At 37.9% G+C, this 115,343-nt stretch carries 117 protein-coding genes and 1 other annotated feature (1 of these 118 running past the window's edge); of the genes, 85 read left to right on the top strand and 32 right to left on the bottom strand.

From position 1 onward, the window contains the following. The 5 genes from gyrA to AC1Z3K_RS09540 form a co-directional block, all read right to left on the bottom strand. Nucleotides 1-1,580, bottom strand: partial view of a DNA gyrase subunit A gene (gene gyrA, locus AC1Z3K_RS09560; RefSeq protein WP_426083157.1) — the 5' portion only. 907 nt of this gene lie to the left of the window's left edge; the window shows 1,580 of its 2,487 coding nt (coding positions 1-1,580); its start codon is at nucleotides 1,578-1,580; its stop codon lies off the left edge, out of view. A gap of 21 nt (nucleotides 1,581-1,601) precedes the next feature. Further along, a complete protein-coding gene (gene gyrB, locus AC1Z3K_RS09555) occupies nucleotides 1,602-3,551 on the bottom strand; it encodes a DNA topoisomerase (ATP-hydrolyzing) subunit B (RefSeq protein ID WP_426083156.1) in 1,950 nt (649 codons plus the stop codon). Then, nucleotides 3,544-4,674 carry a DNA replication/repair protein RecF gene (gene recF / locus AC1Z3K_RS09550; RefSeq protein ID WP_461732583.1) on the bottom strand — a complete coding sequence of 377 codons (1,131 nt, stop codon included), beginning with the start codon at nucleotides 4,672-4,674 and terminating at the stop codon, nucleotides 3,544-3,546. The genes gyrB and recF overlap by 8 nt, the downstream gene beginning before the upstream one ends. Beyond that, nucleotides 4,661-4,906 carry a S4 domain-containing protein YaaA gene (gene yaaA / locus AC1Z3K_RS09545; protein ID WP_426083153.1) on the bottom strand — a complete coding sequence of 82 codons (246 nt, stop codon included), beginning with the start codon at nucleotides 4,904-4,906 and terminating at the stop codon, nucleotides 4,661-4,663. The genes recF and yaaA overlap by 14 nt, the downstream gene beginning before the upstream one ends. A 279-nt stretch (nucleotides 4,907-5,185) precedes the next feature. Continuing rightward, on the bottom strand, nucleotides 5,186-6,025 hold the full coding sequence (locus AC1Z3K_RS09540) for a helix-turn-helix domain-containing protein (protein WP_461732582.1): 840 nt from the start codon (nucleotides 6,023-6,025) through the stop codon (nucleotides 5,186-5,188). A 62-nt stretch (nucleotides 6,026-6,087) separates the two neighbouring features. On the opposite strand from AC1Z3K_RS09540, the gene AC1Z3K_RS09535 reads away from it, so the two are divergent. Beyond that, nucleotides 6,088-7,287 (top strand): MFS transporter, encoded by a 1,200-nt coding sequence (locus tag AC1Z3K_RS09535; protein WP_461732626.1) that lies wholly within the window; start codon nucleotides 6,088-6,090, stop codon nucleotides 7,285-7,287. Nucleotides 7,288-7,338: 51 nt separating this feature from the next. On the opposite strand, the gene dnaN is transcribed toward AC1Z3K_RS09535, so the two are convergent. Next, nucleotides 7,339-8,469, bottom strand: a complete 1,131-nt coding sequence (gene dnaN, locus AC1Z3K_RS09530; protein ID WP_461732581.1) for a DNA polymerase III subunit beta — start codon at nucleotides 8,467-8,469, stop codon at nucleotides 7,339-7,341. Between the two features lie 197 nt (nucleotides 8,470-8,666). Further along, nucleotides 8,667-10,004: a chromosomal replication initiator protein DnaA gene (gene dnaA, locus AC1Z3K_RS09525; protein ID WP_426083148.1), complete on the bottom strand. Its 1,338-nt coding sequence runs from the start codon at nucleotides 10,002-10,004 to the stop codon at nucleotides 8,667-8,669. 506 nt (nucleotides 10,005-10,510) lie between these two features. Between dnaA and rpmH the strand changes: the two genes are divergently transcribed. The 5 genes from rpmH (at nucleotide 10,511) to AC1Z3K_RS09500 (ending at nucleotide 13,618) form a co-directional block, all read left to right on the top strand. After that, nucleotides 10,511-10,645, top strand: coding sequence for a 50S ribosomal protein L34 (rpmH, locus tag AC1Z3K_RS09520; RefSeq protein ID WP_002356012.1), 135 nt, complete (start codon nucleotides 10,511-10,513; stop codon nucleotides 10,643-10,645). Between the two features lie 516 nt (nucleotides 10,646-11,161). Continuing rightward, entirely contained in the window at nucleotides 11,162-11,509 is a 348-nt protein-coding gene (gene rnpA, locus AC1Z3K_RS09515) for a ribonuclease P protein component (RefSeq protein ID WP_461732580.1), read from the top strand. A 4-nt stretch (nucleotides 11,510-11,513) separates the two neighbouring features. Further along, nucleotides 11,514-12,344 carry a YidC/Oxa1 family membrane protein insertase gene (locus tag AC1Z3K_RS09510; protein WP_426083143.1) on the top strand — a complete coding sequence of 277 codons (831 nt, stop codon included), beginning with the start codon at nucleotides 11,514-11,516 and terminating at the stop codon, nucleotides 12,342-12,344. Nucleotides 12,345-12,361: 17 nt separating this feature from the next. Then, nucleotides 12,362-13,126 carry an RNA-binding cell elongation regulator Jag/EloR gene (gene jag, locus AC1Z3K_RS09505; RefSeq protein ID WP_426083141.1) on the top strand — a complete coding sequence of 255 codons (765 nt, stop codon included), beginning with the start codon at nucleotides 12,362-12,364 and terminating at the stop codon, nucleotides 13,124-13,126. Between the two features lie 270 nt (nucleotides 13,127-13,396). Next, nucleotides 13,397-13,618 carry a hypothetical protein gene (locus AC1Z3K_RS09500; RefSeq protein WP_461732579.1) on the top strand — a complete coding sequence of 74 codons (222 nt, stop codon included), beginning with the start codon at nucleotides 13,397-13,399 and terminating at the stop codon, nucleotides 13,616-13,618. A 107-nt stretch (nucleotides 13,619-13,725) separates the two neighbouring features. Here the strand turns inward: AC1Z3K_RS09500 and AC1Z3K_RS09495 are convergent, their stop codons facing one another. Continuing rightward, a complete protein-coding gene (locus tag AC1Z3K_RS09495; protein WP_461732578.1) occupies nucleotides 13,726-14,703 on the bottom strand; it encodes a dipeptidase in 978 nt (325 codons plus the stop codon). A gap of 550 nt (nucleotides 14,704-15,253) precedes the next feature. Continuing rightward, on the bottom strand, nucleotides 15,254-15,589 hold the full coding sequence (locus AC1Z3K_RS09490) for a heavy metal-binding domain-containing protein (RefSeq protein ID WP_461732577.1): 336 nt from the start codon (nucleotides 15,587-15,589) through the stop codon (nucleotides 15,254-15,256). Between the two features lie 682 nt (nucleotides 15,590-16,271). Between AC1Z3K_RS09490 and mnmE the strand changes: the two genes are divergently transcribed. Together mnmE and mnmG are read left to right on the top strand one after the other, a co-directional pair. Next, the gene (gene mnmE / locus AC1Z3K_RS09485; protein ID WP_426083256.1) at nucleotides 16,272-17,669 is read left to right on the top strand and encodes a tRNA uridine-5-carboxymethylaminomethyl(34) synthesis GTPase MnmE; all 1,398 of its coding nucleotides are present in this window, start codon (nucleotides 16,272-16,274) and stop codon (nucleotides 17,667-17,669) included. A 19-nt stretch (nucleotides 17,670-17,688) separates the two neighbouring features. After that, nucleotides 17,689-19,587, top strand: coding sequence for a tRNA uridine-5-carboxymethylaminomethyl(34) synthesis enzyme MnmG (mnmG, locus tag AC1Z3K_RS09480; protein WP_426083133.1), 1,899 nt, complete (start codon nucleotides 17,689-17,691; stop codon nucleotides 19,585-19,587). Nucleotides 19,588-19,687: 100 nt separating this feature from the next. Here mnmG and AC1Z3K_RS09475 read toward each other — a convergent pair whose 3' ends face one another. The 13 genes from AC1Z3K_RS09475 to AC1Z3K_RS09415 form a co-directional block, all read right to left on the bottom strand. Continuing rightward, a complete protein-coding gene (locus AC1Z3K_RS09475) occupies nucleotides 19,688-20,890 on the bottom strand; it encodes an L-lactate MFS transporter (RefSeq protein ID WP_461732576.1) in 1,203 nt (400 codons plus the stop codon). Nucleotides 20,891-21,194: 304 nt separating this feature from the next. After that, nucleotides 21,195-22,034, bottom strand: a complete 840-nt coding sequence (locus AC1Z3K_RS09470) for a 3-hydroxyacyl-CoA dehydrogenase NAD-binding domain-containing protein (protein WP_426083129.1) — start codon at nucleotides 22,032-22,034, stop codon at nucleotides 21,195-21,197. Nucleotides 22,035-22,330: 296 nt separating this feature from the next. Then, complete coding sequence (locus tag AC1Z3K_RS09465; protein ID WP_461732575.1) at nucleotides 22,331-23,116, bottom strand: enoyl-CoA hydratase/isomerase family protein; 786 nt, start codon at nucleotides 23,114-23,116, stop codon at nucleotides 22,331-22,333. Nucleotides 23,117-23,119: 3 nt separating this feature from the next. After that, nucleotides 23,120-24,304: an acetyl-CoA C-acetyltransferase gene (locus tag AC1Z3K_RS09460; protein ID WP_461732574.1), complete on the bottom strand. Its 1,185-nt coding sequence runs from the start codon at nucleotides 24,302-24,304 to the stop codon at nucleotides 23,120-23,122. A 48-nt stretch (nucleotides 24,305-24,352) separates the two neighbouring features. Beyond that, the gene (locus AC1Z3K_RS09455; RefSeq protein ID WP_461732573.1) at nucleotides 24,353-25,633 is read right to left on the bottom strand and encodes an acetyl-CoA hydrolase/transferase family protein; all 1,281 of its coding nucleotides are present in this window, start codon (nucleotides 25,631-25,633) and stop codon (nucleotides 24,353-24,355) included. 135 nt (nucleotides 25,634-25,768) lie between these two features. Then, the gene (locus AC1Z3K_RS09450; RefSeq protein ID WP_426083121.1) at nucleotides 25,769-26,974 is read right to left on the bottom strand and encodes an FprA family A-type flavoprotein; all 1,206 of its coding nucleotides are present in this window, start codon (nucleotides 26,972-26,974) and stop codon (nucleotides 25,769-25,771) included. A 47-nt stretch (nucleotides 26,975-27,021) separates the two neighbouring features. Beyond that, entirely contained in the window at nucleotides 27,022-28,926 is a 1,905-nt protein-coding gene (locus AC1Z3K_RS09445) for an acyl-CoA dehydrogenase family protein (protein WP_426083119.1), read from the bottom strand. A 267-nt stretch (nucleotides 28,927-29,193) separates the two neighbouring features. After that, nucleotides 29,194-30,129: a nitronate monooxygenase gene (locus AC1Z3K_RS09440; RefSeq protein ID WP_461732572.1), complete on the bottom strand. Its 936-nt coding sequence runs from the start codon at nucleotides 30,127-30,129 to the stop codon at nucleotides 29,194-29,196. Nucleotides 30,130-30,145: 16 nt separating this feature from the next. Continuing rightward, complete coding sequence (locus AC1Z3K_RS09435; protein WP_461732571.1) at nucleotides 30,146-31,288, bottom strand: acyl-CoA dehydrogenase family protein; 1,143 nt, start codon at nucleotides 31,286-31,288, stop codon at nucleotides 30,146-30,148. Nucleotides 31,289-31,326: 38 nt separating this feature from the next. Beyond that, nucleotides 31,327-32,229 carry a LysR family transcriptional regulator gene (locus tag AC1Z3K_RS09430; RefSeq protein WP_426083113.1) on the bottom strand — a complete coding sequence of 301 codons (903 nt, stop codon included), beginning with the start codon at nucleotides 32,227-32,229 and terminating at the stop codon, nucleotides 31,327-31,329. Nucleotides 32,230-32,757: 528 nt separating this feature from the next. Continuing rightward, nucleotides 32,758-33,204, bottom strand: a complete 447-nt coding sequence (locus tag AC1Z3K_RS09425; protein ID WP_461732570.1) for a hypothetical protein — start codon at nucleotides 33,202-33,204, stop codon at nucleotides 32,758-32,760. Between the two features lie 171 nt (nucleotides 33,205-33,375). Further along, nucleotides 33,376-34,275, bottom strand: coding sequence for a YtnP family quorum-quenching lactonase (locus tag AC1Z3K_RS09420; protein ID WP_461732569.1), 900 nt, complete (start codon nucleotides 34,273-34,275; stop codon nucleotides 33,376-33,378). A gap of 233 nt (nucleotides 34,276-34,508) precedes the next feature. Then, nucleotides 34,509-35,144: a lactate utilization protein gene (locus AC1Z3K_RS09415; protein ID WP_426083108.1), complete on the bottom strand. Its 636-nt coding sequence runs from the start codon at nucleotides 35,142-35,144 to the stop codon at nucleotides 34,509-34,511. A gap of 522 nt (nucleotides 35,145-35,666) precedes the next feature. Between AC1Z3K_RS09415 and AC1Z3K_RS09410 the strand changes: the two genes are divergently transcribed. The 3 genes from AC1Z3K_RS09410 to AC1Z3K_RS09400 all read left to right on the top strand — a co-directional run bounded on the left by AC1Z3K_RS09410 (nucleotide 35,667) and on the right by AC1Z3K_RS09400 (nucleotide 39,617). Beyond that, entirely contained in the window at nucleotides 35,667-37,484 is a 1,818-nt protein-coding gene (locus AC1Z3K_RS09410; RefSeq protein ID WP_461732568.1) for a tail fiber domain-containing protein, read from the top strand. A 192-nt stretch (nucleotides 37,485-37,676) separates the two neighbouring features. After that, the gene (locus tag AC1Z3K_RS09405; protein WP_426083104.1) at nucleotides 37,677-38,150 is read left to right on the top strand and encodes a DUF2798 domain-containing protein; all 474 of its coding nucleotides are present in this window, start codon (nucleotides 37,677-37,679) and stop codon (nucleotides 38,148-38,150) included. Nucleotides 38,151-38,342: 192 nt separating this feature from the next. Then, the gene (locus AC1Z3K_RS09400) at nucleotides 38,343-39,617 is read left to right on the top strand and encodes an MFS transporter (RefSeq protein ID WP_461732567.1); all 1,275 of its coding nucleotides are present in this window, start codon (nucleotides 38,343-38,345) and stop codon (nucleotides 39,615-39,617) included. Nucleotides 39,618-39,649: 32 nt separating this feature from the next. Here the strand turns inward: AC1Z3K_RS09400 and AC1Z3K_RS09395 are convergent, their stop codons facing one another. Next, on the bottom strand, nucleotides 39,650-40,015 hold the full coding sequence (locus tag AC1Z3K_RS09395) for a winged helix-turn-helix transcriptional regulator (protein ID WP_426083100.1): 366 nt from the start codon (nucleotides 40,013-40,015) through the stop codon (nucleotides 39,650-39,652). Between the two features lie 126 nt (nucleotides 40,016-40,141). On the opposite strand from AC1Z3K_RS09395, the gene AC1Z3K_RS09390 reads away from it, so the two are divergent. Further along, entirely contained in the window at nucleotides 40,142-41,017 is an 876-nt protein-coding gene (locus tag AC1Z3K_RS09390; RefSeq protein WP_426083098.1) for an aldo/keto reductase, read from the top strand. A 988-nt stretch (nucleotides 41,018-42,005) separates the two neighbouring features. Here AC1Z3K_RS09390 and AC1Z3K_RS09385 read toward each other — a convergent pair. After that, complete coding sequence (locus tag AC1Z3K_RS09385) at nucleotides 42,006-42,824, bottom strand: LysR substrate-binding domain-containing protein (RefSeq protein ID WP_461732566.1); 819 nt, start codon at nucleotides 42,822-42,824, stop codon at nucleotides 42,006-42,008. A 636-nt stretch (nucleotides 42,825-43,460) separates the two neighbouring features. Here AC1Z3K_RS09385 and AC1Z3K_RS09380 point away from each other — a divergent pair. From AC1Z3K_RS09380 to AC1Z3K_RS09295, 18 genes are all read left to right on the top strand, one after another. Continuing rightward, on the top strand, nucleotides 43,461-44,840 hold the full coding sequence (locus AC1Z3K_RS09380; RefSeq protein WP_461732565.1) for a hypothetical protein: 1,380 nt from the start codon (nucleotides 43,461-43,463) through the stop codon (nucleotides 44,838-44,840). A gap of 260 nt (nucleotides 44,841-45,100) precedes the next feature. Next, nucleotides 45,101-45,529 (top strand): hypothetical protein, encoded by a 429-nt coding sequence (locus AC1Z3K_RS09375; RefSeq protein WP_426083092.1) that lies wholly within the window; start codon nucleotides 45,101-45,103, stop codon nucleotides 45,527-45,529. 339 nt (nucleotides 45,530-45,868) lie between these two features. Then, entirely contained in the window at nucleotides 45,869-46,345 is a 477-nt protein-coding gene (locus AC1Z3K_RS09370; RefSeq protein WP_426083091.1) for a dCTP deaminase/dUTPase family protein, read from the top strand. 127 nt (nucleotides 46,346-46,472) lie between these two features. Further along, on the top strand, nucleotides 46,473-47,843 hold the full coding sequence (radA, locus tag AC1Z3K_RS09365; RefSeq protein ID WP_426083089.1) for a DNA repair protein RadA: 1,371 nt from the start codon (nucleotides 46,473-46,475) through the stop codon (nucleotides 47,841-47,843). A gap of 132 nt (nucleotides 47,844-47,975) precedes the next feature. Further along, nucleotides 47,976-49,115: a PIN/TRAM domain-containing protein gene (locus AC1Z3K_RS09360; protein WP_426083087.1), complete on the top strand. Its 1,140-nt coding sequence runs from the start codon at nucleotides 47,976-47,978 to the stop codon at nucleotides 49,113-49,115. A gap of 3 nt (nucleotides 49,116-49,118) precedes the next feature. Beyond that, nucleotides 49,119-49,817, top strand: coding sequence for a 2-C-methyl-D-erythritol 4-phosphate cytidylyltransferase (gene ispD / locus AC1Z3K_RS09355; RefSeq protein WP_461732564.1), 699 nt, complete (start codon nucleotides 49,119-49,121; stop codon nucleotides 49,815-49,817). Nucleotides 49,818-49,823: 6 nt separating this feature from the next. Beyond that, the gene (gene ispF, locus AC1Z3K_RS09350; RefSeq protein ID WP_461732563.1) at nucleotides 49,824-50,297 is read left to right on the top strand and encodes a 2-C-methyl-D-erythritol 2,4-cyclodiphosphate synthase; all 474 of its coding nucleotides are present in this window, start codon (nucleotides 49,824-49,826) and stop codon (nucleotides 50,295-50,297) included. A gap of 15 nt (nucleotides 50,298-50,312) precedes the next feature. Further along, nucleotides 50,313-51,770 (top strand): glutamate--tRNA ligase, encoded by a 1,458-nt coding sequence (gltX, locus tag AC1Z3K_RS09345; RefSeq protein ID WP_426083081.1) that lies wholly within the window; start codon nucleotides 50,313-50,315, stop codon nucleotides 51,768-51,770. A gap of 10 nt (nucleotides 51,771-51,780) precedes the next feature. Continuing rightward, nucleotides 51,781-51,991: a binding site (T-box leader), on the top strand. Between the two features lie 129 nt (nucleotides 51,992-52,120). Continuing rightward, entirely contained in the window at nucleotides 52,121-52,669 is a 549-nt protein-coding gene (epsC, locus tag AC1Z3K_RS09340) for a serine O-acetyltransferase EpsC (protein WP_426083080.1), read from the top strand. Further along, nucleotides 52,653-54,065: a cysteine--tRNA ligase gene (gene cysS, locus AC1Z3K_RS09335; protein WP_461732562.1), complete on the top strand. Its 1,413-nt coding sequence runs from the start codon at nucleotides 52,653-52,655 to the stop codon at nucleotides 54,063-54,065. The genes epsC and cysS overlap by 17 nt, the downstream gene beginning before the upstream one ends. After that, on the top strand, nucleotides 54,062-54,469 hold the full coding sequence (locus AC1Z3K_RS09330; RefSeq protein WP_426083255.1) for a Mini-ribonuclease 3: 408 nt from the start codon (nucleotides 54,062-54,064) through the stop codon (nucleotides 54,467-54,469). The genes cysS and AC1Z3K_RS09330 overlap by 4 nt, the downstream gene beginning before the upstream one ends. Then, on the top strand, nucleotides 54,450-55,268 hold the full coding sequence (rlmB, locus tag AC1Z3K_RS09325) for a 23S rRNA (guanosine(2251)-2'-O)-methyltransferase RlmB (RefSeq protein ID WP_426083076.1): 819 nt from the start codon (nucleotides 54,450-54,452) through the stop codon (nucleotides 55,266-55,268). Before AC1Z3K_RS09330 ends, rlmB begins: the two co-directional genes overlap by 20 nt. A gap of 12 nt (nucleotides 55,269-55,280) precedes the next feature. Then, nucleotides 55,281-55,811 (top strand): NYN domain-containing protein, encoded by a 531-nt coding sequence (locus AC1Z3K_RS09320; RefSeq protein ID WP_426083074.1) that lies wholly within the window; start codon nucleotides 55,281-55,283, stop codon nucleotides 55,809-55,811. A 200-nt stretch (nucleotides 55,812-56,011) separates the two neighbouring features. Beyond that, the gene (locus AC1Z3K_RS09315) at nucleotides 56,012-56,572 is read left to right on the top strand and encodes a sigma-70 family RNA polymerase sigma factor (protein WP_426083072.1); all 561 of its coding nucleotides are present in this window, start codon (nucleotides 56,012-56,014) and stop codon (nucleotides 56,570-56,572) included. Between the two features lie 121 nt (nucleotides 56,573-56,693). After that, nucleotides 56,694-56,939 carry a Veg family protein gene (locus AC1Z3K_RS09310; protein ID WP_426083070.1) on the top strand — a complete coding sequence of 82 codons (246 nt, stop codon included), beginning with the start codon at nucleotides 56,694-56,696 and terminating at the stop codon, nucleotides 56,937-56,939. 171 nt (nucleotides 56,940-57,110) lie between these two features. Then, nucleotides 57,111-57,962 (top strand): 4-(cytidine 5'-diphospho)-2-C-methyl-D-erythritol kinase, encoded by an 852-nt coding sequence (gene ispE, locus AC1Z3K_RS09305; protein ID WP_426083068.1) that lies wholly within the window; start codon nucleotides 57,111-57,113, stop codon nucleotides 57,960-57,962. A 200-nt stretch (nucleotides 57,963-58,162) separates the two neighbouring features. After that, nucleotides 58,163-59,143 carry a metal ABC transporter substrate-binding protein gene (locus AC1Z3K_RS09300; protein ID WP_461732561.1) on the top strand — a complete coding sequence of 327 codons (981 nt, stop codon included), beginning with the start codon at nucleotides 58,163-58,165 and terminating at the stop codon, nucleotides 59,141-59,143. Between the two features lie 280 nt (nucleotides 59,144-59,423). Beyond that, nucleotides 59,424-60,113, top strand: a complete 690-nt coding sequence (locus AC1Z3K_RS09295) for a metal ABC transporter ATP-binding protein (protein WP_461732560.1) — start codon at nucleotides 59,424-59,426, stop codon at nucleotides 60,111-60,113. Nucleotides 60,114-60,341: 228 nt separating this feature from the next. On the opposite strand, the gene AC1Z3K_RS09290 is transcribed toward AC1Z3K_RS09295, so the two are convergent. After that, complete coding sequence (locus AC1Z3K_RS09290) at nucleotides 60,342-61,262, bottom strand: Rgg family transcriptional regulator (RefSeq protein ID WP_461732559.1); 921 nt, start codon at nucleotides 61,260-61,262, stop codon at nucleotides 60,342-60,344. 541 nt (nucleotides 61,263-61,803) lie between these two features. Further along, nucleotides 61,804-62,160, bottom strand: coding sequence for a helix-turn-helix domain-containing protein (locus tag AC1Z3K_RS09285; protein WP_461732558.1), 357 nt, complete (start codon nucleotides 62,158-62,160; stop codon nucleotides 61,804-61,806). A gap of 487 nt (nucleotides 62,161-62,647) precedes the next feature. Between AC1Z3K_RS09285 and AC1Z3K_RS09280 the strand changes: the two genes are divergently transcribed. The 42 genes from AC1Z3K_RS09280 to glmU all read left to right on the top strand — a co-directional run bounded on the left by AC1Z3K_RS09280 (nucleotide 62,648) and on the right by glmU (nucleotide 94,552). Beyond that, complete coding sequence (locus AC1Z3K_RS09280) at nucleotides 62,648-62,884, top strand: DUF6440 family protein (protein ID WP_461732557.1); 237 nt, start codon at nucleotides 62,648-62,650, stop codon at nucleotides 62,882-62,884. A 24-nt stretch (nucleotides 62,885-62,908) separates the two neighbouring features. Further along, entirely contained in the window at nucleotides 62,909-63,373 is a 465-nt protein-coding gene (locus AC1Z3K_RS09275) for a GNAT family N-acetyltransferase (RefSeq protein WP_461732556.1), read from the top strand. A gap of 39 nt (nucleotides 63,374-63,412) precedes the next feature. Next, entirely contained in the window at nucleotides 63,413-63,562 is a 150-nt protein-coding gene (locus tag AC1Z3K_RS09270) for a hypothetical protein (protein WP_461732555.1), read from the top strand. Beyond that, a complete protein-coding gene (locus AC1Z3K_RS09265) occupies nucleotides 63,552-63,770 on the top strand; it encodes a hypothetical protein (RefSeq protein ID WP_461732554.1) in 219 nt (72 codons plus the stop codon). The genes AC1Z3K_RS09270 and AC1Z3K_RS09265 overlap by 11 nt, the downstream gene beginning before the upstream one ends. A 752-nt stretch (nucleotides 63,771-64,522) precedes the next feature. Next, nucleotides 64,523-64,858, top strand: coding sequence for a hypothetical protein (locus AC1Z3K_RS09260; protein ID WP_461732553.1), 336 nt, complete (start codon nucleotides 64,523-64,525; stop codon nucleotides 64,856-64,858). A gap of 17 nt (nucleotides 64,859-64,875) precedes the next feature. Continuing rightward, nucleotides 64,876-65,196 carry a hypothetical protein gene (locus AC1Z3K_RS09255; protein ID WP_461732552.1) on the top strand — a complete coding sequence of 107 codons (321 nt, stop codon included), beginning with the start codon at nucleotides 64,876-64,878 and terminating at the stop codon, nucleotides 65,194-65,196. 11 nt (nucleotides 65,197-65,207) lie between these two features. Next, entirely contained in the window at nucleotides 65,208-65,624 is a 417-nt protein-coding gene (locus AC1Z3K_RS09250; RefSeq protein WP_461732551.1) for a DUF961 family protein, read from the top strand. Continuing rightward, the gene (locus tag AC1Z3K_RS09245) at nucleotides 65,624-65,932 is read left to right on the top strand and encodes a hypothetical protein (protein ID WP_461732550.1); all 309 of its coding nucleotides are present in this window, start codon (nucleotides 65,624-65,626) and stop codon (nucleotides 65,930-65,932) included. The genes AC1Z3K_RS09250 and AC1Z3K_RS09245 overlap by 1 nt, the downstream gene beginning before the upstream one ends. Before the next feature lie 422 nt (nucleotides 65,933-66,354). After that, nucleotides 66,355-67,311 (top strand): FtsK/SpoIIIE domain-containing protein, encoded by a 957-nt coding sequence (locus tag AC1Z3K_RS09240; RefSeq protein WP_461732549.1) that lies wholly within the window; start codon nucleotides 66,355-66,357, stop codon nucleotides 67,309-67,311. Between the two features lie 24 nt (nucleotides 67,312-67,335). Further along, entirely contained in the window at nucleotides 67,336-67,872 is a 537-nt protein-coding gene (locus AC1Z3K_RS09235; protein ID WP_461732548.1) for a hypothetical protein, read from the top strand. A 12-nt stretch (nucleotides 67,873-67,884) separates the two neighbouring features. After that, nucleotides 67,885-68,178: a hypothetical protein gene (locus tag AC1Z3K_RS09230; protein ID WP_461732547.1), complete on the top strand. Its 294-nt coding sequence runs from the start codon at nucleotides 67,885-67,887 to the stop codon at nucleotides 68,176-68,178. Further along, complete coding sequence (locus AC1Z3K_RS09225) at nucleotides 68,165-68,341, top strand: DUF6906 family protein (RefSeq protein ID WP_461732546.1); 177 nt, start codon at nucleotides 68,165-68,167, stop codon at nucleotides 68,339-68,341. The genes AC1Z3K_RS09230 and AC1Z3K_RS09225 overlap by 14 nt, the downstream gene beginning before the upstream one ends. A 31-nt stretch (nucleotides 68,342-68,372) precedes the next feature. After that, entirely contained in the window at nucleotides 68,373-68,678 is a 306-nt protein-coding gene (locus tag AC1Z3K_RS09220) for a hypothetical protein (RefSeq protein WP_461732545.1), read from the top strand. Between the two features lie 141 nt (nucleotides 68,679-68,819). Continuing rightward, nucleotides 68,820-69,041 (top strand): DUF7678 domain-containing protein, encoded by a 222-nt coding sequence (locus AC1Z3K_RS09215; protein ID WP_461732544.1) that lies wholly within the window; start codon nucleotides 68,820-68,822, stop codon nucleotides 69,039-69,041. Between the two features lie 16 nt (nucleotides 69,042-69,057). After that, entirely contained in the window at nucleotides 69,058-69,279 is a 222-nt protein-coding gene (locus tag AC1Z3K_RS09210; protein WP_461732543.1) for a DUF7678 domain-containing protein, read from the top strand. 339 nt (nucleotides 69,280-69,618) lie between these two features. Then, a complete protein-coding gene (locus AC1Z3K_RS09205) occupies nucleotides 69,619-70,935 on the top strand; it encodes a replication initiation factor domain-containing protein (protein WP_461732542.1) in 1,317 nt (438 codons plus the stop codon). Nucleotides 70,936-70,969: 34 nt separating this feature from the next. Then, nucleotides 70,970-71,542 (top strand): hypothetical protein, encoded by a 573-nt coding sequence (locus tag AC1Z3K_RS09200; RefSeq protein ID WP_461732541.1) that lies wholly within the window; start codon nucleotides 70,970-70,972, stop codon nucleotides 71,540-71,542. Continuing rightward, the gene (locus AC1Z3K_RS09195) at nucleotides 71,542-71,988 is read left to right on the top strand and encodes a hypothetical protein (RefSeq protein WP_461732540.1); all 447 of its coding nucleotides are present in this window, start codon (nucleotides 71,542-71,544) and stop codon (nucleotides 71,986-71,988) included. The genes AC1Z3K_RS09200 and AC1Z3K_RS09195 overlap by 1 nt, the downstream gene beginning before the upstream one ends. A gap of 4 nt (nucleotides 71,989-71,992) precedes the next feature. After that, nucleotides 71,993-72,259 carry a hypothetical protein gene (locus AC1Z3K_RS09190; protein ID WP_461732539.1) on the top strand — a complete coding sequence of 89 codons (267 nt, stop codon included), beginning with the start codon at nucleotides 71,993-71,995 and terminating at the stop codon, nucleotides 72,257-72,259. A 33-nt stretch (nucleotides 72,260-72,292) separates the two neighbouring features. Further along, complete coding sequence (locus tag AC1Z3K_RS09185) at nucleotides 72,293-73,801, top strand: isopeptide-forming domain-containing fimbrial protein (RefSeq protein ID WP_461732538.1); 1,509 nt, start codon at nucleotides 72,293-72,295, stop codon at nucleotides 73,799-73,801. Continuing rightward, nucleotides 73,794-74,486 carry a class A sortase gene (locus tag AC1Z3K_RS09180; RefSeq protein WP_461732537.1) on the top strand — a complete coding sequence of 231 codons (693 nt, stop codon included), beginning with the start codon at nucleotides 73,794-73,796 and terminating at the stop codon, nucleotides 74,484-74,486. Before AC1Z3K_RS09185 ends, AC1Z3K_RS09180 begins: the two co-directional genes overlap by 8 nt. A gap of 52 nt (nucleotides 74,487-74,538) precedes the next feature. Next, complete coding sequence (locus AC1Z3K_RS09175; protein ID WP_461732536.1) at nucleotides 74,539-76,071, top strand: conjugal transfer protein; 1,533 nt, start codon at nucleotides 74,539-74,541, stop codon at nucleotides 76,069-76,071. Next, entirely contained in the window at nucleotides 76,071-76,295 is a 225-nt protein-coding gene (locus AC1Z3K_RS09170) for a TcpD family membrane protein (protein ID WP_461732535.1), read from the top strand. Before AC1Z3K_RS09175 ends, AC1Z3K_RS09170 begins: the two co-directional genes overlap by 1 nt. An 8-nt stretch (nucleotides 76,296-76,303) precedes the next feature. Then, a complete protein-coding gene (locus AC1Z3K_RS09165) occupies nucleotides 76,304-76,699 on the top strand; it encodes a TcpE family conjugal transfer membrane protein (RefSeq protein WP_461732534.1) in 396 nt (131 codons plus the stop codon). A gap of 14 nt (nucleotides 76,700-76,713) precedes the next feature. Further along, nucleotides 76,714-79,230: an ATP-binding protein gene (locus AC1Z3K_RS09160; protein ID WP_461732533.1), complete on the top strand. Its 2,517-nt coding sequence runs from the start codon at nucleotides 76,714-76,716 to the stop codon at nucleotides 79,228-79,230. A gap of 27 nt (nucleotides 79,231-79,257) precedes the next feature. After that, nucleotides 79,258-81,174 carry a CD3337/EF1877 family mobilome membrane protein gene (locus tag AC1Z3K_RS09155; RefSeq protein ID WP_461732532.1) on the top strand — a complete coding sequence of 639 codons (1,917 nt, stop codon included), beginning with the start codon at nucleotides 79,258-79,260 and terminating at the stop codon, nucleotides 81,172-81,174. 51 nt (nucleotides 81,175-81,225) lie between these two features. Then, nucleotides 81,226-82,290, top strand: coding sequence for a phage tail tip lysozyme (locus tag AC1Z3K_RS09150; protein WP_461732531.1), 1,065 nt, complete (start codon nucleotides 81,226-81,228; stop codon nucleotides 82,288-82,290). A 16-nt stretch (nucleotides 82,291-82,306) separates the two neighbouring features. Further along, on the top strand, nucleotides 82,307-82,831 hold the full coding sequence (locus AC1Z3K_RS09145) for an EF0163 family protein (protein ID WP_461732530.1): 525 nt from the start codon (nucleotides 82,307-82,309) through the stop codon (nucleotides 82,829-82,831). 95 nt (nucleotides 82,832-82,926) lie between these two features. Beyond that, entirely contained in the window at nucleotides 82,927-83,337 is a 411-nt protein-coding gene (locus tag AC1Z3K_RS09140; protein WP_461732529.1) for a hypothetical protein, read from the top strand. A gap of 97 nt (nucleotides 83,338-83,434) precedes the next feature. Next, nucleotides 83,435-83,785 carry a hypothetical protein gene (locus tag AC1Z3K_RS09135; protein WP_461732528.1) on the top strand — a complete coding sequence of 117 codons (351 nt, stop codon included), beginning with the start codon at nucleotides 83,435-83,437 and terminating at the stop codon, nucleotides 83,783-83,785. Next, nucleotides 83,778-84,071 carry a hypothetical protein gene (locus AC1Z3K_RS09130; RefSeq protein WP_461732527.1) on the top strand — a complete coding sequence of 98 codons (294 nt, stop codon included), beginning with the start codon at nucleotides 83,778-83,780 and terminating at the stop codon, nucleotides 84,069-84,071. The genes AC1Z3K_RS09135 and AC1Z3K_RS09130 overlap by 8 nt, the downstream gene beginning before the upstream one ends. Further along, the gene (locus tag AC1Z3K_RS09125; protein WP_461732526.1) at nucleotides 84,068-84,235 is read left to right on the top strand and encodes a hypothetical protein; all 168 of its coding nucleotides are present in this window, start codon (nucleotides 84,068-84,070) and stop codon (nucleotides 84,233-84,235) included. The genes AC1Z3K_RS09130 and AC1Z3K_RS09125 overlap by 4 nt, the downstream gene beginning before the upstream one ends. Before the next feature lie 35 nt (nucleotides 84,236-84,270). Beyond that, nucleotides 84,271-84,483, top strand: a complete 213-nt coding sequence (locus tag AC1Z3K_RS09120; protein ID WP_461732525.1) for a DUF3173 family protein — start codon at nucleotides 84,271-84,273, stop codon at nucleotides 84,481-84,483. Beyond that, a complete protein-coding gene (locus AC1Z3K_RS09115) occupies nucleotides 84,476-85,654 on the top strand; it encodes a site-specific integrase (RefSeq protein ID WP_461732524.1) in 1,179 nt (392 codons plus the stop codon). The genes AC1Z3K_RS09120 and AC1Z3K_RS09115 overlap by 8 nt, the downstream gene beginning before the upstream one ends. Before the next feature lie 177 nt (nucleotides 85,655-85,831). Beyond that, complete coding sequence (locus tag AC1Z3K_RS09110) at nucleotides 85,832-86,668, top strand: metal ABC transporter permease (protein WP_461732523.1); 837 nt, start codon at nucleotides 85,832-85,834, stop codon at nucleotides 86,666-86,668. 144 nt (nucleotides 86,669-86,812) lie between these two features. Beyond that, nucleotides 86,813-87,631, top strand: coding sequence for a pur operon repressor (gene purR / locus AC1Z3K_RS09105; protein ID WP_426083254.1), 819 nt, complete (start codon nucleotides 86,813-86,815; stop codon nucleotides 87,629-87,631). 352 nt (nucleotides 87,632-87,983) lie between these two features. Then, complete coding sequence (locus AC1Z3K_RS09100; RefSeq protein ID WP_461732522.1) at nucleotides 87,984-90,116, top strand: lectin-like domain-containing protein; 2,133 nt, start codon at nucleotides 87,984-87,986, stop codon at nucleotides 90,114-90,116. Continuing rightward, nucleotides 90,103-90,429 carry a hypothetical protein gene (locus AC1Z3K_RS09095; RefSeq protein ID WP_461732521.1) on the top strand — a complete coding sequence of 109 codons (327 nt, stop codon included), beginning with the start codon at nucleotides 90,103-90,105 and terminating at the stop codon, nucleotides 90,427-90,429. Before AC1Z3K_RS09100 ends, AC1Z3K_RS09095 begins: the two co-directional genes overlap by 14 nt. Next, nucleotides 90,419-90,991 carry a WxL domain-containing protein gene (locus AC1Z3K_RS09090; RefSeq protein ID WP_426083056.1) on the top strand — a complete coding sequence of 191 codons (573 nt, stop codon included), beginning with the start codon at nucleotides 90,419-90,421 and terminating at the stop codon, nucleotides 90,989-90,991. The genes AC1Z3K_RS09095 and AC1Z3K_RS09090 overlap by 11 nt, the downstream gene beginning before the upstream one ends. Nucleotides 90,992-91,023: 32 nt before the next feature. Then, nucleotides 91,024-91,605 carry a WxL domain-containing protein gene (locus AC1Z3K_RS09085; protein WP_426083054.1) on the top strand — a complete coding sequence of 194 codons (582 nt, stop codon included), beginning with the start codon at nucleotides 91,024-91,026 and terminating at the stop codon, nucleotides 91,603-91,605. 327 nt (nucleotides 91,606-91,932) lie between these two features. Continuing rightward, a complete protein-coding gene (locus tag AC1Z3K_RS09080) occupies nucleotides 91,933-93,024 on the top strand; it encodes a WxLIP family cell surface protein (protein ID WP_426083052.1) in 1,092 nt (363 codons plus the stop codon). A gap of 145 nt (nucleotides 93,025-93,169) precedes the next feature. Beyond that, complete coding sequence (gene glmU / locus AC1Z3K_RS09075; RefSeq protein WP_461731385.1) at nucleotides 93,170-94,552, top strand: bifunctional UDP-N-acetylglucosamine diphosphorylase/glucosamine-1-phosphate N-acetyltransferase GlmU; 1,383 nt, start codon at nucleotides 93,170-93,172, stop codon at nucleotides 94,550-94,552. A gap of 286 nt (nucleotides 94,553-94,838) precedes the next feature. On the opposite strand, the gene AC1Z3K_RS09070 is transcribed toward glmU, so the two are convergent. Then, nucleotides 94,839-98,480, bottom strand: a complete 3,642-nt coding sequence (locus AC1Z3K_RS09070) for a 5'-nucleotidase C-terminal domain-containing protein (RefSeq protein ID WP_426083252.1) — start codon at nucleotides 98,478-98,480, stop codon at nucleotides 94,839-94,841. Between the two features lie 218 nt (nucleotides 98,481-98,698). On the opposite strand from AC1Z3K_RS09070, the gene AC1Z3K_RS09065 reads away from it, so the two are divergent. Further along, the gene (locus AC1Z3K_RS09065; RefSeq protein ID WP_461732520.1) at nucleotides 98,699-100,285 is read left to right on the top strand and encodes an LPXTG cell wall anchor domain-containing protein; all 1,587 of its coding nucleotides are present in this window, start codon (nucleotides 98,699-98,701) and stop codon (nucleotides 100,283-100,285) included. Between the two features lie 124 nt (nucleotides 100,286-100,409). On the opposite strand, the gene AC1Z3K_RS09060 is transcribed toward AC1Z3K_RS09065, so the two are convergent. Continuing rightward, on the bottom strand, nucleotides 100,410-100,598 hold the full coding sequence (locus tag AC1Z3K_RS09060) for a hypothetical protein (protein ID WP_426083047.1): 189 nt from the start codon (nucleotides 100,596-100,598) through the stop codon (nucleotides 100,410-100,412). Nucleotides 100,599-100,985: 387 nt separating this feature from the next. Here AC1Z3K_RS09060 and AC1Z3K_RS09055 point away from each other — a divergent pair, with 387 nt between their 5' ends. After that, the gene (locus AC1Z3K_RS09055) at nucleotides 100,986-101,957 is read left to right on the top strand and encodes a ribose-phosphate diphosphokinase (protein ID WP_426083046.1); all 972 of its coding nucleotides are present in this window, start codon (nucleotides 100,986-100,988) and stop codon (nucleotides 101,955-101,957) included. 306 nt (nucleotides 101,958-102,263) lie between these two features. Here the strand turns inward: AC1Z3K_RS09055 and AC1Z3K_RS09050 are convergent, their stop codons facing one another. Together AC1Z3K_RS09050 and AC1Z3K_RS09045 are read right to left on the bottom strand one after the other, a co-directional pair. After that, complete coding sequence (locus AC1Z3K_RS09050; protein ID WP_426083044.1) at nucleotides 102,264-102,827, bottom strand: DUF1700 domain-containing protein; 564 nt, start codon at nucleotides 102,825-102,827, stop codon at nucleotides 102,264-102,266. Further along, nucleotides 102,827-103,168 carry a PadR family transcriptional regulator gene (locus AC1Z3K_RS09045; protein ID WP_461732519.1) on the bottom strand — a complete coding sequence of 114 codons (342 nt, stop codon included), beginning with the start codon at nucleotides 103,166-103,168 and terminating at the stop codon, nucleotides 102,827-102,829. The genes AC1Z3K_RS09050 and AC1Z3K_RS09045 overlap by 1 nt, the downstream gene beginning before the upstream one ends. A 158-nt stretch (nucleotides 103,169-103,326) precedes the next feature. On the opposite strand from AC1Z3K_RS09045, the gene AC1Z3K_RS09040 reads away from it, so the two are divergent. Together AC1Z3K_RS09040 and AC1Z3K_RS09035 are read left to right on the top strand one after the other, a co-directional pair. Continuing rightward, nucleotides 103,327-103,890 carry a hypothetical protein gene (locus tag AC1Z3K_RS09040; protein WP_426083040.1) on the top strand — a complete coding sequence of 188 codons (564 nt, stop codon included), beginning with the start codon at nucleotides 103,327-103,329 and terminating at the stop codon, nucleotides 103,888-103,890. Between the two features lie 28 nt (nucleotides 103,891-103,918). Then, nucleotides 103,919-104,353, top strand: coding sequence for a GNAT family N-acetyltransferase (locus AC1Z3K_RS09035; protein ID WP_461732518.1), 435 nt, complete (start codon nucleotides 103,919-103,921; stop codon nucleotides 104,351-104,353). Between the two features lie 168 nt (nucleotides 104,354-104,521). Here the strand turns inward: AC1Z3K_RS09035 and AC1Z3K_RS09030 are convergent, their stop codons facing one another. After that, the gene (locus AC1Z3K_RS09030) at nucleotides 104,522-105,121 is read right to left on the bottom strand and encodes a DUF805 domain-containing protein (RefSeq protein WP_426083036.1); all 600 of its coding nucleotides are present in this window, start codon (nucleotides 105,119-105,121) and stop codon (nucleotides 104,522-104,524) included. 235 nt (nucleotides 105,122-105,356) lie between these two features. Here AC1Z3K_RS09030 and rsmG point away from each other — a divergent pair, with 235 nt between their 5' ends. From rsmG to guaB, 8 genes are all read left to right on the top strand, one after another. Beyond that, nucleotides 105,357-106,073, top strand: coding sequence for a 16S rRNA (guanine(527)-N(7))-methyltransferase RsmG (rsmG, locus tag AC1Z3K_RS09025; RefSeq protein ID WP_461732517.1), 717 nt, complete (start codon nucleotides 105,357-105,359; stop codon nucleotides 106,071-106,073). Between the two features lie 18 nt (nucleotides 106,074-106,091). Beyond that, the gene (locus tag AC1Z3K_RS09020; protein ID WP_426083034.1) at nucleotides 106,092-106,856 is read left to right on the top strand and encodes a ParA family protein; all 765 of its coding nucleotides are present in this window, start codon (nucleotides 106,092-106,094) and stop codon (nucleotides 106,854-106,856) included. Next, on the top strand, nucleotides 106,849-107,742 hold the full coding sequence (locus tag AC1Z3K_RS09015) for a ParB/RepB/Spo0J family partition protein (protein ID WP_461732516.1): 894 nt from the start codon (nucleotides 106,849-106,851) through the stop codon (nucleotides 107,740-107,742). The genes AC1Z3K_RS09020 and AC1Z3K_RS09015 overlap by 8 nt, the downstream gene beginning before the upstream one ends. Before the next feature lie 194 nt (nucleotides 107,743-107,936). Beyond that, nucleotides 107,937-108,470 carry a hypothetical protein gene (locus AC1Z3K_RS09010; RefSeq protein ID WP_461732515.1) on the top strand — a complete coding sequence of 178 codons (534 nt, stop codon included), beginning with the start codon at nucleotides 107,937-107,939 and terminating at the stop codon, nucleotides 108,468-108,470. Between the two features lie 160 nt (nucleotides 108,471-108,630). Continuing rightward, complete coding sequence (locus AC1Z3K_RS09005) at nucleotides 108,631-108,813, top strand: DUF951 domain-containing protein (protein ID WP_426083250.1); 183 nt, start codon at nucleotides 108,631-108,633, stop codon at nucleotides 108,811-108,813. A gap of 92 nt (nucleotides 108,814-108,905) precedes the next feature. Continuing rightward, nucleotides 108,906-110,006 (top strand): redox-regulated ATPase YchF, encoded by a 1,101-nt coding sequence (gene ychF, locus AC1Z3K_RS09000; protein ID WP_426083029.1) that lies wholly within the window; start codon nucleotides 108,906-108,908, stop codon nucleotides 110,004-110,006. Between the two features lie 366 nt (nucleotides 110,007-110,372). Continuing rightward, complete coding sequence (locus AC1Z3K_RS08995) at nucleotides 110,373-111,056, top strand: DUF1129 domain-containing protein (protein ID WP_426083027.1); 684 nt, start codon at nucleotides 110,373-110,375, stop codon at nucleotides 111,054-111,056. 294 nt (nucleotides 111,057-111,350) lie between these two features. Then, nucleotides 111,351-112,835, top strand: coding sequence for an IMP dehydrogenase (gene guaB, locus AC1Z3K_RS08990; RefSeq protein WP_461732514.1), 1,485 nt, complete (start codon nucleotides 111,351-111,353; stop codon nucleotides 112,833-112,835). A 128-nt stretch (nucleotides 112,836-112,963) separates the two neighbouring features. Here the strand turns inward: guaB and AC1Z3K_RS08985 are convergent, their stop codons facing one another. Next, nucleotides 112,964-114,436 carry a polysaccharide deacetylase family protein gene (locus AC1Z3K_RS08985; RefSeq protein ID WP_461732513.1) on the bottom strand — a complete coding sequence of 491 codons (1,473 nt, stop codon included), beginning with the start codon at nucleotides 114,434-114,436 and terminating at the stop codon, nucleotides 112,964-112,966. Between the two features lie 260 nt (nucleotides 114,437-114,696). Between AC1Z3K_RS08985 and AC1Z3K_RS08980 the strand changes: the two genes are divergently transcribed. Beyond that, on the top strand, nucleotides 114,697-115,343 hold a 647-nt coding region (locus AC1Z3K_RS08980), incomplete at its 3' end, for a transposase (RefSeq protein ID WP_461732512.1).

Raw genomic sequence — 115,343 nt, 5'->3', positions numbered from 1 at the left:
TGTGCTCTAAACTCGCTATTCGCAACACGTTTGATATAGCCGTTATTTGTCAGCGTGATTACTACTTCAGCTTCTTCAATCAGGTCTTCATCTTCCAGACTCAGCACTTCGCCAACTAATAGTTCTGTACGGCGGGCATCGCCAAATTTATCACTGATTTCTGTCATTTCTTCTTTAATAATTGTATCAATTCTTTCTGGCTTAGCCAGAATATCTTCTAGATCAGCAATCAGTTTTAATAATTCCTGATATTCATTCTCAATTTTTTCCCGTTCTAAGCCTGTTAAGCGACGCAGACGCATATCTAAAATCGCTTGTGCCTGACGGTCAGAAAACTTAAAGCGCTCAATCATTGCAGCTTTTGCTTCATCATCAGAGCTTGATCCGCGAATGATTGCGATGATTTCATCGATATGATCCAGCGCAATTCGCAGCCCTTCTAAGATATGTGCACGTGCTTCTGCTTTACTTTTTTCAAATTCAGTTCTTCTGCGAATAACTTCCTGCTGATGCTCAATATAATTTTCAAGAATACGCTTAAGGCTAAGTATCTTTGGTACGCCTTTTTCAATAGCCAGCATATTAAAACCAAAGGAGCTTTGCAGCGCAGTCATCTTGTAGAGGTTATTCAATACAACTGAGGCACTAACATCCCGACGCACATCGATAACAATCCGCATTCCTTCACGGGAAGATTCATCACGCAAATCTGTGATTCCTTCAATTCGTTTATCTCTGTGTAGCTCAGAAATACGTTCAATCAGCTTCGCTTTATTGACCATATACGGCAATTCTGTAACAAGGATTCTTTCCTTGCCGTTTGGCATATCAATCAGTTCGACTTTTGCTCGAACTGTAATTGAACCTTTCCCTGTTTCATATGCACGACGAATACCAGATTTCCCCATAACCAATCCCCCTGTAGGGAAATCTGGTCCTGGCAGAACCTCCATCAATTCATTCGTAGTTGCTTCTGGATTATCCATCAGCATCTGAACAGCAGAAACGACTTCCCGCAGGTTATGCGGTGGAATATTTGTAGCCATCCCAACCGCAATCCCGGTAGTACCATTAACCAGCAGATTAGGAAAACGTGCCGGCAATACATCTGGTTCCTGCTCAGAGTCATCATAGTTACTGTGGTAATCAACAGTATTCTTATTAATATCGCGCAGCATTTCCAAGGCAATTTTACTCATTCTTGCTTCGGTATAACGCATCGCAGCAGCACCGTCGCCATCAACGGAACCAAAGTTTCCGTGACCATCGACCAACATTGACCGATAGCTAAAAGGCTGTGCCATACGCACCATTGATTCATAAATTGCACTATCACCATGAGGGTGATATTTACCCATAACATCCCCAACGATACGGGCCGACTTTTTATGCGGCTTATCAGGGGTCACACCTAGTTCATTCATCCCATAGAGGATGCGGCGGTGTACTGGCTTTAACCCGTCACGTACATCAGGCAGAGCCCGAGCCACAATAACACTCATTGCATAATCAATGAAGGATTCTTTCATTTCACTGGTCAGATTGACGTCGCGAATATTTTCTTTCAAGTCTTCATTCATGAATTTTACTCCTTCTTATTTTTAAATATCCAGATTTTTCACATAATGGGCATTGTCTTCAATAAACGCTCGTCTAGGCTCTACTCTGTCGCCCATCAGCATTTCAAAGATTTGATCAGCTTCGATAGCATCATCGACACTCACACGTGCCATCAAACGTCTCTCAGGGTCCATTGTCGTCTCCCAAAGCTGATGATCGTCCATTTCACCTAAACCTTTGTAACGTTGTATAGTGGGCTTCGGAGAGGCTGGTAATGTTGCCATTACTTCTGCCAAATCATCTTCAGCGGTTTTTCCAGGCTGGATATAGGTAATTTTCTTTCCTTGCTTCACACCATATAAAGGAGGCTGAGCAATATAAACATAGCCGGCTTCAACAATTGGACGCATGAACCGATAAAACAAGGTTAGCAGCAATGTTCTGATATGTGCACCATCGACATCGGCATCGGTCATGATTACCAGCTTGTGGTAACGTGCTTTTGAAACATCAAAGTCTTCACCAAAACCAGTCCCCATTGCGGTAAACAATGAACGAATTTCTTCATTTGCCAAAATTTTGTCCATACTTGCCTTTTCAACATTTAGAATTTTCCCACGAATCGGTAAAATCGCCTGAAATTCACGACTTCGTCCTTGCTTAGCTGAACCGCCGGCTGAATCTCCTTCGACGATAAATAGTTCGCATTTTTCCGGATCTTTACTGGAGCAGTCAGCCAGTTTCCCAGGCAAATTACTGATTTCCAATGCGCCTTTACGGCGGGTTACTTCACGGGCGCGTTTTGCTGCCAGGCGGGCTTTAGAAGCCAGCATCCCTTTTTCAATGATCTGTCTTCCTACGGTTGGATTCTCCATAAGGAATTTGTTGAAATACTCAGAAAACAGGCGGTCGGTAACTGTCCGAACTTCAGAGTTGCCCAGCTTAGTTTTCGTTTGTCCTTCAAACTGAGGTTCCGGATGTTTGATTGAAACAACGGCAGTCAGTCCTTCACGAACGTCCTCACCAGTCAGATTCTCATCGTTATCCTTCATCAGCTTCTGCTTACGGGCATAATCGTTAATCACACGAGTCAGAGATGTTTTAAACCCAGATTCATGGGTACCGCCTTCGTACGTATGAATGTTATTAGCGAAGCTTAGGATGTTGGAATGATAACCGTCTGTATACTGCATAGACACTTCAATCGTGATTCCCTGCTGCTCGCCTTCTATGAAGATTGGATCTGGGAACAATACCTCTTTATTGGCATTTAGATGTTCTACATAACTCTTGATTCCGCCTTCGTAATGATATTCCTTTAAAACTGGTTTTTCTTCCCTCTTATCTTCAATCGAGATTTTTAACCCGCGGTTAAGGAAAGCCAGCTCACGAACACGTGTCGCCAGTTTTTCAAAGTTAAATTCAACTGTTTCTGTAAAAATTTCCGGATCTGGAATGAAATGGACAGTCGTTCCATGACGATCTGTCTCATCAATAACTTTCAAATCAGCAACAACTGCACCACGGCTGTATTCCTGAAAATAGACTTTTCCATCTTTGTACACTTTTACATCTAATGTCACAGATAGAGCATTTACTACAGATGAGCCTACTCCGTGCAGACCGCCGGATACTTTATAACCGCCGCCGCCGAATTTTCCTCCAGCATGGAGAATGGTAAAGACTGTTTCTACTGCTGGACGACCGGTCTTTTCTTGTATCCCAACGGGGATTCCCCGCCCATCATCAATAACAGTAATGCTGTTGTCAGGTTCAATAATTACCTGAATACTTGTTGCGAAGCCGGCCAACGCCTCATCGATAGAATTATCTACGATTTCCCATACTAAGTGATGCAGTCCTTCTGAACTTGTTGATCCAATATACATCCCGGGACGTTTTCTAACAGCCTCCAGACCTTCAAGTACCTGGATCTGACTGGCGTCATACTCCTTTGCACGTTCCTTCATACTTTTTTCTTCTTCAGTCATTCAATGATTCCCTCACTATCTCTCCCTGTTGAACATGGAATATATCTGGTTCAACAGTAATTTTATTGGTTAAATGATTCAAGGTTGTCGTTGTTATAAAGGTTTGCACTTTTCCTTCTATTGTTTCCAGTAAATGCAGCTGACGTTCATCATCCAGCTCACTCATAACATCATCTAAAAGAAGAACCGGATATTCTCCTGTTTCAGCATACATTAAATCAATCTCGGCCAGCTTAACACTAAGTGCTGTTGTTCTCTGCTGCCCTTGCGATCCATAGGTTTGAACGTTCTGCTGATTAACATTAAATATCAGATCATCTCTATGTGGTCCTAAAAAGGTTGATGCTTTAAACAGCTCTCTTTTACGGTTCTTCATTAGCTGCTGGAGAAAAAGCTGCTGCAGCTCTTCCACGCTTTGTTTTTCTTCAGGCAGTACTATGCTTGAAGCATACTCTATGGATAATTCTTCCCGGCCATGGCTGATTTTCTTGTGGAGTTCGTTTGCCCATTTTTCCAGTTTTGTAATAAATTCAAGACGAGCAAAAAGCACCTTTCCGCCAAACTCGGCCAGCTGCTCTGTTAATATATCCAGATAAACTGTATCCGTCTGACTTTTATCAGCCAGTTGCTTCAAATATTGATTACGCTGTTTTAATACAGACTGATACTGAACAAGGTCGTACAAATAAATTGGGTTGACCTGTCCCAGCTCCATATCAACAAACTTCCTTCGAAGCTGAGGCGAGCCTTTTACCAGCGATAAATCTTCGGGTGCGAACAAGATAACATTCAGCTGACCAATGTAAGAGCTCAGCCGTTTTTGCTCAATATGATTAACTTTAGTTTTTCTTCCTTTACTGGAAATGATAATCTCCATTGGCACAGTTCCGGAATTCTTCTCGATAACACCTTCAATTTTTGCAGTATCGTGTCCAAAGCCGACAAGTTCTTTTTCGTTGCTGGTCCGATGACTACGCGTCATTGCCAGTACATAGATACTTTCCAGCATATTGGTTTTCCCCTGAGCATTTTCACCTAAAAAAATCGTCAATGCTTTAGGAAAAGTCAGAGCAGCTTCTTCATAATTCCGATAATGCTTCAAAGTGATGTTATTCAGTCTCATCAGCTGACTCGTTTTCTTTTTCCGCCATAAAAAAAGTACCTTCTTCAGGTATTTCAATCATCATGCCGGGATATAATTTTCGCCCTCTACGATTTTCCAGCTCGCCATCCACAAAAACACTGGTTTCTGCTAGATACCATTTTGCCTGACCACCACTGCTGATGACATTGATCTCTTTTAAAAATTGACCAAGTGTCATGTAATCAGTTTCTAAAATAAGTGTTTTTTTCAAAATACATCCCTCTTTTAAAATTCACTTTTACTTTAATATTATACCTTTTTTTCATGCAGAAAACAAATTTATCCGTCTAATTTTCGCTCTAAGCAATTTTAATTAAAAATGACATAATCTATTATTTCGAAAAAAAATCTCTTAAAATGCATTTTATAATGAAATTCAAGAAAAATTCTTCTTGAAAGCTTTTCATTCTTTTCCAAAATCTTTGAAAAATAAAAAACAGAAGCAGTTATAGAAAACAAAATTTTCTCTACAAACTTCTGTTAAATACTGTTATTCTACATAATTTTTTAAAGCAACGGCTGTATCGGTGTAACCCATCTTTTCGAGAACAGTCAACAGCTCTGCAAAACTTCCCAATGAGTGAGAGTTATTGCTGCTTTTTAAAACTTTCTCCAAAGAAGCCTCAATCGTCAGCTTTTGAAATAGTTTATTACTATTCTCAGCGTATGCTTTGGCCTCTTCAAAATAGAAAACCGCCTGTCTGGCATCCCCATCTTCCAGTAGCAGCTGTCCCAGATTTAAGCCTAGATGGATAACTACATTATTTTCTTTTGTAAAATACTCATATTTTTTGAATGCTTTTGTCGCTCGTTGGTAGAGAAAGACAGCTTCTTCTATCTCAAAAATACGCAAAAAATTATTTAGCCGCCGAAAATCAGCAAATAGCCAGTCTTCTGTCTGAAACAAAACAGGCTTCATCACTGTAGTAATGCTTGTCAATGTCTCATATGCAGGTAGATGATGTTCCAGAAGAGCTAACTGAGATAGGAGATACAGCTCGAAAAAATTTGTACCATTCTCTTTTTCTCCACAAATATTCTGTGAGACCTGCAGCAGCTCCTGTTTATTTCTTCTATTTTCTGCATAAATTAACTGTCTGTATAAGTGCTCATACGAATCTACCTGATAATTATTGTTTATGTAGATAAATTCATCAACTTCAACATTAAGTCTCTTTAATAGCTGAATCACTTTATCAAATCCCGGGATGTATTCTTCATTTTCAAATCGTGAAAGATTGGAGCGGCTCATAATTGCTTGGCAAAGCGTTTGCTGACTCACATTCCGCGCCAGTCTCAATTTTCTGATAGTTTTTCCGTAATGTTCCACTTTCCCACCTCGATAGTGAGTATTCTCACCTCAAATTTTTTGTCTATGATTACCATGATAACATAGAAAAAAAGGGGGCAAATATTGTCATTATTAGTAAGAACAAACAAAATACTATTCTTCTTGGTGAAACATTTATCAGCAGGATTGCTATGTTTATGAGTGTTCCGTTTCTTATGATTTATTTATCAGAAACCTTCCATTTCTCTACCTGGGAATTAAGTCTTATTGTCGGAGTCAATCCTTTGTGCAGTATGCTTTTTGGTCCGATAGGCGGGCATCTATCGGATAAATTCAAGCTAAATCAGGTAGTATGCCTAGTGTCCTTTGTCTGGGGGATGACTTTTATTGGATTAACCACTGTATCAACAGTGCCGCTATTTTTTCTTTTAAACGGATTTAGCGGAATTTGCTATGTTATTCATGAATCGACAGTCAAGAAAATTCTATCTTTCAATTCTTCTTTAAAAAATAGGAAAAAAGTCTTTACCACTAGATACTGGCTTTTAGCTGTAGGTGCTTTTCTAGGCCCGTTGATTCAGACGGCAGGTTCTATCTCTGTTCCTACAGCTTACAGCATGCTAGGGGGAGCATATGTCATTTTCAGCTGCTTGAATGTCTGGATCTTTTCTTCCTATTCTCAGAAAGAAACGCAGCAAATCACTAAAAAGATTTTCGCTTTACCTCAAGATAGGAAACAGTTTCGAAGCTTTTTGATCTTTTTAGCAGGAATCGCTTTTTCCTATTTTGCCTATGCGCAATTTCAGTCTACTGTTTCATTATTCTTCATTTCTGAGCCAATGATTGCATTAGGACAGCAGAAATACAGCTTGATGCTGTCTCTTTCTTCTCTGTTAATCATGCTGCTCCAATTTCCCATGCTCTATTTATTAAGAAAACAATCACCGATGAAGCTTTTAAAAATTAGCAACCTGTTATTTAGCTTCAGTCTGCTGCTAATTCCTTATGCTGCTCAAGAACTTTCCTTTTTCTTAATGATTATTTGCTATAGCTCCGGTGAAATTTTATTAGGCAGTAATTTTGATTATCAGATTGATGCCTTTTCAACAGATTATAATAAAGGATTCTATTTTGGTTTGGCTGAGCTTGTACGGATTGGCAATACTTTGGGACCAATTATTGGCGGCTCTCTACTGACGCTTTTTTCTGTGGATAACTTTCAGCTGGTTTTTCTACTTTTTAGTTTATTCACAGTCTGTGGTCAACTGTTCTTATGGCTCTACGAAAAAACTGCGGAATAGCGTATATGCTATTCCGCAGTTTTTGTTATGAAGATTTCGTTCTGCCGTTTGTTAATTTGTCCGGACAGGTGTAATTAGTTGAATAAAGTTCATATCTGCTTCCGTGGGTTCTAGCGTAAACGGACGAATCGGAGAAATGAATTTTACAGTTATTGATGTATCGCCAAATGCTCTAAGAGCAGCTTTCATATAATCAGGGTTGAAGGAAATCTCCAAAGGGTCTCCTGAAACCTTTTCATAATTTAATTCTTCTTCCACTTTCCCTACTTCTGGAGAGTTTCCGTAAAGTGTAACTGCTTCTGAAGAAACAGATAGGCGCACAATATTGTTACGTCCTTCATGAGATAGTAGAGATGCCCGCTCAATTGCTGCCAAAAATTCAGGTACATCAATATCTACTTCTGTGTTAAAGCTGGTAGGGATCAGACGGTTTGTATCCGGGTAGTTCCCTTCAAGTAGTCTGGAATAGAAATACATTGTTTTGGTTTTAAACAATACTTGGTTTTCCATGATACTGATTTCAACCATTTCCTCTTCATTTGTAAATGAACGGGAAAGCTCTAAAAGGCTTTTTCCTGGAATAACGATATTGAAATTTTCAGCTGCCTGTTCAATTGGAATTACCCGTTGACTTAAGCGATGTGAATCCGTTGCAACGGCAAGCAGCTGTTGGTTTTCCAAGACAAAATGTACACCTGTCAGAATTGGGCGGCTTTCGTGTAGCGAAACAGCAAAGCTGGTTTCATTGATAATTTTAGTCAAAAGATGAACCGGCAGCTGAATTTGATTTTTGGCATCGATAACAGGAAGGTGTGGATAATTATCTGCATCCAAACCATTTACGGTAAAATCAGCTTTTCCAGAGGTGATTGCGACCTGATTATTTTCTAAAACTTCTAATGTAACTGTTTCTTCAGGAAGTTTTCTAATAATTTCTCCAAAGAAGCGGGCTTGTAAAACAATACTACCGGTTTTTTCAATGGTCATTTGTGCTTTTTCATCTTCCACACTTAAAAAACTTTCTATGGAAATATCCGCATTGCTGCCTGTTAATGATAAGCCTTCCTCTGTTAATACGATTTTAACACCTGTTAAGATGGGAATAGTCGTTTTAGATGAAATCGCTCGTTGAACAGTTTGCAGTTCTTGTAAAAACATACTGCGTTTAATCGTTAGCTTCATTCGTGTAGACACTCCTTTGAATTTAAAATTTGATAACTTGGCAGGCTTCCTTTACTTTTATATTATATATTAAAAGATAATAAAAGTAGTAGGGCCTGTTAATCTTGTGGAAAAGTAGGAAAGTGCAGGAAGTACAAGAACTTTACCCTGTGGATAATTTGTGGATAACTTTTTAGAAACTTGAAAACTTATCCACATTAAGAATTCAGCAGATTTTTAATTTCGCTGACTTCTTTTTGAATCGTCGGATCATTTTCCATCAGCTGCTGAATCTTTTCATGGGCATGAATGACTGTTGTATGATCCTTGCCGCCAAATTCTGCACCAATTTTTGGTAACGAGCTGTCTGTCAGTTCTCTTGAGAGATACATAGAAATCTGTCTAGGAACAACAATTGTTTTTACTCTCTTCTTACCTTTTAAATCTTTCAGGTGGATATGATAATATTTCGCTACCTCTTCTTGAATTTGCAAGATAGAAAGATCGTTCTTACTGCCGACAGCTTTTAGCGATTTTAAAGCGTCTGCAGCTAAGCTTGTTGTAATATCTTGACCGTTGATAGTTGCATAAGCTTGAACACGCACTAGTGCGCCTTCTAATTCCCGGATATTAGAATCAATCTGTCCAGCAATATAGCTTAATGTATCATCAGGAATTTCAAGTCGTTCTGCATCCGCCTTTTTGCGTAGAATAGCAATTCTCGTTTCCAAATCAGGAGGAGTGATGTCTACAGAAAGTCCCCATGCAAAGCGGGAAACAAGTCGTTCAGGTAATTTTGGAATATCATTGGGCGGACGGTCGCTGGTCAGCACAATTTGCTTATTTTCATTATAAAGATCATTGAAGGTATGGAAAAATTCTTCCAGTGTTGCTTCTTTTTCAGCAAGAAACTGAATATCATCTACTAGAAGTAAATCAACATTTCGATATTCGTTTCGAAATTCTTCAGACTTTTTCGTTTGAATAGATGTGATGAACTCATTGGTGAATGTTTCACTGCTGACGTATTTAATTTTTGCATTAGGCCGGCTTTGCAGCATTTGATGCCCAATAGCATGCATTAAATGGGTTTTACCTAGACCAACGCCTCCATAAAAGAATAACGGGTTATAGATAGAACCAGGATCTTCTGCGACGACCAGTGCAGCTGCATGGGCCATCTGATTTCCTTTACCGATAACAAAGGTATCAAAAGAATACTTGGGATTTAACATGGTTTTCTTGGAATGATCAAGAATCTCCCGAGGCTCCGGCTGCTCTCGTTCGGGTTCTGCAGCGGCAGCATGCTCTCCACTAACAACAAAATGAGGAATAATTTCGCTTCCAGTCATCTGAAAGCCGATTTCGACAATTTTTGCTGCTAAATTTTTCTCCCAGTAATCTCTGTGGACGGCAGAAGGGACCTCCAGCCACAGTTGACTGTTCTCCAGCTTTAACGGGTTGGTTGTTTTAATCCAGGCATCAAAGCTAGGCGCAGACAAAACGGACTGATAAGCTGTTTCTAAATTTTTCCAGAAACTTTCCACATCTGGCATTGTGAGACCTCCTTGTAAATGAATATGAAAAGTCTTATCTCATTATTGATTCGCAAATTAGATTTTAGCATTTTTTGAAGAGTTTTTCCACAGGCAAATCAATATTGTGGAAAATAAATCAACAAATAGGGAAAAACTTATCCACAAGAAGAATAGGAATCGGGGATAAGTGGGATTGTTCATAGTTATCCACAAGTCGGTAAGGATAAAAGGTCTTGATATAATTGGCTTTTTTTATATTATCCACAAAAAATAAATGGGGTGTGTATATCTTTTTCACAGGCTGTTTTTTTGTGTAAAACAAGTGGAAAAATCAAAGAGAAAAGAAATCAATAAAAAGGATATCCACAAAATATCCACTAGCAATAAAAAAATGTGGATAACTTTATAGAAAAAAACAGAATTATTTCCCGGAGTTTTATTGACAAATCAAGGGGCAATTCGTTATACTATCAAAGTATGTCTATATCTTAATTGGATAGATGGTAGTTCAGGAGGTGGAATTAATGAAAAGAACATATCAACCAAATAAACGTAAACGTCAAAAAGTTCATGGATTTCGTAAACGCATGAGTACTAAAAACGGTCGCCGTGTGTTAGCAAGCAGACGTCGTAAAGGTAGAAAAGTAATTTCAGCGTAAACGCAGTACAAATCAACTTTTATAACGCTTATAAATAAGAACCCTTTATTATCTATACAACACAGTTGATGTATAAATAATAAAGGGTTCTTTTTAAAAGTTTTAGCGGTATAAATTTTATTAAAGAAACGAACTGATGGAATGTTTTCCAAGTTTATCCGTATGAAAAATGTGTATTTTAAATCAGTTAGTCTAAAGGAAAGTATCTAGTTGTAATGCTGCTGTATGAGGAGGAAATGCTGACAGCTGAATGTTTCTGTTTAGGTAAAAGGAGATTTTCTGTCAAAGAGGCTGTAATAGAATCATACAGAAAAAAATAACTGATGAAAAAAAAGTGCAACAATGATAATATATAGAGTTGAAGTCATAAGAATTCTTTATTCTTCAATAAATAAGAAACTGTGAAAAATTTTTTAAGAGTATGCTATCATTATATAAAGCCCACTGAAGATACGGGCCTGGAGACTTTCAGGATTTATATAGACAGTAAAACCAATATAGAAACAAGGGATGCAGATGAAGAAGTCCTACAGAGTAAAAAAAGAAAAAGAATTTCAGCAGGTATTTTTGAATAAACAGTCCTGTGCAAATCGTAGATTTGTTATATATGTGCTGAAAAAAGAGCAGCAACATTTTCGTGTAGGTATTTCAGTAGGAAAGAAAATTGGAAATGCCGTGACTCGAAATGCTGTAAAGCGAAAGATACGGACAGCACTGTATACATTAAAAGATCAGATTGATGAAACATGTGATTTTATCGTCATAGCCCGGCCGGGTGTTCAGGAGCTGACATCTGAAGAGGTTTTGAAGAACTTGACACATGTATTAAATCTTGCAAAAATTTTGAAAGTAAGTGAGGAATAGATTTGTGAAAAAGTATAAGCGCCTATTATTAATGGCTGGTTTAGTCTCATTGGTTTTTGTTTTGTCAGCCTGTGGTACAGCACCAATTAGTGAAAGCAGTACGGGAATTTGGGAACGATATATCGTTTATTATTTTGCCGAAGCTATTAAGTTCCTATCTGTTTCGGGAAATACAGGGATTGGTATTATTCTGTTCACTCTGGTTATCCGTGTCATTTTACTGCCGCTGATGCACTTTCAGACAAAAAGTACGCGGAAAACACAGGAGCTGCAGCCTCAGCTGAAAGCTCTTCAAGAAAAATATGCTTCTAAAGATCAGGAAACTCAACGGATATTCCGAGAGGAGCAGCAGCGTCTATACGCTGAAAATGGTGTAAATCCATACGCCGGCTGTTTACCTTTACTCGTTCAAATGCCGATTATGATGGCACTTTATCAATCCATTTCACGTGTTCCTGAATTACGTGAAGGCAGCTTTTTATGGCTAAATCTGGCTTCGCCTGACCCATATCTTATTCTGCCGATTTTGGCAGCAGCGTTTACTTTTGCAAGTAGCTATTTGACAAGTATGAGTCAAATTGAATCAAATGCTTCCTTAAAAATAATGAACTATGTGATGCCGGTAATGATCTTCATGATGGGTCTGAATCTGGCCAGTGGTTTATCATTATACTGGGTGATTTCAAATGCCTTCTCAGTAGTCCAAACATTACTAATCAACAATCCGTTTAAGATCAAAGCTGAACGGGAAGCAAAAATTAATCAGCAGAAACAACTGGAAAAAGCACTGGAAAAAGCAAAAAATCCTAAGAAAAAGAGAAATAAAAAGCGATAAACAAGGGAGGTTTTGAAATGCCGGTTTATGAAGGTAATACTGTAGAAGAAGCAACAAGTAAAGGGCTGAATGCTCTGCAGCTGACAAAGGATGCTGTTGAAATCACTGTTTTGTCAGAAGCAAAGAAAGGGTTTCTTGGTTTAGGTAAGAAACAGGCACAGGTTTCGATTGAGCCGACAATCAGTGAGGAGATATCAGAAGCTGTGGAAGAAACAGTCGAGGATATTGTTGTTGCTGACGAGGCGGTTAAACAGGAACAAACAGAATCAGTCCAAGCGGCTACATCGGAAAAAGCTGTGGAAGAGCTGGAAAATCTTGGTGATGAGGAAGCAATCACAGAGCTTGCTTTGTATTTGACCAATATATCTAAAGAACTGAATGCACCAGCACTGGTTCGTTTAGAACGTACATCTGACAGTGTGATTTTCCATTTAGATACGAATAAACAAGGTATTCTTATTGGGAAGCATGGTAAGGTACTAAATGCTATGCAATATCTGGCGCAGGTCTTTATTCACCGGACAGCTGTAGGAAAACTTTCTGTTGTAGTTAATGTAGGAGATTATCGGGAGAAGCGTCAGGCAATTCTGAAGCGTCTAGCAGAACGAACTGCCGACAAGGTCAAACGTACAGGTCAGCCGGTATTTTTAGAGCCGATGCCTGCGTTTGAAAGAAAACAGATTCACTTTGCTTTAAGTAAAGATGAGTACATTAAAACCCATTCTGAAGGTGATGAGCCTTATCGTTATCTGGTTGTAGAGCCAGCGAAGAAATATTACTAAAAAATAGACAGCTTGCAATTTAAGTGCAGGCTGTCTGTTTTTTTATTACAGTAATAAAATCGTTAGGCAATTATTTACTATTAACTAAAGAATAACTTGCATCATAAGCTTAAGATACTTATATATTTATATAAAAATATTTTATAAAAAGAATGGAAAGCATGCTAAATGGTTGTTGTGTATGATAAAATAATCAATATAGAAGTGATGCAATGAAAAGCAAAAAAATTATGAATTAGTAAATGTGTTTTGAGAGAGAGGAATGATCTTATGGCCTATCATACATATGAATTTCTAAAAAAACGCCGAAATGAACCCAAATGGCGAAAAGCTTATATTTCTGCAAGAAACAAACGGATTATTTCAACGTTAATACTAATTAATCTGCTTCTTTGGGGGACAGTTCTTTTCATATATATTCAGTCCAATAACATAGATATTTCCACTTATATCAAGAATATTAAACAAACGATTATGAATACCTTAAAGTAATTTATGAAAAAAATCTTTTTAGCTGCTTGTTTAAAATGCAATAAACCATCAGTTTGAGAAAACAAAATAAGTTAGTCATTCGCCTTGGCTATCAGAAAAAGATTTTTTTATGACCGGAGACAATCTTTGTATAGACGAAGTACATTTTCTGTAAAAATTTTATCCAGTTCTGCAGCTGTATATCCGGTGCGCTTCAATACATCATATAACCTATTTACTGCCGAAGCATCAGGCAGCTCTTGTGACGGGATAATACCGTCAAAATCTGAGCCTAATCCGATACATTCAATACCGCCAATGTTTCGTAGGTGATTGACGTGAGCAACAAACGCTTCGAAAAGAGAGTGATTTCCATGGATAAGGAATTGATCAAAATAATTAATGCCAATTACTCCCCCGCGTTCAGCTATTTTTTTAATTAAGTTATCTGGTAAGTTGCGGTAATGAGGACAAACAGCTCGAGCATTTGAATGGCTAGCTACAAAAGGCGCCTGTGTATAGGTTAAAACGTCCTCTACCAACTGATCTGATCCGTGGGAAACATCGATAATCATACCCAGCGCTTCCATTCGCTGAACAAAAGGAATGCCTTGAGTCGTCAAACCCTGCTGATCAGACAGCAAAGTATTTGTCTTTTGATCAAAGAAAGCAGCATTTGGAAAGCCAATTTCATTTGGATAATTCCAGGTTAATGTCATCATTCGTACGCCTAGCTGGTAGAATTCATCAAGCTTTGCTAATTCCCCATGTGTAGGTGCACCCTCTTCCATTGTAAGAAGTGCACTTATTTTTTTATCATTTTGATTTGCTATGATTTCCTGATACGTTGTGACTGGACGTATCCAATCTTGATTTTTCTCCATTTCGGTATAAAAGCAGGCAGCCATTTCTTTGCAGACGGTGTACGGATCCGCAGTTTCCTCTTTATCGATAAATAAAGCGAAGTTCTGCAGTAGGTAATCGCCAGCAATCAATTTGTCTCTATCTATTTGAAAAGAACTTTTCTTTAAACAATCATTTGTCTCAGAAGATGGAGATTGATAAATTCTCATAATCGTATCACAATGCATATCAATAGTTTTCATACTCAAACAGCTCCTTAGCTTCATTTTTTATCTAATATACTCTTTATTGAAAAGCTCGTCTATAGCAGAAAATTGAAATGAATAAAATGATTAAAAAGCCATATTGAAAGTTAAGGAAGAGGTTACTCTTATGTATTATCAAAGAAAAGATAGGTGCTTCTTTTAAATGAGATTGATAAAAGGAGACCCGCTAACTATATTTTATTATAATTCCATGAACGGCATACATAATCGTAAAAAAGCAGTAATATCAGCATTCTTGATAGTTTTGCTTTTTGCGATGAGAATAGAAAATTATATGGTTTTTGTGGATGAAAGAATTGAATTGGAAATGCTTATGTATCAAGGTTTTTACTGAAAGGCATTGACAAGAGGGTATAAAAAAAGTATATTTTAATACGAAATCATTCTTATCAGCGTAGACAATGCGATGATAAAGTAGTTGAAGCGGCAACGCTTCTCCCAGCCTGATTCTTCCCAGAATCAGGTTTTTTTACGGGTAGAATAAAAAGCAGAGGAACTGATTTGTTAGTTCTTCTGCTTTTTTATTTTAGCCAATAGTTGTTTGAGTGAATTGAACAACAGTACCGTAAGCAAAAATTTCTATATACTTGTGATCACCCTGATCAACGAATTTCTCTTCAAAGTGGCAGTTGATTACAGCATCTGCTTCATATTCAAAAGCCATTTGCTTGAGCTTCTGGCAAACATTTTTAAAAATAGTATTTGGTTCTGCATCCGGAGCAAACAAATCTGCTTCTACCCGGTCTGTCGCGAAGATGATATCACGCAGGATATATTTTTTATTTACGTTTCCTGTAGATAAGGTAATGCTGTTCATTCGTTCAGTCATTTGTTCAAAGTTTTCTCTGTTTTTATGGGACATAGTGATGACCTCCTAATCTTTCTACATCTCTATTGTAATGATTAAAGAGGAGAAAAGCAAAGTAAATAGATACTTAAAATTATTACACCAATAACCTAAAAGAAATTCTTGCTTTCTGATAAATAATTTTATAAAACAACACAGGTTTCATAAATAATTAAGTATTAACAAGCCTGTTGAAAAAAATACAGAAAGAGTGAGATAGAAGTTTTAAACCTTGAGAATCAAATAGGTACTGATAAATATTTGTTTATCCCTTGTAGTCCAGTTCACCAATCAAGAAAGGATTTCTTGAGATGAGAAAAAATAAAAATGTAAGTTACTTTAAGTTGTTTTTTTTATTATTCAAAGTTAGATAATCTCCAAAGGGTATTCGTTTATTTCTGAAAAAGTTACTTCGGCGGCTACACGGTGCAGTTAAGTACAGTGGCTTGTGCTCCAGTTTCAACCTCTATTCGGATTTCAAAGAAGAGTTTGGATATTTTAGTTATGTTCAGAAATCTATTTGTAGTAAGTTGCTAAATCATTGAAATTATGCTATCCTATTTCCAGTAAAAAGCAATGGAATAAAGCAGTCAAAGTGCTAAATCCAGCCTTGAACTTACAAGGGTGGAGTGGGCGCTTTTTTTGTAGTTTAAAATACATAGATTAGTAAGTGTGGTAGAAAGAAAGGAAGACGATGATGCAGCAAATTACCTTGGAATTTGATACAATTGCAGCGATTTCTACGCCGCCGGGAGAAGGGGCGATCAGTATTGTCCGTTTAAGTGGAGATGAGGCGTTAGCTGTGGCTGACCGCGTGTATCGCTCCGGCAATAAAACATTGAAGGATGTCCCGTCCCATACGATTCATTACGGGCATATTGTAGATCCGAAATCTGATGAACTATTGGATGAGGTAATGGTTTCTGTCATGAAAGCACCAAAGACCTTTACCCGGGAAGACGTGGTAGAAATCAATTGTCATGGCGGTATTGTGGTGGTTAATCAGCTGCTGCAGCTGTTGTTGCGGGAAGGAGCCCGTTTAGCTGAGCCTGGAGAATTCACCAAACGTGCTTTTCTAAATGGCCGTATGGATTTGTCTCAGGCAGAAGCTGTGATGGATTTAATCAGAGCAAAAACAGATAAAGCGATGCAGGTTGCACTACATCAGCTGGATGGTAATCTTTCAGCTTTAATCCGTTCGCTGCGTCAGGAAATCCTAGAAACATTAGCACAGGTCGAGGTAAATATTGATTATCCTGAATATGATGATGTAGAAGAGCTGACGACGAAGCTTTTGTTGGAAAAAGCGGAGTTTGTAAAAACACAAATTGAAGCTTTGCTGACTACTGCCAAGCAAGGAAAAATACTGAGAGAAGGATTGAGTACCGCCATCATTGGCCGTCCTAATGTCGGGAAATCAAGTCTGCTGAATCATTTATTGAAAGAGGAAAAGGCGATTGTTACTGATATTGCAGGAACAACCCGAGATGTTATAGAAGAATATGTGAATGTCAGAGGGGTTCCCTTGAAACTGATTGATACAGCCGGGATTCGGGAAACAGAAGACATTGTAGAGCGAATTGGCGTAGAGCGCAGTCGAAAGGCATTGGCAGAATCAGATTTAATTTTGCTGGTTTTGAATCAGAATGAATCATTGTCAGAAGAGGATAGACAGCTTTTAGAGGCGACTGACGGGCTGAAGCGCATCATCCTGTTGAATAAGATGGATCTTGAAACAAAGCTGGATAGAGCAGCTCTGAAAGAGCTGGTAGCCGAAGAAGAGATTTTACCTGTGTCGGTATTATCTAATACAGGCATGGAACAGCTGGAGCTAAAAATTGCTGATTTGTTTTTTGGCGGCGTGACGGGTGAAAAGGATGCAACCTATGTATCTAACACTCGTCACATAGCTTTGCTGGATCAGGCAGCCCTGTCTTTGGATGAGGTAATTCGGGGGATTCAATCAGGAATGCCTGTGGATTTAGTTCAAATAGATATGACCCGCTGTTGGGACTATCTGGGAGAAATTGTTGGTGATAGCGTGCAGGATGAATTAATCACTCAGCTGTTTAGTCAGTTTTGCTTGGGGAAATAGAAGGGAAGAATAATGACGAATGAATCAATTTAATGCAGAAATGTATGATGTTATCGTGGTAGGAGCTGGACATGCCGGCTCTGAAGCCGCTTTGGCTGCTGCCCGTATGGGAAGTAAAACGATGCTTTTAACAATAAATTTAGATATGGTTGCTTTTATGCCATGTAATCCTTCTGTCGGAGGACCGGCGAAGGGTGTGGTCGTGAGAGAGATTGATGCTTTGGGCGGTGAAATGGGACGCAATATAGATAAAACCTATATTCAAATGCGGATGCTGAACACAGGCAAAGGTCCAGCTGTCCGTGCGCTGCGTGCACAGGCGGATAAGCATGCCTATGCAACAGAAATGAAGCACACGATTGAACAGACTGAAAATTTAACGCTGCGTCAAAGTGTAGTGGAAAGCTTAATCGTTGAAGAGGGTGTTTGTAAGGGTGTAGTCACGTCAACAGGCGCCAGATATCTGAGTAAAACGGTGATTATTACTGCGGGTACAGCTCTTAGAGGAGAAATCATCATTGGTGAACTGAAGTATTCTTCCGGACCGAATAATTCACTGCCTTCTATTGGTTTGGCGAATCATTTGAAAGAGTTAGGACTGGAAATTGCCCGCTTTAAAACGGGTACTCCTCCGCGCGTGAAATCAAGTAGTATTAATTACAGTGTAACGGAAGAACAGCCGGGAGATGAAGCGCCGAATCATTTCAGCTTTAGCACGCCGGATAGTTCCTACAATACAGAGCAGTTATCCTGCTGGTTGACTTACACAAATGAAAAAACGCATGAAATTATTCAAAATAATCTTCATCGTGCCCCAATGTTTACCGGAATTGTCGAGGGTGTCGGGGCGCGTTATTGCCCATCAATTGAGGATAAAATTGTTCGTTTTTCTGATAAGCCCCGCCATCAGCTGTTCTTAGAACCAGAGGGTGCAAATACTGAAGAAGTTTACGTTCAGGGTCTTTCAACGTCTATGCCGGAGGATGTTCAAACGGATGTATTACATTCAATTGCCGGTTTGGAAAAGGCTGAAATGATGCGGACTGGCTATGCTATTGAGTATGATGTGGTTGTTCCTCATCAGCTGCGGCCGACATTGGAAACAAAGGTGATTGAAAATCTTTATACAGCTGGACAGACAAATGGAACCAGCGGCTATGAAGAAGCAGCGGGTCAAGGACTAATTGCCGGAATTAATGCGGCTTTAAAGGTTCAAGGACAAGAGCCATTTGTTATGAAGCGCAGTGATGGCTACATCGGTGTGATGATTGATGATTTGGTGACAAAAGGAACGAATGAGCCTTATCGGTTATTAACTTCACGGGCAGAGTATCGTTTAATTTTGCGTCATGATAATGCAGATTTGCGTCTGACTGAAAAGGGACATGAAATAGGATTGGTAAAAGAGGAGCAGTATCAAAGCTATCTGATAAAGAAAGAGGCAGTTGAAAATGAGATTAAACGACTGAATACAGTCCGAGTGAAGCCAACGGCTGAAGTGCAGGCTTTTCTTGAGAGAAAAGGCTCTGTTCCGTTGAAAGACGGTGTTCTTGCCGGAGATTTTCTGAAGCGTCCTGAAATGTCTTACCGTGAGGTTCTGCAATTTATTCCGGAAAGCGAAGAAATTTTAGCTGATAAGGTGATTGAACAGGTAGAAATTCAGATTAAATATGAAGGCTATATCAAAAAAGCCATGGAAAAAGTTGATAAGCTGAAGCGTATGGAAGCAAAACGCATTCCGGAGAATATTGACTATGAAGCAATCAATGGATTGGCAACAGAAGCTAGACAGAAGCTGCAGAAGATTCAACCGGAAACAATTGCTCAGGCAAGTCGAATCAGCGGCGTAAATCCAGCAGATGTAAGTATTTTAATGGTTTATATCGAACAAGGGAAGATAGCGAAAGTACAGCCGTAATCCTTTGGTAATGAAAGAAGTTTATTCAAAAAGAGAGGCAATGCTCAGATTTTTGCTAAGCATTGCCTCTCTTTGATTGTTTTCATATAGATTAAGTAGTTTATGCTTCTTCTTTAGCAGCCGCCGCTTTTTTCTTGGCCATAAACCATAGAATAAGTAATGCGCCGATTACCGCCATAACCATAGCGATGATTAGTGCCATTGAATAAGATCCGCTGGCTTCACGTATGCGTGAGGCGATGGATGGACCCATAATTGAGGCGATGCCGTAAGCAGTAAACATCCAGCCGTAATTAGCTGCAGCTTTCGATGCGCCCCAGTTTTCAGCTGTGATTCCTGGGAAGGACCCTAAGAAGCCGCCGAAGGAAGAAGGGATGAATATTAATCCGATGATTCCCGCCGCTGCGCCAAGAATTTCATTAAAGTTTAATAGAAGCAATCCGGCAGCAGAAACGATAAACATCAGCAATACAGTAAGATATCTTCCTAACCTATCAGAAACGGCTCCCCAGATAATCCGTCCTAGGGTATTGGATAATCCAACAATCATAACAATAACTGTTCCAGTGCCCAATGAATAGTACTCAGCTAAACTAGCTGCATGTCCAATAATCATCATTCCGCTTGTTGCTGCAAATGTATAAACAACCCAAAGCAGCCAAAAATTTGATTCTTTTAACATCTCTTTATAATTTTTATCAGTGTTGGTGTTCTGAACGGCAGCTGTATTAGTTAATGTAGCTGGTTTAGACATCCAGAATGAAGCAGTACAGATGACAACCAGTAAAACACCGCCAAGAATTTTGAAGGTTGTGTGGATGCCGACAGAGTTAATCATACTCGTAGCAATAGGTGCCAGAATAATCGATCCTGAACCAAATCCAGCAGCTGTCAAACCTCCGGCTAAGCCTTTCTTATCAGGAAACCATTTAACTGTCAGTGAGGTTGCTGTACCATAGCCTGCACCAATTCCTAACCCTAAAATTAAGCCATAGGTGAGATACAGCATAGGGATACTGTTGACGAATCCTGTTGCAAACATTCCGATACCAAATAACAGACCGGACAGCAGAACAATCTTTTTCCCGCCATGCTTATCAATAATCGGACCACAAATAATCATGCCTACTGGTACCATCGCGAAGGATATGCTAAAAGCCAAAGACGTCTGACTTAAGGCCCAATCTGTGTTGACTTCCAGTAGTGCTGCTTGAAAAACAGACCATGCATAACCTGCCCCTAAGGACATATTGATAACAATAGCTGCGACCAAAATGGCCCATCTATTCTTTTTTGTCTCCATTTCTTTTCCTCCAACCATTATTTTTTTGAAGCGCTTTCAATTATATTGTAAAAAGGGATTGTTGTTCTGTCTAATCATGAAAATTAATAACAACTATAAATAAAAATTATAACAAAGGGATGAAAATGCATGGAATGCTGACTAAGCCTCTAGTTAACGATAAGTAATCGTTTCAATACTGAGGTGACAGCGCCCTTTTTTTTTTGAAATAAGCATGCTGCTGCAAATGAATGAGCAGAGCCAATACAAATTCTCAGCTATAGGCTCTGCTCAAATTGAAAATATATAACCCACTTACTTCTTTTTATCTTGAATAGTCAAAAAATCCTTTTCCAGTTTTACGTCCTAATTGATTGCCGCGGACCATTTTCCGCAATAGTGGGTGAGGTCTGTATTTTGAATCCCCCATCTCACTATACAAGACCTCCATGATTGCCAAACAAACATCCAAACCAATCAAATCTCCCAAAGCTAATGGTCCCATTGGATGATTTGCGCCTAGCTTCATTGCTGTATCGATGTCTTCAGCACTAGCTACTTTCTCTGCATAAATACCGATTGCTTCATTTATCGAGGGAACTAACAAGCGATTCACAACAAAGCCGGCAGAGTCTTCAACGATGACAGGTGTTTTTCCAATAGCTTCTGAAATCGCTGCAATTTTGTCTACTAGCTCTTTTGGAGTTGTCAGACCGGAAACAACTTCTACTAGCTTCATTACTGGTGCTGGATTGAAAAAATGCATACCAATCACAGGGCGTGTTAAGTCGTTAGATAATTCTGTTACAGATAACGAAGATGTGTTTGTTGTAAAAATTGTTTCAGGTTTACAAAGCTCATCAAGTTCTTTGAAGATTTCTTTTTTCAAATTCATTTTTTCTACTGCAGCTTCGACAATTAAATCGAAGTCAGCAGCATCTTTAGAACTGCCAGTGTTAATGCGGTTCAAAATATCTGTTAGCTCTGTTTGAGTTATTTTTCCTTTTTTAACAAGCCTGTTTAAATTACTTTCAATTTTTTGTTTTCCATTTTCAGCCCATTCGGGTTTTATATCACATAATAATACTTCATACTCTGGATTAATGGCGAAGGCCTGGGCAATACCAGCTCCCATTGTTCCTGCGCCTATTACGGCAATCTTCATAGTTGTCCTCCTTATGAGGTTAAGATATACGTGTTTTCTCAAAAAATAGAATAGGAGCTTCAATAATCCTGCCGATAGTTTTGAGACAATGCGACAGATCTTTTATAGAAGCATGTGATACTCCTAGACAAAATTGCTGTGAAACAGTAAATCTAAACCATTTTTTAGCTATTTACTCTGATAAAATATCTGCTTTGTTTTTTATCTATAAGGGAATGTACATATAGTCTCAGACTAGTGCTGTGCCCTTTTAACTTGTTCTTAGGAGTCTGTTTTTGCACCCGCCACAGCACTTATTACATTTTCTTTTGACCGGTGTAGGGTGCATGTTTTCGCTTTTCAAGAAAGGCGCTCATACCTTCTTCTTGATCGGCTGTCAAGAAACACTTGCCGAATAGTTCGCTTTCTAAAAGATAAGTATCTTCGATAGATAAACCAATGCTTGCCTGTGCCACTTTTTTTACAGCTCTTACACCAGCTGGTGCGTTGGCAGCAATTCTTTCTGCCATTTTCATCACTTTTTCCATTAATTCTTCAGCAGGAATAACCTGACTGACTAATCCAATAGATAAGGCTTCGCCTGCTTTGATATTGCGGGCTGTGAAGGCCATTTCCATTGCTTGAGACAAGCCGGCTACGCGGACTAGGCGTTGTATACCTCCATAACCTGGTAAAATACCCAATCCCACCTCTGGCAGACCGAAAACTGCGTTTTCTGAGCAGATTCGTAAATCACAGCTTAATGCTAGCTCACAGCCGCCGCCCAGTGCATAGCCATTGACCGCTGCAATAACTGGCATTGGCAGCGCCTCAATTTGCTTCATCACCTGATTGCCTTCCTCTGAAAAATCCTGTGCTTGTTGAGCAGTTAAATCCTTCATTTCAGCAATATCTGCACCTGCAACGAAGGCTTTAGAGCCAGCTCCTGTGATAACCAGACAGCGTAGGGAAGAATCAGCTATTTCCTTTACCTGCTCTGAAAGTTCAGCTATGACTTGGCTGTTTAAGGCATTTAGAGCATTAGGACGATTAATTGTTAGCAGTCCAATTTCATTTTGTACCTCGTAGTTTAAATACTGCATCGTCTACATCCTCTCTACAATTGTACTAATCCCCATACCGCCGCCGACACAAAGCGTAGCAAGACCGTAGCGGGACTGCTGCTTCTCCATTTCGTGAAGCAGGGTAACCAATATCCGGGCACCTGAAGCACCGATTGGATGACCTAATGCGATAGCTCCGCCATTGACGTTTACACGTTCAGCATTCCAGTTTAACTCATTTCCAACAGCTAGTGCTTGAGCAGCAAAGGCTTCATTTGCTTCGATTAAGTCCATTTGTTCGATGGTCAAGCCTGATTTTGCTAAGGCTTTTCCGGTACTTTCAACAGGGCCAATTCCCATGATTGCAGGATCTACGCCGGCGCTAGCTCCCACGACCCAGCGAGCCATTGGTTTTACACCAAGCTCTTTCGCTTTTTTTGCACTCATTACCACAACCGCGGCAGCTCCATCGTTGATTCCAGAAGCATTTGCAGCTGTAACAGTTCCGCCATCTGGTTTAAAGGCCGGTCTCATTTTGCTAAGGCCTTCAGAAGTGATGCCGCTGCGGGGAAATTCATCTTGTTCAAACATGACTGTTTCTCTTTTTACCTTTATTGGAACTGGAACGATTTCATCTTTAAAGCGTCCTTCAGCAATCGCTTTTTCCGCTTTTTGCTGACTTTCTGCTGCAAAAGCATCCTGCTCTTCCCGGGTAATGTGATATTTCTCAGCCACATTTTCAGCGGTAATTCCCATATGATAATGATTAAAAGCATCTGTCAAGCCATCATTAATCATCGTGTCAATCATTTCGCCATTACCCATGCGGTAGCCAAAACGTGCATTTTTTAATGCATAAGCTGCTGCTGACATATTTTCCATCCCGCCGGCGACGATAATGTCTGCTTCCCCGGCTGCAATCATAGCTGCTGCCATGTTGACGCTCTTTAGACCGCTGCCGCATAAGATATTTAATGTTTGAGCAGGTACTTCTACGGGCAATCCTGCTTTGATTGCTGCCTGCCGGGCAATATTTTGACCCATGCCGGCCTGCAATACAGCTCCCATGCTGACTTCATCTACTTGGTCAGGAGCAATTCCTGCTCTTTTGATTGCTTCTTTTATAACGATAGCACCAAGATCTACTACAGAGGTATTAGCTAAAGCTCCTCCGTATTTTCCAATAGCAGTTCTCACTGCACCTGCTAATACAATTTCAGTTTCCAAATAAATCCACCTTCCTTGAATCATAGATTATTTTGTACCGTCATATCATTACCATGTCATGTGATAGCGGTTTTCCCATTCTTTCTGTAACTCCTCCCGGAAATTAGGGTGAGCAATCTCAATTAGTGCACGACTGCGTTCACGAATGGATTTGCCTCTCAAATCAGCAATACCGTACTCGGTAATGATGACTGCAGCATCATTTCTACCTGTGGTCACTACAGCTCCTTGATCCAGACATGGAACAATTTTACTGACGGTATTATTTCTGGTAGTAGAAGGCATTGCAATGATAGAGATGCCTCCTTTAGACATATTGGCTCCTCTGACAAAATCTAATTGACCGCCGACGGCTGAGATTTGTGTGATACCAATACTCTCTGAAGCTACTTGGCCAGTTAAATCGACTTGGACACAGCTGTTAATCGAAATCAGACGATCATTTTTAGCAATAACTTCTGGATCATTTGTATAGTCCACTGGTGCCATATGAATACTAGGATTGTCATCAATAAAATCATACAGTTCCCGGCTTCCCATCAGGAATGTAGCGACCATTTTTCCTGGGTGGAGTGTTTTCTTGCTGTTGTTGATAACCCCTTTTTTCACCAGCTTCATAACACCATCACTAAACATTTCGCTATGAATACCTAAATCTTTTTTATCATGCAGACAATCCAAAACTGCATCAGGAAGGCTGCCGATACCAAGCTGCAGAGTATCTCCATCTTGAATCAGGCTGGCACAGTATTTGCCTATTTCCTGCTCTTCTTTTGTTGGAGCTGCTTGAGGAAGTTCTTGAATAGGAGTGTCTTCTTTAACTAAATAATCAAATTCGCTGATATGCATAAAGCAATCGCCATGTGTCCGGGGCAGATTATTATTGATTTGAGCAATAACGATTTTTGCATTTTTAGCTGCGGTCATAATATAGTCAACGCTGATTCCTAAACTAACGTAGCCATGCTGATCTACTCTACTAACATGAACGAGAGCAACATCGGCAGGTAGACTCCCATCAGTAAATAAAGAAGGCATTCGTGAAAAGAAACGAGGTGTGTAGTCTGCTCGGCCTTCTGAAACGGCTTTGCGGTCTTTTCCGCTGACAAACAAGCTGTTGTGCCGCACATGACCGACTGCTTCAGGTGCGCAGTAAGCGGTTTCTCCCAACGGCAGCATTTGTGCTGTTTCAACATTTTTTAATTCGGGGATTCTTTTCCCAAATTCTCGTGTTAATGCAGTTGCTTCTCCACATCCGAGACCGATAACAACCCGGTCTCCATCCTTGATACACTTCACAGCTTCTTCAGCTGTTACATAATTATTCATAGTATATCCTCCTTTTTATAAGAATTATCATACTTTTTAAGCGGAATTTATCCTTGTTTTTTGAGCATTTTATTATAAAGTCAGTCACATTTTGTAATAAAGGAAAGTTGAAAATGTGACTGATTTCAATTATTTTTATTCTTTCACAGCTTCCAGCAAGGCTTCTACTATATTATCCAAGTCTGGCTCATCGACTTCCTTCAGCGAAGAGTTAATGCTCAAGGTTTCATCCATAACAGTCATCCGTTTCAGCTCTTCTTCTAAGAATTCAGCCATCAATGCTCCTGATTTTGGCGCCCATGAACCATTTTCAATCAATGTAAAGGTTCGATTCTGTACATTCAGCGCCTGTAAATCAATGAGATAATTCTTCATCGGCGGATAGATTCCTAAGTTAAAGGTTGGACAGGCGAGTACAATGTTGCTTGCCCGGAATGTTTCTGCAATAAGATAGGAGATATGTGTGCTAGATACATCGTAGACCTTCACATTAGTCATGCCTCTATCACATAAACGAGTAGCTAGTGCTTGTGCTGCAAATTGAGTGTTCCCATACATTGAACCAAAGATGATAACGACCCCTTTTTCTTCCGGCTCATAACGACTCCATTTATCATACTTATCAAGTAGATAACCAAAGTCCTTCCGCCAAACTGGACCATGCAGCGGACAAATCATTTTGATATCAATGGTTCCTGCTTTTTTCAATGCAGATTGTACAAATGGTCCGTACTTACCAACAATATTTGTATAGTAGCGACGGGCATCATCAATCCAGTCACGGTCAAAATTCACTTCATCAGCGAAAAGTGTACCGCCGAGAGCGCCAAATGATCCGAAAGCATCTGCAGAAAATAGAATGCCGCTTGTTATATCGTAGGTCATTAATACTTCTGGCCAGTGAACCATTGGCGCAGCGACGAAGGTTACAGTATGTTTACCAAAATTACGTGTGTCTCCTTCTTTGACCTGATCTTCGTGGCCATCTACATGATAGTTGAATTGGTGCATTAGCATGAATGACTTCTCTGAACTGATAATTTTTAATTTTGGATAACGAATAATCAATTCTTCGATTGAACCGCAATGATCAGGTTCCATGTGGTTTACAATTAGATAATCTAATGGTCGTCCGTTTAGAACCAATTCAATATTTCGAATGAAATCCTGTGTGATTTCCCAGTCTACGGCATCAAATAACACTGTTTTTTCATCTAATAGCAGATAAGAGTTATAAGAAACACCACGAGGGATTGGATGCATATTTTCAAATAATTCCAAGCGGAGGTCATCGCCACCGACCCAGTACAAATCTTCTGTTACTTTTCTAACTGTATACATATATTATTTCCTCCTATTCAATCTGACTTTCAGTGAAAACTAAGTTGTTAGAACCCTTCGATGAAGACGTCTTTTTCTTCACCACATTCAGGACAAACCCATTCTTCCGGCAAGTCTTTGAATAGTGTTCCTGGAGCCACTTCACCCTCTGGATCTCCCTTGCCAGCATTGTATTCGTAACCACACCCTCCACATAGATAGAGTTTGTAAGATGGTGCAGGTTTTTTCGCTTTTGCACGTTTGATTTTCGTCATTGGCGGCGCCTCCTTCTTCGGTTCTCCGGTATCTAGTGCTTTCGCCAGCAACGGCAGGATAACTTCTACATCACCAACGATGCCGTAGTCCGCATTTTTGAATATTTTTGCATTTGGATTATTATTGATTGCGACAATAGTGGATGCATCTTTGATTCCCTTCAAATGCTGACCAGCTCCAGAAATACCACATGCGATATATAAATTCCCTTTGAATTTCTGACCAGACATTCCTACATAGCGAACCATAGGAAGATATTTCAGGTTTTCTGCAACTGGACGTGAACAGCCGATTGCTGCTCCAGCCTGTTTCGCAAGCTCTTCGATTAATTTCATATTGGATTCCGCGCCAATTCCTCGTCCTGCACTGACTACCCGCTCTGCTTGAGCAATTGGTGTATCAATCGGGATTCCTACGGAGAAATCGTAGCCATCTTTTTTTAACTGTTCTACCAACGTTTCTACATTTTTAGCAGGATCTGCATCTTTCAGTATAACCTTCTTACGATCGCCGGTTGCTGGTCCTTTTTTCGCGCTGACTGCTTGAACCTTAGGCTCTTTACCAACCAAATGGGAGGCAATAACTACCCGCTGAATTTCATTCGTTCCTTCATAGATAGTACAAATCTTGGCATCGCGATAGAAACGCTCCACGTCGCTGCCCTTAATGTAGCCTGCACCACCATAAATTTGAAGGGCATCATTTACAATTTCCAGTACGTTGTCTGAGGTATACTGTTTCGCCATTGCAGATTCCAAACCGAATGGTTCACCACTGTCTTTTAGCTCAGCCGAGCTGTAAACCATCATCCGACTTGCCCGCAGCTTAGTTGCCATATCCGCTAGCTTGAATGAAATTACCTGTTGATGAGCAATTGCTTTACCAAATTGTTCACGCTCTTTGGCATATTCTAAAGCGCTTTCGAAAGCTCCTTGTCCTATACCTAAGGCTTGGGCTGCAATTCCGATACGTCCGCCATCTAATGTAGCCATTGCAATATTGAAGCCTTTTCCTTCAACACCTAACAAGTTTTCTTTAGGTACTTTCACATTGTTGAAGATTAGCTCTGCTGTACTAGAAGAGCGAATTCCCATCTTGTCATACTTCTCGCCGAATTCAAAACCTTCCCAGCCTTTTTCGACAATAAATGCACTGATGCCTCGGATACCGATATCTGGTGTTGTTACAGCAAATACAATGTACGTATCAGCTTTAGGAGCATTCGTAATGAAAATTTTGCTTCCGTTTAAAATATAGTGGTCACCAACTAGCTCTGCAGTTGTTTCAGTTCCACCGGCGTCACTTCCAGCTTCACTTTCGGTTAGACCGAAGGCCCCAATTTTTTCCCCTCTAGCTAGCGGCACTAAATATTTCTTTTTTTGTGCCTCTGTACCATGTGCATAAATAGGATAACAGCCCAGTGAGACATGGGCTGAAAGGATTACCCCTACACCGCCGTCTACTCGGGAAAGCTCTTCTACAGCAATTGCATAAGTTGTGGTGTCAAAACCACCGCCTCCATATTTTTCAGGAAAAGGTATGCCCATAATGCCGAGCTTGCCCATTTTCTTAACGATTTCATCAGGAAATTGATTTTCAAGATCCAAAGTGGCTGCGATTGGCTTAATTTCTGTTTCTGCAAACTCCCGGACCTTCGCTCTAAAAGTTTCGTGTTGTTCAGATGTCTTAAATCTCATATCATAACCTCCAATAAAACTTTTTTTATTTACAACTTACCGGCTCTTTGAAATAGTCGGTAAGTTTGTATTTGTGTGTAAATGTTCCATCCTTAAGGATTCGTTAAAGATTGATTCTATAAGAATTGTCGTTCTTGTATTTATAATGTAGCTAAGATAGCAGAATAACAAATACATATCCATTTAATTGTAAGCGCTTACAAGGTATCCATCTGCAAATAGCCGAACTATCTACAGATAACCGTTTAACAACTTATTAACAATTTTTTAGTAAAATATTTTTGGCATTTCCTTCATTACATCTTCTGCTTCTGAAAACATTTGATCGATGATTGATTTAGCCGGCTTGATACTTTTAATTGCGCCTGAAATTTGACCAGCCATGATAGAGCCGTTAGTCATATCTCCGTCTACAACTGCTTTTCGTAAGGAACCCATTGTTAGCTTTTCCAGTTCATCACGGGGCACCTTTTGATACTCCATTTCTAAATACTTTTTAGACATTTCATTTTTTATTACACGAACAGGTGCTTTTGAAGTTCGCCCGGTTACAATTGTCGAATCATCCTGAGCTGCTACAATTGCCTGTTTGTAACTCATTGGAATCGGAACCTCTTCTGATGCCAGGAATCTTGTTCCAACTTGAACACCTTGAGCACCTAAAGCAAAGCTTGCGACAATCCCACGGCCGTTTACGATTCCGCCGGCTGCGATAACAGGAATAGAAACAGCTTCACTGACTTGTAGCACCAGAGACATTGTACTGCTCTCACCAATGTGTCCACCAGCTTCAGTACCTTCTGCAATTACGCCATCCACGCCTAGTGCTTCCATTTTTTTCGCTTGTGCAACAGTGGCGATAACGGGGAAAACCTTTACCCCGGCAGCCTTTAATTTAGGTACGTAGTCTTTAGGTGTTCCAGCTCCTGTAGTAACGACAGCTACTTGTTCTTCAATGATGACATCGGCCAGCTCGCCAACATTATCCATCATCATCATTAAATTGACTCCGAAGGGTTTGTCAGTTAGCTCTTTGCAGGCTTGAATTTGATAGCGCAGAGTTTCTTTATCCATGGATCCTGAGGCAATCACGCCCAAGCCCCCGGCGTTTGAAACGGCAGATACCAGTTCATATCTTGAAATTTGAGCCATAGCGCCTTGAAAAAGAGGATATTTAATTCCTAATAGTTTTGTTAGCAGCATAGATATTCACTCATTTCTATTTATTTTGGTATTCGGTACTTTCATCGTTATTTTTCAGCCATGTTCTTGAGATTATAAATTTTTGTGCATTCGTTGAGCCGCCGTAGAGTGCGGTCACCTGTGCATCTCTTGAAAAACGTTCAATATGGTTATTACGGGTATAACCATAGCCGCCTGTCATAGACATTAAAGCTTCGGTTGTTTTAATGGATGCTTCTGTACAAAAAAGCTTGATTTTTGCAATTTGAATCGTGTCTGTATAGTCTTCTAAATCTGTATTTTTTAAATAGGATTCTGCAGCCTCGATATCTGTTGCTGTTTCTGAAAGAACCCGTTGGCATTCGATTAGGTTAATGAGCCGCAGTCCGAATTTTCGTTCCTTTCGAACATACTTCAGACCTTTAGCAAAGGCACCTTGTGCGATTCCAATTGATTGTGCTGCGATGGATAAACGGATACGGTTGAAAATCATATCAACTTGTTTTTCATCTACTAGCTCTCCACCAAGGATATTTTCTTTTGGAATTTTTATTTCCTTGAAATAAATATCGGCGACAGGTAAGGCGTGCAGTCCAACTTCTTCGATATCAGGACCGACCTCTAAACCAGTAGTTCCTTTTTCTAGCAGAAAAATCCCGTAGCCTTTTTCGCCGCTCATCAGTTCTACTTTGGAGGCTACAAAAAATAGTCCAGCAATTGGTGCATTCGAAATGGTTGCTTTAGTTCCATTGATTTGCCAATAATTTTCGTGTTCTATTGCAGTCGTTCTAATCTCAGATAGCTGACTTCCAGATCCAACTTCATTTAATGCGAGTGAACCCCAAGTTTCTCCTTTGATGAGCTGTTCAAGATAAGCTATTTTTTGACTCTCAGTTCCAAAGCGATACAGCGGCCAGACAGCAAAGTTTGATTGGGTTAAAAAAATACTTGAAAGGGCAGGAAAGCTGGTCGATAATTCCTGAATCAAGGCTAAATGATCTTCAAAGCTTCCGCCGGTTCCTCCGATAGATGTTGGAAAGCCAACACCAATAAACCCTCTTTTACTTAAATCTTTCATTATTTCAAGAGGAACTTTTTTCGACTGATCAAAAGCGTCTGCTTGAGCATCCAGCCCATTCTTTTTTAATAAATGGATATATTCCTTCAACGAATTTTTCACAAGATAATCTCCTTTTTGTCTCGTAAAAGATGAAAACATTAATCAGCAGGCTGGTAAAAAAATTCTAAGATTGATTCGTACAGGAAATTTTCTTCATAAGTGTAAAAGCTTTTGACAGGTCGACACAACAATAAGACGAATTGAAGGGGCTCTTTAAATTGTTTTTTACTAGTGGTTTTTTCATCTGCATAAAGACACATCGCATGCTGGAGAATGATGACAGTGTCAGAATGTCCAGTCAAATCCAGCAAATATTCTAATGACTGGCCGGTAAACTGAATTTTGGCATTTTCTATATGCTCATTTAATCGGTCTTTAACTAAGTCATAGGTTGTATAGCTTTCGTGAAAAGTTCCGATTGAGAAAGGTTCCAAATCTTTCCAGTCAAGCTGTTTTTTTGTATCTAAAGGATGGTTCTTTTTCATATATGCGACATATTCATCAATTTGGATTACTTGTTCTTCAAATGATTTATGATCTAACCGAGCCGGATCTACTAAGATAGCCAAGTCTAAATCGTTATTTAATAGTTTCTTCTTTAAATCTTTAGCTCCACCTTCGACAATTTCTATTTGAAGCTCTGGATGCTCAAGTATAAACTGAGGTAAAAATGACAAGAAATACATTCGAAGAATCGCTGAAGGCATTCCAATTCGAATTGTTCCTTTTTGCTTTAACGATTCTTTACGAATCATCGTTTTCATCTCTTCATACTTAGATATAATTTCTAACGCATACTCGTACAATAATTTGCCGCTTGGGGTTAGTTGCTCAAAACGACCATTTCTTCTTTCGAATAACAGCACTTCTTCTTCTGCTTCAAAATTGGTAATCATTTGGCTTAAAGCTGACTGGGTAATGTGGATTTTGCGAGCCGCTAAAGACAAATTAAAACCGCTCTCGACAATCTTAATAAAATAGCTAAGCTGAGTGATATCCATCAAAAGACTCCTTTCGAATTATCGCTGACTTTAAGCTCAAGGTGTTGTATAGCATGAGCTTTTTACTTTAAAATATTTGCTAGTTTAAAATAATTATAGCAGTAAACAATTTATAGTAGAGAAATCTTTTTATTTTGAAGACAGTTTATATATTTTCATCTGTATAGGCAATGACTATTTTTGATCAACATAGTCCTAGTTCATTGCTTGTACTCACTATTAATGCAATTGCAAGCGCTTTCTGATTTAATGATATAGTGTTTTCTTTTGTTTGCAAACTAAGGTATTTTTATCTTACCTATTAGTTTTACTAATAGGTTAGTGGTGAAACTTAATTGTTGCTGGATATGATTCATAAAGAAATTGGAATATAATCCTTATTTGGTCTGTATGGCAGAGCAAAGCTATTTCTATTTCATTCTTTATTTACCATTCAAACTCATTTATATAAAGTAAGCAGCCGAAAAAATTTATAAATTTTTCCGGCTGCTTATTGGAAGTTAGATGTTTATCTTTTTTATTAAAAAGCTATTTATTGAAGAGGAGAGAAATTTTTTTCCGCACACTGCGCTTGTATTCACGATGTTCGAATCCCAGCTTCAAGAATGTATTAGCAGGAAAGTTCAAGAATTGCTCATTGGTTCTTTGAATAAAGACTCGTTCAAAAAATGTACAGCAAATTTGCTGATGAGCCTTGTCTGTACCAACAACAAACAGCTCGATTTTTTCGTTGTCAATTTCACTAATTTGGACAGAAAAAAGAATTTTTTCTTTACTGATTCCTTTAGGAATATCCAAATAATCAATCAAAGATTTTTGTTCAAGTTCACTCTCATAGGATAATAGATTTTTTAATTTTTCTTCCACAATATTTTTGATGTGCTCTAATTCAGTTGGATCAAGTTCATTTTTAATAGTATGTTCAAAACAAAACAGCTGGTTGTATTGCTCCCAGAATAAATTTAATTCACCCATAATCTTTCTCCCTAACTGGCAGTTTTTAGCTAAATCAAATGAGTATTCTTCGAATAGCCAATGAGTTTAATCATCGAGTCTCTTCAGCTATACCATAAACTAAGCTGCTTTCTTTTACTACTCAAAAATTCTTATAGCTGTATTAATTCTATCTAATAGACTGATAGCTCATTAATCGGCTTTTTTTGGTTCTGTTGATAGCAGCGGGTTGGGAATAAAGGGTGTTTTATTTCGCAGCTGATGGTTAAGGATTTTCTTTCCATCAGAAGACCATTGCATCATTCGGTAGTAAGCATCGTGATAGAAAATAAACATTGCCTTTTTCTCATAGCCTTCAAGCAGGAGCCGTTCCTTTGCATAAATGGAATCCATTGGATAGTCATCATACGCTAATACCCATAGAGGATTTTGATGTGCCTGTGTGGGCATCAAGTCAGCCATATGAAAAATCCATTCATTTTTTTGTGTCAATTTAACAATAGAGTGCCCGTTGCTATGCCCGCCTGTATGAATTAATTCAATATCAGAAAGTTCATTGTAGCATTTCGAAAATGTAACAACCTGTTTTTCAACAGCTTCCCAATTCTCTTTCCAATAGGTACTTTTTGACCGCATAGTAGGTTGTCTTACTTCATTCCACTCAGTCTCATTAATAATAATTTTTGCTTGAGGAAAGCAGGAAACCAATCGACCGTTTTCGTCATAACCCGTTAACCCGCCAGCGTGATCAAAGTGCATATGAGTCATAAGAATGGTATCAATATCTTCAGGAAGCAGTGCCAATTCGGCTAGACTCTCTTTTATTTTAGGTTCAGACCAGACGCCAAAATTACGTTTTTGTTTTTCTGACAGCTTGCCGTTTCCTACGCCGCTGTCGATTAAAATATTTCTTCCTTGGTATTGAATCAGTATCGGGTCGGTCGGTAGTTCAATCTGATTATTTTGATTTGCCGGATACTTTTTGGACCAAAGCGGTTTAGGTACAACGCCAAACATTGCACCTCCGTCCATCGCTGTATTCCCGCCATCCAACCAATGAATTATCATATCATGAAAACGCATTTTATCCATATCCTGATTTCCTCCTCGTATTTTCTTCTATATCCAGTATTATCCTATATGCTTTTTGAATGTATCATCTATTCAAAGCAAAAAGCAAGAAGAAAAAATTAGGTTCAGCTGCTTTTGTGTCTATGGTTCTTACTATACTCGGCTTCTCGCAGCATACAAGGACTGAGATGCCGTTGTTCGGATTTAAAACAAAAAACAAGACTGGAAAGTAGATATGCCCCGTCTCTTTTGAATTAAATTCCACCATTTTCCAAAATTAATAAAATGGTCATTCGCCTGTCTATTTTGGAACGGCGTATAAGAGAAATCATACTGCAAATGCATTCTTCCTTTAGACAGCTTCCACACTGCCCGGTTTTTATACAGGGCGTTGTTGTTAGGCCTAAACGAAAAGCATTTTCCGGAGCCGTTTTCTTCCTGACTGTTTCAATGGTGCTTTCCAGATTTCCATAAATCTTATTCATAGTGACAAAAGCAATTACTTTATCTGGACCGTAGGAAAGAGCAGCAACCCGGTTTCCCACACTATCAATATTGACTAAAATGCCGTCTTCACTGATGCCGTTGACACTAGTCAAATAATAATCAGCTAATAAGGACTGTCTCATCAGCTGATGTCTTTCTTCAGGAGTTTCAGCTAAATCCCGATTAATAACTGCTTGTTTTCGCTGATTTAGGGCATCTATGATTTGACTTTGCTGAAGTGTAACAGAACCGCCAAAAGCAACCGTTTTGCTGGAATCAATTAAATCCAAGGCTGTCATTTGTGCATTCTTAAAGTCTTGACAAATATGAACATCAAAATTTCGACGAGTCAGCTTCTTTTTAAGTGTATCTGCTTGTTTTTGATAATAATCTTTTTGAAACACAATAATCCCTCCCGCGAACATTTTACATATCATTATTATAGCAAATATTTGCAGAGGCAAGACTCTAAAGTAGTGAACGATGAACAAGCTAAGGATTGGGGAGACTTGTTCTTTAAAAATGGGAGTAAAATGGGAGTTTGTAAAGAAAGATATCCTATATTCTTATTAGGAAGTGTCTGAAAAGTAGAATGGCATCTAAATTTTTCAAGATTGTTTTGGAAATCAAGCAAAACCACAAGCTAGCTCAATTCAGAGTAGTCATTTTTAATACTATTGATTGAAAAATGACTTTTATTTTCGTACGCATACCATTCTGTTAGCAGGTCTTTAGGCAAATAGAACTGGCAATGTGCCGTATAAGCGAGCGGCCAGTTTTGTTTACTTAAGTATAGCAACAGAATGGCATGCGCTGCTTTGATAACTATTCCTTGAAAGAAACTAGCGTCACTTAGCTTTGAGAGGTAAATTATATAACGATTCGCCGTTAGAGTTTTCAGGCACATTATAATAAGGAGGATGTTTATGGGTGAGATAGATTTAGGACAAAGCAGCGAGTTTAGAGAATATGAGCAAGATCAATCTGCTTTAAAAAGAGTGAAAAATGAATTTACTGAAAGAGGCGTAAATGTTAAATGGTTTGGCGCACAAGGTGATGGAACAACCGATGATACGGCAGCTGTTTTAGAGGCAGAAAAAATTGGGATGCTATTTTTTCCTAAAGGAAGCTACTTATTGCGAAAATTGCCTACTACTAAAATAAAGGGGGCAGGAGCCGTCATTAAATGGCTTTCTGCAGGGATTATTAGGGAATACGTATTGAATGATACCTATCTGCAAATAAACAGATTGTACAATAATATTGGTTTAGGCATTAACACGCTACAGGCAATTGATGAAAATTCTGTTGGAAATACTGTAGTTGGAGATAAAAGCTTTCTTTCCAAAGGGAATAGGCTTTCAAGAAACGTCGGAATGGGAACCAATATTATGACGAAAGTTTCTGAGGCAGAATACACTGTTGTAATTGGGGATAATGCCTGCCGGGATACTGTTCTTACAGAAAGGAATACCGTTGTGGGGTCAAATGCCGGATTATCCATGGGAGATACTGATTTAATTGGAACCCATCATTTTTACAGAGAAGATGTGGATACAGGCTATCTAGATAACTTATGGACTGACTGGAGAGACTATGTAGGTGAGAAAGACAAACCGCTGATTATTCCTGAAAATACAAAACAGGTGAGAGGTAACGTAGCTGTAGGAAGAAATGCTCTTGGCTGGACGATTAAACCGACATTCAATACCGCAGTTGGGTATAATGCGTTAGAAAAAGCTGTTGAAAGCACTAAAAGTGTAGCTATTGGTGTGTCAAGTGCTTATAATTCGATAAAGTCGAGTGAAAGTGTTGTAGTCGGATCCTATGCCAATATGAACAATAGTATATCGTCTGGAGATGTTTCTTTAGGTGCGTATGCTATGGAACAAGTACCTTTTTCAAAGTTTAATGTATCAATAGGATTTCAGGCTTTACATGGAAAGAATATGCTTCGCACAAATCCTGAAATCAGTGACAATATCGCTATTGGCCGCTACAGTCTTAGCGAAGCTTCCGGAGATATTAGGAGCAACGTAGCTATTGGCTCCAGCGCATTGAAGTATACACAGGGCAAATATAACACCGCATTAGGGCAGCAGGCATTAGAGAAAATAGCAGGTGATTATAATACTGCTGTTGGACTTTTTGCTGCCAGAGATTTAAAAAATATAAAAAGAGCAACCGCAGTCGGCTATAATGCTTTGAATAATCCTTCTATTGCTGATTTTGAGAATATTACAGGTATTGGACAAAATAGTTCTGTGACAGGGTCCAATCAGCTACAGCTGGGGAATTCTCAGACGACACCGTATGCATTTAATCCTATTCAGCTGCGCTCAGATGCTCGGGACAAAATAGACATCAGAGATACTTCCCTAGGACTAAATTTTATAAAAAAAATTCAGCCGCGCGAATTCAGATGGAACAACCGCGAATTTTATAGTGAATATGAAACGCATAGGGATGCAAATGGGCAATTGAAATGTATAAAACGAGAAGTACCTAACGACGGGAGCCGTTCGAGAAAACGTTATCATCAAGGATTCATTGCACAGGAAATCAAAGCTGTTATGGAAGAGCTGGATATCGATTTTAGCGGTTATCAAGACCATTCAATTGACGGCGGATTAGATGTAAAATCTATCGCTTATGAGGAATTTATTGCTCCTATAATTCAAGCAATTCAAGAACTGAATCAAAAGATAGAAGAACTGGAAGAAAAAGTAGCGACTATAAGCTAGTAACGTTTGTTTCACATGAAACATTTGGTATACAGAAACTTTCAAGTCTAATTCACAAATTTTCCAGAAAACAGCGGGTCCCTCTGTTTCAAAAAAAAAATGAGTTTTTTCAAATCGTGCAAAAAATGCTTACGAAAAAGATTTTTATTTGCTACCATGGTAGACGTTACTAAAAAATAGGGAGCGATAATTTTGCCGAGAAATCGAAAAGAAAGTATGTTTTTTACATTAATGATGTGCACGATAATGGTATTGGGGATGAGCTTATATAATAGCTGTCTGCATAAGGGGATAGATGGTTTGATTTTTACCGAGCTTTTATTAGGGTTTATCCCAGGCTTTTTTGCAGCGCTGTTGCTGGATGTGTTCTTAGTAGGACCAAATGCGAAAAAGCTGGCATTTAAGCTGCTTGGAATTCATAAAGGAAAAATGCCTATAACCCCTCTAGTGATATCCTGTTGTATGGTTTTAGGGATGGTGCTCTGCATGTCTTTATTTGGTTTAGTGCTGCAGGGTGGCTTTTCAGGAAACGTTCTGCTTGATTATCTAAATGCAGTTAAACTAAATATTCTATTTGCTTTACCATTACAATTAGTAGTTGCCGGTCCTGTTTCACGTTACTATTTGAGAAAATTTCAGCGTGATAAAACTGTATATGAAAATTGAGTTCTTGTAAGCTAAGCGCATGTTGGGTATTGAAAGTAGACCTAATATGCGTTTTTTACAGCTAAAGTACTAGAATAAATCCTTCCCCAGGCTGAAAACCAAAAGCTAAAGAAATGTTATACTTATAAATGTAGTAGAAAAAGAACGAGTGTTGTTTATTTGGGAAATAATAATTTTGGGGGATTGTTTAAAATGAAAAAAGACCAAAGAAATATTTTATTTTTGATTTTAGGGCAGTTTATATCGGTTTTTGGCGGGGCTATTCTACGGTTTGCATTATCTTTGTATGTATTAGATCAAACTGGACGGGCTGATGTTTTTGCTACAGTGCTGGCAGTTTCCAGCATTCCTGTATTGTTTTCGCCGATTGGCGGAGCTATTGCCGATCGCTTTGACCGTCGTATGCTAATGGTACTAATGGATGTTGCAAATGCCGTGTTGGCGCTGCTGTTGTTCTTTGTACTGGGAACAGGACAGTCTATTCTTATGATAGGCATTTTACTTTTTGTCTTATCAATTGTGGGAAGCTTTGATACGCCGGTAGTAACGGCCAGTATTCCTTTACTGGTAAAAGAAAGTGAGCTGGAGAAGGTGAATGGGCTGGTAAATGGCATATTGTCTATGTCAAATGTTGTAGCACCGATTATCGGCGGTATTTTGTACAGCCTGATGGGTGCTCAAATGCTGGTGGCCAGCAGTATCTTATTCTTTATCGCTGCTGCTGTAATTGAGACATTTATCAAAATACCTTTTCAAAAAAGAGCATTGGAATCAGGTATGCTCAAGACATTGACTTCCGATTTAGTTGACGGCTTTCATGAGGTTCGCAACAATAAAGTTATTTTGAAAACAATTTTCATTGCTGCATTAATCAATTTTGTACTGACACCATTTTTTATTGTTGGTACACCAATCATTTTAAGAGTGGTTTTACAAGCGAATGATACAATGTATGGTATTGGCATGTCGCTATTTAGTCTGGCAAATATTTTAGGCGCAGTGCTAGCCGGACCACTTACCAAAAATCTTCGTTTTAATAATTTCTATCTTACCTTTACTATTTCTGGTGTGCTGATGTTGTTGATGAACGTAGGACTTAGCTTTGCCGGCAATTCTTCCGGCAACATGATAGGATTTATGGCTTTTGTTGTTACAGGTATTCCAATCGGTATGCTGATGAGCAGCATCTCCATCTATTTGATTGCAACAGTTCAACGAATTACACCTAGAGAAAATATTGGTAAGGTAATGGCTACCATCATCGCTGTTGCTCAATGTGCTGTTCCTTTAGGTCAAATGCTGATGGGCGTATTGTTTAAACAATCAACCGTTAGTGTTTTCCTGCCAATCCTGTTTATTGCAGTCCTAGTATTAGGCGTTTCTTATCTTTGTTTCTATTTGTTCAGAGGAACCAAAGATTCTGACGTGCAGGTAGTTAGAGAAAGAGAACAGGTACTGGAAAAATAAATAATAGCATGAAAACACAGTGAAGAATCTTATCATCCTGAAGATTCTTCACTGTGTTTTTTTGCATCAGTAGCTTTCTGATAGCTTTTCCCCCAGGTTTCCATACTTCTCATAATTGGAATAAAGCTTTCTCCCAGCTCACTTAGGCGATAGTCAACTTTAGGCGGAACGGTATTATATACAGTACGGATGACGAGTGAATCAGCCTGCAGCTCTTTTAAATGCTGCGTCAGCATTTTCTGGGTGAGTGCCGGGTCATCAAATGCCGATTTTAGCTCGTTAAACCGCATAACAGAATGTTCCGCTAGAAACCAGATAATTGACAGCTTCCATTTGCCAGCCATAATTCTTTGGGTCGTCACTAGAGGACAGCTGTCCTCCCAATCCATTTGTTTCATTATCTTATACTCCTTAGACCACTTTTTTGTAAGTATACCACAATAAAGTGCCTTCTTGTGCCGGGTTCATCAGGCAGCTATACTGAAGCTGATGTTGGATTTCAACAGAAAAGGAGGAAAATAGTAATGGAAAAAAGAATCGTAGGATCTTCTTTAGAGGTTAGTAGTATTGGGCTGGGTGCAATTAATTTTGGAACGAAGGTTTCTGAAGAACAGTCATTTAATTTGATGACAGAATATGCGTCATTAGGAGGAAACTTTATCGATACAGCAAATAATTATGCTGTCTGGAATGGCGGCGACGGTCGGGAAAGTGAACGGGTTATCGGCAAATGGCTGACTCATGCCAAGAAGCATGGAAAAATGGTGTTGGCCACAAAAGTGGGGGCACTAAGCGCTAAAGGGTTTGAGCAAATGGAGGGCTTGAGTCGTGAAGTGATTCTCCGTTCTGTTGAAAAGTCCTTAAATAGCCTTCAGACAGATACGATTGATTTATTGTATCTTCATGTTGATGATTTTAAGACACCGCAGGAAGAAGTAATGGAAACATTGGCTGAACTCATAAGAGAAGGTGTTGTGCAGGAAATTGGTTGTAGTAATTTTTTTAGCTGGCGGCTTGAAAAGGCGCGACAGATTTGTCTGGTACGGGATTTGCCTTTTTTCAGTGCTATACAGCAAAGATACAGCTATTTGGCGCCAGTGATTGATGCCGATCTGTTTCCTCAGGTAGCGCTGAATGCGGATATGAAAAGCTATTTAACTACACACCTTGAATTAACACTGGTAGCTTATTCGCCGTTATTAAAAGGTCAGTATAATACAGCAGAAATTATAGACAGCAAGTATGATACTCTTGAAAATAGAGAACGGTTAGCGCAGCTGCTTCTTAAAGAAGAAAAACCGAATCAATGGGTGCTGAAGCATATTACAGGAGCTTTTGGCGGCAGTGTTGCCCTGGTAACAACCTCGACAATCCCTCATCTTCGAGAAGTAATGGTTTAAATTATATTTGAATCATTGAATGACAGGCAATAAGGTTCTTTAATGCCTAGAGTTTCATTTGGAGATAATGAATAAAAAAATACATGCCATAATATTCCGACTATGAAAAGTTAGATTAGCTAGATGTTTCTTATTATCTTTAGCGTTTACATGGCCAGCTGTGGTTTTATTCATTATTTTTTTCTTCATAAATGGCTGTATCCGAGTGATTTCTTTTTTGAATGCTGGTCAATTTACCGTCAAATTCATTTTTATCTATTTCCACCAGCTTGCCGGCTTCTTTGATATAAAGCAGGTAGGCTGTGGTGTTATCTGAAAATACAGCATAGGCTACCCAAATATTTCGCTGAAAAGAATTATCAGGAGTGAAAATACTGATGTCTAATTCTTACCTTTTCTTATCATGGTTATTTAAAACTATGTTGATGATGTGTTTGATAATTTCTGAATCTTCTACATCATAGACAATTCCCTGTTCTTCTGTTGCAATAGTGCTTGATGATTCAATACTAGATGCAGGAACTGCGGTGTTTTTTGTCTCATGATTTGCTGCGTATCCAGAGAATAGAGCCAAAAGTAGAATAATTCCGATTTTTTTTAATTAAAACCCTCCCCAACCAACTAAAATAGTATTTAACGTTTATGATATCAAAAGGTTGAGAAGGTGACTATAGGAAAAAAATAATGCTTTGTTTTTAAGGTTGATTTAAGGTAGCTGTCGTATTCTATAGACAACCCAATAACCAAACTTTTTCATTTAATACTTTCCTAACCCTGTCTCATATGAGGCAGGGTTGCCTTTTGTTCAAGAAAAAAAGAAACAAGTCAGTGCGCGCATTCTCATACTTTCATCCTTTAAAACTGAATAAACAGTGTTCCCGAAGCGTTCTCTTCGGAAAAAAATCAGACTATACTGCGAACGGAAGAAACCATTCGCAGTATAGTCTGATTTTTTTAAGGTGAAACACCACTATTACAACTTCGCTTTCTAATTAAAAAGCTGTTCTTCGATGTATTGGCAGATCGCATCAATTTCTTTTCGGAATCGTTCTTTATGAGAGACAAGGTAGAGCTTACGGGTACTTTCCTCAGGAAGCGGCATCCAGTTAATTTGGCTGGTGACAGACATTTTAGAAATGACTGAGCGCCCGATACCTTCCTCAAGCAAAGCTAAAATAACTTCATTGTTGTTTACTTGAATAATTGGCGGTGTTAAATTGTGTTCTTTTAAATAACGTTCGTTGTAATAACGAAGTCCGGAAGATTGTTCCCGAAGCAGCCAGTAGTCAGCTTCAGGAGAGCCAGCCAAAACTAATTGATCCTCATAAATAGCGGTTCGTGTCAGCTGCGGGCTGGTGAGTTCGGAATTTTCGATAAAGCCAATATCTATTTTATTTTGTTCCAACTGTTCGACAACCGTTGCTGAGTTCATTGTTAAAAAACTGAAGTCAATTGTTGGGAAATGTGCGAGAAGTGCTGGTGTAAATTTAGGAACAAAATGAACAGAGCAGGTATGAGAGCAGGCAATCACACACTTTTCTCTAAATAATTCCTTTTTTGAAACGCGTGCTACAGAGTCCTCCCATTCTTCTAAAATAGTTAAAAATCTTGGATATAGAAAGACTGCTTCAGATGTAGGATGAATGACTTGCTTGGCTTTGCGAATAAAGAGGACTGTTTGTAGCTGTTCTTCTAATTTTTTGATTTGAGCAGATACTGTCGGTTGGGATAAGAACAGAATATCCGCAGCTTGGGTAAAATTTTTTGTTTCATATACGGTAATAAACGTTCGAATTAACTGAAACATAGATTTTCCCTCCTTCTTTATTATTATATAGAGGTTGGAACAGAAATGCTAAATTTTGATAGCTAAGCAGCTACGGATCAACATCGACGTGTACCTTACGGTGCATCTCAGCAATAAAAAAGGTTCTTTTAATGGCGAGTTTGGAACAATAATCTATTTCTACATTTTTTTTGCGTACTTAAATTTGAATAAACAGTGAGGTGGGTAGTTACACCACTGTAAATCCTGTAAAAGATACTGAGTACGGAAAGTGACCTACAGGCAAAGATAATTGTGATATATCTCAATTTTATAGGAGTTATATATTAAAAAAGACTGATTTATTTGCCTGTTCATTCATAAAAAAAACTGATTTGTAGAGTAAAATAAGTGAAAAAGTAATTTTTAATGAAAACTGTAAGAAATCGCTTCTCATAGTGTCTGTTTTATCTTATAATAAATAAAAAATATTTATATTTGTACATCTCTTATCCTAGAAAATGAGAAAGAAGCTACAAGTAGAAACAGCTTAATAAAAAATAACTAATAAATTTCAAAGAAATAGCCTTAAAAAAGAGGTTTTCTTTCGATTTTGTCTTTTGGCAGTGATAGACTATAAACAAGACTAACAAAATCAAAATAGAAGGAGTTGAAAATATGGCGTCTAAAAAACCAGCTGTTCAAAAATCATTTCCAGCAATTCCTTTTGTGCTGACCAATACAATTACATTTATCCCTTATCTGGTTTTTTTAAATTTGCATACAGGTGTCAACTTAGAAAGTGTTTTGCCTTTTGTTCTTTTTTACACAGTACGGATGACAGGCATTTTCTTATTGAAAAGCTTTCGCCTAGGGCTGACGACGCTTCATGTTTTATGGCTTTCTTTGATTGTCGGTGGTCTTGGAAGCATTTTTGGAATTTTGGGTGAATGGTGGCTACCCTGCTATTATTTGGCAGCAGTTTTAATTGGTTTAAGTGCCGCATGGCTGCCGCCAGCCAATACGACAATTAAATATCAGCGGAAAGAGCTGAATATTGAACAGCAGAAAAGCGGAATATTCGATTTTCTGTTTCTCGCTATTTTGCTTGGCATCTTTTTAGGCGCGCTAATGATAAACTTTCCAGGAAAGAGAATAGTAATTTTTGCAGAATATACTTTTTTATTTTTAGCTTCTTTTCGAACGGTTAATGATTATCCAGTTGAAGATAGAAAATTAGAGAAAATAGATCAGCAAACATTTTTTATGAAAGAGTTTTTGTTATTTTTAGTTTATTTTATTTTGTTGATTATTGTTCGCTTAGCAAGGGCATTATTTGATTCAGAATTTTTAACTGCTGCAGTCATAGGCTTCTCAATCTGTCTGCTTTTGGCTGCATGGTATATCAATACGATTCACAAAAATTGGAAGCTGCCAATCTGGCTAAATCTCCTGACCTTTATTAATGGCATGTGTACGAATTTTATTCTATTGTTCGGCACCTTTTACACCGCTTTCTACTTTGGAAATGATAAAATCACCTTATATTTATACTTACCTTATCTGCTGGGAATTCTAATTTCTAAGCTGTTAATACGCTATATTTATCAGCTGTTCCCAAGAGTGGATAGAGAGCTGCTTCATATCTTTGGGTTGATTTTTTCATTATTGTTACTGTTATTTCCAGCGATATTTCCATTTGGGGTTCTTGTATTCAGTCTGTTTATCAGCGGAACCAGTACTTATTTAAATCAGACATATGCAGAGAATGAAGAACTGCCACAGGATCAGCGCATTATTATGAAGTACAGCACTCAATCTAAAGGAAGCATTACTCATCAGCTCTTGCTGATAACAGGACTTTGGGTTATGACGAAAGAGTTTGGAATTTCTGCCAGTACTGTATTGCAGATTACGGGGCATAAAGCAAATACTCCTCAAACAGTACAAATTATAGATACGATTCATTATGTTAGTATAGGCATCCTGCTTTATCTGCTCTTCTTTATTTTGTATGAGCGGTTATTCAAAAATAGAGAGATAACTATTGAAAAGTAATCGATAAATAGGTGGGTCAGTGCTAGAATTTTCAGTCTCTTCTAATAGAAACGTTTTTTGTAGTTATTCGCCGCATTTCAGTAATAATACGTTCATTTATTTTATCAATTTTTTCTGTTATTTATATTATAATAGCTACATGTAGTTCGTTTGTGTCCTGTCGTCTAAATAAGGTTGAACGAACACTTTGAATTATGCTATTATGTTTAAGTATTTAATTTTTTTAAATGCAAAATAATGTAAGAAAAAAAGGAGAAAAAATGGAAACTAAAGGAATTAAGGTGTGGCCGGTAATGGGGGTTATCGCGTCTCTTGTTGTAAGCTTTATCAGTTTGTTTTTGCCAATCATGGCCTATGGTTCAGAGACATATTCGTCTTACTGGGAAGATGGTGATGGAGAAATTGCCATGTTTGTGACAATTGCAGTGGTTCTTGTCGGAATTTTTGCAGTGTTGACATTGGTGACAAAGAAGCGCGTTTTGAATACAATAACAGGTATTCTGAGTATTATCGCAGGCTTATTATTACCAGCTGGTAATGCATTGATTGTTTTTGTCGGCTTTGACAGAGTAGGAATTTCCCCAGCTATTGGGATTTATCTTATGTTTGTAGGCACAGTTGCTCTTTTTGTTTTTGGTATTATCACATTGAGAGCGAACAAAAAGAAAAAAGCATCCGCAGCAGCCTAGGTCAAAGGCTGTCGATTATAGATTGAATGCATAAACAAAGCTTTCTATTTCAGGATTTGAGTGAAATAGAAAGCTTTGTTAAAGAAATCTGTATATGAAAAGAGTTGTGACATCACTGTGTCACAGCTCTTTTTTAGATTCAAAAATACTGAATGGAGAATAAAGACTGAACAAGAAAAAATTTCCAAAAAATAAGTATATTAAAATAGTAAAATCTTCTTGTAATAAAGGCAGAATAGGAGGAGTGGATATTAAGGTTTAGCAGCCTCTATAATCTTAGGATGGATGTCAGGTGTGTGATATAATAAACACAGTTCAGAAATATAAGGGAGAAGAGATATGAGACAACGAGGTTTTGAAATTATTTCAGATTATAAGGACAATGGAATCAACCTTCCGGCCCGTGCTACCAGCGGAGCAGCGGGGTATGACTTTGAGGCTGCTGAAACAAAAATTATTCCAAGTATTTGGCAGCAAAAAGATACAGGGACTGCACCGAAGCCTACTTTAGTAAAAACAGGAATCAAAGCGTATATGCCGCAGAATGAGTACCTTGAGCTGGTCAGTCGTTCATCTAACCCGCTGAAGCGTTTTTTACTTTTGGCAAATGGTGTAGGTGTAATCGACAGTGATTACTACGGTAATGAAAATAATGAAGGACATATTATGTTTCAGTTCTTGAATTTTGGTTATGAAGATGTTGAAATCCGAAAAGGTGAACGAATCGGTCAGGGAATTTTCAAGCCATTTTTACTAGCAGATGGGGATCAGGTGGAAACAGAGAGAACTGGTGGATTTGGATCCTCTGGACAATGATAGATTAAAATCTCTTTAAAGTTCGCTTTTTAGTTGATAAGTCTTAGTGTAATAAGAAGATAGTATGTTAAAATGTTATCAGTCATTTTGAAAATAATGTAACAAATGCAGTACAAGGAGTTGTGGTATGGCCAAAAAAGCAAAAGTCCAATTTGAATGTCAATCCTGCGGCTATATTTCGCCTAAATACTTAGGCCGTTGTCCAAATTGCGGACAATGGAATTCAATGACAGAAGTAGCAATTCAGGATACTTCTGATAGAAGAGTAAGAGTTAGTCTAACCGGGAAGAAAACACAGCCGCAGAAGCTGACAGAGGTTGTTCCCCGGAAAGAACCTCGGGTAGCAACAAAGCTGGCAGAGCTCAACCGGGTTTTAGGCGGTGGTGTTGTGCCGGGCTCACTGGTTTTAATCGGCGGGGATCCGGGGATTGGAAAATCAACACTGCTGCTGCAGGTTTCTCAGCAGCTAACCGAAGTCGGAGGCAAGGTTCTCTATGTTTCAGGAGAAGAAAGTGCGGATCAGATTAAGCTTCGAGCAGAACGACTTGGAACAGCCAATCTTGATTTTTACCTATATGCTGAAACAGATATGCAGGAGATTGCCCGAGCTATCGAAAAGCTGGAACCTGATTACGTGATTATCGATTCTATTCAAACAATGACCCAGCCTGATGTGACTAGTGTTGCAGGAAGCGTCAGTCAGGTTAGAGAAACGACGGCTGAACTACTGAAGCTAGCTAAAACCAACGGCATTGCCATTTTTATTGTCGGTCATGTAACCAAGGACGGATCAATTGCCGGTCCGCGAATGCTGGAGCACATGGTAGATACGGTGCTGTATTTTGAAGGTGACAAGCATCATACGTTTCGGATTTTGCGTGCAGTAAAGAATCGTTTTGGTTCCACCAATGAAATCGGTATTTTTGAAATGCGGGAACATGGATTAGAAGAGGTTGCCAACCCTTCTCAGGTATTTTTAGAGGAGCGGCTGGATGGCGCTACTGGCTCAGCCATTGTCGTAGCAATGGAAGGAAGTCGTCCGATTCTTGTAGAGGTGCAGGCGCTAGTTACACCAACCGTTTTCGGTAATGCTAAGCGAACAACAACAGGCCTTGATTTTAACCGAGTGTCTTTAATTATGGCTGTACTTGAAAAAAGAGCTGGGCTGCTGCTGCAAAATCAGGATGCTTATTTAAAAGCGGCAGGCGGTGTCAAGCTGAATGAACCAGCAATTGATTTAGCTGTGGCAGTTAGTATTGCTTCCAGCTATAAGGAAAAAGGAACAGCCCCCACCGAATGTTTTATTGGTGAGATTGGTTTGACTGGTGAAGTACGCAGGGTCAACAGTATAGAACAGCGAATTCGGGAAGCCGAAAAGCTCGGATTTACCCGAATCTATGTCCCTAAGAATAATTTGAGCGGCTGGGATCCGCCAAAAACGATTGAAATTATTGGTGTCTCAACAATTGGAGAGACACTGAGAAAAGTTTTTAAATAGCAAGGGGTCTTATATTAGGCTGATTTTGCTGTTTACTGACGAATAATTGGTTGAGAGAAGCATCACTACTAGGTGAAGCTTCTCCCAGCTTAATACAAGGATAGTCGTAAAATTTATGGAGGAGGAGAATGCATGCAGAAACGTGTAATCACTGTACTGATGGTTATCGTCGGCGCTAGTCTAGGCATTTCATTATTACCTACAGCGTGGCAGATGATTCAACAGGCAGATAATCAATGGCTGAACAATAACTTTACTAACAGTTTAATCGGTGCAATTATTTTCTTTATTTTATCTTTAGTGTTAGCAAAGTATATTGTTTCAGCAGTTAAGCGAGTAGAAAAATCATTAAATGAGGTAAGTCTTACTTATTTACTATTTGGGAGTATCGGTGCAATTATCGGATTAACGATTGGTGTAATTATTTCAATTCCAATGTACAATCTGGAAATTCCAGTTGTTAACAGTTTACTGCCTATTTTGTTAATGATTATGCTGGGCTATTTAGGGTTCCGTATGGGAACCACGCGGATTGATGAATGGAAGAAGATATTTACAAGTAGACAAAAGAAACCCGCTGAAAACGAAGGTCAGCTGTTAGAGCGCAAAGTTGAGGATCATTTTCATAAATATAAAATTCTTGACACTAGTGTAATTATTGATGGCCGAATTTATGATATTGCAAAGACGGGTTTTTTGGAAGGTGTTTTACTGATTCCTAATTTTGTATTGTATGAATTGCAGTATATTGCTGATTCTGGAGACAGTCTAAAACGTGTTCGCGGCCGCCGGGGTCTGGATATTCTAAATGCGCTGCAGAAAGAAGATGGAATTTCTGTAGAAATGTATGACGGGGATTTTGAAGATATTGCCGAGGTTGACAGTAAGCTGATTAAGCTGGCGAAGCTTCTTGACGGCGTTGTGGTGACAAATGACTATAATTTAAATAAAGTTTCCGAATTTCAAAATGTTCCAGTATTGAATATTAATGAGCTGGCGAACGCAGTTAAGCCGGTAGTTATCCCTGGCGAAACGATGAATGTGATGGTCGTAAAAGCCGGAACAGAAAGACAGCAGGGTGTAGCTTATTTGGATGATGGAACGATGGTTGTAGTGGAGGACGGTCAGCATTACATGAATGAGCATATTCAAGTCGTTGTGACAAGTGCACTTCAAACAGCAGCCGGACGAATGATTTTTGCAAAACCTGCCCATTCTGGTCGAGGTCTTGATGAGAATAAAGGCGGTAGTCAGGCGAATGAGAAGAAGTAGGCTATGAAAGAGTACGAAGTTATATTATTGGCGGCTGGACAAGGGAAAAGAATGAATGCTTCACGTAATAAAATTCTGCTTAATCTTATGGGAAAGCCGATTATTCTCTATTCGCTGAAGACCTTTTTTAGTGACCCAGCGTGTAAACACATTATTTTGGTTACTCAATCGAATGAAAAAAGCCTTTTGGAGACCGCGGTTCGTAAACTAAAAAAAAGCCAAAGCTGTCCGGTAACGATTGTTTCTGGTGGAAGTGAACGTCAGTACAGTGTATATAATGGTTTAAAAGCATTAAAGAGCGTTGAAAATATTGTGATGGTGCATGATGGCGCCCGCCCGTTTGTCACGTTGTCGCAGTTAAAGGCACTCCACGCCAAAGTGATGGAAACCAGAACAGCTATACTGGGTGTTCCAGTGAAGGATACAATTAAGCGGGTTGTAAAGGGACAGGTGGAAGAAACGATTCCACGGGATACACTGTGGCAGATTCAGACACCGCAGGCATTTTTTGGTAAAGATTTGCTAGGGGTTCATGAAAAAGCACGGGCAGAAGCTTTTTTAGGAACAGACGAATCATCACTTATAGAAAAGTATAGTGACCTGCCCGTCTCTATGGTATTAGGGAGCTATGAGAATATCAAATTGACAACACCAGAGGATATGCTGATTGGTGAGGCAATTGTCAAAAGAAAAAGGAGTTAAAGCAGTATGTTTAGAATTGGACAGGGATTTGATGTACACCAGTTGACAGAGGGACGCAAGCTGATTATCGGTGGTGTAGAGATTCCCTTTGAAAAAGGGCTTTTGGGACATTCTGATGCAGACATTTTACTCCATGCGATTACAGATGCTTTATTAGGTGGAGCGGGCCTAGGGGATATCGGTCATTTATTTCCAGACACAGATCCGGCATTCAAAAATGCAGATTCTATAAAGCTGCTGCGCGAAGCAAACAAAAAAGTTCTGTCAGCAGGCTTTACTATTAACAATATTGATTGTACAATTTTAGCAGAACAGCCGAAAATGAAGCCGCATCTTGAAAAGATGAAAGAGAATATTGCTGTTGCTTGTAGTATTGACCAAACTCAGGTTAATATCAAAGCAACAACAATGGAGAAAATGGGCTTTATTGGACGTGAAGAAGGTATGGGAGCGATGGCGGTCGCTTTACTTGAAAAGTAGAAAGAGGAAAAGACTATGACAAAAGTTCGTGTACGTTACGCACCAAGTCCAACAGGACACTTGCATATTGGAAATGCAAGAACAGCATTATTCAATTATTTATTTGCCCGTCACAATGACGGTGAATTCATTATCCGGATAGAAGATACAGATCAGAAGCGTAATATTGAAGACGGTGAAAAAAGTCAGCTGGAAAACCTGGCTTGGCTGGGAATTAACTGGGATGAATCACCGGAAAATCCTGGAAAATACGGACCATATCGTCAGTCTGAAAGAAAAGATATTTATCAGCCGCTGATTGATCAGCTGTTGAGCAGCAATCGAGCATATAAATGTTATTGTACAGAAGAAGAACTGGAAGAGGAACGTGAAGCACAAAGAGCTAGGGGGGAAATGCCTCACTATGGTGGGAAATGTGCCAATCTATCTCCTTCCGAACAAGCTGAAAAAGAAGCACAGGGCATACAACCAGTTGTACGTTTTCGAGTTCCGCGGAATACATCCTATACCTTTGAAGATATGGTTAAGGGAGATATCGCCTTTGAATCAGACAATACTGGCGGCGACTTTGTCATCCAAAAACGCGACGGCATGCCTACGTATAATTTTGCAGTAGCTGTGGATGATCACATGATGAAAATCACCCATGTATTGCGTGGAGATGACCATATTGCCAATACACCAAAACAATTGATGATTTATGAAGCATTTGGCTGGACTCCGCCTCATTTTGGACATATGACGCTGATTATTAACTCAGAAACAGGGAAGAAATTAAGTAAACGTGATGAAACAATCCTGCAGTTTATTGAACAGTATCGGGAATTGGGGTATCTGCCGGAAGCCATGTTCAACTTTATTGCTTTATTAGGCTGGTCTCCAGTAGGAGAAGAAGAAGTCTTTGCTCAAGAAGAACTGGTAAAAATCTTTGATCCGGAACGTTTGAGCAAGTCACCAGCTGCTTTTGACGGTAAAAAACTGGAATGGGTTAATAATCAGTACATGAAGCAAGTCGAATTGGATAAGCTGGCAGATATGTGCATACCTTATTTGATTGCTGACGGCAGAGTAGAAGAAAATCCGTCTTCTGAGCGTATCGAGTGGCTGAAGAAGCTGGTTAGCCTGTATAAGGATCAAATGAGCTATGCGGCAGAAATCGTTGAGCTGTCTAATCTGTTCTTTAACGAACATCCTGTTTTAGATGATGCAGCGAAGGAAGTACTGGCAGGAGAAACGGTACCGGAAGTCTTAAAGGCCTTCAAAGCACAGCTGGAAGCGATGGACGTATTAGATGTTCCAGCGATTAAAGCGGCAATTAAGGCAGTTCAAAAAGAAACTGGCGTCAAAGGGAAGAACCTATTCATGCCAATTCGTGTGGCTGTTTCTGGGCAAATGCACGGACCAGAGCTGGCGGAAACAATTGAGCTTTTAGGTAAAGAAAAGGCTCTGGCACATTTAGAAAATGTTTTATAAACAAGGATAAAGAAACACAGTGAGAAGGAAAAGTAAGAAGTATACTGTTCACAGAGAGACTATGGGTGGTGGAAATAGTCAGCAGAAGCATCTGAAATGCCCCTTTGAGTGGTTTCAGCGAAGTCAGTAGCTGAAAACGTAGAACAGACGTTACCTGTATTGAGATAAAGCAGACTTCTGCTTTATGAAAAAAAGTGGGACCGCGTGCAAACGTCTTTTGAATGGAAATTTTCCATTCAAAGGGCGTTTTTTTGCTTTAATTACATTCGAAAGCAGTCGCTGTTCATTTAATTAAGGATAAAATTCTTTGATAGATGGGAAAAGAAGAAATGATAAAGGAGGGATAACTAGTGAGTTGGTTGAAACAAGCAGTTGCAGCTGTAAAAAAGAATGATCCAGCGGCTCGTTCTACTGCAGAAGTTTTACTTACATACCCAGGTGTTTATGCCTTGTTTTGGCATAGATTGTCACATTTTTTCTATAGGCATCATCTTTATTTGCTGGCTAAAATTCATGCTCAATTTTGGCGTTTTCTGACAGGTATTGAGATTCATCCCGGAGCTAAAATTGCCCCAGGCGTTTTTATCGACCATGGAATGGGTGTGGTCATCGGACAAACAGCCGAGATTGAAACAGATGTTGTTTTGTTCCACGGCGTAACTTTAGGCGGAACTGGAAAAGACTGCGGTAAGCGCCATCCTACAGTAAAAAAAGGAGCAGTTATCTCTGCTAATGCGCAGATACTGGGGCCGGTAACAATCGGAGAACGGTCTAAGATTGGTGCAGCAGCAGTTGTTTTGATTGATGTTCCGGCGGATGCTACAGCGGTAGGAATCCCAGCAAAAATAGTAAGGATTAAAGGAAAGAAGGTAGGGGAAACACATGATACAAATCTATAATACATTGAGCAGACAGAAGGAAGAGTTTGTACCATTAGAGGCAGGAAAGGTTAGCATGTATGTCTGCGGACCGACTGTTTATAACTACATCCATGTTGGAAATGCCCGCAGCACAATCGCTTTTGATACGATTCGCCGCTACTTTGAATATCGGGGCTATGAGGTGAACTATGTTTCTAATTTTACTGATGTAGACGATAAAATTATTCGGGCTGCCAAAGAACTGGGAATTAGTGCGCCAGCGGTAGCAGATCGCTTTATTCAAGCATTTACTGAAGATACTCAGGCTTTGAACGTAAAGCCTGCGACAGCTAATCCTCGTGTGATGGACCACATGTCTGATATTCAAACGTTTATTCAGGTACTGATTGATAAAGGCTATGCTTATGAAGTGCAGGGAGACGTTTACTATCGTACAAGAAAATTCGAGGGCTACGGTAAATTAAGCCATCAGTCAATTGATGAGCTGGAAATCGGTGCAAGTCAGCGCACAGGTGAAGAATTACAGCTGAAGGAAGACCCTCTTGACTTCGCATTATGGAAATCTGCGAAGGAAGGTGAAATTTCCTGGGATTCTGCTTGGGGACCAGGGCGTCCGGGCTGGCATATTGAATGCTCAGTCATGGCAACGAAACACTTGGGAGAGACCATCGATATTCACGGTGGAGGACAGGATTTGGAGTTTCCTCATCATGAAAACGAAATTGCCCAAAGTGAAGCTAAGACTGGTAAAACCTTTGCAAACTACTGGATGCACAATGGCTATGTTACGATTGGTGAAGAGGAAGAAAAAATGAGCAAGTCATTAGGGAATTTTGTGACTGTTCACGAGCTGATCAAGGAAGTAGACCCGCAGATTCTACGCTTTTTCATGGCAACGACTCAATATCGTCGTCCTGTCCGCTACAGTGAAGCAACAGTGAAGGATGCAGCCGCTAATTATCAAAAACTAAAAATTGCCTTTGAAAATCTGTCATTCAGAAAAGAAGCAGCAGAAGAAACGCTGGCAGATGATGCAGTACGTCTAGAACAGTTAAACCTGCTGAAAGAGCGTTTTACCAAAGAAATGGATGATGATTTCAATACTGCAAACGGTATTACCGTTGTTTATGAACTAGCGAAATGGATGAACGAATACAGTGGAGAAACAGCTGTTTCTCAAAACGTTCTGCAGCAGGCATTGAGCTTGTATACAGAGCTGTTAACTGTTTTTGGCATTTTACTTACGCCTGAGGAGCTGGTAGATGATGAGGTAGACCAGCTAATCGAAGAACGAAACCAGGCGAGAAAAGACCGTAATTTTGCCCGTAGCGATGAGATTAGAGATTTGTTGAAAGATCAGGGAATTATTTTGGAGGATACACAGCAGGGGACAAGATGGAGACGGGAAAAATGATGGACTATACACAGCTGAATGGTTTAGCGTTAGCTTATGTAGGGGACGCTATTTACGAAATTTATATTAGGGACTATCTAGTTGCTCAAGGTCTGACAAAGCCGAATATGCTTCATCGCTCCGCAACTAGCTATGTATCAGCGAAGGCGCAGGCTGATTTAAGCGAGAAAATGCTTTTAGAGGGCATACTGACAGACGAAGAGGAGCTAATCTATAAACGAGGACGAAATGCAAAAAGTCATACATTTGCTAAAAATGCAGATGTGGCTTCTTACCGCAAATCTACTGGTTTTGAAGCGCTGATGGGTTATCTACATTTATTAAAGCGGACAGAACGCTTGGAAGAACTGATTACATGGTGTATAAAGGAGATAGGTGAAAAAAATGAAACCAGCAAAAAATAAATATCAAGGGAAACGCAGAGAAAAAAAAACTGTTAGAGTTCAGCAAAGCCAGGCATCAGTTGAAGAAAATAACGGGGATTTTATTTTTGGCTACCACGCTTCTCTTGAAGCACTGGAGAATGATCGGGGCAACAAGCTATTTTTACAAGAGGATATTTCTGGAGAGAAGATTGAAAAACTAAAAGAAACGGCTAAAACTCGTTCAGTTCCAGTTAAATGGGTACCAAAGTCTAAGCTGGATACGTTGAGTGATCATGGTGTTCATCAAGGAATTGTTTTGGCTGTTACAGCCTATGAGTACCTTTCTTTGGAGCAGCTGCTTGAAAAAACTGAAACAGCGAATCCGTTCTTTCTAATTTTGGATAGTTTGGAGGATCCGCATAATTTTGGCTCTATTTTGAGAACGGCAGATGCGACTGGAGTAGATGGCATTATTATTCCAAAGCATCGAGCTGTTGGAATTACTTCAGTGGTTGTCAAGGCTTCCACAGGAGCTGTAGAGCATGTTCCAGTAGCTAGAGTGACGAACCTAAGTCAGGCTGCTGCAGATTTGAAGACAGCAGGATTCTGGATATTCGGAACAGATATGAAGGGAACAGATTACCGTCAATGGAATACGGAAGGATCTATTGCTCTGATTATTGGAAATGAGGGCCGTGGTATGAGTAAAGGTCTATACAAAGATGTAGATGAGCTGCTGACGATTCCCATGACAGGTCATGTACAAAGTTTGAATGCCGGTGTGGCAGCAGGTTTGCTGATGTATGAAGTATATCGGGGCAGAAACCCGAAGGCGTAGGGAGATGAGCAGGTGAAAAAGCAGTTACTGATCGTAGACGGCTATAATATGATCGGGGCTTGGCCGGAGCTGGCCCGATTAAAGAATCAAAATAAGCTGGAAGATGCGAGAGAAGAATTGCTTCATCGGTTGTCTAATTATGCTAAATATGAAGGCTTAGAAATCATTGTTGTATTTGATGCACAACTAGTGCCCGGCATTCAGCAAAGCTACCGCAAATATCAGCTAACGGTTATTTTTACAAAGGAAGATGAAACTGCCGACAGCTATATCGAGCGAACTGCTGGAGAAAAAAATGATCTTTTGACTCAAGTAACGGTTGCTACAAGTGATTTAGCAGAGCAATGGCTGATATTCTCCAAAGGAGCCTTACGAGTGTCAGCAAGAGAACTGTATGATCAGATTCGCAAAACAGAGCGGACAATCGCCATCCATGCTACAGACATTAAGTTCCAGAGTTTTAGGCGGAACTCGCCGTGGAGCCTGGAGCAGCTATCTAAACTATCAGATGTTTTGGAAGATTTGTCTAATAAGAAAGAATGACAGCATAATAAAAATACGTAAAAAAATGATCTTTTCACTTATAAAGTGTAAAAATTATTCAAATAATATAAAAAGTTCTCTAAAAGAAGAAAATATTTATCAAAATATATTTTCTTCTTTTTTTGTCTTCTTATTTTAAATCGAAAAATGGTACGCTCTCTTCAACAAGTCAAAGACTATTTAGTTGAGGGGGGAATAAAGTGAATCAGTTCGAAAAGATATTACAGGGAGATTTTGATGCATTTGCTCAGCTGTATCGGAAGTATCATCCAGTAGTCTTTAAAATGCAGACAAAATATTACTTGAAAGGGTTTGATCAGGAGGATTGGCTTCAAGAAGGCCGGATTGTTTTTTTCAGATCTATTGAAAAGTATAAAGATGGGCATAATGTAACAATAGGCAATTTTTTTAAGCTTAACTTTGAAAACCACATCCGTAGCCTAGTGAGAAAACAGTGCGCATATAAGCGAAAGAGTGACATGTCTGCTGTCTCACTAGATCAGAAAATAGACACGCAGGGGGAAACGTTTTTTGACCATATGCAGATTGAAGAATCCCAGACGCTGGACTATTTAATCATCAGAGAAAAATTGGAGGAATTTCCCAGTATTTTATCTTCCTTCGAACGGGTTGCATTCGAAGAATATATGAACGGAAAAGAGCTGAATGAGATTGCAGAAGATTATTCCGTTCAGCAGGTAAAAGTTAGGAGTGCCTATGATCGAGCGAAGAAAAAAATTAAATCATTGATTTATGATTAGAAAATAAAAAGAAAAATGATAAAAAAATAATTAAGGTAGAAGTAGTTGCAATTATTTTTATGCTATGGTAAACTTGATATTTTCCTCTATATAAGCTATAATGTTTTCTGAGGTGAATGTAATGCCAACAACTTTAGCTTCAATAAAGAAAGATTTGGAATGCCGTATTGGCAGCAAAATAACATTGACTGCGCAAACGGGGAGAAAACGGCAAACAGAACGTACGGGTGTTTTAACTGAAACATATCCATCTGTTTTTGTTGTAGACTTAGATCCAGATGAAAACTCATTTGAACGAGTTTCTTATAGCTATTCAGATGTGTTGACACGCACTGTAGAAATCGAGTTTCTCGGTGAAGCTGTCTGAATATAACAAATTAAGCGAAGCAGGACAGGTCATTGTCTTGCTTGGCTTTTTTTGTTTGCAGCGTCTTCTATCTATATCCTGGTGTTTTTCATATGTACTTCGGTAAAAACATATGTTAGAATTTTAAAGGATTGTACGACAGGATGGCAATGCAGAGAAATAGGTGGGGAAATGGAGATAATTGAAAAAGCGCCAGCGAAAATAAACTTAGGGCTGGATGCATTATATAAGAGAGAAGACGGCTATCATGAATTAGAGATGGTTATGGCGAGTGTAGATTTAGCTGATCGGCTGATTTTCGAAACACTGCCGGAGAATCGAATTATTTTGGAATCAAACAATTCTTTTATTCCTCTAGATAAAAAAAATCATGTCTATGCAGCGGCAGAACTGCTGAAGCGGAGACTATCGATTCAAGAAGGTGTCAGAATATACATTGAGAAGCAGGTTCCTGTAGCAGCAGGATTAGCAGGCGGCAGCAGCGACTGCGCAGCAGCTCTTCGAGGTTTAAACCGATTATGGCAATTGGAATTAACCAATCAAGAATTGGCAGAGCTAGGCAGTGAGATTGGTTCAGATGTCCCGTATTGTATTGAAGGCGGTACTGCATTTGTTACTGGCAGAGGTGAGAAAATTGAGAAACTGCCGCCAATGCCGCAATGCTGGGTTGTATTAGTAAAACCCAAAATGAGTGTTTCAACGGCCTCTATTTTTGGCAGTCTTTCCTTTAATAGTATTCAGCATCCAGATATCAAGGGATTGAAAGATGCGGTACTGGCACAGGATTATCAAAAAATGACTGAACAAATTGGCAATGCACTGGAATCAGTGACCATTCAAAGATACCCCGTTGTCCAGCAGATTAAGGATCGGATGCTGAAATTTGGTGCTGATGCAGCATTAATGAGCGGTAGCGGCCCTACTGTATTTGCATTGTGTGATAAAAAATCGCGGGCTCAAAGAATTTATAATGGCTTAAAAGGTTTTTGTGATGAGGTTTACCTTGTTCGGACATTGAAGTAGTAAATAAAATGTGAAGCGAAGGGCAGTGTTTTCCGACACAATCCTTCGCTTTTTATTCTTATAGATTCTTAATCTAAAAAATAAACATAGAAAATTTCTATGTTTGTCTTGACGAATTTTTTTTCTTCTGATAAAGTAGTTCTTGCTCTTAAATCGTAAAAATTACGATTTGTCTAAATAAATCGGAATGGAGAGAGATGATGAAGAGAAAATTTTTGAAATATAGTACAGGTATCGGTATGCTGTTAGTTGGTTCATTGCTTTTATTGAGTGCATGTGGAAACTCGAAAACAGCATCTTCCAATGAAACGAATGAGAACGGCATCAAGATAATGACTACTTTCTATCCGATGTATGACTTCGCTAGTCAGGTAGTGGGTGATGAAGGGACTGTGGAACTGCTTATTCCTTCTGGAACAGATGCCCATGACTTTGAGCCTAGTGCAAAGGATATTGCGAGAATTTCTGATGCGGATGTTTTTGTATACAATAGTAAAGAGTTTGAGACTTGGTCAGAAGATATTCTTAATAACGTAGATCAAAAGAAGGTAGCTGTCATAGAAGCAAGTCAGAAGATTGATTTGATGGAAGGCAGTGAAGAAGACCACGACTATGATCACGAAGAAGACGCAGCTCATGAAGGACATGATCATAGTCATGAGCTTGACCCTCATGTTTGGCTTGATCCAGTTTTGGCACAAAAAGAAGTTGAGGAAATTCGCGATGGATTAGTAAAAAAATACCCAGATAAAAAAACTGTATTCGAAAAAAATGCTGCCGCTTATATTGAAAAGCTGAAAGCCTTAGATGGAGAATATAAAACTGCTTTTGCCAATGCTGAGAACAAAACATTTATCACGCAGCATGCTGCATTTGGCTACCTGGCTAAGCAGTATGGCTTAACACAGGAATCAGTTTCTGGTATCTCTCCTGATCAGGAGCCTTCGCCAAGCCGGTTGGCAGAGTTGAAAACATTCATCGATGAACACCAAGTAAAGGTAATCTATTTTGAAGCGACTGCTTCTTCCAAGGTAGCAGAAACATTGGCTAATGAAACAGGTGTGGAATTGTCTGTTTTACAAACATTGGAAAGTCTGACTGAAGATGAGCAGAAAGATGGGAAAGACTATCTATCTGTTATGCAGGAAAATCTTGCTGCCTTGAAAAAGAGTATCCGCTAAACGGATAGAAACAAAATAAAGAAATGATTGAAAGACCGGGACAGAAGCGTTAAGCTTTGAGAACCAGATAGATACTATTCAAAAGCAGTTCGTACCTCACTGTGTTTTTTAGCAATAAGAAGGATTTTTTCTGAACAACTTTACAAATTTTAAAGAAAGTTCGGCTTATTTCCGAAAAAAGCTGTTTTTGTACAGCAGTCTATTCGAATTTTAGAAAAAGAGGAGTTTGGACCTTTGTTATGTCCCAAACTTTGAAGCGAAAAGGAGGTGCAGCAGGGGTATGCACTATATTGATGTGAAAAATTTGACCTTTTATTATGATGACGAGCCTGTGCTGGAGGATGTTTCTTATTATGTTGACCCAGGGGAGTTTGTCATTTTGACAGGGGAAAACGGTGCAGCTAAATCGACATTGATAAAGAGTACACTCGGTCTGCTTAAACCAACTAGTGGAACGATTACTTTAGCGGACAAAAATGCGGACGGAGAAAAAATCAGCATGGGCTATATTCCTCAGCAAATTGCTTCGTTTAACGCAGGCTTCCCTAGTACCGTTTTGGAGCTGGTACGTTCTGGCCGTTTTCCTAGAAAGCGCTGGTTTAAGCCGCTGAGTGAAAAGGATCATCTCCATGTAGAAAAAGCTTTAAAGGCTGTAGGAATGTGGAATATGCGCCATAAACGTATTGGTGAACTATCTGGAGGACAAAAGCAGAGAATTAGCTTAGCGAGGCTTTTTGCTACTGACCCGGATTTATTTATCCTAGATGAGCCAACAACTGGTATGGATGAAGAATCACGTAATGAATTCTATCGCCTGCTGCGGCATAACGCTCATGATCATGGAAAAGCTATTTTGATGATTACTCATGATCATGAAGATATAAAAGCTTACGCTGACCGCCAGATTCGTCTGGTGCGAAAGGAGGATTCTCAATGGAGATGTTTTCATATGAGTTCAGAAAAGGTGTAAGTAATAAGTAAAAAGCTGTAATAACAGCATTCTTGAAAGTCTTGTTTTGTGCATAGGGAACCAAAAAGTAGTTATTGTTCTCAAAAATGTTCTCACTAGAATGAAAATGAAATTAAAACAAAGAGCATTATCTAAGAAAAAATAGATAGTGCTCTTTGCTTTGATTTTTTTGCTTGTCCCCATCAAAAAGAGAATATTATAGAAAGTTAAACATGTAGTAATAACTAATCAATTTTCTTTTATATGCCTGATAGGATGGTTCCCGCCACCTAACTCTACTTCTTTTCCTTTATTCGTTATAACATATTCATATTCTTCATCAACTACTTTTGCAGTTTCATTTAGTCCTAAATCTTCTAATGTTCTGATGTATCGTGTAATTTTTTCAGAATATTCTTTTTTTCCAGTTTTTAGATATTGGACTAAGTTGTGAAGATACTCTATGTTCATTCTTTGTTCGTAGTTAGATGAATTAACAGGTTGTTCTTTTGTCATTGCAATGTATTTTTCAGCAGTTTCATAATCATTTTTGTAGATAAGCATAGTTATGATATTTCTCATAACATTGTAAGCAAAAATTATAGTCTTGTGTGATCTTTCAAGTTCATTTTTGACAGGAATAGCTTTTTTTACAATTCTTTTAGCTTGTTGCTTATTGAACCTTGCACTTGCATTTAATAAAAGATTGTAATCGTAGTGTGTTAAAAATGTTCTTTTTTCGATGTAAGTGCAAATGTACTCTTTTTCCTCTTCTGTAATATCTTCTACTTCTTCATAAATCGCACAAAACATTAATTTAATTGCTATGTAGTTATTAAGCTCTCTTAAATTTAATTTCTCTATTGATTTGTTGTAGTAGTGAGAAAGAAGCCTTTTTTTCTTTTCATTGTTTTTAGGATGTTCAGAACAATATCTGAAAAGTGAAATGAAGTCATTTTGCTTTTTATCTAAATCAGACATACGTATAAATTCTTCAGAGGTTATTGATAATCTATCAGTTATAGTGTTGAACTCCTCTATGTTCACAGCTTTAGTATTGTTTTCAATTCTTGAATAAGTAGAAACATTAGTATCTAAGAGTTCTTTTTGTTTTTGCTTGTTGTTTAATCTGAAAAAACGAAATAAATCTCCTGTTTTCAGTGCTTCCACCTCCTTTTTTGCATTATAGCAAATAATTATAATAAAACACATGTTTTTTTCTGATTATAAGAGAAATTAGGGTTAAATTTTGCTGTATTGAAAATCTTACTTTAAAGTATATCTATATTTTAGCTAATCTGGTAAATTGTAATCATACTATTAGAAAGAGGTGAGATAATGTTTCTAACTACTTTGTGGGGAATTGTCACTCTTGGATTTGTTGGAGGAGTATAATTTAATTCTACCATTGAAAAAAGCAAGAAAGCATTCGTTGCACAATGTTTTCTTGCTCCATTTATTAATCAATCTGTATTGTAGTATAACAAATCGTTGTAAAAAAAACATTAGAAAATAACTATAAACTATTGTAATCAGACCCGTTTATGATATAGCACTTTCTATAATTACTTTTTGGCGGTGGATGTTATGCGTGAAAAAAAGGAGCAGTTAATAAAACTCATAATTGAGACAGAAGACCCAGCTGTCATTATTCATTTTTTAAGAGTTTTAGAAACCATAAAAAAAAGAGCTGAGTAATTTCAGCTTTTTTTTATTTTTGTGCAACATAAGATTTTATCAAAGCATGAATATGTAATAATTCATCATTATTTAACAAAGTTAAATCTTGAACAATTTCTGCGAAAATAGGATTATTTTCGGGATGGATTAAACGAATACTAGCTTCAACTAATTTTTCATCAGGTTCTGTAAAATCTGATTTTCCAGTCAGGTAGTCAGTAGTTGTATGTAAAGCAGCAGCTAGGCTATTCAAACTTTCTATTGACGGTTCAGTTCTTCCTCGTTCCCAACTTCCAACAGTTTGTTTAACAACATTTAATTTGTCAGCGAGGTCTTGTTGAGTTAAATTTTGAGCTGTTCGTAGCTCTAGTAATCTGTCTTTAAACACTTTTAAATCCTCCTCTGACATTCTTTAGTAATTATATCAAAAAAAGTAAACAAAGTGTTGACAAACTACAAAACGTAGTATAGTATGTAATTAAGGAAACATAATGTTACCTAATTAATAAACAAAAAAGCATTCACGAAAAGAAAATAAAGTTCCATTTCGCAAACACTTAGTTAAAAACTAGACACTTTTATTTTAAGTGAGTTGATGAAATAATGCAAGGAAGATTTTTTTTCTATAGAATGATTGTAAGTCTTTTTGAGGCGATGTAGAGTAGCCTATGAACGTCTATAAGGTGACTAGTAAAGTACACCGTATATATCAATTCACTTAGCTGATAGGCTCTCTCTGGGCGATTGGGTAGTGTTGATATGAATGTGGGATAATCTAATCTTTTTTAGTGATTAGTAAAAATAAATAATTAAGATTAAGGACATTCTGTAAGAGTGTCCTTTTTCTATTGTCAAAAATAGAAAGGTGGAAATTGATGAAAAGTAAGTGGAAAAAAATGATTGTTGTATTTCTGTTTGCAGGAACAATGTTTTTGATGAATGGATGTAAAAATGATTCGAACTCTAAAGGTCTAAGTGAAAAAGCGGTAATTTATATTGACCCTGAAACGAAAGTTAACTACATTTTTTATTCTGAAGGGTATGGAGACACTAGCAGAGCAGGTTTGAGCGTTCGTTATAATTCTGACGGAACTATCTATGTTTCTGAATGAGGAAAGTAAATAAGGAGTGATAAATTGGGATTTGAAATAATTGTAGAAAGAATTTATTCAGTTAAAGATGAAAATTTTGCTGATTTCTCAAAAATGAAAGTAGATTTGATTCAATATCATGCCGCCTATGCTGAAAAGCTTGGTTTTGTAGATGAAATGGCTCTTAATTATAGTAGTCAGGATGTCTTAGAGTATTTCTTAAATAATGATTACAACAGATACATTATAAAGTATGAGGGTGAAGCAGTAGGAATCCTAGAATACTATTTCAAAGATTCTGATGTAGTCAAGAATGAAAAATGTATTTATATTGATAATCTCTTTATAAAAGAAGAGTACAGGGGAAGAGGATTCTCAAAACTGGTGCTTAGTAATTTAGTTATCAAATGTAAGAACATAGAACTATCTTGTTACTATGATTTACCTGCAAATGATTTCTATAAGAAAATTGGTTTTAAGAAACTGTATACAACTTATTTTAGAAGATGAAGAGTAGCAACCACTCCACACTAAGAAAGGAAGTAGGTAATGAATAGGACTATTGAGAGAAAAAAAGAGATTCTGATTGAAAAAATTAGAGAAATGAATGCTGAAAATGCTGATGATGTAGTTGCAACAGTTCGATATGAGATTGAGCAAATAAGATTTGAAATGTACGAAGAAAGTAATGAAGAATAACAACCACTCCACACAAGAAAGGATGTTGAAAATTATTAGTGAAAAAGTGTCAATAATAATTAGAATTTTTGCAGATTGGTTGTGGTGGGTGATGGCGATAATAGTTGTGATTTTTCTTACCATTGAATATTTGAAATGGTCTGTATCAATTCCTGATAGTAAAAAGGAAAGTCCAAAGAAAAAAGTGGAGTTAAAAAAGAAAAAATGAATAGCAATTTTTCTTTATGAGAGTATCTATATGAAATAGATATGGGTATTCTGATAAGGCTGAATTGCCTTAATGCTCTTTGAAAAATAAATAAGGAATACCAGTAGGCTGATTAGAGGACTTACTCTTTCGAGGTTAGAATCTAATCATCTGGTACTCCTCTACAAAAGGTTTCCCTCTTGCGAAATGTGGTAGTTTCAGTATAAGGGATATAAGAAAAAATGCAAATTTTTCACTTTTGGTTGGTTGCAGCACCATTTATAAAAACTGTAGTCGTCTTTATTGAAAGGCGCTGATGGTACTACATGGAACTTGTGAGCCTAGTAATAGTAAGCAGGTGTACTTGACTGATAAAGAATCCTGAACAACCGATAATGCCTGAGCGGTGAAGAGCTGCGAAAACGGAACGGTGATAGTGCGATGATCTCATAATTGAGGGAGCGTGTTGAGACCTAAAATCTTAAATTTGAGTGGGTAAATAATAGAAAGTGTTTGAATATTAATGAATGAAGCATACGTGCTAAAAATGTAGATGAATAATTTCAACACTTAAAATATAGAATTAAAAATCAATTCTCATGGGAGATACAAAAAGCATAAGACACTAATAGAAGAGGTATGCAGCTATTTTTTATGAGAATAGATTTGAAGTAAATAAAGAAAAAAATGAAATTTTAGGAGGAATGCTATAGTAATTTTTGATAACCTGCATAGGCTTATTTTTATCGAAAAATTATAGATTGGAGATAGATATGTCAGGAAATTTAATTAAAAATGCCGAAGATTTACAAGAGGCATGGGGTGATTTTGAAAATAATCTGTTTAATGAGATTGACCAAATTGTTCGTTTGTCTGGTATTGATGTAGAAGTTCATGAATGGAATATTCATGAGATAAAGGAAGATATAGGAATGTTAACTTCTGCAAGCTGTATGGGTGCAACTGAACTATTTGAAATGGAATATTCTGAATTAGGAATGGAAGTAAGTTATTTAGAAAAACTTTTTAATGAAAGGCATGACGATTGGATAAATAATGTTCGAGAGGAATTGAACAAAATTATCCATATTACAAAAAATATGAAATAAAATCTGGAGGAAATAAAATGGCAAAAGTTATTCAAGAAGTTGCAGTAAAACAAGAAGCATTAGGAAAGAAAATTAAAGCAGTATTTACTCGTGAAATGAATGTCTATGAAAATGGTCAAGTGGTAGATAGGGGGCGTGTGTTTACAGCTTCATCAAAAGAACAAAGGGATTTTGAAATTATAGTTGCAGGTTTAAAAAATTCAGTGGTTTTTGAAGGAAAACAAGAAATTTCTTTGATTGCTCCTAAGATTCGTATTCAAGCGACTACGAATAATTGGAGTGGTAAAAAAGCAATGAATCTGGTAGTTGATGCTGAAAAATTAGAAGTAGTAGGATAGGAGAAAAAAATATGGGATTAACTTTTGAAAAAAATTGTATTAAGCAGGTAGATGTAAAAGGTACTTTTGGAAACTTGGAATTTTTAGATTTTGAGGAAAAATTTGTCTATGATTCTGAATCGAAATCATACACAACAACAGTAGATGAAATTGTCGTTATGTTATATTCTAGTCAAATTAAGGACAACGTAGAAATTTCGGTTCCGGCAGATTTTGATTTGAGTAAATTTGAATATGAAGACAAAGTAGAACTGTTAGAACATGTGACAGCTACTGTTTGGCAAAATAATTATTCAACAACAGGACGTGATGGAAAAGAAATTTGGCGTTCAGAACAGGCGTATAAAATTCGTGCAGCAGGAATTAAAAAAGTCGGTGCTGAAGCGAAAACATCTGAAAAAAATAAACCTGAAGGGGTTGGCAAGTAATGATGTTTCGTACTTTACCTCAAATTGAGGCGTGGTGGTATAAGCATTATGACGAACGAATCAAAGACGATTTAGGAAAGTTGCATAAATTTGATTCGTTATTTACTGAAGAACAATTGAAGGAACTGAAAGCCATGTGCGATAGATTTATCACACAGGGCTTTTCTATTGTCTCTGATACGTTTAGTGAATGGTTTGCAGACGGTTCTGTAATTACTCCTGAATGTGTCAATAACGCTTTTAACAAGCAATACAGCTTTTGTGAACAAGAAGTAGAAGCATTTCTTTCAGATATTAGAAAGGAGTAAATGTGACTAAATTATTTAAATATCGAGGTGCAAGGATACGTTACGGACATAGGAACGCCTATCTGAAGTATCATATTGCTTTGCTATCTCCTTTTATAATTGGAATGTTTGTATTAGGCTATTTGCAGCTCTTTCCACTGATAATGGCTTTTCAATCTTCAGAAATTTCGGATTGGAAAGTCTTTATCTTTCCTGTAGCTCTTCAACTGATTATTTTATTACTTGCTAATGTGATAGTTGCACTTTTCATGCAGCATTCAAAAATTAATGCAGGTTTCTTTTTGAGAGTTTTTCATAAGCAATTAATTGCTAATTCTTTGATCTCAAATAACTTTGTTCAAACGAAAGAAAAAAAGAATGGTACTAACTCAAAAAAACAAAAGTATAAGCTGCCAAAAGTTTATTATAAAAGGTCAAAATTTATGACTGAAATTTCTTTTCCTACTGACGGAGGAAAATTTCATGATAAATTCTTGACGATGGGAAAAACACTAGAAGAAATGATGTTAGCTGATTTAGTTGAGGAGGAAAGGGATTTTGGTTACATTAGCTATCACTTGTTGACGGATGTAATAAGAAATCGAATATCTATTGATGAAGTGGAAGTGACAGAAAACGGCATAAAGTTAATGAATGGGCTTGTGTGGGATTTTAATGAAACGCCTCATATGTTGGTTGCAGGAGGAACTGGCGGCGGAAAGTCATATTTTCTTTACTCGCTAATAAAAGCATTTATGACTGTGGGAACAGTGGATGTTTGTGACCCGAAAAATGCTGATTTAGCCGACCTTGCGACAATTCCTGCCTTTAAAGGTCATGTTCATTATGGAAAAACACCTGAACCGATTAAACGTTGCTTGGAAAACGGCGTAAAGCTGATGGAAGAACGTTATAGATACATGAAGTCACTTCCCAACTATGTTTCAGGAAAAAACTATGCTTATTATGACATGCCGCCTCATTTTATCGTTGTTGACGAGTGGGTGGCATTTTTCAGTGCTTTGGATTATCAAGCACAAGCAGAAATAATGAAGCCTATTCAACAAATCGTTCTTAAAGCACGACAAGCAGGGATATTTCTGATTTTAGCTATGCAACGTCCAGATAGTCAATATCTTGGCGGGGGTATTCGTGATAATTTGATGTTCAGGGTTACGGTTGGAAAATTGGCTCCAATCGGATATCACATGGTTTTTGGTGATGAAAACAAAAATAAGCCTTTCTTTAATAAAAAAATTAAAGGGCGCGGTTATGTTGACGATGGGTCAAGTGTGCCGAGGGAGTTTTATAGTCCGCTTGTTCCGAAACATTATAAATTCTTAGAAGAATTTGGAAAAATCGATAAGATGATTGAAATGGATTTTAGTGAAGCTGCTTAGATGTAAATAGAGTAGGAGGATTGGGTGGAAATAACTGAAGAAAAATATACGTTTGAAGAGTTTGAAAGAAAAAGAAAGGAATTTGAAAAGATATTTTTGTTGGTGGGGGTCGCAGTTGTAATTTCTGCATTGGTCGCCATTTTTGTGTATCTAATTCTAGGTTTCTTTTTGGTAATCGGGAGTTTTGTTATTTTATATTTCTGTAGTTTTAGTTGGGACGAGCTGTTTAATGATTTTGAAAGAAATGCTGAAACAAAATATTTTGAGGTAAGCAAAGATGAAATTGTATCTCATAAATATCTGTGCTCGGAATGTGTAGTGATTCTTGACAAGTACGAAAATAAATATGAGTTCATGTTAAAGGTAGATGGGAATCTCTTTTTTAGGAAAATTAATAATAACTTTAAAGTTGAAGTTATTGATTTGGAGGAAGGAAATCCCTTTTTAGTGACTTTTCAAAAACGATATTCCGATGAACGTTTTGAAAAAGTATTTCCTTATTATCATGGAGGAATTAGTTATGAATTGCATGTTGGAAAAGATATGTTGACTATAGTTTAGGAGGAATGGATTGTGAAAGTTGTAGAAGTGAATTGTTATGGAAAAGACGGCGATGAATTGATAAAACAGTCATTTTTGAATGCCCGAATGCTTGGTATTAACTTAATGATTATTAAGGTGAACTCTGATCAAAAATCGTTGTCTGATGTTGAAGAAACAATCAATGAACAATTAATTTTACTGAAGGAGAAGAGCAAAAATTGTTCTGATAAACATTTAAAAGGGATTACTGAAGCAATGCTGCAATTAATGAATGGACTTGTAGAAATTAAAAAAATGGAGGGTAATGATGATGGAAAAAGTTAGAGGAAAAAAGCCAACAAGAAAAATCAAAGAAGCATTATCTGCTTATTTTGGCGGCTGTATTAGAGTAAATGGGGCTAATTGGTTTGTCATTGAAGAAAATGGGACTGAGGTTACTTGTCAGAATAGAAAAACAAAGAAACAAGTGATTTTGAATGTAGGTTAAGAAAAATCTCTGTAGGAAAGGATAGTAAAAAGTGTATTACAAAGATGAAATGATTGAGAGAATCAAGAGTTGTGTTTTTTCGAAAGCTAGTAATCATTTTGGGATTACTTATTCTGTTGAAAAGCATTTTGATACCTTTTTTTATGAATCGGAAGGGTACCGAAAATTGTTGAATGTTTCTCAAAGTGAAATTGATATTTTAAGTGTTGAAAGGTACTTTGCTGAAGAAGAAATTTATGAAACCTTAATTTTGGATGAAGTAATCAGAAAATTAAACCTTGAAAAAGAAAAAGAGGATTCTAAGTTTTTCGAAAGTTTTTCTAAATGGAAGAATTAGATTTTACGGTTGCTGGTATTCAATTTTTAGTAGAGAGTAAACGATGAAGACACGATTATCATTGAGGCAACTGATAGTTTGTCTAGTTCAATTATCTCATAAGAGTTAACTTAGAAAAAATTCGCTAGGAGGTAAAATTTTATGTGGGAATGTGGAGTAATCGGAAAGTATGAGTATGTGGTTCTGTTGTTTAACACATACAATAAATTTGGTCTTGAAGGGGGACGTATTAGAGCTCTTTCCTTAATTGACTCTGTAACAGGTGAAAAAGTTGTAAGTTATGCGCAAGGTTGGGGAGATTTAAAACCAAAAACGTTAGAACAAAACAAAACGGTGAATTTGATTTTAGATAAATTTTCATAGGAGGAGATACGCTTTTATGTGGGAATCTGGAAGAATTGAAAAATATGAGTACAAAATTCGTGTGTTTGAAATGCCCAGCAATTTTGGTATTGAAGGAGGACGTATCAGTAATCTCACTTTAATTGATACGGAAACAGGTGAAGAAGTAGTTGATTACGATAGAGGCTGGGGAGGTTTAGAGCCGAAAAATGCTGAACAAACAAGAATTGTAAAAATGATTGTTGCTAAGTATTCTTAGGGAATGTAAAAATTTGGATGAAACAAGAAGGATGGCAAGCCTGCTGTGCAGGACTTGTGCTGTGCCGATTAAGGCGCAGCTTCAGACTTCTACAGGTGAGGGGGCGCTGTGCGCCTCCTCACCTGTGAAAACCCCCAATCTATAATATGGGGGTAGAAATAAAATAACAGCATATAGAAAGTTGCTTTGAAACTATGGTGCGTAAGGATTTTGAGTGTTTGAAAATTGGTTACCTTTTTTTGAGAAGTTGGTTACCTCTTAAAAAAAGACTTGATTTATCAATGTTCTATACCGATAGTATTTAAACACTACTTGTTATTTTTCGTTAGGTGGAAATATATGAGAGGAATTGATGTTAAGAGGCTTAGGAAAGAAATGAAGCTGTCTCAAAAAGAATTTGCTGACACCGTAGGTGTTTCAAGACCAATGATTAGTCAAATTGAATCAGATAAGAAAAGCGTATCTGATGAATTAGAGCTTAAAATTGTAGAAGTATTTAATATGTGCGGTGGCACAGCTTCTGTAGAGGCAAAGATTGATTTCTTACGTATCCGATTTAAAACTCATGATGTAGAAACGATTATTTCAAAAATATTGCATATGGATATGAATTGGTTTGTGCATGAACAACGAGGATTTTATAAATATACTGAGACGTTCTATTTTGGAAGTATTCGTATCTTTAGAAATCCACAAGATGTGAATATGGGAACTATGATTGATTTGTCAGGTGAGGGCTGTAGACAACTGGAACAAATTTTTGAAGAGGACAATGAAAGAACTTGGACTGAATTTTTTTGGTCGCTGTATGAAGATGATTTGTTTGGTCGAGGCGTTTTGGTAGATACAAAGGTTACTAGAATAGATATTGCATTAGATGAATTAATAGTCAGTGGTGAAGAAAATTTTGACCTTCATTTGTTGAAGAATAAAATGGAATCTGGTTTAGTGTCTACGTCATTCAAAAATTTTGATGATAGAGGTGGGATGTCATGGGAGAATAAAAAATGGATAAACAAAGGTTTAACGCTCTATTTTGGAAGTCGTCAATCGCCGCTCCATTTTTGCTTTTATCAAAAAGACTATGATTTTGCTAGAAAAGAAAAAATATCTGTAGAAGAGGCTCGTTTGAAATATCGAGTGAAAAATCGATATGAAATCCGATTAGCTGATGAGAAAGCCTTTCTGTTTTTGGAATATTTTTTGTCTTCAGGTGAAAGTCTTGATTTTCTTGTAAAAGAGTTGATTAATGAATCCTTATCCGTATACGAAATAAAAAATGGTCATAGAGTGTTTTGTCAGGCGTGGTATAACGTTATTGATAAAATGAAAGGATTGAAATTATCAGTTAAAGGTGAGAAGCCGTCTATTGAAAAAACGCTTCGTTGGCTGACTAATTATTTAGCTCCTTCCTTAAAAATGATAAAAGTTATTGATAATTTGATTGGTACGGATGAACTGAGGGAACGAATTGAGGTAGCCGAACTTAAAGACAAGCATTATGAAATGATTGAAATGGTTTGTACGGATACAAAAGAATTATTAATGAGTGATTCTGATCTAAACGATATAAAAAAATATGTGAAAGAATCTTTTGGACTTTCTAAAGAAATGGATGAAGTTATAGAGGAAGAGGAATATGCCTATCCTTTCTAACTTTTTTTATTTTGGAAAAAAGGAGGTGTTGAGCTTGCTAGAAAAACTAGAAGCTATGGGAGAAGAGTTATCTCAAGAAGAATTTGTTTCTCAATATATGGAAGGTATGAGAAGTATGTTTGCAACACGTTTTAAGATAAGAGAATTTTCCGAACGTGAAGAGCAGATATTTTCGTTTGAAAAGAAAGCATGTGAATTATTCTATTTTTCATTTAAGAAGAGAAATAAAAGAAGTCCAGATGTAAAAGTTTTAGAAGATTTTGCAAGGGAGGCAAGAAGAACTCGTTTTATATCAGCCTTTGGTAAATCAAATCAAGTAATAGATTTATTGGGCTTTGTATGGCGGCACATAGAACGTGTGAAGTTGCAGAAGGAAATGAGAGTTGAAAGACTTCTTCCAGAAAGTTATGAAATGATTCTTGAAATGGAGAGGCATAAAGCGGCGGTCTATTTTAAAGAGAATGATTCATATTTTGGTGAGTATGCTTATTTAGCAATAAGCTGTTCGGAAGAAATGATTGCAAAGGGTTTAGATGATTTAATTGAAGGATTCCATGAGCAATACGCTGATTATTACTGTAAATTCGAGAGAAAGGAGGAGCCTTGATGGTTACTCCTATTTTTAAACCTCGTAGCAAATTTTTAAATAGGTATCTGAAGGTAGATGTAGTAGAAATGCTAGAAGAACATGGATTTCTTGTTGCTGAAACAGAAAATGATTTGGAAGATACTATTTATTTTGAAAAGCATGAGGAAATGATTTTTAAAACGCTCGGTTTGTCTAATGTGAAGTTCAATGTAAAACGTGAATTTGTTGCTGAATATCAGTTATCAGAAAAAACGTCTATTTTTGTTGAAGGAAGATATCGTAGAAATTTATCTGGTGATAAGCAATATAACATGTTTGGCTATCTGTTTTACAAAAGAGGTTTTTTAAAAAAATCTGAACGAATAATTAATGAAAGGCTTTATTGCAGCGGTGTTAATAAGGTACAGTTTCTCAAATTGTTTGAAGAGAAAAGAAAAATTTTTATGAAAGATGAAGAGGAATAAGGTAATGGATGAAGAAACAAGGGAAAGATTAAAAGAAGAGGCAAGGCAATTACTAGATAAAAAAGGCTTTATTGTTGATGGCATGTTTGAAGGTGATTTTATTCAATGGGTAGGCGCATATGCTAGACCGAAAGACAAACCCACTTATCTTGACCCAGCAGATGAAGCGGAAGCAATGTTACAGGATAAATATAGTGTGAATGGATTCAAGCAGGATTTTTCAGAATGGTTTGAGTGGAAGGTCGTAAACGGTCAGTTGGAAGAAATGTAATTTGAAATTTATATTAAGGAAAGAGGGAAAGATTTGAAAAAAACATTAGGAACATTATTTATTTGTACGGCTGTACTTGGATTTGTTATCACCAATCCGACTTCAGTAGCAGCAGAAACAGTGAAAGTGGATAGAGAAAATCCTTTGATTTCTGCAACTAATAATTTAATTATTGAAAAAGATTTGAAGGAGAAACCGAAAGTTACAGTTACTACATCAGACAAAAATGATGTTGTTGAACACTTTGACGATGTGTCAAAAGTTGTGCCGGCTACTTCATTTTTAACTGAATATGGATGTACTCGGATTACTTTTTCTAATCTTACTAAAGAGACGATTGTAAATGTAGATTACGGATATGTAGGTACTTATAAAGGTGAGAAAATATATGGAGTGATGAATTATCATAGTATGATTAAAAAAGACACTGGTGAAAATGTGTTGATTATTTCTGACAATCTTTTTAGTGGCTATTGGTATCTTTCTATTAATCAAATTGATACAGATTTAAAGCTCTTCTATGAAGATGGAACAAAAGTTGATCTCGAAGGTGATTCGTTTATCGGGTTTAATTCATTAAATGGTTCTGGTAAAGAGGCTCCTGCTGAAGAAACTGCAAATGAATATGTAGCTTATTTGAATCAAGCTGAAGGGATGAAAACCTATATTACAGATGATTCAAATGTGATTGAAATGGATAATAAATATTCTGAAGGTAAAGTTTATGCAGGAGGTTCAGGGAACTTTTCTGATAGATTAGGGCTTGATACTTTCAAAAGAAATACGGTTAGTTTTCAAGTATCAGGTTCAGAAATGAAATTTCGAATTGGAACATTAAAAGGAAGTACAGCCGTTTGGAACTCATTTTCAAGTGCTACGTTGTTTACAGCAGTACCTGAAGAACCTATCAAAGATATTGTAGATGTTGAAAATGAGGATAGTTCAATAAATGGTGAAACGGTTGGAAAAGGGCAAGTTGTCACCTATAAGGTTAGCCAAAAAGTACACACTTTAGGTGTAGACTTATTGGAAAGATATTCACAATTTTCAATGTCGGACAAATTGCCTGAACAAGTATCATATGAAAAAGCTTGGTTTACTGGTGAAAGTAATGCTGACATTAATTATGATGAAGGAGCACATACAGTGACTTATGCTGCTTCAGAAACATTCTTAGAAGAAATGCCTTTATCAGGTGAAACCTATGATTTGTATATTCAAGCAAAAGTGAATGAGGATGTGGAATCAACGGAGGAACTTGTAAATGTTGCTAGTGTAATGATTGATAATTCAGTTCAAGAAACGAATCTTGTTTCAAATCCGCTGGAAGTTGTTCCTGTACCAGAACCTAGCTCTGAACCTGAACCGTCACAAACAAGTAGTTCTACAGTTACAACTTCTTCAGAAGAGCCAGAACCGAAAGAAATTCCAGATACAGCGCTGGGCGGTACTGGTGAAGTAATTGGTATCTCTGCGGCAGTTTCAGTCATTGTTTCTCTAGTAATTAATTTCTATTTTTCAGGAAAAAAGAAAGATGAATAAGGTGTTGTGGTGGTTAAAAGATAATGCGGTTTTGGTTATTTTGATTGTTGCTATTCTTTCCGTTGCAGCAGGAATGTATTTTTCTTCTCAATATAAATATGAGGTGATTTTTGAAAATCAAAATAAACTTTTAGAGGTTGCTAGAGGAAGAACACAAACTGATCTAAAACCTATCGTAGAAAATACAGCGTTTAAAAAGAAGCAGGAGCAGGAAGTAATACAGGATGAAATTACACGTCCTACCATAGCCGATTTGAAAGAGAATGAAGGCTTGTTGCAGGAAGTAAAAGAGAATGTAGTAGCTGAAGTAGAAATTCCAAATATTGATTTAAATGTGCCAATCCTTCAGGGAACGACAGCAGAAAATCTAATGTATGGAGCAACCACCTATTTTGAAAATCAAAAAGCTGGTGAAGGAAATTATGTGCTGCTTAGTCATAATGTGAAAGAAAACTCGAATATCCTTTTTAGTAATTTGAATCAGGTAACTAAAGGCATGGTTATCTATGTTAAGGAAGCAGGAGAAACCTATAAATATAAAGTGACTGGTACTGAAGTAGTGAAAAATACTGAAGGAGCAAAGGTATTTAAAGAAAGTGAAAAGCCAATTTTAACTTTAATAACTTGTGAAATTGCGTATAAAACACCGAATCGATTTATTGTGTATGCTGAATATTTTGAGTAAAGAGAGCCTAAATAATAGGTTCTCTTTTTTATAACAGAAAGGAGCGTGGAAAGTGGGCGTATTGAAGAAAGAAAAACTACACTATGAAATGATTTTTAAGTTATCAAATGGTGAAGTGATTCGAGAACCGATTGAATCAAAAAAGCCAATCACTAAAGAAGCCGCACTGAAAAAATTTTATAAAGTAAAAAAAGGCGTACTTTATTTTAGAACGAATCAAAGTTTTCCATCTGTTCAATTATCGAGTATTAAAGAAATGGATTTGAAATATCTTTCTCAATCTGAAAATCAGATAGAGGATGTGACAAATGAAACGAAGAGTGAAGCTGAAATCAATTTTGATGGAAAAATGTTATCTGAAAAACGAAAGGAAATGAATTTATCTCAGGTGGCTCTTGGGAAAATTGTTGGTATCCCTGCAAGAAAAATTTCTGATTTTGAGCGTGGGAAAAAAGAACCGTCACCAGAAGAAAGGGAGGCATTGCTTAATGAATTGGGCGGCAATGAGGAGGAACAGGAGACTGTTGAGGCTGTTGAAACTTTTGCTGAAGAAAATCTAGAACAAGAAGAATCTGAAGTAAAAGAGGCGGTTGTTTATCCTGTTTCCCTTGTGAAAAAGGATAAGAAAAAAAGGAAAAAGAATCTGCAAAAGCCGCCTAAAGGGAGTAAGAAAGTGAGTGTTGGTGCTAGGGTCGCTATATGGGGGTTAATAGCTGTTGCAGGTGGTTCAGGTATTTATGCGGTTATGCAAGCAGAAGTTGCTAGTAGCACCTCGAATGGGATGAAAAGCAGCGTATCTGCTATAGAAGAACGTTTGAATAATCCTGTAGAAGAAATTGATTTGACGACACAAACCGAAAGTTATTTTAAAGGGTTTATTCCTGTATTTATGAATATGTCGTCTTCTTCTGATGAACAGGATGAACGTGAAGGATTACTGAAGACATATTTTCCAGAAAGTTTCAGTTTTCAGAAAAGTAGTAGTTTTAAACGAACACTAACAAATTTCTATTTGTATGAAATTACTGAAGAAAAAGGCTACAGTGTGGCGGCATACGTAGTTGAGTATGAATTAGAATATGTGAAAAATTCGACTACTAACGAATCTGAAAAAGAGTTCAAAGAAGCAGAAGGTACGTATACACAATTACTAAGCATTCCTTTTGTGGAATCCGAGGGCTTGTTTGCGATTGTAGATTATCCGTATTTTTCGGTTGCTCCTGCCCTAAAAGGGATGGGTGAGCCGTTGCGTGATACTGAGGGATTGAGAGAGGCTTCTATTGAAAAAATGAATGAAGTATCAGAATTTTTGAAGCAGTTCTATACAAATTATGCTAATTCTTCTACTGAAGATATTGCTTATATGATGGAACAGCCAGAAACGCTTAGCGGTTCTTATGAGTTTCTTTCCAGTCAGGAAAAAGTCTATGAAGATGGTGAAAATGTTGTGGTCAAAGCAACAGTGACTTTCAGAGCAAAAGGAACTGATATTGAACATGCTGAGAATATGACGTTGAAACTAAATAAAAAAGAAAATAAATATTTTGTGGAAAAACTACTACACAATCAAGGAGGGATTAATTGATGATTACGTTATCAAGAGTGTTTGAAACAGTTCAAAGTGAAGGACAATATATTCTATATATTATTATTTTTTGGAAAATGTGGAAAGAATTTAAAAATGAAAAATGGCTGCAATTTGCAACAACTATTCTAGTCGGTGGTTTATGTATATATATCCTTGGAGCCCCAGATTCACTTAGTTCAGGATTCTCTTATATCGGTGATTTGCTCTTTAGTAAGAAGTAGGTGTTGCTATGAATAAACAAACATTCAACTATGAAAAAATTATGAATGAACCAATCAAGGTGCAGCAGGTAACGAAAACATGGTATCTAAGAAAACCATTTGAAATTAGAAGAGGCGTTTCAATGGTTGTTATAGCATTAACTTTGTTTATTATTTTTAGAGAATTGATATTTTTTATCAATTCTCTAATGCCAGGTTTAATGTATGTAATTTATTTTGGTATACCGTACTTTTTAACTGAAAATTTATTTAAGTTGAAATTTGAACACAAGAAGCCGCTTGTCTATTTAACGGATTTGTTGAGCTACTACTTGAATATATTCTTACCAAAAAAGAAATATTGTAATGATGAAGCAACAAGCCTATCTAAAACGATAGTGTTTGAAGAGGTGAAAAATGATTGAAAGGAGAGTGAAGAATGGCTAAAGGCACATTGATCCAAACGCCACTAAAAACGATACACAATAATATGATATTGACTAACGATGGCGATGTTTGGGCGTACTATAAAATTCATGCTGACGAGACGAACAGCCATAATTTTATACAACGTGAAAAATTCAAGAAAAAATGGCATAGATTTATTCGAAGAAATCTATCCCGTTTTGATGATTTTGAGCTGTTCATGTATCCAAAGGATTTGCAGCTAAGGGCTAGATTTAAAGAATTGCAGCCTGAGTTATCTGACGATTCGAGGGAAATAGGAACATACTACATGAATGCTACAATCAATAAACTAGAATCTGAATTAGGAATGGTAACTACTGAAGCCTATATTTTAGGCGTGAAACTAAAAAATGTCTTTAGTGATGATAATCCGATTGAGGCAATCAAACATACCGTAAATGATTTGACAGATAAAATTCTTATCACTTTAGGAAAAAATCAAACGATTGACTTAAAGAAATTTGATAGCATTAAACCTGCTGAATATGATTTAAGGGGAGCGGTTAGGGGTGTTAGAGGTACGCCGCTAACTGAAGAGGAATCAACCTATTTGTATCGGTTGAATTTTATTAGAAACTTACCTCATGTTGCAGAAGAGGAAGGGAGAAATAAAAGCAATATTACTAATTCTTTGTTAGATACTGCCGAAAATGCGGGATTCATGACTATTCGTGTAGGGAATGAAGAATCTGTGATTACGCTCGTTCCTGTTGCTCGATTTGAAAATCTCAATATTTCTTATAATCATTTGTTCGAAGTTGCTCAAAATATGAACTTCCCTTGTGAGTTTCGATTGAAAGCCCATTTGATAGAAATTGAAGGTTTGAGAGGATTTAAGGAAAAAGTATCTAAATTAAAAACAAGGTATAAGACGAACAGGCAAGAGGCTGCTAAATCTGGAAATGCAACAACGGATAAGAATAAAGAGGCATTATTTGCGGTTAATCGTTTAGAAAATCAAATTGATAAAAAAGAGCCGCTCTTTGAATGGTTCGGCTGCTTTGTGGTCTATGGAAAAAACGTAGATGATTGTAAACGTAGAAGTGATTCTCTTATTCGGACTTTAGGAAAACGTGATATTGAGGCAGTTCGACCAGTAGCAGACCAACTGTCGCTATTCTATCAAATGTTGCAAGGTAGAAGTGTTGAGGGAATGGATAAATGGCTTCAGATATCTGCTTCTGATTCACTCGCTGAAACGATGTTTGCGGTGACAAACAATGTGGGAAATAATGCAGGTTGGTATATTGGGCGTGTAGATAATTTCTTAGAATCAGATACAAGAGAAGCTAGTGTTTCAGCTTCCAGAAAAGCGATTCTATTTAATCCGCTGGTTGCCAATCAAGGAAAACAGCAGCGAGCAAAAACTAGGTCGCCGCACATTATTATGACAGGTGAAACAGGAACAGGAAAGAGCTATCTAATGAATATGATTTTCTTATATTCAAGTTTCTTGAAAATAAGGATTCTTTTTGTTGACCCGAAAAAGGAGAAACGAAAACAATTTGAGGCAATAATTAACAGCAAGTTTTATAAAAAAAACTATCCAATTTTTGTGGAACATTTAAAGAAAATCCACTATACAACGTTAGACGCTGACAAGCAAGAAAATCATGGAGTATTAGACCCGATTGTATTCTTGAAAGGAACCTCTGCTAGAGATACAGCACATGCAATGTTTGATTCACTTTATGATTTAACTGGAAAAGAAGATTTGGAATCTTCACTTTTAACTGCTCTTGATGTAGTGATTAATCGTAGAGAACTTGGTGAGCCTGTCGGGATGAAGACAGTACTTGAAATGTTACTGAATGATAAAGAAGAATCAGTGCGTAAGGCTGCTGAATTAATGCAAAAGAAAATCCATAACTCAATTTTAGAGTTAGGTTTCTCTGATGGAAGTACAAAGGCTTTGGATTTAAAATCTCGTTTGAATGTGCTTGAAATTTCTGGAATGGAATTACCTGAAGCTGATGTGGATTCAGAAGACTTTGAAGATATTCATAGAAAATCTCTTTGTCTTATGTTGCCGCTTGGAAAATTCTGTGAAAAATTCGGAAGTGAAAATCCTGAAGAATTTACGATGGAGTTTTTCGACGAGGCTTGGATGTTTACAAAGGCTAGAGGTGGAAAAGCAATTCTTAAATCAATGAAGCGTATCGGACGTTCAATGAATAATGCTCTAGTTTATGGTACACAATCCGTTGAGGACGCTAAAGACAAGGACGATAAAGGACAATTCGGGACAATCTTTGCTTTTGATGAGCCTTCGGAACGAAAAGCAATTCTTAGTCACTTAGGCATTGAAAATTCTGAAACAAATGAAAAATTGTTGTCTGGTTTGCTGCAAGGTCAATGTCTCTATAGAGATATTTATGGAAGAGTTGCCAAAATGTCTGTTCACAATCTGTTCTCTGAATTTGATAAAGCAGGGGAAACAGTGAAAGAGACAGCTTCTAGTCATGCTGAAAGTAAATATGCTGCATAAAAAAAATAATAGGAAGGAGGTGAGCAGGTGAAGAAAAAACTTTTCTTGTTTTTTTTATTGTTCTCATTTTTCGTTGTTCCTGTCTCAGCTGCGGCGGAAACAATAGTCATTCAAAATGTGCCGGGAGGTGTGCAGGAGCAATTAAAGACAGAAGAATATGATCTTGATTCTTACCAATCTTATCTTTCTACTAAATCAACAAACTTTATGACGGATGAAGGACGTTCTGGAATCATTAATAATGTAGCGAATATCATTTTTGGATTCAGTAAAATCTTTTATGAAGTGTTTGACCATGGAATCAATTTTTTCTCTGAAAAAAATGTCATTAGTCAATATGTGAATCAATTCACTGGATACTCAAAGAAAATATATAAAACATTGTATGCAAAGTATGGATTAACAATCATAGTTTGTATGGTTATCTATTGTTGTATTCTCTATATTACGAAAGGTGAAAGAAGAGCACTCACTCAATTCTTTACATTTATGGCTATCTTTCTTGTTGGTTACGGATGGAATGAGAGGGCAGTAGATATTATGAATGGTGCTAATTCGATTACTACTGAATTACAAGCTGATTTAATGAATATTACTTCGGATAAAGAAGATAGCAATGCAGACCCAACGATAAAAGTTCGGAATGCATTATTTGAAATGACGGTAGAAGAAACTTATTATTTGTTGAATTACGGTGTGACTTCAGAATCAAAAATTAACACAAAACAGAATCCCAAGCGTTCAGAAACGTTATTAGTCAAAAATGGGACTGAGAGTGAGTATAAAAAGATAAAAGAATATATTGCTGCGAACGAACAGGACAATAAATTCTTATCTCCCGATAAAGCAGGATGGAAATTTTCAATAGCTTTAATCTCAATTCCAATGACTTTGATTATTGGTGTGCCAATGTTCATGATTCAGTTGTTTAGTTTTGTATTACAAATGATAGCGTTACTCTTATCTGTATTAGTTGGAATAGCAATGTTTTTAAGCCTGATTCCTTTCTTTCAAAGTGCTGCAAAAAATACATTCAAATATCTGTTTTCAGTATTTGGTCTAAGAGCAGCGATGGGGCTTACCTTCAGTTTGCTTGTTTTAATTGTTCAGATTGGAAGAATCGTTGTTCCTGCAACAGATTCAAAAAGTTATATGTTACAAGCATTCGTAATCTTTTTTATTCTGTATGTTTGTTGGAAATTTAGAAATCAGATTTTGACAATAGTTACAGGAGGACGAATTACGAGTGTGACAGGTGGATTGGCAAAAGGAATGAAAGAAACAGTGAAAGAAGTCAGCTCGCCTGTGACAGATACAGTGAGTACGATTGGTGGGTTTGTTATTCCTGCTATAGGAGCATATTTTAGTGCAAAAGGAGCAACTGAGGAAACAGAAGAAACAGAAGAAACAGAAGGCAAAGAGGATGTAGTTGAGGCTGCTGATTTAGAAGGAAATAATGAACCTAGTGAAACTGAGGGTACCAGTCATATGGAGAATCATGAAGAATTTCATGAGAAAGAGGAATTAAGTGAATCTGAATATGATGAAGTAAGTTCCACTGAAGAGAATTCTGATAGAACTGAAAAATTTGAATCACTAGATACGTATGATACTGAATTGCCTGAATATCAAGAAGAAAATAATGGATTGTATGAACTTGAAAATGAATTGAACAGTGATTATGGAGAGTACCTTTCAGATGATATTTCTTCAGTGAATGGTAGTTTAGAAAAAGGGTTCAGTGAATTAGGAAATCAGTTCTCTAATCTGGAAGAATCAGAAGAGGATAGAATCATACAAGGAACAGATACAGAAACTTATGAGGAATACAAAGAAAAAATGTATGGAGAAATTATTGAGTTTCCCCAACAAAGACAACAAGAAAATATGTCAGATAACAATGAGGATACTTTCTTGAAAGAATTAGAGGAAGTGAGAAATTAAATAGTAATTAGAGGGTGGTAGCTAACCATCCTCTTTTTTGGAGGTGAAAGAGTGAAAAAAGCAATGCTGTCTATATTTTTAATAATTGTTATTTCTCCTCTTTTTTTGATATTGTCTTTGACTTCAGATGAAGCAAGTGGTGATTCAATAAATTTTTCACCAAAAAATGAAGTAGAAGAAATTGCATTGATGGTGTATGAGTTTGTTTTAAAAAATGGTGGTACAAAAGAATTTGCTTGTGCTTGGATTGGGAATATAGAACATGAAAGTGGGCTTATTCCTAGCCGCATTCAAAGTGATTTATCTTTCAATGAGCTATGGGCGTATAATCCTTTGATTGGTGGTTATGCTTTTGGGTTGCCGCAATGGGATAGCGAACGAAGAGTGAACATGCTGAATAAAGCAAGAGAAATGAAAAAAGATTGGAAAAGTCCAGAATTTCAATTGGATTTTGCATGGAATCACGATGGTTCAGATAGTTCATTGTTAAAATCATTGTCAGTGCAGCAAGATTTAAACCAAACAGCAGTAGATATATTGGTGAAATGGGAAAGAGCAGGAACAAAAAATAACCCTGTAGAGCAGAATAGACGTAAAACGAGCGCAAATAATTGGTATAATCGCCTCGCTAAAGGTTCAATGGGCGGTGGTTCTGCCAATATCGGTGGAGGAAAAATAGACATATTGGAAAAACAGATGGGTAATCGTGTTTACAATGGTCAATGTTATGGTCTTACTTCATATTATGTAGATAGTTTTAATACTAATATCCATTTGTCAGCAGGTAGTGAAATAGACCTTTCTGGTGTGCTTTCTGGTGCTGATACAGTGAGCGCTTGGGCGATTGGTAAATCATTTGCATGGGAATCAAATGGATTTATGGTAATCCATGACCCTGATTATTCGGATGTTAAAGCAGGGGATATCATTAATTTTTATCAGGGTAATTACGCTACAAGTGTATACGGTCACACTGGAATTATTGCCAGTGTGGATGGAAAAAACCGATTGACCCTTTACGAACAAAATGCCGAGCAAGGACAAATTTGTGCAAAATATGTTCGTACATGGGGGAAAGAATACCCTAATGTATCAAGTGTTATTCGAAAAAAATAAAGGAAGGAGTTGTAAAATGAGAAAGTTAGTCGTAGGGCTAGTGCCTTTCATTTTGGTTTTAACGAGTGGTTGTGAACGTGTGAATGATAAAAAAACAACTGAATCGACAGAAGAAAACGCCATTATTTTAAAAAAAGTAGATGATTATTCTTCTGAATCAAATGTTGAACATTCGACTACAGAAAGCCAGTCGTTGGAAACAACTGAATCTCTATCAAATGAGCTTGATGTTAAGGAGTTGTTAGAAAGGTTTGGTGAAGCGTATTCCAATTACTCGACTATCGAGAATCGGAATGAACAACTTAGAAATTTAATGACAAAGGAATGTGCTGAAGTAAATGGGGTTAATGCGAAAGTAGATATTCATTTATCTTCCACTGGTTCAGTATCCGCTATCTATAAATCTGAAGGTGGTGCAGGGTATGCACTATTGTTAGATTGTACGCAAAATGGGTCAGAGGTTCGAATTTTATTAATTGTAGAGATTGAAAGTGAAAAAGTATCAAAAATGACGTATAACACAGTGAAGCAGGAATATTGAATCAGCTTAAACTAGCGACTGTTTCTTAAAAAGCTAAATTGTTATTTCTTCTTATTTGTGTTATAATACAATCAAATAGTAAAGGGAGAAATAAAATGAATGTAAAGAAAATAGTGCGGTTTATGATGGTTATGAGTTTGTTATTTTTAGTGGGTTGTTCTTCAACGCCTGAAGCAAAGGTTGAGAAAGACAAACCAGTGAATAAAGAAAAATATGAACAGTTAATACAGGAACAAATTGATAGTTATAATGGTGAATTAACTAATGTGACATTAGCTGAGGTGTATTCTGTTGGCTATTTAGAAAATATAGATAAAAGTGCAGTGATGGTCAAGGTTGTTGGAGATTTAAATGACCATGATAGGTATAATTTTCCTGATTCGGAATGGTATGGACTTTATGTGATGGATGATGAAGAATGGATTAGTAGAGCTGCCTTGACTGTTGGTGAAAAAGCAGAGGAGATTATTGAGGGCGGCGAGTTGCTGTATGAAAAGGAATATTAAAGAGGGTGTCTAAGTGATACCTTCTTTTTATTTTGCGAATTATCTTATACTAGACAAAGGGAACGAATGTTCGTATAATGTTTTCAAGGTGATAGTTATGAGATATGTAAAAACAGTTCAGTTAAAAGAAGTGACTTCTGCTTATCAATATTTTTATAAAATGAAGGTTCAACCGTTTAGAAAATTATCTGCTAATCAAATAATAATTGATGATGTTGTGTACAATATCTGGACTTTTAATTCAAAAAGTAGACGAGATTATATTGCTGCTTTTCCTGTTGAAAATGCTGACCATTTTCATGTTTTTGAGTTGACTTTAGAAGAAAAAGTAACGAAATATTTCTTTAAAAAAGAAAATAAGCTCTCGGATTTTTCGACTAAAAAAATCAGAAGAGATACAACTCTAAGCGACTTAAAAAAGATTAAGGAGGATTCGGACAATGGATAAAAGAGGGGCTACAGGTATTGCAGATAAAATCAGATTAGTTTCTGCTTTCCCTGAAATTCTTGTTCGTTTTACATTGCATACTCGAAATGAAGATATTAATTGCTTTGTCGCTCGTCGTGATCTCGCTAACCTCATTATGTTTTTAGATGATGATGTTTTCGAGTTGTCAGTGTTTGGGCATTACAATAATAGAAATCAATTAATCATAGAAAAATTCACTGTTAGAAATCCGAACTCGTTTATTCGTGAGTTTGTAATGAAACCGTTGAAGGATGTTGCTGTTTGAATTTGATAGATGAATATGAGCAAGGGCTAATATCATATGAAGAGTTTCAGAATTTAATCTGGGGCTGTGGTCAACGATTAATAAATGAAATAGGTATTGAGAAATTTGTTTTCTATCTCAATGCTAATAAAAATGAATATTATAAAGAGACATCTGATAAATAATCAGGTGTCTTTTTCTTTTGAAAGGAGTGGTATAATTGGAAACATGCACAAAACAAGACTTGATAGCAAAAGGATATCGTGAATTTCAAGCAAGAGAAATAATTCGAGAAGCGAAAGAATTACTCGTAAAAAATGGCTGCTCTTTTTATCTAAGTAAAGGAAGAGGAAGAGTTCCCAAATGGGCGATTGAAAAAATTCTTGGATACGAGCTTGAAACAGGTGAGGAAAAGGCGGTAAAACGTGGCTAATAAAAAGTCGAATGTTTATAAAGATAAAAAAACAAATTTGTGGTATTACAAAGCAAGTTTAGGAACTGATTCAATTTCTGGAAAAAGAAAAACAAAGACTAAGCGTGGCTTTAAGACTGAGAATGAAGCGTGGAAAGCATATATGATGTTTATGCTTGAATGGGAGGGAGACAAGGGAGAAATTGAGAGTACATTGAAAGAAAATATGACTTTCGAAGTATTTAGAGATTCTGTTTTTTTAAAATGGTATAAATCACAAGTGAAACCTAATACCTATTATAGAAGAAAAGGTTATTTGGAAAATAAGTTCTCAATATTCAATGGTAAAAATATGAGAGAAGTTACAAAGCTTGAAGTCCAACTGTTTCAAAATCAATTAGTATCCTTAGGGCTGAGTGGAAGATATATAAACCTTTTATTTTCATTGGGTGGCATGATATGGGATAGAGCAAAGATATTTAACTTAGTAGAAGAGAATCCGTTTAGAGAAATTGGTCGAGTTAGGTGTGAGCCAAAAAAAATTCGATTCTGGACTATATCAGACTTTCAGAAATTCGAACAATGTATTTTTACTGATTCGCTAAAGGAAAAGACTTCTAAACAAGAAACATTAGGTCTTTTTGAATATTATGATTTTTTTCATTACCTATATTTTCGTTTCTTATTTTGTACTGGGCTTCGGTTTGGAGAAAGTGCTACACTACTTTGGGAAAACATTGATTTGGAAACTGGTAAATTTAAGGTTTTATATACGATTGGTAATGTATCAAAACATAAATCTGAACAGTATTTTTCCACTCCAAAAACAAAGAGCAGTGAAAGAGAACTTTATCTGGATAACAGAACACTAGAATTGCTGAACGTCTGGAAAAAATATCAAGAACGAGTAGGCGATATTAAATTGGTTTTTAGTCATGATGATACTTTTCTAGACCAAGGATGGATGTGGAAAAAATTCCGAACATTACAGAAAGAGTATAATCTTCCTGAAATCAGTCTTCATGATTTGAGGCATTCACATGCAAGTTTGCTAATTCATATCGGGGAAAGTCCTAAAATGGTACAAAAAAGGCTCGGTCATGCTACTATTGAAATGACGTTAGGAACTTATTCACATTTATATCCTAGTGAAGATGTTGAAGTAGTGAGCAGGCTAGAAAAGTTTATTTGATATTTTTCTTGACGGAAAGAATCAGTTCTGATAAAGTAAATTTTGCTGATAAATCGGAATATTTACGATTTGCAACGTGTAAATCAGAATAAGAGAATTAGTGTTGATGTTCTCACTACTGTTCTCACTTAAAAAGAAAGGCTCTGGAAGCCTTGATATCAAAGGAGTTGAGCGTTTTTGGAGATGTTTTCATATGAGTTCATGAGAAGGGCTTTTCTAGCCGCTGGTTTTATTTCTGTAATTGCCCCAATGTTAGGGGTATTTCTAGTAATCCGCCGGCAGTCGCTGATGGCGGATACCTTGTCTCACGTATCGCTGGCAGGGGTAGCATTAGGACTGTTCTTTAACTTGAATCCTAATTTGACTACTTTGCTGGTGGTAATCGCTGCAGCGATGATTTTAGAGTATCTGAGGGGACTTTACAGCACCTATTCTGAAATCTCAATCGCAATTCTGATGTCGGGAGGTCTAGCGCTGGCGCTGGTCTTAATGAATCTGAACAGCGGAAGTTCAGCTACAAGTATTCAATCCTATTTGTTTGGTTCAATTGTTACAATCACTTGGGAACAGGTAATTATTCTAGCTGTCCTGTTTGTTGTTCTAATCATTTTATTCTTCCTGTTTAAACGGCCAATGTATGTTTTGACCTTTGATGAGGACACTGCTCATGTAGATGGTCTGCCGATTCGCTGGATGTCGATGCTGTTTAATGTTATTACCGGAGTGGCAATTGCCGTGATGATTCCAATAGCCGGTGCGCTGTTGATTTCAGCGATTATGGTTTTACCTGCTGCTGCTGGAATGAGGATCGGCAAAGGCTTTAATTCAGTCATCTTAATTAGTACAGTTGTCGGTCTGGTTGGAATGATGTCTGGTCTTGCAGGTTCCTATTATCTGGAAACACCGCCAAGTGCAACCATCACACTAGCTTTTATTGGTATTTTTCTGGTGATTAACATTGTTCGTCATGTAGTCACAGTCTCTTTAAGAAATAAAAAACTGAATGAAAGATAAGGAAAAACGAAGATTCTTTTCCTTATCTTCTTTTTTTTGCCATAAATTGCGAACTATTTTAGTTTTTTTTATAAAAATGCTCGAATTTTTTAGTCTAAACCCTTATAATAAGGAGCGACAATGAAAAAAGGAAGTGAACAGATTTTGAAGACACGCAGAAGTGAGCGCTTGATTGATATGACTCAGTATTTACTTAGCCATCCACATACATTGGTTTCTTTAACTTTTTTTGCAGAAAGGTATCAGTCTGCAAAATCATCAATCAGTGAGGATCTTGCGATTATCAAGAAAACATTTCAACAAAGAGGGACTGGTCTACTGGAAACCGTTCCAGGAGCTGCCGGTGGGGTGAAATTTATTCCTAAGATTCCGTATGAAGAAGCGAAACAATTCATTATGGAGCTGGGGAATCGATTATCTGAACAAGATCGTCTGCTGCCGGGGGGCTACGTTTATCTTTCTGATTTACTGGGTCAGCCCGAATTACTCCGCCAAATTGGCCGTGTGATTGCTTCAATGTACTTAGATCAGAAGGTCGATGCTGTGATGACGGTTGCTACCAAAGGGGTACCTATTGCCCAGGCCGTCTCTTACTATTTGAATGTTCCTTTTGTTATCGTTCGCAGGGATTCTAAAATTACTGAAGGATCAACTGTAAGTGTGAATTATGTCTCTGGTTCATCTGAGCGTATTGAAAAAATGGAGCTTTCCAAGCGCAGCTTGGCAAGAGGCTCACGGGTACTGGTTGTGGATGACTTTATGAAGGGCGGCGGTACTGTAAATGGTATGAAGAGCCTGATTGAAGAGTTTGAAGCGGAACTGGTAGGCATTACAGTGTTTGCGGAATCTAAATTTAACGGTCAGCGAGCGATTAATGATTATACTTCGCTGCTTTATGTAAAAGACGTTGATACACAGACCAAAACAATCAATGTAGTAGCCGGAAACTATTTCCAAGATTAAAAATTTTTCTGTATAAAAGTCAAATCTTAAAAAAAGAAAAAGCTTAGCTATTTTAAAAATAGTTAGGTTTTTTCTTTTTTTTAAATAACAAAAGAACATTTGTTATAAAAACAATAAACGATTGGAAATTTATTGCTTTGGAATCGAAATAGAATTGCATATATGAAGAAAAGCGTCAATAAGGAAAATTTTTTTCTGAAAAAATTAATAGAAAGCTTCAAAAAATAATAGAAAACGAGACTTTAGATGACGGAAAATTCAATTTGATAGTGTATTTGTTATTTCTAAATCATGGCTTTATACTGTTGAAAGTCAAGGTTTGGATAATTTTTGAAAGGAGGTAATTATCTTTTTGGTTATAAAAAAAGTTAAGCCAATATTATTTCTTTTTTTATTAAGCACACTATTTATCTTTCCGAATTCTGGTGAAGCAGCTGCTTTAAACGGTATTGCAGATATTAATCAAGTGAAGGATCGGCTGATTAAGCTGGACAATTACTTTTATCCAGTTGTAAATGGGCAAGGAGTAGTAAGTAATGTAACCAAGGCAGATGGGTATGACATTGTTAATGTGACAAAACGAAATTCTACCTATGGGAATGGTGCTATCTGGTCAGAGGACGAGTATCGGATGAATCTGAACTATGACTTCTCTACAAGTATGTGGCTTTATTTTGGTGTAGATCCTTCCAGCGGCAGTAAGCCGGAAGACAAAAAGGTTGGAGACGGAATGGCATTTGTTATGCATGCGGATAAAGAAGGAAAGAATGCCTATGCCAAATCTTCAAAAGGCGGCAATGTGTTTGGCGGTGGTGCTTCTCTGGGTGTCTGGGCACAAGCGAACAATACAACTAGTGCTAGAGGAGCCATTACGAACTCTTTAGCGATAGAATTTGATAATCACATTAATAAGGATGGGATGGATAAAGGAACCACGAATGGCAGTGATGATACTAAGCCATATGGTCATGTCGCCTGGAACTATCCAGGAATGGCTTCTTCTTACGGACGAAATGGTTTGTTAAATCGTACGTTGGTGCACAAAGATGCCCAGGCAGTCGACACATTCGGGGACGGCAAATGGCATCAGCTCTCTATCCGCTGGGACGCTTCTGAAAGTAAGCTGACCTACAGCTTTGATCAACTTGGAAGTAAAACGATTAGCTTGGACCCGCAGGCTGTCTTTGGAACCAAACTGGTATATTGGGGCTTTACCGGCTCTACAGGCAAAGCTAGTATGGATGCTCGAATAGTTTTCGAAGAATTTCCAAGACCTATTTTTACTTCGATTACTGAGTCTGTAAAAAATGAACAGGGGCAAAATGTGATTGATACACTGGTCACAGGAGGACAAAAGCTAAGGTATAGTATTGATTTGGAAGATATAAAAGGAACAGGTGAGTTAAAAAACATTACAATAGACAAACAACTTGATTCGAATAGTTTGTTTTTACAAGAAGAGGCAAATATTCAGATGTTAAAAAATGGACAAAATATAGACAATCAAGTAGAAATTTCTGAAGGTAACTTACGCTTTACAAGTAAGCAGCCACTCTCTCTTGTAAAAGGAGATAAGCTGCAGTTATCGTTTGATGTTGAAATGAAAGAGTCAGAAAGAACGCCCGAAAAGCCTCTGGAGAAAAAAATTGATGGTGGAAAAACAACCTTATCAGCAGTAAACAATGTGGGAGAGGCGTTGTCCTTTTCCACTCATCCTGGCTTTTTTCGTTTGAATAGCAATCTATCTCCTGAATTGGAGCAACTTGAAGTGCCTGATCAGCTTTCTATAGAGCAGGAGCTTGAGGTTAAGGCCTACTGGGAAGAATTAAATGTAGCTGATACAGGCACTGTGAGCTTTGTTTTGGATGACCTTAGCACGAGTATCCCAGAGGACATAAAAAGAGAAGAGATCTTTACTACGGATAATAACGGAAATTATCAAGGGCGTGGAATGATTCAAGTGAATTTTGGGCAACTGCCGGCGGGTGATTATCAGCTGACTGTGAAAGCTAAAGATAAAAATCAGCTTGCCTCGAATGAAATTATTAAAAAAGTAACGGTAATAGGTTCTCTTACTCTAGTTTCAGTGCCAAATCAAATTGATTTCGGAGAAATTGCGATTAACCAGATAGAAAATGGTCAAAAGAGCTATCCGCGGATAGCTGGGAATAAAATGTATGTAGAAGTATCTGATTTAAGAGCTGCGAATGCTTCGCCATGGGTTTTAGTAGCGACAGTTGAACAGCCGCTGCAGGTATCTGGAAAAAATCAATTATTATCAGGAAAACTATATTTTTCTGAAACAGGAACTGGAACATCTGGGGATAATCAGGTAGACGAGCAGCTGCTTCTTATTCGCCAGCAAGGTTCATTTAAGAAGACCTGGTCTGAAGACGAAGGTATTTTACTGCAGGTAAATGATACAGTAATCAAGGGAAATTATTCAGCAGTGATTAACTGGACACTGCAGGATGGCATTTCTTGAAGCGAAAGGCGGGGATGAAAAAATGAACAGACAATGGTTTTTGACAGTGTTTTTGATGCTGATGCTATTCCTGTTGAACCCTGTTTCAGCCGTAGCTTCAGAAAATAAAAGTAAAGTAGGAATCACAATCTATCAAGAGGGAACAAGTGATTCTGCTGAACAAAGCTCTGAAATCAAGACCGCTGAAAATCAAGGACAGCGTGTTTTTCCTAAAGCAAATGAAGTTGTTCAAATGCAATACGTTTTGCTAGGGGCAGGCTTATTGCTGCTGGCAGGAGGCATAGAAAGGTGGAGAAATCAAGGTGAAGTTTAAGCATAAAATCAGCTGTCTTTTTTTACCGATAGTTTTCTCAGCAATTATACTGCCTATTTCCAGTGAAGCAAGTACTATTGAAAGAACAGAGATAACAGTAACAGGTGACAAAGTTTCTTTTGGAGATTTAAAAATTACGAATGTAAGCCATGTCAGTTTCGGAGAAAAAGCAATAAAAAAACAAGCGATGACCTTTTATTCTGATACTGATTTAGTTATAGAGATTGAAGATTTGAGACAAAGCACATCACCTTGGAAGCTAAATCTAAAGGTTTCTCCGTTTGTAAATGAAAAAAATGAAACCCTTAAAGGTGTTAGCTATCATGTGGGAAAAGGTTCTGTAACAGGAGCGACAGAAGGAATTACAGGAAAAGGATTCTCCTCAGAGGATTTTAAGGAGGAGCATCAAGAGTTTGATCAGGTTCTTTATAGTGATGGAACAAAAAAGGGTCAGTTTATTTATACAGTAAAGTCTAATGATATTTGGCTGTATTTACCGCCAAAGCAGCCGCAGGGAATTTTTCATGCAGAAAAAAGCTGGCTGCTGGTGGATAGCATATAGTAAAAACAAAAATTTAGGAGGAATCATACGATATGAAAGTAAGAAAATTGATAGGAGCAAGCGTACTTATTTTAGGAGCTGCGGGAATTGCTGCACCATCTGCATACGCAGTAAACAAAACGACAACAACGGTAGGTGTCGATGACGGCAGCAGTGGTGGAAATACACCTGTATTTAGCTTGGCAGCAGGTGGAGCAATGACGTTTAGTCAGCTGGATTTATCTCAGGAGGCAGTTAATGGATTATACGATTTAACAGCGACAAGTTCAGAAGCTGTGCAGGTGGATGACCGTCGAGGACTGGAAGATGGAGATGCGTCACTGCCTTGGCGGGTAACGGCTATAGCTTCTGCCTTGAAAGGAACAGCCGACATTGAATTGCCAGTCACAAACTTCCAATTAACCATGGGAACTCCAGCAACAGGATCAGGGAATAATGTGTCTGTCGAGCAGGATGTTGAAATTTTGAAAACAGCCAATATCGTCGGTCGAGCAGCAGTTGGTAGAGGAAAAACCACTTTCGCGCCCGCTGCAGCAAAAATCAAAGTCGCAGAAACAGCGGTTAAAGGAAGCTATAACGGTACAATCGAATATACATTGGTTAGCGGAATTTAATCAAAAAATAAATAAATGATGACAAAAGCCTCTGTCTCTGGGGAGTAGGAAAAATTTCTACAACTGCCTTTCTTATTTTCCAGAGGACTGCTTTTGCCTTTACAGTTCTTGCTGTACATATTTTTGACTTCATCAAGCTTCTAAGCAGTAGAATTGCTAAGAAGGGAGAAGTTTTGCTACGGTCTTTAAAGGAGTACGTATACCTTTATTAGTTGTAAGATTATCAAGAAATTAAAGAACAGTTTATTTATTTTTAGGAGATTAAAATATAGGAATGCCAATATTTTTCTCAGTTGTTAGTCCGATAAAATAAAAGCGAGGATGAAAATGAAGAAGCAAGCAACACTCATTACTATTGTATTTCTGCTGGTTGCATTAGTGCTTACAAGCTTAACAGCAGAAGCAGCTGAAAATGAAATTGATTATTCTATTAGTGCGGATCTTCCAGAAAATCAGCGGGCCGGCAACTCTACCTATTTTGATTTGTTGGTCTCTCCAGGACAGGAACAGGAGCTCACTGTCAATATATTCAATTCTTCCGATAAGGAACAGATATTTTTACTTGAAGCGAATACAGCGACAACCAATAATAATGGCATCATAGACTATACCCAACCTGATGCAAAGCAGGATTTAGATGAGACGCTATCCTTCTATTTTTCAGATTTAATTACACATGATAAGACAATAACGGTTCCTCCAAATTCAAATAAGAAGGCTTCTTTTAAGTTAAAGGTTCCAAAACAGCCATTTAAAGGAATGCTTCTCGGCGGCTTGCATATCAAACAAGAAGCGCCGGAGCTAGTGGAGGGACAAATTAATAATACATACTCCTATGTCTTAGGTGTAGTTTTAAGAGAGAACGAAGAACAGGTGAAACCTCAGCTGAAACTAAAGGAAATTACACCGGATTTAAAAAATTATCGTCCCCATGTTGCTGCAACACTTCAAAATACTCAGCCAATAAATATTCAAGATTTAGATATTAAAGCAGTAATTAGAGAAAAAGGCAGCAGTGAACCACTGCGTAAATCAGAAAAGCAGGGGATTTCAATGGCGCCCAATTCCAATTTTGATTATTCTATTTCATGGGAGGATCAGCCGTTGAATCCAGGAATGTATGAGCTTGAGCTGACTGCAGAAGATCAGGACAGTAATCGCTGGCATTTCAAAAAAGAATTTACTATCAGTGAAGAGAAAGCTGGAACACTGAATCAATCGGCGTTAGGATTGAATTCTTCTGAAAAGGACCAGAATCCGCTTTATTTTTGGCTAGCCTTATTTCTAATAGTGTCGGCTGCCTCCATTTATTTTTGGCGGAGACAGCGGGCAATCCGGCTTGAGCAGGAATTCTTAAAGCAGCAAAGGAAAAAGGTGAAAAAAACGCGGAAGAAAAAAAGTTCTGTGGAAAAGGTATAACCATGTTTTTCTTGAGCTGTTCCATAATTGGTCTACAAATCTTTTGAATTGGTTTGGTTGAAAAACGTTACTCAGTAAGCTAAACTAAGATGGAATAATAATTCGTTAGATTTAGATTGAATATAGGAATCGAGGAGTGGCGAGAGTGGAAAACAGTAGATATGTGATTATTTTGGCAGCGGGTAAAGGGACACGCATGAAGTCCAAATTGTATAAAGTTCTTCATCCAGTTGCAGGTAAACCGATGGTGGAACATATTGTTGATCAAGTAGAGCAGACAGGACCATCTGAAATTGTGACAATCGTTGGACATGGTGCAGAAGCAATTAAGCAGCATTTGGGCGATCGAACACAGTACGCGCTGCAGCAGGAACAATTGGGGACAGGTCATGCAGTTATGCAGGCAGACAATCTATTGGGCGGAAAAAAAGGAACGACGCTGGTTATTACAGGTGATACTCCGTTGCTGACGGCAGAAACATTGACGAATTTATTTGACTACCATCAAGGGAAAAATGCCAGTGCGACTATATTAACAGCTCAGGCTGAAGATCCTACTGGTTATGGACGAATTATTCGTGATCATTTAGGCATTGTGGAGAAAATTGTTGAGCAAAAAGATGCTTCGGAAGAGGAAGCCCGCGTGAAGGAAATTAATACAGGAACCTTCTGCTTCGATAATCAAGCCTTGTTTACAGCTCTTTCCAAACTAAATACGAATAATGCTCAAGGTGAGTATTATTTAACTGATATTATCGAAATTATGAAGGGTGAGGGAGCTACAATCGCTGCTTACCGTATGGATGATTTTGATGAAGCAATGGGAATCAATGACCGTGTAGCATTGGCGAAAGCCAATAAAATCATGTGTCATCGCCTGAACAAGATGCATATGATGAATGGTGTAACCTTTGTTGATCCGGAAAACACATATATTGATGAAGGCGTAGTTATCGGTTCGGATACAGTAATTGAAGCGGGTGTCTGTATCAAAGGTGCAACAAAAATCGGCACTGACTGCTACATCAGCTCAGGAACGGAAATTGTCGACAGTGTGATTAAAGATAATGTGAAAATCAATCATTCAGTTGTTGAGGAAAGTACGATTCATAGTTATGCAGATGTTGGACCGTTTGCACATATTCGTCCTAATGCAGAGATTGGCGAAAGAGTTCATATTGGTAATTTCGTAGAAATAAAAAATGCAACAATCGACGAAGATACGAAGGTTGGTCATCTTACGTATGTAGGCGATGCAAAGCTGGGTAAAGATATCAATGTGGGCTGCGGTGTGGTTTTTGTTAACTATGATGGTAAAGACAAACACCAAACCATTGTTGGTGATCAGGTATTCATCGGCTCAGGCTCTAACCTAATTGCACCTTTAACAATAGGGAATCAAACGGTTATTGCAGCAGGTTCTACAATCACAGAGGATGTTAAAGAGCATGATTTGGCGATTGGAAGAGCCCGCCAAATTAATAAAGAAGATTACGCTAAGAAATTTCCTTATTTTGAAGGAAAGTAGTTGAAATAAAAGCTCCGGGACAGCTCTAATGTCTCGGAGTTTTTAGATTTTAAAATAGCTTGTATTAGCAGAAAGTTTGTAAAAAATCTGCCAATACTCTTTAAATTTTCAAACACAAAAAATGAATAGCCAAAAAGAACTTGGACCCAAAAAAGTTAGACCTGAAAGTCTAACTTTTTTGGGTAGGTACAAAATCCTGCTTTTGACTCCAAGCTCTATAATTTTTTCAGTACTTTGTTTTAGCAACGCAATTTGCCAGAAAATCAGTTTTTAATTAGTTGCTGCTTTAAGCTGATTTTCGTCTATTATAAAGATAAAAGCCTCCGGCTGCCCCAGTCATAAGCAGACCTATACTCATATAGGAAGCAATCTTTTCACCAGTTTTTGGATAAGTTTCTGAACCTGTATTCTTTCCGGTAGTTGAGTCTTTTGTTTTATCGTTGTCCGTATTGTTTTCTTTGTCGGAATTTTTATCAGGGTCTTTATTACCATTTTCATCAGTTTTTTTGTTGAAGTCAGCTTCAGCAATAGAAACGATTCGTTTTCCTGGGAACTGTTCCTTGTATTGTGCTAAATCGATCGTTGTTTTAGCATCAAGCACGCGAAGTGCAGCTCCTTGCTTCAGGTAGTCAATTAGAACAGTATCAAGTGAAGGTCCCTCTTCTCTTTCTCCGCCAAGCATATCATAGCCATCACCGCCAGCGGCTAAAAAGTCATTCGTAGCCATATTATAAACTGTTTCATCTGAAATTGGCGCAAATTCACCAGTCTCTCGATTTTGTACATCAATCTGAAGTACTCGTTCACCTACAATAGCTTTTTCAGTATCATTTCCTTCGTCATTTGGTAGAAGTGTTCCTTTTTTCGTTGAGTCATAATAGACGCGAATTGTGCTGGATACATGTAGGAATCCGCCATTTGCTCCTAGTTTAGGCTGCTTATAGTCATCTAGGATAAGGTTCCCAGCTTCATCTTTTTGAGCAGCTGAACGCAACGACATTTCGAACATCTCTTTGACTTGGGCGCCAGTCACTTTAATCTGAGAAATACTATTACCAAAAGGCAGTACAGCAATTACATCGCCGAGTGTAACAGCTCCCGGTTCGATATTAGCCCGAATACCGCCGCCATTTGTCACAGCAAAATCAGTTGGTGTGCTGAATCCGTTTTGTCCATAGGCCAGCATCGCATCACCGATCATATTTCCAAGATTTGTTTCTCTGGTCCGCACATTATCGCGTTCACCATTAAAGAGGTACGGGTTGTTTTCGATGACAATCTCTGAACCCCATTCTTCAAACCGGCTTTTCGCTTCATCCACTAATTTTTTGACTTCTGCATTCTCATCAAGTTCAGCTAAACTTTCAGCTGAAAGCAAGTTCGCTGATTTACTATCAAGTTTTTGCAAATCAATTTTAGCCAGACCAACATTGTTCAGATAATTTCCAGTTTGCGTGTATAAAACATTTCCAAATTTCATGCCGCCTTTTACAGCTGTATGTGAATGACCGTCAAGTACGACCAGATTTAGCTTCGGATATGCTTTACTTAATTCTTCAGCTAGCGTATCTCCCCGCCATTCCTTTGGTGTCGTTTCATCAATACCTAAGTGTCCGGCAATAATGAAGGCATCGATTGATGTTTCTGACTGGCTTAAAGTGTCGATAACTTTTTTTGTCTCCGTAATCGGATCAGCGAAAGTTACGCCAACAACATTATTCGGGTGTGTCTTCGTAGCTGTTTCCGGTGTTGTCACACCAATAACCGCATAATTTTTTTCATCTTTTTCGATGATTGTATAAGGTTCGAACACCAGCTTTCCGTCTTTATATGTGTTATTGGAAAGCAGCGGGAAGTTTAATTTTTCTTTGTATTGAAGTGCAGTATCTAAACCAAAATCGAATTCATGATTTCCAACGGCCATAGCATCATAGCCAACAGTATTCATGATTTCAACCATGTCCATCCCCTGAGAAAAATTAGAGATGGGCAGTCCTTGGAATGCATCGCCCACATCAATCAACAGATCAGGAGTTTTCATGTCTTTTAGTGTTTTCAGTTTAGCCATTCCTAGCACATCTTTACCGTTTCCTTCCATGCGGCCATGCACATCATTTGTATGCATAATCGTCATAGTAGTTGGTTTGAAGCCAGCATCTAAAACGTCCTGCTTGGTAATAGGTTTAACATTAGGAGTCCTGCCGTCCTCTGATGGTGTTGTTTTTAGAACCCCACTATTAACTAGTTCGATAGCTAAATCACGCCAGTTCTCATTGAAGCTGTAGCCGATGACTTCCCAGTTTCTTTCGATTTCTACTTCCGGATCAATTGTACCCTTATCTTTGATATATTGAGCAATAAAGCCTCTCAAAGTATCCGGGTCTGTAGATACAAGTGGCTCTTCTGTGACAATTCCCTGTGCCAGCAATCCTTCATAACGGTAGTTATTCATAGCAATTGTATAAGTTGCAGCTAAGTCAACTGGTTGGTCATCAATTGTAGGGTTGATAATCCGCTGCCCTTCTGGTTTGGAAATATCTATTTTATAATCAATACCAGAAAAAATATCATAATTATAAACACGAATTTCTTCATTGAAGCTGATAGTTAAATCATCAGGCTGAGGCGAGTTGTAATAGTTAGCTTGGTTCTCCATGTATTTCAATAGATTTTCACCAGTAATATTAACACTAACTAGGGTATTCGGATATTTATAAATATCAAAAATATTGGAATAGGAAACATTTCCTTTATCCAGTTTGCTGTCTGCTTTAAACAAGGCAGAAGCTGCCAGTTGAGCACCTGTAAACTTTCGCTGAACATTATTGATGAGAGAAATCATTGCAGTTGGCTGCAGCTGTGCCTCTGGAATGCCAGTTACCTCTTCTTTAGGAAGAAAATCTTCTGTGGCCGTTCCGATAGTTTCTGAAATGAATTGCCGTGTGGTATTATGGTAGTCTTCTGTGACTGCTTTTAGCTCCTCATCAGCTTCCACCAACTTAGTATTAACAATTTCAACTGTATCATTTTTGACCTGCCATTTTCCATTGCTTTTTTCGATATCAAGATCGATTCGAACCATCTCAATTCCAGTATCTTTAGGCGCTCCCACTGGAGAAGTTCCGCTCGGACTTTGGATTTGCTCCGAAAATGACCGATGATCATGACCTAAGATGAAGGCATCGATGCCTTCAACATTGTTGATTACCTGATCCGCACTAGCAGCAGGATCACTGTCTTCTCTTCCAGCGTGAATTGAAGCAACAATAATATCTGCTTTGCCTTCCAATTCAGCAACAGCTTTTTCAGCTTCTTCTTTTAGTGGATTGAAATATAGGTCTGCTACCTTGGCACCATCCCATTTAGGAATATGAGGCGTAGTCAGCCCGATAATCCCGACGGTTACATCAGTTTTTGAATCACCATCTAAATCAAGCTCTTTCAATGTGGTTCCGCCTACATAACGGCTGTTGCTCTCTTTTACATAAGTATTCGCTGAGAGAATCGGAAAATTGGCTTCCCCTTTGATTTTTTGAACTAACTCCAAACCGAAATTGAATTCATGATTGCCCAAAACCATCGCATCATATTGAATCTCATTCATTGCTCTAATCATGGGGTGAGGCTGACTAAGCAGCGGCTCTCTATTGTACAAATCATCTGTCATGATTGTTCCTTGAACGATATCCCCATTATCAATCAAGACTGTCCCATTCGGATTTTCCGCCCGAACATTTTTCACAACCGTACTTACCTGAGACAAACCAACTGGGGTTGCCTTGTCATCTTCGTAAGACCAGTTCCATAACTGTCCATGTACATCAGAAGTCCCCAAAATAGTTATTCGCTGGTTCTCCGCTGCTGTAGCATCGACACTTTCAGCAGTTACGCTTGAAGCGGTACTGCCGCCAATGAATAAAGCGGACATAGCTAATAGTTGCAAGCTGTGTTTAAATAATGCATTCCCTGTCTTTTTCACAAAACTGACGCTCCTTTGCCTAGTTTGTTATTTTTACACTACAGGCTTATTCTAGCAAAAATATAACGTTTTCTGAATAGAATTTTGATCTTTTTCTTAAATTTAATTAAAAGAAGGACTCGAAACAAAAGAATTATATGCTAGAATAATTTTAGGGAGGGGATAGAATGAAAAAAATAAAGTATGGGCTAATTACTAGTCTCGCGGTTGTTAGTTGTTTTTGGGCGATGAGTAGTAATAAAATTGAAGGAAGAGAGGGTGATTCCTCACTGAAGGAGGAAGTGTCTTTTTATAATAAAGTGACTGATGAAGAGACCTTAGATATACTGCCAAGTGTTGTTGAAAAAGAACTCTTAGTAACTGTCGGAGCTACCGGACAATTACAATTACAGTCTATGGATTTAGGAAAAAATATTAATTTAGTCGAGCATTTACGTGTAGTTGTTGATAATTCGTCTCTTTTAACAGTTGACGAGCAAGGAAAATGGACAGCTCGTCAAGTTGGAGAAACGGAATTAACTATTCATTTTGAGTTTTCAGAAAAGGATATGGCAGAAATTCAAAAGAATTATCCGGATAAGAAAATTATTTTGAGCGACACTGCCCAGACAATTAAAGTAACTGTGTTGCCTGAAGAAGAGTTTATTGATATTACACCCGAATTTGATTTAGAGAAAATTGATACGATTATTAATACTAATGGGAAATTATCTGTGAAACCAATAGCTGGGATAACCAATATCTCTGGTACATTCAAGGCGATAGGACATGATGAATCAATTATTCAGATTGCTGATGATGGTACCTGGACTGCACTAGAAGTTGGACGTACAAGCTTTTCACTAAGTTTTACTTTATCTAAAGAAACGCTACAGAAAATTCAGGAAAAATATCCCGGGAAAAAATTAATTGAAAAAGCAATTGTAAGGACGATTGATGTACAAATTAATGCGTCAGATACGCTAGATGTTGCACCGTCGTTTAATATCGCGGAAATTGATGCAAAAGTGAATGCTTCTGGTCAAATTCTTGTAGAATCAATTGCTGGAATAGATGAAGTTACAGGTACATTTGAAGCTTCAGGGCATGATGAAAAAATTATCAAAATAGGAACAGATGGAAAATGGGTGGCACTTGCACCAGGAACTACCGAATTTGTGTTGAATTTTGAGTTATCTGAGGACACTATAAAGGCGATTAAAGAAAAACATCCAGATAAGGAGCTCGTAACCCGGGCAATTACCCAAGTCATCAAAGTTAATGTGACAGAAAATCAAGCTCGAATTATCGATATCTTTACAGGGTTTGATGTAACAGCGATTGAAGCAGTGGTTGGCGAGACAGGTAAGCTAAATGCAAATCCGATTGAAGGGATTGCCAATAATGATGGTACCTTTTATCTGGAAAAAAGTAATGAGTTTATCTCAGTAGATGAAAACGGAAACTGGAAGGCTTTAAAATCAGGAAAAGTTAATCTGCTGGTGGCACATATGCCTTCTGAAAAAACCTTAGCTGCTCTTGCGAATACGTTGCCCGAAGGAACAGAGCTGGCAATACCAGACATTCTTACGTATCATCAGATAACAGTTACAATTGTTGATCCTAAGCCAACCGATGACGGAACGAAACCTAGTGGAAAGGAGCTTCCAAAAACTGGCGAACAGAGTGAGGCTTTTAATGTTTATCTAGGTTTTTCAGTTGTGCTGTTAGCCTATGTTATTTATTGTAAGTATCGAATAACGGCAGAAAGATAAGTTACTTTATTTTCGACGGAAAATGCCAAAGAACATTTAGAGATAGCCTACAAATTAATTTATAGTTTAATCAAAAGAGAGTTAAGTTAGATTTTCCCTCTAACTTAGCTCTCTTTTAGCTGTTCTAAATCAAGCCAGCCTCTTCAAGAAGCTCAATAATCATGGTACCTTGAGCTTTTTCAAGACCTTTCTTTCCCCAAATTTTAACTAGCCAAGGTACTGGAATATCTTTGAGCTTCTTCCCATTACCTTCTGGTTTTTTGGGGCGGGCGAAAGCTTCATAATTCCCATTACTTCGATACCTACAGATCATCCTTTCCTATTTCTTTCTGTTTCCATTATCGTAACATGCTGCATATATATCAAACGATACCCTCTGCCTTTTAGACGGATTTTGAAGAATGTCTAAGGGTTTAAAAGCGGAAGAGTGTACAACAGAAATTGTCAGGCGTAAAATATAGAATAAGTAAGCGTTTTCACTCTTGGATTCAGCGTTTTTCATAACAGCGAAGCCAAACTGAACGGTGAGAAAATCGGTGGGACGGTTTGTGAAAGTTTTATAGAAATAGGTAAAACGGTTTAAAGACGGAATATTCATGATAATTTACTATTACTATAGGAAAACTACTTGATTTATTTGCGAAAAGTGACTACTATTTAAAAGGAAACTATTGTTTAGTAATAGAAAGTGGAGGTCCAAATGTCAAAACATTATTTTGATCCAAGATTGAAAATTTTTGCTCTTAATTCAAATCGTCCGTTGGCGGAGAAAATTGCGAAAGCAGTAGGTGTGGAATTAGGAAAGTCATCTGTCAGTCAGTTCAGTGACGGAGAAATTCAAATCAATATTGAAGAGAGTATCCGTGGATCTCACGTGTACCTGATTCAATCAACAAGCAGCCCGGTTAATGATAACCTGATGGAGCTACTTATTATGGTAGATGCACTGAAACGCGCAAGTGCTAAAACAATTAATGTAGTGATGCCTTATTATGGGTATGCCCGTCAAGACCGTAAAGCACGTGCTCGGGAGCCGATTACTGCGAAGCTGGTTGCAAACATGCTCGAAAAAGCAGGGGTCACAAGAATGTTGACATTAGATTTACATGCAGTACAGATTCAGGGATTCTTTGATATTCCAGTGGATCATTTGATGGGTGCGCCATTGATTGCTGATTACTTTATGGAAAAAGGAATCAAAGGGGATGATGTAGTAGTAGTTTCCCCAGACCACGGTGGGGTAACTCGGGCCCGTAAATTGGCAGAGTACTTGAAATCGCCAATCGCCATCATAGACAAACGCCGTCCTAAAGCCAATGTAGCTGAAGTGATGAATATTATCGGTCAAGTAGAAGGAAAAATCTGTGTTTTGATTGATGATATGATTGATACAGCGGGGACAATTTCCCTAGCAGCTAATGCGTTGCAGGAAGCCGGAGCGAAGGAAGTGTATGCATCGTGTACACACCCTGTTTTGTCTGGACCAGCATTAGAACGTATTGAAGAATCTGCAATTAAACGATTAGTAGTAACAGACTCCATCTATTTATCAGAGGACCGCAAAATCGATAAAATTGATGAAGTCAGTGTAGGGGAACTGATTGGGGATGCAATTAAACGTATCCATGAAAATAAACCTGTCAGCCCATTATTTGAAACCAAAAACCGTTAAAAATAAATAGGATGGGACAGAAGTGTTTAATTTCTGCGATTACTCGTCGCAGTTAAATGCTGGTATGTGCTACTGCGCCCACCGTTTATACGGATTCCATGTGAGTGGGATATGACTCAATGAGTTGTACCTCACTCATTTTTTGTAAATAATCAAGTCAGACCTACAGAAGGTAACCATCAATCATTGTCCGAATATTAGTTTCATTCTATATGCTTAATGTTATGATAAAGGTCCTACGTCAAACTCTGTTAAGCAAATTAAAAAACGCATTGAAATCCATGGATTTCAATGCGTTTTTTAGCGTTAGCTCAGATTTTTAATTTTGCGGTGTGCTGCTGAAACAGAAAAAAGATAGTCTTTTAGCCATTGCCACATTTTTTTGCTGCTAATATACAGCAGCACGCTTACGATAAGGCAGATTGGCAAAGCGATAAAGTCTGGCGCCTGCCAGAAGCCGAAATTTAAAACAGCGATTGGCAGCGAGTAGCCGAAAAATTGTGCGACTATTTTGATGACTACAGCTAAGGGCAAAACGAAGGAGCAAAGATAAAAAACAGCTGAGGTAATCGCAATACAAGGGATGATAAACATGCCGGAAAATCCAGTAATAAAATAGAATTTTACCAGCTTCATCAGGTTATTCAAATTAAAGGAGCCATTTTTTAATACAGATTCATTGATATATGAGCTGGCTAGCTCTTTAGGGTTTCCTAAGGTCTCTAGGATAGCATCAATATCAGTACCATTGTTAGCAGATTCAAAAATATGACTTTCCACTTCTTCTAGTATATCCACTCTCTCTTGATCCTGCAGCCGACCGAGATATCGGTTTAGCTGCTGAAGATAATGGGTCGCTTTTTCATTCATTAAAATTCCTCCTTATAGTTCTGAATATCGTTGACTGATTTTGTTAGGGTTTTCCATAAAACGGTCATTTCGGTTAAATAACGAATCCCCAAATCAGTAATATGGTAATATTTTCTTCTTGGTAAATCATTATTTTCCTGCCAATAGCTTTCTAAATAGCCTTCTTTTGTAAGTCGTCGCAGTAAAGGATACATCGTATTCTCATTAGCAGAAACGATACTCCAGCTCCCGAGAACTTCAATTAGTTCGTAGCCGTAAAAATCTTTTTTTGAAAGCAGCGAAAGTATACAAAGCTCTAAAGTTCCTCTTTTGACCTGAGATTTCCAATCATCTATATTCATAATGCACCTCACACAGTACAGTGTATAACACAGTATGATTTTTTTCAAGAGACTTTTGATTTTTTTATAAGAAGACCGTAGTTTTATTGCAGAAGCTTCTACCTAGTAACCGCTGATATGGTATATAATAAGAAATAAATGGAGGGGGAATTAGTGACATGGAACGTCCGGATGAACGAAGAGCATTAGAGATTTTACAAGCAGTTTTTCCTGAAAAATATGAGCAGGCGCTTGTTCTGGATAAGCCTGACATTCAAAATCCTTCTCAAAGCATTGGCGTGGAGGTAACACAGTCGTTAAAGGAAGGCGTCCTTCATGCATTAGGTAAGAGCTATTCTGCAGATGAAAGCGAACAGGATCTGCTAATTAGATTAAAAGCAGAATATGGCACAGATGTTCTGCGAATGAAGCTGCAGCTTCCAGATGGATCAAAAAAAATGGTAGGCATTTCCTTAGCAAATTGGGGTAGCCTATTCAATTTAACCGAAGCCTACGACAATAAATTGAAAAAGCTTCAGAATGGCAACTACACCTTATACACGGAAAACAATCTATTCATTTTCGTTTTTTGGGAGGATGAATCCTATATTGTTAGCTTACTGAAGCATTTATCATCCGTACAGGAGAAGCTACGTTATGATATTGTCTATGTGTACAGTATTCCCTATTTATATGAGATAGACTGTAATCAGCGCAGGATAGAGAAGTTTAATGTGGAATAATAAATAACTTATAGATGGAGGAAGGAAAATGGCGTATAAAATAAAACAGCTTGAAGCATTAACAACAACGGAATTGCTGGAGATTATGGCTGCCCGAATCGCAGTATTCGTAGTGGAGCAGCAGTGCCCATATCAGGAAGTCGACGAGCTGGATGCTGAGGCATGGCATATTTGGTTGGAACAGGCGGGAGAAATAGCTGGTTATGCTCGAATCATTGAAACTGCCGAAGGGATTCAAATCGGCAGAGTGCTGACGCCGAAAAAATATCGAGGCCAGGGATACGGTGAAAAGCTGATGACCGAGGCCCTAAAGGAAGTTCAACGATTATTTCCGCAGAAACCAGTTTCTCTTGGGGCACAGGAATACGCTATTGGGTTTTACCAAAACTTTGGTTTTGAGGTTTGCTCAGAGGTTTATTTGGAAGACGATATCCCTCATGTTGATATGACGCTGAAAAGCTAATAGCAGCTGATATCAGTCCATACACGATTCATTGATAATAAACAATAAAATATACCTGAAGAAAAATGGCTGCGCCGTCTTCCTTCAGGTATATTTGTTTCAATGGATAAGCTCTAAAAAAACTAGAGCTTTATAGAATAGGGATTAACCGATAACTAATTGTTTCTGTTAATAATCCAGCCATTCATCTTCTTTGGGCTCTTCGTTCTTTGTTCGGAAGAAGAACAGCATTACACTATTTTGACTCGTTACGACCAGAGAATCAGTCGGCAGCAGTGTTAATACAAAGAAGAAGATTGAAATTGCTGAAGAAATCAATGCCAAGAAAGCAGAATAATTACCAACACCAAGAAGACCAATCACGACTGAAGTGATGTATAGCGTAAGAGTACCCCTTCCGCGTAATCCAGCATCTCTATATCTTCTGACTGCAATTGCAAGTGAAGGTAAAAATAGTGCTAAGCTTATGATGAACAATAAAATGAAAAGTCCTAAATAGTCTGTTAGAAAACGAGCAACTAGTCGTCCGGCTTCATCTTCATACATGTAGCCATTATAATCATACATATCTGCTATTTCGAATATTAGTGAAAAAACCTTTCCGATAATCGCAAAACCTGCCAATAACCCTCCAATAGATAAGATAAGTGTCACCCACCAATAACCTGCGCGAGTTGTGCGTCCTTTAAAGTCCACATAGCCCACAAAGAAATCCTTGATTGCCTGGAAAAAAGAAACCTGTCCGGGCTTTTGATTGATTTTAGCCATAATTTTTTTAACTCCCTTTTTATAATATATTTCATTCTATCATTATTTTCATGTAACTTACAAGGTATTTTTCTATTCATCCCAGTCTACCCTCCTTTGTTTTTAATCCATTATCAGAGCAAATTAAGAATGGGGATAAAAGTCGTCAAAACCATTGCATGAAACAGTTATTTACGTTAAAGTAAAGAAAGAAAATTGTGAAACATTTTTGTGTTTCACGCTAGGAAGGAAAAATATGACACCAGAAGAATTTAAACAGTTGTTAGAAGAAAAAGGAATTGTATTATTAGATAAACAGATGGCTCAATTCGCCAGTTACCATCAGCTATTGACCGAATGGAACGGCAAGATGAATCTGACGGCAATTACAGAAGAAAAAGAAGTGTATTTGAAGCATTTTTACGACTCTGTCTCGCTGGCTTTTTTCGAAGACTTTTCGTCTGGCAGAAAAATTTGCGATGTTGGTTCTGGTGCGGGTTTTCCAAGTATTCCTTTGAAAATCGTCTTTCCGGATTTAGACGTTACAATTGTCGATTCATTGAATAAACGGATTAAATTTCTGACGCATCTAACAAAGGAGCTTGAACTGGATGGCGTGTCTCTATACCATGACCGTGCAGAGACCTTTGGCAGACTAAATGGAATTAGAGGGTCGTTTGACTTCGTAACAGCTCGTGCTGTCGCTCGCTTAAATGTTCTAGCTGAGCTTTGTCTGCCCTTAGTCAAAAAAGACGGGTATTTTCTAGCATTAAAGGCATCAAAAAGCGATGAGGAAGTACAGGAAGCGAAGAAAGCCATTGCTCTTTTAGGCGGTCGAATCGAAGCAGAACGTTCTTTTGAATTGCCTGTTACTCAGGATGAACGTCATATTGTCGTTATTCAGAAGAAAAAGGAAACGCCGAATAAATATCCTAGAAAACCAGGATTACCAAATAAACAGCCAATCAAATAAGATGGAGGAACAGAATACATGGTACGAATTATTTCTGTAGCGAACCAAAAAGGAGGAGTAGGGAAAACAACTACTACGGTCAATCTGGGTGCTTGTCTTGCTTACTACGGAAAAAGGGTTTTGTTAGTTGATATTGATGCACAGGGAAATGCAACTAGTGGTTTAGGTGTTAGAAAACCAGATGTTGCTCATGATATTTATGACGTGCTGGTAAACGATGAGCCGTTGAACAACGTGATCTTGAAGACAACCAGAGAAAATTTGGATATTGTTCCTGCGACCATTCAGCTGGCTGGTGCAGAGATAGAATTGACTTCAATGATGGCTAGAGAATCCAGACTGAAGACGGCATTAGAGGAAATTAAAGCAGATTATGATTACATTTTAATTGATTGTCCACCGTCATTAGGGCACTTAACGATTAATGCATTTACATCCAGCGATGCTATTTTGATTCCTGTTCAATGTGAATATTACGCGCTGGAAGGCTTGAGTCAGCTGTTGAATACCATTCGTTTGGTTCAGAAGCATTTTAATCCGGAACTGAAAATTGAAGGCGTCCTATTAACCATGTATGATGCCCGGACAAATCTGGGAGCAGAAGTTGTCGAAGAAGTACGTAAATATTTCCGTGAAAAAGTATATGACACGATTATTCCCAGAAATGTTCGTTTATCAGAAGCGCCGAGTCACGGTTTATCAATTATTGACTATGATGCGAAGTCGCGGGGAGCAGAAGTTTACTTATCTTTAGCAAAGGAAGTGTTGAATAATAATGAGTAAAGGAAAAGGCCTGGGCCGAGGAATTGATGCATTGTTTCAAGATTTTGCCAGCTTAGAAGAAGTGGATGTAAAGAAAGAAGAAGTTGTTGAAATTTCCCTAAATGATCTGCGGCCGAATCCTTATCAGCCGAGAAAGACATTTGATGAAAGCTCGCTAAGCGAGCTCGCTGATTCGATTAAACAATCGGGTGTGTTTCAGCCAATCATCGTTCGTAAATCAACAGTCAAGGGCTACGAGATTATTGCAGGCGAGCGCCGCTTTAGAGCCTCTAAGTTAGCGGAAAAAGAAACCATTCCAGCAATTATCCGTGAATTTGACGAAGAAGCGATGATGCAGATTGCAGTTCTGGAAAATCTGCAGCGGGAAGATTTAAATCCGCTGGAAGAAGCAGAAGCGTATGACATGCTGATGAAAAACCTAAAACTAACGCAAGTAGAAGTAGCTGAGCGTTTAGGTAAAAGCCGGCCGTACATTGCTAACTATCTGAGACTTTTAACATTGCCGGGGCTTGTAAAAGAATTGGTACAGCAGGAAACATTGTCTATGGGACAGGCCCGCACGCTACTCGGTCTGAAAGATAAGAAGCAAATTCTAGCATTGGCAAACCGTGCTGTAAAAGAAGGCTTAACTGTACGTCAGCTGGAGCAGATGGTTAACGACCTAAATGAAAATGAAGGAAAAAAATCTGCAAGGCAAACGAAAAAAGCGGTTAAGGAAAAGCCATACTATATTCGGGAAAGTGAAGACCGTTTAATGGATAAATTTGGCACAACAGTTGTCATTCAGGAAAAGGAAGGAAAAGGAAAGATTGAAATTGAGTATCTTTCCCAGTCTGATTTAGCTAGAATTTTGGATATATTAAGCATCCAGTTTGATGAAGAATAAAATTATGCTGAAAATAAGGCTCTGTGCGAAGAGAAGCGCTCCTAACCAAAAGTTAGACTAAAATCTAACTTTTGGGTGGATGCTTCAGAGTGATTCGTGTCGGGACTTATTTTTTTAAAATCAAAATAGTAAAATGCAGTTTACGTAATTTGTAATTTACGTTATAATGAGTACAAACGAAAGGGAGCGAGATTATGAAGCTGGAAACGCAGTTGATTGAACAGCTGCTGGCATCAACAGTCAGCAGTTACAAAATATCTTTAGCTACGGGACTTTCCCGGCAAATGATTGGTAAGCTTAGAAATGGTCAGGCAGATTTTCGTAAGGGCTCATTAGAGAACGCACTAGCATTGTATGCTTATGCACAGACACTGCAGCAGGAAGGTGTATTACAGTACGAGGCGCAGAGAATCGAAGTTAGTGACCGGACCACTTTGTTGAATGCACTTAGGAAACAAACAGATGAAATTTTAGTTACCGGGGAATTGGCCGTTGAAATTATTACATTGAAAAAGAGCCAGTTGAGTGATACAGAAAGATTAGGGGGTGATCTAGGCAGTGGTGGTTCATCTTCTGTTCTGGAGCCTCTGTTTAACCGCTTGTTTGACCTGTTCGAAAAAGGAGACGAAGTGGATAAGGAAATCAGCCGTAGAATTATTCGTCTCTACTATATTAAAAAGATTAGTCAGGGAACCGTTCTTTTACGCTTGAAACAATTGGACTATTAGCAGCCGCCAGCTTAAAATTTTATCAAAAATAAGAAAATAGATTTTGCCACTTAGAAGAAAAAATGGTATTGTAAGCATGTCTGCTTTTTTTATTTTTAAAAGAAATGAACAATTCTGTATGCTTATTAAGAATCAAACTGTTGGAAAGGGGCATTATGAGATGTATGATTTAGGTGATATTGTAGAGATGAAAAAACCTCATGCCTGTCAGACGAACCGTTGGGAGATTATTCGAATGGGTGCAGATATCAAAATCAAGTGTATGAACTGCCAGCATATTGTCATGATGAGCAGGCGGGATTTTGAAAAGAAAATGAAAAAAGTGCTGGAAAAGAAAGCATAGGTAGTATAATAAAAGTAATTGCTGCAGCTGTTTGTATCAATTACCGAGAATTAAAGTACAGTAAAGAATAGATATAAAGGATGAGTGAGAAAATGGCATTAACAGCTGGTATCGTAGGTTTGCCCAATGTAGGGAAATCTACTCTTTTTAACGCAATTACAAAGGCGGGAGCAGAAGCGGCAAACTATCCGTTTGCAACAATCGATCCTAACGTTGGAATGGTAGAAGTTCCTGATGATCGTCTGCAGCGCCTGACTGAGTTAGTCAAACCAAAGAAAACTGTTCCTACAACATTCGAGTTTACCGATATCGCCGGAATCGTAAAAGGTGCCAGTAAAGGTGAAGGCCTGGGAAATCAGTTTTTAAGTCACATTCGTCAAGTTGATGCAATTTGTCACGTTGTCCGCTGTTTTGATGATGAGAACATCACTCACGTAGAAGGCCGCGTAGACCCGTTAGCCGACATTGATACAATCAATCTTGAACTAGTGCTGGCTGATTTGGATTCTGTCAGTAAACGTCATGCCCGTATCGCGAAAATCGCTAAAACAAAAGACAAAGCTGCAGTTGCAGAGTTGGCTGTTCTAGATAAAATTAAACCAGTCTTAGAAGAAGGACTATCTGCCAGAACAATCGATTTTGATGAAGAAGAGCTAAAAATCGTACGCAGTCTATTTCTATTGACGACTAAGCCCATTTTGTATGTAGCAAATGTTGCAGAAGATGAAGTGGCCGACTCTGAAGGCAACAAGTATGTCCAGCAGGTTCGTAATTTTGCAGCGAATGAAAATGCAGAGGTAATTGTCGTTTGTGCCCGTGCAGAAGAAGAGATAGCCGAGTTGGACGATGAAGATAAAGCCGAGTTTTTAGAAGCCTTGGGAATAGAAGTTTCTGGTTTGGATCAGCTGATTCGGGCAGCATACGACTTATTAGGCTTGGCTACCTATTTTACTGCTGGAGAGCAGGAAGTGCGTGCGTGGACATTCCGTAAAGGAATCAAAGCTCCACAGGCCGCAGGAATTATCCATACAGACTTTGAACGAGGCTTTATTCGGGCAGAAACTGTTTCTTATGAGGATTTAAGCAAGTATGGAAATATGCAGGCCGCTAAAGAAGCCGGTCGTGTCCGTTTAGAAGGAAAAGAATATGTTGTTCAAGATGGGGATGTCATGCTTTTCCGTTTCAATGTCTAATTTTATCTATATAATTTCCATAAAAGGTTTGGGATAAGAGGTCAATTCTTTTGTTGGCTCAAACTAGCTTTTATTGAGGCAATGAGTTCTGGTGGTTCAAAAGAAATAGCCTAGTTTCTTCAGAGATTTCTTATGGAAACAGTGCTTACCGCTCGACTAGATATACCTATACGAGTTGAACTGGCAGCTTTTCGTTGTTAAAAAATTTTACAGGATTTATATAGTTGTAAGAAAACGGTTTTTCTTTATCGAATTTATGATAAAATATCACATAGACATAAATCCTAACGAGTAAGTAAGACTAGTTGATAGGGTTTATATGGGTAAAGTTTGTTTTGCGTTAGCTGATTAGGGGGATAAAGTAAAATGGAACCAGAAAAACTGCAGGCAATTGTCGCTGAGAATCGAGAGTTAGAGCAAAAATTAACAAAGAGAAATGAACAGTATATCTTTGATTTGAAAAAATCCTTAAATGCGGCGAATCTTTCAGAACAGGAACAAACTTTGGCTTTGCATGAAATTCTGCCGGTGATGGTAGAGGAACAGAAAAGCGGGAAGACTGCGCGTCAGCTTTTCGGCACTGTATCTGAACGAACAGAGTCTATCTTAAGTAAACCAGCGAAAAAAAGTGAGGCTACACCGCTTTTGATGTGGCTGGATAACGCAATGCTTCTGATGGGAGCATTGGCAATTATGATGTCGCTGACCAGTATGTTTTTCAAAAAGAATACACAGCAGCTCGGACTGATTACATTGATCGCCGGAGCAACAATCGGGGGCTATGTTCTTTATCTAATGTACAAATATGTTTATCAGTATGACCGGCCGGGTGCAGATAAATCACAGCGTCCAGGCTTCCTGAAGTCAGGTGCGATTATGGTAGGAGCGATGTTCCTATGGATTTTGGCCTTCGCAGGTTCAGCTTTGCTGCCGCGGGCAATCAACCCTGTGTTGGACCCTACTGTAATGATTATCATCGGTGCCTTGGTGTTAGTAGCAAGACATTTCTTGAAAAAGAGATACAATATGCAGAGCAGTCTTGCACGCTGATGTAAATAAAGCTAAAACTAATGTTTTACTAAATAGCTTAAAAAGCGGGAAGCATTTGATACGCGATTGTTCGTGTCAGATGCTTCTTGCTTTATTTTTCATTTTAGAAATAATAAACTTATTTTGTAGGATACAAGGCATCTGTTTCTTTCAAACAGATAATAGGAAAATGAGAAATAACTAATGTTATGAAAAATTTGCTGAAATATTTCATAAACGAGGAAATCGGGTTGACTTCTCTTCCGGAATCTGTTATTTTCATAAATAAAATTAAATAGAGGAGTGGTCTAGGCAATGTCTAACTGGGAAACGAAATTTGCGAAAAAAGGACTTACATTTGATGATGTTTTACTGATTCCGGCGGAAAGTCATGTACTACCAAATGAAGTGGATATGAGTGTGCAGCTGGCAAAAAATATCAAGTTGAATATTCCTTTAATCAGTGCAAGCATGGATACAGTGACAGATAGTAAGATGGCGATTGCAATGGCGCGTCAGGGTGGATTAGGTGTCATTCATAAAAACATGAGCGTTGCACAGCAGGCGGATGAGGTTCGTAAGGTTAAGCGTTCTGAAAGCGGCGTTATTCTGGATCCGTTTTTCTTAACTCCATCAAGACCGGTTGCTGAAGCAGAAGCATTGATGAGCAAATATCGGATCAGCGGCGTACCGATTGTTGAAACGATGGAAAACCGTAAGCTGGTCGGAATCATTACAAACCGTGATATGCGTTTTGTGACAGATTACGAAATCAAGATTGAAGAGGTCATGACTAAAGATAATTTAGTAACAGCCCCAGTTGGTACTTCTCTAAAAGATGCAGAAAAGATTTTGCAGCAGCATAAAATTGAAAAACTGCCGATTGTTGATGAAGCAGGCCGGTTAAGTGGATTAATCACTATTAAAGATATCGAAAAAGTTATTGAGTTTCCAAATGCGGCAAAAGATGAACATGGCCGTTTGCTTGTGGCTGCAGCAGTGGGTGTAACAAGCGACACCTTTGAACGTGCAGCAGCATTGCTTGAAGCTGGAGCGGATGCGATTGTCATCGATACGGCGCATGGACATAGTGCTGGGGTTATCCGTAAAATTAAAGAAATCCGCGATACATTTCCGGAAGCAACGTTGATTGCTGGAAATATCGCTACCGGCGAAGGCGCCAGAGCATTATATGATGTAGGTGTTGATGTCGTGAAGGTAGGAATTGGGCCTGGCTCAATTTGTACGACTCGTGTAGTGGCCGGTGTTGGTGTGCCTCAGCTGACTGCTATATATGATGCGGCTTCTGTAGCACGTGAATACGGTAAAGCTATTATTGCTGATGGAGGAATCAAATATTCCGGAGATATCGTGAAAGCATTGGCTGCGGGCGGACATGCAGCAATGTTAGGAAGCATGCTTGCCGGGACAGATGAATCTCCTGGAGAATTTGAAATCTATCAAGGCCGCAGATTCAAAACATACCGCGGCATGGGTTCTCTCGGGGCTATGGAAAAAGGCTCAAGCGACCGCTATTTTCAAGGCGGTGTAAATGAAGCCAACAAGTTAGTGCCGGAAGGAATCGAAGGCCGTGTAGCATACAAAGGCAGTGTAGCAGACATCATTTTCCAAATGATCGGCGGATTAAAATCCGGTATGGGCTACGTAGGTGCAGGTAATCTGAAACAGCTTCGTGATGAATCGCAATTTATTCAAATGAGCGGCAGCGGATTAAAAGAATCTCACCCTCATGATGTGCAAATTACAAAAGAAGCACCAAACTACTCTGTAGAACAATAAAGTAAGAGAAAAAGGCAGAGCTAAAAAGGTTTTGCTTTAAGAAACAAACTGGACGATTTTGAAAATGCATGGAGCCATTTTCAAAATCGTCCGGTTTGTTTGCTAAGATGTGGCTTTTGAACCGTTGTTTATTGAGTAACGGCTTCATCTTTATTGCCAAAATACATATGAACAGGAAGTCTTTTCGGCGGCAACAGTCTGCTGACAGGAATGATTTCATAGCCCTCTGCCCGCAGCTCATCAATGACCTTAGGAACAGCATCCACAGTTTCTTCATAGATATCGTGCATAAGAATAATTGAACGGTCGAAGCTGGTTTCCTTTATTCGCTTCACGATTTTATCTTGATTTTTACTTTTCCAATCCTCTGAATCGACCGACCATTGAACGATTGGCCGATTGATAATTTCGGCAGCCTGTTTATTTACAGCGCCATAGGGCGGACGGAAACTTCGGGGAAGCTTCCCTGTTGCTTCGTAAATTGCTTCATCTGCAGCATAAATTTCAGCACGAATAGCATCAGGAGTTAATCCTGTCAATTTAGGATGAGAATAGGAATGGCTGGCAACCTCATGGCCTTCTAAACTCATTCTGTGAACTAAATCCGGCTGCTTTGCAGCATTTTGTCCCAGTAAGAAGAAGGAAGCTACTACTTGTTTTTCTTTTAGAATATCCAGTAACCGAGGTGTAGTTATCGGATTTGGCCCATCATCAAAGGTCAAAGCGATATATTTTTTATTCGGCTCCAAAGGTTTAATAGCTTGGGCGTGAATAATGTTGGGATCGACAAAATCTGAATCAACAAACGGCAGGATTTCGACTAATGGAATTGTCAGTTCACTCACATCTAAACTATTTTCAGGCAGAGAAATAGTAATTTCCTGAGGAGAATAAGCAATAAGCTGTTGTTCTATTGAGACCTGTGGAAAGCTCAGAATTTGATCAATCATTTCCGAACTATCTGAGACAGTTTCAAGTAGTTTTTGCTTGATAACCAGCTGAACAGCAGATAAATCATCTGGATTTTGAAAAAGCTCAGACAAAGTTGGTGTATTTAATGTCAGCCTATTTTTGTAGACCGCTGTCCCGGAAAGAACAGAACTGCTTGTCCATATGTCTCCCTTCCTCTGATAGGTAGTCACTGTTGGAGTGGCAACAAGAATTTTTCCAAAAGAGCTGCTTGTAGTTAGATAGCCAACCAGCTTTGTATCTACCGAATTATCTATTTGTTCAGCAGCTTCTGATAATAAAGCAGAGAGTGCTTGTTGAGAATCAGATGAATCAAAAACTTCAGGAAGATACATTAACTGTTGAATATGACTAGTTAGTTTTTTTCTGCTATTTTCGACATTTCCAAGCTGCTTCTGTTCTGCGGCAATCTTTTCCATTAACAATTGCTCTGGTGTTTGGGCAGGTTGGGCCTGTTTTGATGGAGCATTAGTAGTTTGTTTTTTTATCTGTGATAGATAATATCCCATACAGGCAGCACAGACAGTCGTTGTCAGAAGAAACAAAGCAGGAAGCTTTTTTCTCAAACTTCCCTTTTCGTCAAGCTTTCTCCGCTGCTTTCTAGTTGCTCGTCGATGATTGGTTGGTTCCATTCGGCTCGTCCTTTACAAATTATGATAGTTTAACTTTAACACAGGTGGTTTTCAGCATCAAAGTGAGAAGCTGGGTACTTAGAAATTATTGAAAAAAGAATGAGAGAGCTATCATTCATAGAGTGCTTAAAAGAGGGAGTGGGACAATAGTCAGAAGAAAATCTGATTATTGTCCTACTTTTTTAATTTTAGGGTACACAAAAAGCACACAGCCTTGTATGATTAAAGTGACCAAACCCAATCAAAAGGAGCGTGCTTTTATGTTTAAAGATTATACCATCAATCAAACGATTTTACCATTAGAGTTGGAACAGTTTATTCCTGAAACTGACGTCGCTTTTGCAGTCAATGCCTTAGTCGAAGCAATGCCGCAAGCACTCTTTAATAAATTAGAAGAACAATTAGGCCGACCGGCCTACCACCCGAAGATGCTATTAAAAATTATTCTGTATGCGTATACTCAGCGTGTCTTTTCTGGTCGGAAAATGGAATTTCTGTTGGATGACAGCTATCGTATGCGCTGGTTAGCGAACCACGAACAAGTCAGCTATCGCACCATTAATCGATTCAGAAGTCAGGAGACAACGGCAGGTCTGTTAGAGGAAGCCTTTGTTTTATTTCGTCGTCAGCTGATTACGAATCAAGTCATCGATAATGAAGCCCTTTTTATCGATGGCACAAAAATCGAAGCAGATGCCAACAAGTTTAGCTTTGTCTGGCGGAAAGCAACGAATCGCTATGAAGCTGCTTTAGATGAAAAATCGAACGCCTTTTATCAAGCCCTTTATCAAGAAGAAATCTTACCTTGTCTGAAAGAAGAACAGCAATCCGACGGATTGACGAGCCATCAGCTGGAAGAAATCGCTCATCATTTAGAAGCGGAGTTACAGGAAACAGAAGAACAATT

This window comes from Enterococcus sp. LJL128, assembly GCF_056924295.1.
This window is presented reverse-complemented; position numbering and strand designations above follow the sequence as displayed.

Excerpts from the sequence above, each read along its gene's own strand:
- gyrB (WP_426083156.1), bottom strand. The coding sequence starts at position 3,551 with ATGACTGAAGAAGAAAAAAGTATGAAGGAACGTGCAAAGGAGTATGAC.
- recF (WP_461732583.1), bottom strand. The coding sequence starts at position 4,674 with ATGAGACTGAATAACATCACTTTGAAGCATTATCGGAATTATGAAGAA.
- dnaN (WP_461732581.1), bottom strand. The coding sequence starts at position 8,469 with ATGAAGCTAACGATTAAACGCAGTATGTTTTTACAAGAACTGCAAACT.
- dnaA (WP_426083148.1), bottom strand. The coding sequence starts at position 10,004 with ATGCCAGATGTGGAAAGTTTCTGGAAAAATTTAGAAACAGCTTATCAG.
- rpmH (WP_002356012.1), top strand. The coding sequence starts at position 10,511 with ATGAAAAGAACATATCAACCAAATAAACGTAAACGTCAAAAAGTTCAT.
- rnpA (WP_461732580.1), top strand. The coding sequence starts at position 11,162 with ATGAAGAAGTCCTACAGAGTAAAAAAAGAAAAAGAATTTCAGCAGGTA.
- jag (WP_426083141.1), top strand. The coding sequence starts at position 12,362 with ATGCCGGTTTATGAAGGTAATACTGTAGAAGAAGCAACAAGTAAAGGG.
- AC1Z3K_RS09500 (WP_461732579.1), top strand. The coding sequence starts at position 13,397 with ATGGCCTATCATACATATGAATTTCTAAAAAAACGCCGAAATGAACCC.
- AC1Z3K_RS09495 (WP_461732578.1), bottom strand. The coding sequence starts at position 14,703 with ATGAAAACTATTGATATGCATTGTGATACGATTATGAGAATTTATCAA.
- AC1Z3K_RS09490 (WP_461732577.1), bottom strand. The coding sequence starts at position 15,589 with ATGTCCCATAAAAACAGAGAAAACTTTGAACAAATGACTGAACGAATG.
- mnmE (WP_426083256.1), top strand. The coding sequence starts at position 16,272 with ATGCAGCAAATTACCTTGGAATTTGATACAATTGCAGCGATTTCTACG.
- mnmG (WP_426083133.1), top strand. The coding sequence starts at position 17,689 with ATGAATCAATTTAATGCAGAAATGTATGATGTTATCGTGGTAGGAGCT.
- AC1Z3K_RS09475 (WP_461732576.1), bottom strand. The coding sequence starts at position 20,890 with ATGGAGACAAAAAAGAATAGATGGGCCATTTTGGTCGCAGCTATTGTT.
- AC1Z3K_RS09470 (WP_426083129.1), bottom strand. The coding sequence starts at position 22,034 with ATGAAGATTGCCGTAATAGGCGCAGGAACAATGGGAGCTGGTATTGCC.
- AC1Z3K_RS09465 (WP_461732575.1), bottom strand. The coding sequence starts at position 23,116 with ATGCAGTATTTAAACTACGAGGTACAAAATGAAATTGGACTGCTAACA.
- AC1Z3K_RS09455 (WP_461732573.1), bottom strand. The coding sequence starts at position 25,633 with ATGAATAATTATGTAACAGCTGAAGAAGCTGTGAAGTGTATCAAGGAT.
- AC1Z3K_RS09450 (WP_426083121.1), bottom strand. The coding sequence starts at position 26,974 with ATGTATACAGTTAGAAAAGTAACAGAAGATTTGTACTGGGTCGGTGGC.
- AC1Z3K_RS09445 (WP_426083119.1), bottom strand. The coding sequence starts at position 28,926 with ATGAGATTTAAGACATCTGAACAACACGAAACTTTTAGAGCGAAGGTC.
- AC1Z3K_RS09440 (WP_461732572.1), bottom strand. The coding sequence starts at position 30,129 with ATGCTGCTAACAAAACTATTAGGAATTAAATATCCTCTTTTTCAAGGC.
- AC1Z3K_RS09430 (WP_426083113.1), bottom strand. The coding sequence starts at position 32,229 with ATGGATATCACTCAGCTTAGCTATTTTATTAAGATTGTCGAGAGCGGT.
- AC1Z3K_RS09425 (WP_461732570.1), bottom strand. The coding sequence starts at position 33,204 with ATGGGTGAATTAAATTTATTCTGGGAGCAATACAACCAGCTGTTTTGT.
- AC1Z3K_RS09420 (WP_461732569.1), bottom strand. The coding sequence starts at position 34,275 with ATGGATAAAATGCGTTTTCATGATATGATAATTCATTGGTTGGATGGC.
- AC1Z3K_RS09410 (WP_461732568.1), top strand. The coding sequence starts at position 35,667 with ATGGGTGAGATAGATTTAGGACAAAGCAGCGAGTTTAGAGAATATGAG.
- AC1Z3K_RS09400 (WP_461732567.1), top strand. The coding sequence starts at position 38,343 with ATGAAAAAAGACCAAAGAAATATTTTATTTTTGATTTTAGGGCAGTTT.
- AC1Z3K_RS09395 (WP_426083100.1), bottom strand. The coding sequence starts at position 40,015 with ATGAAACAAATGGATTGGGAGGACAGCTGTCCTCTAGTGACGACCCAA.
- AC1Z3K_RS09390 (WP_426083098.1), top strand. The coding sequence starts at position 40,142 with ATGGAAAAAAGAATCGTAGGATCTTCTTTAGAGGTTAGTAGTATTGGG.
- AC1Z3K_RS09385 (WP_461732566.1), bottom strand. The coding sequence starts at position 42,824 with ATGTTTCAGTTAATTCGAACGTTTATTACCGTATATGAAACAAAAAAT.
- AC1Z3K_RS09380 (WP_461732565.1), top strand. The coding sequence starts at position 43,461 with ATGGCGTCTAAAAAACCAGCTGTTCAAAAATCATTTCCAGCAATTCCT.
- AC1Z3K_RS09375 (WP_426083092.1), top strand. The coding sequence starts at position 45,101 with ATGGAAACTAAAGGAATTAAGGTGTGGCCGGTAATGGGGGTTATCGCG.
- AC1Z3K_RS09370 (WP_426083091.1), top strand. The coding sequence starts at position 45,869 with ATGAGACAACGAGGTTTTGAAATTATTTCAGATTATAAGGACAATGGA.
- radA (WP_426083089.1), top strand. The coding sequence starts at position 46,473 with ATGGCCAAAAAAGCAAAAGTCCAATTTGAATGTCAATCCTGCGGCTAT.
- AC1Z3K_RS09360 (WP_426083087.1), top strand. The coding sequence starts at position 47,976 with ATGCAGAAACGTGTAATCACTGTACTGATGGTTATCGTCGGCGCTAGT.
- ispD (WP_461732564.1), top strand. The coding sequence starts at position 49,119 with ATGAAAGAGTACGAAGTTATATTATTGGCGGCTGGACAAGGGAAAAGA.
- ispF (WP_461732563.1), top strand. The coding sequence starts at position 49,824 with ATGTTTAGAATTGGACAGGGATTTGATGTACACCAGTTGACAGAGGGA.
- gltX (WP_426083081.1), top strand. The coding sequence starts at position 50,313 with ATGACAAAAGTTCGTGTACGTTACGCACCAAGTCCAACAGGACACTTG.
- cysS (WP_461732562.1), top strand. The coding sequence starts at position 52,653 with ATGATACAAATCTATAATACATTGAGCAGACAGAAGGAAGAGTTTGTA.
- AC1Z3K_RS09330 (WP_426083255.1), top strand. The coding sequence starts at position 54,062 with ATGATGGACTATACACAGCTGAATGGTTTAGCGTTAGCTTATGTAGGG.
- rlmB (WP_426083076.1), top strand. The coding sequence starts at position 54,450 with ATGAAACCAGCAAAAAATAAATATCAAGGGAAACGCAGAGAAAAAAAA.
- AC1Z3K_RS09310 (WP_426083070.1), top strand. The coding sequence starts at position 56,694 with ATGCCAACAACTTTAGCTTCAATAAAGAAAGATTTGGAATGCCGTATT.
- ispE (WP_426083068.1), top strand. The coding sequence starts at position 57,111 with ATGGAGATAATTGAAAAAGCGCCAGCGAAAATAAACTTAGGGCTGGAT.
- AC1Z3K_RS09300 (WP_461732561.1), top strand. The coding sequence starts at position 58,163 with ATGAAGAGAAAATTTTTGAAATATAGTACAGGTATCGGTATGCTGTTA.
- AC1Z3K_RS09295 (WP_461732560.1), top strand. The coding sequence starts at position 59,424 with ATGCACTATATTGATGTGAAAAATTTGACCTTTTATTATGATGACGAG.
- AC1Z3K_RS09280 (WP_461732557.1), top strand. The coding sequence starts at position 62,648 with ATGAAAAGTAAGTGGAAAAAAATGATTGTTGTATTTCTGTTTGCAGGA.
- AC1Z3K_RS09270 (WP_461732555.1), top strand. The coding sequence starts at position 63,413 with ATGAATAGGACTATTGAGAGAAAAAAAGAGATTCTGATTGAAAAAATT.
- AC1Z3K_RS09265 (WP_461732554.1), top strand. The coding sequence starts at position 63,552 with ATGAAGAATAACAACCACTCCACACAAGAAAGGATGTTGAAAATTATT.
- AC1Z3K_RS09260 (WP_461732553.1), top strand. The coding sequence starts at position 64,523 with ATGTCAGGAAATTTAATTAAAAATGCCGAAGATTTACAAGAGGCATGG.
- AC1Z3K_RS09255 (WP_461732552.1), top strand. The coding sequence starts at position 64,876 with ATGGCAAAAGTTATTCAAGAAGTTGCAGTAAAACAAGAAGCATTAGGA.
- AC1Z3K_RS09250 (WP_461732551.1), top strand. The coding sequence starts at position 65,208 with ATGGGATTAACTTTTGAAAAAAATTGTATTAAGCAGGTAGATGTAAAA.
- AC1Z3K_RS09245 (WP_461732550.1), top strand. The coding sequence starts at position 65,624 with ATGATGTTTCGTACTTTACCTCAAATTGAGGCGTGGTGGTATAAGCAT.
- AC1Z3K_RS09240 (WP_461732549.1), top strand. The coding sequence starts at position 66,355 with ATGACTGAAATTTCTTTTCCTACTGACGGAGGAAAATTTCATGATAAA.
- AC1Z3K_RS09225 (WP_461732546.1), top strand. The coding sequence starts at position 68,165 with ATGGAAAAAGTTAGAGGAAAAAAGCCAACAAGAAAAATCAAAGAAGCA.
- AC1Z3K_RS09215 (WP_461732544.1), top strand. The coding sequence starts at position 68,820 with ATGTGGGAATGTGGAGTAATCGGAAAGTATGAGTATGTGGTTCTGTTG.
- AC1Z3K_RS09210 (WP_461732543.1), top strand. The coding sequence starts at position 69,058 with ATGTGGGAATCTGGAAGAATTGAAAAATATGAGTACAAAATTCGTGTG.
- AC1Z3K_RS09205 (WP_461732542.1), top strand. The coding sequence starts at position 69,619 with ATGAGAGGAATTGATGTTAAGAGGCTTAGGAAAGAAATGAAGCTGTCT.
- AC1Z3K_RS09195 (WP_461732540.1), top strand. The coding sequence starts at position 71,542 with ATGGTTACTCCTATTTTTAAACCTCGTAGCAAATTTTTAAATAGGTAT.
- AC1Z3K_RS09190 (WP_461732539.1), top strand. The coding sequence starts at position 71,993 with ATGGATGAAGAAACAAGGGAAAGATTAAAAGAAGAGGCAAGGCAATTA.
- AC1Z3K_RS09180 (WP_461732537.1), top strand. The coding sequence starts at position 73,794 with ATGAATAAGGTGTTGTGGTGGTTAAAAGATAATGCGGTTTTGGTTATT.
- AC1Z3K_RS09170 (WP_461732535.1), top strand. The coding sequence starts at position 76,071 with ATGATTACGTTATCAAGAGTGTTTGAAACAGTTCAAAGTGAAGGACAA.
- AC1Z3K_RS09165 (WP_461732534.1), top strand. The coding sequence starts at position 76,304 with ATGAATAAACAAACATTCAACTATGAAAAAATTATGAATGAACCAATC.
- AC1Z3K_RS09160 (WP_461732533.1), top strand. The coding sequence starts at position 76,714 with ATGGCTAAAGGCACATTGATCCAAACGCCACTAAAAACGATACACAAT.
- AC1Z3K_RS09145 (WP_461732530.1), top strand. The coding sequence starts at position 82,307 with ATGAGAAAGTTAGTCGTAGGGCTAGTGCCTTTCATTTTGGTTTTAACG.
- AC1Z3K_RS09140 (WP_461732529.1), top strand. The coding sequence starts at position 82,927 with ATGAATGTAAAGAAAATAGTGCGGTTTATGATGGTTATGAGTTTGTTA.
- AC1Z3K_RS09135 (WP_461732528.1), top strand. The coding sequence starts at position 83,435 with ATGAGATATGTAAAAACAGTTCAGTTAAAAGAAGTGACTTCTGCTTAT.
- AC1Z3K_RS09130 (WP_461732527.1), top strand. The coding sequence starts at position 83,778 with ATGGATAAAAGAGGGGCTACAGGTATTGCAGATAAAATCAGATTAGTT.
- AC1Z3K_RS09095 (WP_461732521.1), top strand. The coding sequence starts at position 90,103 with ATGGCATTTCTTGAAGCGAAAGGCGGGGATGAAAAAATGAACAGACAA.
- AC1Z3K_RS09085 (WP_426083054.1), top strand. The coding sequence starts at position 91,024 with ATGAAAGTAAGAAAATTGATAGGAGCAAGCGTACTTATTTTAGGAGCT.
- AC1Z3K_RS09080 (WP_426083052.1), top strand. The coding sequence starts at position 91,933 with ATGAAGAAGCAAGCAACACTCATTACTATTGTATTTCTGCTGGTTGCA.
- AC1Z3K_RS09070 (WP_426083252.1), bottom strand. The coding sequence starts at position 98,480 with ATGTCCGCTTTATTCATTGGCGGCAGTACCGCTTCAAGCGTAACTGCT.
- AC1Z3K_RS09065 (WP_461732520.1), top strand. The coding sequence starts at position 98,699 with ATGAAAAAAATAAAGTATGGGCTAATTACTAGTCTCGCGGTTGTTAGT.
- AC1Z3K_RS09060 (WP_426083047.1), bottom strand. The coding sequence starts at position 100,598 with ATGATCTGTAGGTATCGAAGTAATGGGAATTATGAAGCTTTCGCCCGC.
- AC1Z3K_RS09055 (WP_426083046.1), top strand. The coding sequence starts at position 100,986 with ATGTCAAAACATTATTTTGATCCAAGATTGAAAATTTTTGCTCTTAAT.
- AC1Z3K_RS09050 (WP_426083044.1), bottom strand. The coding sequence starts at position 102,827 with ATGAATGAAAAAGCGACCCATTATCTTCAGCAGCTAAACCGATATCTC.
- AC1Z3K_RS09045 (WP_461732519.1), bottom strand. The coding sequence starts at position 103,168 with ATGAATATAGATGATTGGAAATCTCAGGTCAAAAGAGGAACTTTAGAG.
- AC1Z3K_RS09040 (WP_426083040.1), top strand. The coding sequence starts at position 103,327 with ATGGAACGTCCGGATGAACGAAGAGCATTAGAGATTTTACAAGCAGTT.
- AC1Z3K_RS09035 (WP_461732518.1), top strand. The coding sequence starts at position 103,919 with ATGGCGTATAAAATAAAACAGCTTGAAGCATTAACAACAACGGAATTG.
- AC1Z3K_RS09030 (WP_426083036.1), bottom strand. The coding sequence starts at position 105,121 with ATGGCTAAAATCAATCAAAAGCCCGGACAGGTTTCTTTTTTCCAGGCA.
- rsmG (WP_461732517.1), top strand. The coding sequence starts at position 105,357 with ATGACACCAGAAGAATTTAAACAGTTGTTAGAAGAAAAAGGAATTGTA.
- AC1Z3K_RS09020 (WP_426083034.1), top strand. The coding sequence starts at position 106,092 with ATGGTACGAATTATTTCTGTAGCGAACCAAAAAGGAGGAGTAGGGAAA.
- AC1Z3K_RS09015 (WP_461732516.1), top strand. The coding sequence starts at position 106,849 with ATGAGTAAAGGAAAAGGCCTGGGCCGAGGAATTGATGCATTGTTTCAA.
- AC1Z3K_RS09010 (WP_461732515.1), top strand. The coding sequence starts at position 107,937 with ATGAAGCTGGAAACGCAGTTGATTGAACAGCTGCTGGCATCAACAGTC.
- AC1Z3K_RS09005 (WP_426083250.1), top strand. The coding sequence starts at position 108,631 with ATGTATGATTTAGGTGATATTGTAGAGATGAAAAAACCTCATGCCTGT.
- ychF (WP_426083029.1), top strand. The coding sequence starts at position 108,906 with ATGGCATTAACAGCTGGTATCGTAGGTTTGCCCAATGTAGGGAAATCT.
- AC1Z3K_RS08995 (WP_426083027.1), top strand. The coding sequence starts at position 110,373 with ATGGAACCAGAAAAACTGCAGGCAATTGTCGCTGAGAATCGAGAGTTA.
- guaB (WP_461732514.1), top strand. The coding sequence starts at position 111,351 with ATGTCTAACTGGGAAACGAAATTTGCGAAAAAAGGACTTACATTTGAT.
- AC1Z3K_RS08985 (WP_461732513.1), bottom strand. The coding sequence starts at position 114,436 with ATGGAACCAACCAATCATCGACGAGCAACTAGAAAGCAGCGGAGAAAG.